This window comes from Sphingomonas sp. 67-41, from assembly GCF_001899725.1.
In the GTDB taxonomy this organism is placed as follows: domain Bacteria; phylum Pseudomonadota; class Alphaproteobacteria; order Sphingomonadales; family Sphingomonadaceae; genus Sphingomonas; species Sphingomonas leidyi.
Map to the genome: position 1 here is coordinate 111494 of NZ_MKWJ01000001.1, position 115343 is coordinate 226836.

Below are 115343 nucleotides of genomic sequence, written 5' to 3' on the forward strand. Positions count from 1 at the left end.
CTCGAGCGCTCCATCCACCAGCCGCGCCCGAAGGGGAACCCCTGCTTGTGCACATTGGCGAGGCCCCAGCCGCGGAACTTCTCCTGGGTCCAGGCCTCGGCCTTGCGCGCGCCGGGCGAATTGGTGAGCCGGCTGCCGATCTCGTCGCTCAGATAGCGCGCGATCTCCATCACTTCGCCATGCCGCTGACCCTCGTCGACGATGCGATCGGTCATGTCGAGGTCCACGGCCTGGCCGCGGACCACGAGCGGCGCCACGCCGAGCGCCAGCGCGAGCAGCGCCGCGCCGCCGCGCGGGAGAAGGCGGTTCGATCGGTTCTTCATGTCGCTCACCATGCCTTGCGCAGCGAGACGCTGACGAAGCGACCCAGCGGCGAATAGTTGGTCGAATCATAATTGACCGTGGTGTCGTCGAACGGCGCCAGATAGGGCGGCCGCGCGTTGGTCAGATTGTTCACGTACAGTCCGAACTCGAAGCCCTTCAGCGGCCCATGGGCCGCCGGCGCCTTCCACATCAGCGACAGGTCGAGCGTGGTCATCCCTTCCCTCGGCACCGGCGGTGCCACGTTCAGGTCGGTGATCCCCCCGGCATAATTGGCGAACAGCGTGCCGGTGAACGCGCCGAAATGCCCGGTCGCGCCGCCGCGGGCGCGGAACCGCGGGGGATTGAAGTTGGTGCCGGCGAGCTGGGTGAGCGGCGCGCTCGTGCTGTTGCGCTGGTTGCTGCGCAGCCAGCTCGCCTGGCCCGAGAGCGTCACGTCGCCGGTCGCGATCGGAATCCGATAGCTGCCGACCAGGTCGACGCCCTTGATCCGCTGGCGCGCGGCATTGACGAGCTGGTTGCGGATGATCGCCACCACTTTCGCCGGATCATAGGGCTTGCCGGTGTAATTGCCGAGGCCCCTGCTGTCGCGCGCGATCACCGCTGCCTGCTGGGCCGGGGTCGGCGCATAGTCGATGAATTCCTGCAGCGCCGGATTGTCGAGCACCTTCAGCGTGGCGTTGCTCACCGGCTGGACCACCCGATCGGTATAGTCGATGTCGAAATAGGTCGCCGACAGCTTCAGGCCCGGCACCGCCCGGGGATGCAGGTCGAGCGTCGTCGACAGGGTGCGCGCCCGCTCCGGCTTCAGATCGCGATTGCCGCCCGAGGTGAGCAGCACCGTCGAGCCCGCAGGATAATTGCCGCCGTAGAAGAGGGCGGACTGGAGCCCGACCCTGAACACCTGGAATTCGTTGCGCAGCGTCGGCGCCTTGAACGAACGGCCCCAGGAAAGCTTGAGGTCGAGATCCGGCGCCGGCGCATAGACCAGGCCGAGCTTGGGCGTGGTGACGCCGTCGAAGCGATCATATTCCTCGTGGCGCAGGGCGCCCGAAAGGGTCAGCTGGTACAGAAAGGGCGAAGCATTGGCGGCGGAGACCAGCGGCACCGAAAGCTCGCCGAAACCATAGAAATTTCCTCGCCCATCGCCCGTCGGCACGGCGGAAGTGGCGGAATAGACCCGCAGATGGTTGAAGCGATAGCCGCCGCCCACCGCCAGCCGCACATCGCCCCCGGGAATCGCGAACAGCCGGCCATCCAGGTCCAGCTCGCCGCCATAGGCGTAATTGTCGTAGATGCTGCTGCCGCCGTCGTTGTAGCCGGTCACCTTGTCGATATAGTCGTCGAAGCGGCGCGTCTTGTTGGCGCCGTACGACGCGCTGAGCGAGGCCTTCCAATCACCGGACAGGCGCCAGGCCAGCGTCGGCGAGATCGCATAATTCTCGTTGCTGAACCGCGTCGTCGCGGCGAAGGCGACGGTCGAATATTCGGCGCCGTCGCTGTGGCGCCAGCTGTACAGGCCATCGATGCTGAAGGTCAGGCGATCGGTGATGTCCTGGTGCGCGGTGACCAGTCCGCTGAAATGCTTGTGCGCATCGAGCAGCGTGTTGGGACCGACGACGTAGCGGGTATAGTCGCGCTGGCCCGATCGCACTGCGTTCTGCCGGTCATATTGCAGGGCGACCAGTGCGCCGCCGCTGCCCCAGCGGCCGCCGCCGACTGCGCCATATTCCTGCAGGAACCCGCCGCCATCGGTGGACGTGCCGAAGCGAAGCGATGTGCTCACGCCCTCGAAGTCGCGCCGCAGGATGATGTTGGCGACGCCGCCGACCGCATCCGATCCATAGAGCGCGGAAGCGCCGTCGGGCATGACCTGGAGCTCCGCCACCGCATCGAGCGGAATCGCCGAGACGTCGACCGCCTGGGCGGTTCCGTCATAGGGAAGCCGGCGGCCGTTCAGCAGGGTGAGCGTCGCATCCGGGCCGAGGCCGCGCAGGTTCAGCGCGGAGGAGCCGGACGCATTGGTGTTGGCAGCCGTGCCGGCCTGAAACCGCGCGCCCGGATTCTGCCCGCCATTATAGTTGCTGGGAATGTTGCGGATCACGTCGCCCAGATCGCGCTGCCCGGCTTCGCGCATCTCGCGCTGGTCGATCCGGAGGACCGGCGAGGCGACGGGCGCCCCGGCGATATGGGTGCCGGTGACGACGATCTCCTGCTCGGCCATCACCGCCTTTTCGAGACCCGGGTCGGCATCCTGCGCGGCGGCGGTGCTTGCCGTCGCAGCGACGACGATGAATACGCCGCGGGCGCTGCGGGAAACGCTCAGCCCCGATCCGCGGATCAGCGCCGCGATCGCCGCATCGGCCGTATAGGAGCCGCGCAGCGCATTGCTGCGTTTGCCGCGCACCACTTCGCCGCGGAACACGATCTGCTCGTGCGTCACGCCTGCCACGGTCTTGAGGGCGGCCTCCATGTCCTGTGCGGGAATGTCGAGCTGATAGCTGGCCTGTGCCTGTGCCGATGCCGGTGAAAGGCAGCTCGCGGCCACCGTCACCGCAGCCCCCATGCGAAGCAACGCCATCGATCCCCTCATCTCTGTTCCCCTGTATCGCTCCTCGTTCGCCGGGAGCTTCCGGGAAGAAAGACGCACGAGGCGCGATATCGCGAAATGCCCGCGCCTCGGACTGTCCCGCCCCTCCCTTCCAGGGGAACGGCGCTAGCGCCCGGGAGCGCGCAGGATCACGGTTTCGCCGCGACGAAGCTTCCGCAATCCGTAGAGCGTGACGACACCGTCGATGAAGGCCTCGGTATCGCCGGCATTGAACGTTCCGCTTACCGGCAGCGCGGCGGTGACGGGGTCCTCGATCGCGAGGCTGACGCCGGAATAGCGGTTGACCCGCTCCACCGCGACTCCCAGCGGCTCGTCCGAGAAGACGAGCTGCCCCTGCTCCCAGGCAGAACTGCGTGCCGTGTCCACCGTCTCGAGCCGCGCCGCCGCCGAAGCGCCGGTCGGCACGATCAGCGCGGTGCTTGGGGCGAGCATCCGATCCGCCGGCGTCCGGCCATCGCCCTGCAGCACGACGTGCCGCGGCGCCTGATCGGCAGGCCCATCCTCGAGCACCGAGACCGAGCCCTGATAGAGCACCACCCGCATCTCGGCCCGGAACAGTTCGACGCTGAACGCGGTTCCCGTCGCCACCACCATCCGATCGCCGGCCGTAACCGTGAAGGGCCGCCGCGGGTCCTTGGCGACTTCGAACCGCGCCCGCCCGGCCAGCAGGCGCAGCGCACGGCGCTCGCCGTCATAGCGCACTTCGACGGCGCTCGCCGCATCGAGGGAGAGCCGCGATCCATCGTCCAGCATGACCACGCGGCGCTCGCCGATGCCGGTCCGGAAGGTTTCACCCCGCGGATAGAAATGAAACGTGGCGACGATCAGCAGAAGGCAGGCGGCGAGCGCCCCCAGCGCGTGGCGCAGTTCCGGCCTCCAGCCGCGCGGCGATTGCCGATCGGCCTGGCTCAGCGCCTTCAGCGCATCCGCGCGGGCCGCGACCAGTTCGGGGGCTTCCGCAGCCGCGCCCGCCATTCGCCACGCCCGCTCCACGCTCGCAAGCGCCGCGCGATTGGCCGGATGCGCCTCGAGCCACAATTCGAGCTCGAGTTCCTCCTCCAGGTCGATCGGCCCTTCGTGGAACCGCATCAACCACGCCGCCGCCTGTTCGCGGGCCGCTTCGAGATCGCCGCCGCTCACCGGAACGCCTCCATGGAGGTAGCCAGCGCCTCCAGGGCGCGCTGGACATGAATCTCGACCATGCGAACCGACAGGCCAAAGCTTTCCGCGATCGTGCGCTTGTCGATATGCTCGATGCGATACAGCGTGAAAATCCTTCGTGTCTTCTCGGGCAGCTCGGCGATCGTGCGCGCGACGAGATCGAGATTCTCCCGCCCTTCGGCAACGCGATGGGGATCGAGCGGATCGATGCCCAGAAAGTCCTCGATTGCCCGGGCTTCCCGATAGCTGGTCCGCACGCGCTCGCGCCGCCCCTTGTCGCGCAGCAGGTTTGCCGCGATCCGGAAGACATAGGCATCCGCCATCGGCGCTTCGCGCTTCGGATCGCGTATGATGCGGAAGAAGACGTCCTGAGTCAGGTCCTCGGCTTCGGGCAGGGTTTGTACGCGCCGGGCAAAGAACGCGACCAGCGCTCGGCGCAAACGCCGGTCGTTCTCCGTCAGCTCCTGTCGCACGGCCTTGTTCAACGGCTTCACACCCTCCGACAGCATAACGCGCGGCATTGCGGAATCCGAAACGGGAAATCGCAGCGACCATCCGCCTGGCGACGTCCGGCGCCGTCATCAAGCGCGAGCAGCGCCCTCCCCGCGCCCGCACCGACGCGGCGATGACAGGGTAGATATATAATTCTTCCATATATTACAGAGTATTAACTCAAATCGAACAGCGCGCTTGCTCAGGCCGATCCGCCGCGCTACACGCGCTCTCCGCACAGGGGCGTAGCTCAGCTGGTTAGAGCGTCGGTCTCCAAAACCGAAGGCCCTCGGTTCGAATCCGAGCGCCCCTGCCACTTCCGATCCGTCATGCGATGTTCTTCATCCCGGCGATGTGCGGAAAGCGCTCGAAGCCCCGGATGCCGGCCGCCCGCTCCGGGCACCGATCGGATGCTGGCCGTTCTCACAAAAAAAGGGGCCAGCCAGGCGAATTGGCTGACCCCGATCCGGGAAGCGGAGGGAAGCTGGCCCGGAAGCGTCAGAAGGCCAGCCGCGCACCCAGGACGAACTGACGGCCGCTATGCGTGAGCACGTTGAGACGATTGGTCGCGTCGACGAACTGGTCGTTCAGTTCGTCGGTGAGGTTGATCATCTCCAGGCTGACCTTGAACTTGTCGGTGATGTTGTACGAGACCTGCGCATCGATGTTGGTCGTCGCGTTGGTGCCGTTGTACGAATTGCCTTCCGTGCCCGGCACCGCGGTCAGATATTTGGAGCGATAGGCAACCGAACCGCGGATCGAGAATTTCCTGGTCTCGAAATAGAGCGTGCCGTTGGCGGCATGCTTGGACAGGCCGAGCAGCGGCGCCTTCACCGTGGTCGAGCCGTTGGCCGAAGTCAGATATTCGATGTCCGAGCTGACATAGGTGTAGTTCGCCAGCACGCCGAAATTGCTGAGGAGGCCCGGCAGGAAGCTGAAAGGCTGCTGCACATTGACCTCGAAGCCGCGCAGCAGGCCGCCCTTCGAGTTGACCGGCTGGCTGACGATGAAGGCGTCGGTGGGGCTCGCGGTAGTGCCGTCGAGCAGCGAGGCGGGCAGGCCCAGGTCGCTGAAGGGCACCGTGGTACTCAGCGTCTGGACGAAGGTGCCGATGTCCTTCTGGAACACCGAGACGGCATAGATCGCGCCGCGCGTCGGATACCATTCGATCGAGGCGTCGAGATTGGTCGACTTGGTCGGCTTCAGGTCCGGGTTGCCCGAGCTGAAGGTGCGGTTGCCGCCCGAGACGTTGAGGTTGCCGCCCGGAGTCAGCGAGCCGATGCCCGCGCGAGCGATCGTCTTGGCGGCGGCGAAGCGCACCATCAGATTGTCGCGCACATCGACGACGAGATTGGCGGACGGCAGCCAGTTCGCATAGCTGCGGTCCGCGCCCACCAGGTTCACCGTGCTGCCCTGGCTGGCATAGCCGGTGGAGAACTGGTCGGTCTTCACATAGCGAAGGCCGGCGTCGCCGCGGATCGGGATGCCGGCATTGGCGAAGTTGAACTCCGCCATGCCCCAGGCGCCCAGATCCTCCTCGCGCACGGTGACGAACGAGCCGCGCGCGGTGGCGTTCTCCACCCCGCCGATGGCATAGGTCGGGTTGCTGTAGGTATTGAGATAGGCCTGGAACGCCGCGAGATCCGGCACCACCCAGGAAGTGGGCGTGCCCGCGGGAACGTTCAACCCGCGGCCGAAGCCCGAGAAGACCGTGGTCAGCGGAGCGAGCTGCGCCGCGGTGAGCGTGGTCACCACCGTCTCGCCCTGCAGGCGGCGCTGCTCCGTGGAGCCATAGTCGAACCGGCGCCAGTCGACGCCCGCCTTGAGCTTCAGCTCGGGCGAGGTCGTCCATTCGAGGAAGCCCTTGGCGTTGGTGAAGCTGTTGTCGACGGTCTGCGGCCGGATGCGGACTTCCGAAGTGCCGTTGGTGAAGGCGAAAGTCGCGGGGCTGGTGACATCGACGCCCGGCCGGATCGTGGGGAAGCGCGTCGAGAAATCATAGTAGAAGCCGTTGGTGTTCGCGGCATCGATCGTCACCGTGGTCTGGATCGGGTTGCGGAACTGCGAGCTCGAATAGCCCACCACCGCACCGAACTTCAGCGACTCGCCGATCTTCTGGTCGAGCGTGCCGGTGAGCTGGTAGAAGTCGGTGACCAGCTTGTCGTAGCGCGCCTGGGTGCGCAGATCGACATTGTCGAACGTGCCGCTGATGATATTGCGATTGGCGTCGACCGTGCCCGAGCGGATGATTGTCTGCGGCTTGCCGGTGCCCGAGCGGCTGAAGCTGATCGCCTGGAACTGCGCTTCCTGGCGGGTGCCGTCGAGCCGCGAATAGAGGCCGTCGATCGAGATCAGCGTCTTCTGGGTCGGCTGGAACTGCACGCCCAGCGCCGCGCCCAGGCGCTTCTGCTCGATCGCATAGCTCACCAGGCCCGGGATACGCGGGTGATAGAGCGCGGTGGCGGGATTGGTGTCGTTGATCTGGGCTATCGTCTTCCCCGCGATCGTCGAGGCGGCGTTGAACCCGCCGTTGAACCCGCCATAGGTCCAGCGGGTGATGTTCGCCCCCTCCTCGACCAGGGCGCGCTCCTCATAGGCGACCGAGAGCAGCACGCCGAAGCGCCCATCCGCGGTGCTGGTGGTAAGCAGCGTCGAGACGCGGGGCTTGGCCTTGCGGGCAAGATCGTTGTAGCTCGCCGCCGCCTGGATCACCGCGGTCGGCTTGCGATAGTCGAACGGACGTGCGGTCTGGAGATCGACCGTGCCGCCGAGCGAGCCCTCCTCCACGTCTGCAGTGGCCGTCTTGCGCACGGCCAGGCTGTTGAACAGGTCCGACGAGAAGATGTTGAAGTCGAAACCGCGGCCACGGTTCACGCCGCCCGAATTGTCGGTGCCGCCGGTGGTGCCGATCGCTTCCATGCCGTTGATGCGTACGCGGCTATATTCCGGGCCCAGGCCGCGGATGGAAATGTTGCGGCCCTCGCCGTTGACGCGGCTGATGGCGACGCCCGGGATGCGCTGGAGCGATTCCGCGAGGTTGAGATCGGGGAATTCCGCGATGTCCTCGGCCTTGATCGCGTCGATCGTCGCGGTCTCGCTGCGCTTCAGGTTGAGCGCGCTGTTGAGGCTGGCGCGAAATCCCTTCACCACGATCTCGTTGCCCGCGCCTTCGTCCTGGACGGGCACCGACGCCGCGGCCGAATCGCCGGCGGCATCCTGCGCACGCGCGTCGGCAGCCGCGAGGACGGCGGCCGCGCCAGACAAAGCGAGGACGGATTTCAGGATTCGGGTGCGGGACATCGCCTTCAGTCTCCCCATGAGATGCCGCTTCTTTGGCGAGCGGATTTGATTGCAGGCTGGTTAGCCGTGAAGGCGCGCGACAGGCCAACCTCAATCGAACATGGATCGATGCGCTTCTTGCACTGATCCGCACGGTCTCGAAGCAAGATGGCCATGATCAAGCCAAGTCGGGACTGGATCGTTCCCGTTTTTGGCTTGGACCCGCTCCCCGCTGCCCGGTAGGCCTGCAAAGCCGTCAACGCGCAGGCAACAGGCGCGCAGCGCGAAGGAGAGAGACTTGACCGAGGGCAGCCGGCCCACGCGCGTGCGCCATGCGATCATCGCACTGATCTTCCTGATCACCAGCGTGAACTATGCCGATCGCGCAACCTTCTCGATCGCAGGCAATGCGGCGGCGGGCGAGTTGGGGCTCACCCCCGTGCAGACCGGCTATATCCTCTCGGCCTTCGCCTGGGCCTATGCGCTCTCGCAGATCCCGGGCGGGCTGCTGCTCGACAGGTTCGGTACCAAGCGCGTGTATGCCGCCGCGATCGCGCTCTGGTCGATCTTCACCGCCAGCCAGGGCCTTGCGGGACTGGTGCCGATCCTTTCCGCCACTGCGATGCTGTTCGCGCTGCGCTTCCTGGTCGGCCTGGCCGAGGCGCCGTCCTTCCCGGGCAATGCCCGGCTCGTCGCCGCCTGGTTCCCCGCCGCGGAACGCGGCACCGCCTCGGCGATCTTCAACTCGGCGCAATATTTTTCGATCGTCGCCTTCGTGCCGCTGATGGGCTGGCTGGCGCACAGTTTCGGCTGGCGATCGGTGTTCTGGACGATGGGCGGGCTGGGCCTGCTCGCCACCCTCGCCTTTCTCCGCTTCATCCACAGCCCGGCCAGGCACCCCGCGATCAACCGGGCGGAACTCGGCCATATCGAGGCCGGCGGCGGGCTGATCCACATGGAGGAGCAGGCCGGCAGCTCGGCCGCGTTCGATTGGGCCAATATCGGCAAGCTGATCGCCAACCGGATGATGCTGGGTATCTATCTGGGCCAATATTGCATCAACGTGCTCACCTATTTCTTCGTCACCTGGTTCCCGATCTACCTGGTGAAGGAGCGCGGGCTGAACATCATGCAGGCGGGCTTCGCCGCCGCGGCCCCCGCCCTGTTCGGCTTTGTCGGCGGGCTGGCGGGCGGCTATGTCTCCGATCGCATCCTGAGGCGCACCGGCTCGCTCGACTGGGCGCGCAAGGCGCCGCTCACCATCGGCATGCTGCTCGCCACGGCGATCATCGCCTGTGTGTGGGTGAAGGAGGAATGGCTGGTCGTCACGCTGATGTCCGTCGCCTTTTTCGGCAAGGGCGTCGCCTCGCTCGGCTGGGCGGTGATGGCGGACGTTGCGCCGAAGAAGCTCGCCGGCCTTTCGGGCGGCGTGTTCAACATGTTCGGCAACATCGCCGGCATCGTCACGCCGATCGTGGTGGGCTATATCGTCGCCGGCACCGGTTCCTTCGACCTCGCACTGGTCTTTGTCGGCGCGCATTGCCTGCTGACGATCTTCGCCTTCCTCGTCATCGCCGGCCCGATCCGCCGGGTGGAGATCGCCGAATGACCGTCGACCGCCGCCAGTTCCTGCTCGCAAGCGCCGCCAGTGCGGTTGCCCTGCCCGCTGCCGCGCATGCCGCTCCGGTCCGGCTGATCGCGAAGACCCGGATGGCGGCGCCCGACTGGGCGGTGATGCAGCGCCGGCTGCTCGCCCGCAACGCCGCTGCCTGCGAGGCCTTCTACGCCAAATATGTCGATGCGCGTGGCTGGTTGAAGGTCTTCGCGCGCTGGGGCGCCAATGACGGCCCCGACGACGCGGCCGAGGCGACCAACGACTGGCTGGTGCTGCACGCGCTCGGCGGATCGGACAGGATCCTGACCCTGGCCCAGCGTTTCTGGGAAGGGCATCTCAAGCAATACGCCGCCGCCCGGACGATGGACGTGCCGATCGCGCGGCAGGGCATGTATCATCGGGAATTCCCGGTCCAGATGGACTGGCAGCACAACAGCGAGGGGCTGACGAGCTTCAACGTGATGGGACTCTCGATCCCTCGCGATCCCAGGCTGCTGGCGCGCACGATGCGCTATGCCGATTTCTATACCGGCCGCGACCCCACGGTGCAGAATTACGATCCCGAGCGCCGGATCATCCGCAGCGTAATGAACGGCAGCCGCGGCCCGATGCTGCGAAGGGCGACTCCGCTCGACTGGGCCGGCGACCCGTTCGAGGCGGGCGAGCGCTTCCACATGGAGCATGGCGAGACGACCTATCAGCAGACGCTCGACCATTATAACGAATATGGCGACGTGATCGGCGACAATCCGCTCAACCTGCAGGCGACCACTCTCGGCCTCAACGCCTATGCGCTCGGCGGTGGCGAGCGCTATCGCCGCTGGGCGCTCGACTATCTCGACGCCTGGGTGGAACGAGCCAGGGCGAACAACGATATTTTGCCTAGTCATATTGGGTTGGACGGCAGCGTGGGCGCCCGGTGGTGGCACGGCGTCTATGGCTGGGGCTTCTCGCCGATCGTGCCGCAGACCGGCAAGCGCGAGGACCGCAACCGCGTACCGCGCGCGATCACTGCCTTCTTCAACGGCACGGTGCTGACCGGCGACCTTTCCTATGTCGAATTGTGGCGCCGCCAGAACATGCGGATCAACGAGGCGGGCCGCCAGCGTGACGGCAAGTTCGAGGCGCCGACCATGTATGGCGCCCAGGGCTGGTATGGCTGGAAGCCCGGCCCCTATCGCAACAACGGCTTCGAGATCTGGTACTTCACGCAGGACCCGAAGGATCGCGCGGCGGCGGGCGAGCATCCCTGGATATCGTTCCTCGAGGGCCGGAACCCCGGCTATCCGATCACGGCGATGCAGGCGGATCTCGACAGGGTCGCCGCGCGGGAAAAGGCCCAGGCCGACGACCCGACCACGCCCGGCACGCGGCTCGCCGACTGGCCTCTGGACATCACGCCGGCGAGCGTCACCAGCCTCATCCAGCTGATGACCGGCGGACTGCACATCGCCCGCCCGCCCTGGTCGCCCACCTCGCCCAACCAAGGCGGCGTGCCGCTCCATTGCCGGCTGCGCTATTTCGACGTGGAGAAGCGCCGCGCCGGCGTGCCCCAGGATGTCGCCGCACTGGTCCATGCGCTGGGCGATGCCTCGGCGGAGGTCACGCTGGTCAATCTCGGCAAGGCGCCCCGCACCATGGTCGTGCAGGGCGGCGCCTGGGCCGAGCACCGGATCGAGAGCGTGACGCTTGACGGCATCGAAACCCGGATCGGCCGGCCGGACTTCGCGCTGCGGCTGGAACCGGGCTGCGGCGCGCGGCTCAAGCTGGCGATGCGGCGCTTCGCCAACCGGCCGACGCTGGCGTTTCCGTGGAGCCGCTGAGCGCTAGGCCGGCACGTATGTCAGCCTGATCACCTGCTCGCCGATGCGCTCGCTCGCCACCAGCCGCAGCGGCGGCCGGGGACCGGCGAAATAGGGCTTGCCCCCGCCCAGCACGCCGGGATGCAGGTACATCCGATATTCGTCGACCAGGCCGAGCCGGGTGAGGCTGTGCGCCAGCTCCGGGCCGGAGACTTCGATCACGCCTTCATGCCGCGCCTTCAATTCGCGCACCGCCGCTTCGAGATCCTCTCCGAGAAGCGTGGCATTGGGGCCGACGGACTCCAGGGTGCGCGACGCCACCCATTTCGGCATGCTCCGCCAGGCCGCGGCATAGTCGCGCCGGGGAGCATCCCATTCCGGATGCTCGTCGTCCCAATAGCGCATCACTTCGTACATGCGCCGCCCATAGATGCTGCCGGCCAGGCTCCGCACATCGTCGATGAAATGCCGGAAGAGCACGGGATCGGGCGCGAACGCCAAGTGATCGACATAGCCGTCGAGCGACTGGTTCAACGCATAGACAAGGCTGGCCATGTGCGATCTCCTCCCGATGGAAGCCACAAGTATCGACCCTTGGCTCTTCCGTTCCCCGGCGAAGGCCGGGGCCCAGTCTCGGCGCAATTGGCTGGGGCAGTCAAACCTATCGAACGACATCGCAACCGGGGCCCGGCCGCAGCTCAGCCGCCCGGCTTGATATAGGGCGCGACCGACCAGAGCAGGCGCTCCTCCCGCCGCGGGTCCGCTACCACGCGCGTATCGGTGTCGAAGAGCATCGTCGCACGCCGATCGAGATCGAAACGCGGCCAGGCGGGCACGCTCGCGCAGTTCGGATCGCCGGTGCGGGCAAAGGCGATGAAGGCGTCCGCCATCCGCCCGGCCAGCCGCCGCGCCTCGGGGCCGTCCCCCGTGCGGGCGCCCTGCGCGCCGGTGTTGTCGAACACCAGCGGGATATCGAGCGTGTGGAAGGCGCCGAGGATGCCCCCTGCCTCGGGCGCAGGGAAATCGAGCTGATACATCCAGGTGGGCGCCCCGATCCGCGCGCGTTCCTCCGCCTGGATCAGATGGCCGGGCCAGGAGCGGCCCGCCGTGCTTGCCGCCAGCAGGATCTGGCCGGGCGTCCTTTCCGGATAGATCTCGCGGTAGCGCTTCACCACCCAATCGGGCGCGACGTCCTTGGTAACCTGCGCCGCGATCCGCCCGGCCAGATTGTCCCATGTCGTGTCGCCGCGCTTGAGCATGTCGCCGATCCAGAAGCCGGTCTCGTCATGGGTGTTGCCGACGATCAGCGGGATATGCGCCGCCTCGCGCGGAGCATCCGGAACGAAGGGATGGCGCGGAAGCGCGCCGTGATCGAGCGTCGAGACGAAGCTGATCTCGCCCTTCCCCTCCAGCGGATCCGTCATCCCCATCGCCTCGACCAGCCGCTCGACGGGCAGTGCATCGAGCGCGGCGACATCGGCCGCCCCGGCCCTGGCCATCCAGGCCCTGGCGCGGGCCGTGGCATGCATCGGGCCCGCGGCAGTGACGTGCTGGCCGCTCATCGTCGCGGCGCGGTGAAAGAGCGGGCGCGCCTCGGGCATCGCCATCAGGGTCACCACCTTGGCGCCGCCGCCCGACTGGCCGAAGATCGTCACGCGAGAGGGGTCGCCGCCAAAGCCGGCGATATTGTCCCGCACCCATCGCAGCGCCAGCACGATGTCGAGATTGCCGACATTGCCCGATTCCGCCGGGCCGCCGAGCTGGGCGAGATAGGCATAGCCGAGCGCCGCCAGCCGGTGGTTGAGCGTCACCACCACCACATCGCCGCGGCGGACGAGGCGGCTCCCGTCATAGAGCGGGTCGGAACCCGAGCCATGCGCGTGGGCGCCCCCGTGGAGATAGACCATCACCGGGCGCTTCCCGGCGTCGAGCGCCGGGGTCCAGATGTTGAGGAACAGGCAGTCCTCGCCGGCCGGCTCGTCCACCCTGGTCTGCGGCGCGGCTCGGCCATGGCGCGTGGCGTCGGCGATGCCCCGCCAGGGCTGCGGCGGGAGCGCGCGGCGGAAACGGCGAGTGCGGGTATCCGCGCCGTAGCGGACGCCCCTGAAGACGAGCACGCCCTGTTCGTTCACGCCCCGCACCCGGCCATGGCGGGTGGTCGCGACCGGATCGACGGGCGCCTTGGCCAGCGCCGCGCCGGCCGGGAGCAGCATCGCGCCGCCGATCACTGCGCGCCGATCGATCACGCGCCCGCCGTCTGCGCGCAGAGCTGCCGCATCGGTTCGAGCGCCGGATTGGCGTTGTCGCGGCGCCACGCCATGTGGAGTTCGACGGGGTTCTCCGGATCGGTGCGCAGCGCGCGGAACTGCACGTCCATCAGGTGCAGGCCCGATGCCGATTGCGGCACCAGCGCGGCGGCGAGGCCGGCATGGACGAGGCCGAGCATCGAATGGATCTGCGTGACGTGCTGCACATGGAGCGGCGAGACGCCGGCATCGTCGAAAAGCCGCACCAGCATGTCGTGGAAATAGCCCGCGCCCTGCCGCGCATACATGATCAGCGGCTCGTTATCGAAATCGACCAGTTCGAAGGCGGGACGGGACTGGCGCGGATCGCCGGGCGGCAGCGCCACCACCAGCGGCTCGCGCAGCACGCACAGCGTGTCGAACTCGTGCCTGTCGACCGGCGGGCGGACGAAACCGATATCGATCAGGCCGGTGAGCAGCGCATCGACCTGGTCGCCGCTCACCATCTCGTGGAGATCGAGATCGATGTTGGGCAGGCTCGCGCGCGCATTGGCGACGATATGCGGGACCAGTCCATAGCCGGAGACGGCAGTGAAGCCGATCGCGACCTTGCCGGCATCGCCCTGCGCGACTCGCCGCGCCGACAGCGAGGCGCTTTCGGCGAGCCGCACGATGCGCCGCGCCTCGATCAGGAAGACCTGGCCAGCGGGCGTCAGGCTCACCTGGCGGCTGGTGCGCTCGAGCAGCATGACGCCCAGAATGCGCTCGAGCAGCTGGATCTGCCGGCTGAGCGGCGACTGGGTCATGTTCAGGCGCTGCGCGGCTCGGCCGAAATGGAGTTCCTCGGCCGCGGCGACGAAGCAGCGGAGCTGGCTGAGCTCGAACATGCTCCCGGGTCTATCGCACCTCCGTGCGCCCTGTCACGCCGCGTGGGCGACGGACGCGGCGGAGGCGCCCTCCACCAGCGCGCGCAGGGCGTCATGCTCGGCGGCAGTGAGGTCGGTGAGCGGCGTCCGCACCGGTCCGGCATCGCGCCCGACCACGCGCATGCCCGCCTTGACGATCGACACCGCATAGCCGCGGCCGCGGTTGCGCAGCGCGATATAGGGCAGCACGAAGGCCTTGAGCCGCGCGATCACCTCGTCCTGCCGGCCGGCGCGAACGGCGCGATAGAAGTCCAGCGCCCATTCCGGCATGAAGTTGAAGATCGCCGAGGAATAGGTGGTCACGCCCATGGTGAGATAGGGCGTCGCGAAGGTCTCGGCCGTCGGGAGGCCACCGACATAAGTGAGCCGATCGCCCATCCGCGCGAAGATGCGCGTCATCAGCTCGATATCGCCCACCCCGTCCTTGAAGCCGACCAGGTTGGGATTGCGCTCGCACAGCCGGGCGAGCGTATCGTCGTTCACCACCGCATTGTCGCGATTGTAGACGATCACGCCCAGGCCGGTGGAACGGCACACCGCCTCGATATGCGCGGCCAGCCCTTCCTGGCTCGATCCCACCAGATAGGGCGGCAGCAGCAACAGGCCGTCCGCGCCCGCCCTTTCCGCGCCGCGGGCGATCTCGGTGGCGATGGCGGTGCCGTAGCCGCAGCCCGAAATCACGGGCAGCTTGCCCGCCGCCTCGGCCACCGCCGCGGCGACAACGGTAACCACTTCGGCCGGAGTGAGCGAGAAGAACTCGCCGGTGCCACCCGCAGCGAACAGGCCCGACAGCTCGTGCGACAGCATCCATGCGCAATGCTCGCGATAGGCATGCTCGGCAAAGGCGCCGTCGGCATCGAAATGCGTGACCGGAAAGGACAGGAGGCCCCCGCCAAGGCTGCGCGCCATTTCAACCGGATTCCAGCTCGTCACGATCGTCTCCTAGTCGCCGCCCATCGTCCGAGGGGGTCTTGGTTCGATCGCTAGCTATTGGGTCCGCGACATGCCGTCCAAACCAAAGCCGCGATGGATCGATGCAAGACTTGGCTCGATCCATCGCAGGCGGCGCCGGCCCGGCGTCACTTCACCGCGCGGCGACCCTGGGAGCCGGCGTGTCCGAAGCGGCAAGTTCCAGATCGGGCGCGAAGCTGCTGCGGGCGGCTGAACGGCGGGCATTGACGGAGAAGGGAACGACTTCCGCAACGACGACGGGGGAAGTCGCGCGGCGGCCCCATCGCGCGCGACGCAGGCGCCGCAGCGGTGCCGCCGCCCGCTCGATGAGCGCATCCACGATTCCCTCGCCCCTGGTCTGCTCGAGATGGATCAGCCCGGCGGCGGCTGCCACCCACAGGCCCAGGCTCAGCGCTTCGGCCAAAAGGATATGCGCGGCGAAATTGGCTTCGATCCATGCCGCCAGCTTCAGATGCAGCACGACCAGCACGATCGAGACGAGGATTCCGACCGCGCTCTCCTTGCGCCGGGGCGGTTTGCCCAGCGGAACCGCGAACCAGGGAATGAGCAGGCAGAACAACACGCTGTCCACCCGCATCACCAGCGCGGTCAGCGCATATTGGCGCTCCGCGGGCGTTCCGTTGCGCGCCTTCTCCAGCAGGCCCGGGCCCGAAAGCAGATCGAACCGGTGCATCGCATCGTTGTCGGCCATGCCGGTCGCGGGCGGCTGGCCGGAAAAGTCCATCCGATCGAAACGAACCGCACGGACCTGGCCTGCCCCCGCACCGATTACGCCGACGCCATGGCGAAGCCGCAATCGCACGCCGCCGCCCGGCGAGAAACCGATATCGGCGCGCGGCGCGCTGAAACTGTCCTCGCCGCGGCGAACGACGACGTCCTCGAGATGGCGTTCGCCGCCTCTCCCGGTTCCGCCGATGAAGATCGTGGTCGACGCATCGAGCTCGATCGGCTGGCCGACCGGCAGGGGCAAGCCGTGCTCCCCGGCCTGCAGCTCGTGGTAGATGCCATCGAGCGCCCGCTCGCCGGCGGGCCGCAGCGCGAACCCGATCGCGAACTGGGCGCCGGCGACGAGCACGGCGAAGGCGAGCGGAACCGCCATGATGCGCAGCCGGCTCATGCCCGCGGCCGCGGCGATCTGCCACTCGCCACGCAGGATCATCTGCCGCACCGCCATCGCCGAAGCCAGCATCAGCGCAACGGGGACCGCGGCGTTCAGATGCTCGGGGACCTGCGCGATGCTGAACCGGACCAGCAGCGCCATCGCGTCGCTGCTCTTCTCCACTTCCGCGAGCAGGCGGCGCAGGTTTTCCAGGGCGAGGATCGCCGGGATGATCGCAACGATCACGGCGAACCGGACCGCGATCTTCGCGCCCCAATATCGATCGAAGATGCCGCCGACCACTTCAGCTACGGGGCGAGAAGCCGAAACCGCGCAGATATTGCATCTGAACGTTCACGGTCGTGATCCCGGAGCCGGCGACCACCCTGGCCTGCTCGACGGACGGCTTGCTGCGCACCAATGCCCGGTTCGCGGGTATGCCGGCACCGTCGCTCCAGAAGGAGAATTTGTCGCGTCCGACCCGGTTGTGCCGGAGCAGCACCGCATAGGTGCCCGGCTGTGGGACACGCACGCAGATCGCCACATCGCCCGCGGCGGGCAGCCGCGAGCGGGTGCGGCGGAAAACCTTCCCCTCGGCGACCAGATCCGTGTCGTCCCGCAGATAATCGGTGTTGTTCGCCGGATAGAGCTCGAGCCAAAGCTCGCCGCTGCGATCCTTCAGGCCCTGGACATTGACCTGGATGGCCGGCCCGCGGCCGTTGCGGCAATAATCCGAATCCTCGCCGATCTGCGCGCTCGCCGCCGGCACCAGGGCGATCGCGGCCCAGGCGAACGCCAAGGCAATACCAATCCGCATGCAGAGCATTCCCCGCCATCCCCATGATGCTTCGGGGGTCAGACGACGCGGCGCGGAGCGACTCTCACTTCCGCCCGCGAAAAATCCTCATCGGCGTGCCGGCAAGCCACGGCGGACATAGACGAGGAGACGCTCGTCCTCGCGCGGCTGCGACAGCGCGAGCGCATAGTCGCGCCGCAATGCCGCATCGATCACGGCCTTGCTGTCCTCGTTCCAGGGCGAGAGCGGCGCATCGAGCGTGACGATCACGGGCGGCCGCCCCGCAATGATCCGCCGGACCTCGGCCGCCTCGTCGGTTCCAGTCGCGCCCTGCTCGGCGGCATAGGCCAGGGTGGAGGGAAAGGCGTAGCGCGTGGGAACACAGGCGTGCGCGAGGACATAGAGCGCCGAATCCCCGGCGAAGACATAGGGGCAGCCGGCACGCGAATGCGCTTCGATCTCCCGCGCGGCCGCGTAGATGCCCGCACGATAGTCGCGCTCGGTCGATAGATGGAAGGCCGCCAGCGCGAGCGCGGCGACTGCCATGAAGCCCTGCGCGAGCCGCGACGCGCCCAGCGCAAGGCCGGCGATCATCGCCAGCGGCGCGAGCAGCGGCAGCGCATAATGATCGAAGAACGCGCCGATCATCGCAAAGGCGATCAGCGCGGCGGCCAGCCAGGCGAGGCAGACCGCCAGCGCCTCGCGCCGGTCGGAGAAGCGGCGGGCGAGGATGGCAGCCAGGATGAAGGGCGAGAGCTGCGCCGTCGTTCCCGCCAGCCGCGCGGCGATCTTGCTGGCGGGATAGCCTCGGCGCAGGGCGATGGAAGCGAAATTGGAGAACCAGAACGTGTCGAACGCCGCCGGGCCCAGCGCTTCGAAATAGAGGATCGCGCCCAGCGTCGGCGCGATCCCGAGCGCGCCCCACAGGATGGCGGCGCCGACGGTGAGGGCAACCCGGGCGCCGGCCCGGTGCAGATACCAGAGATGAACGAGCCCGAAGAACGCCCCCTCCACCAGCGGCGTATATTTGATCTGGATGGCCAGGCCCGCGAGCAGGCAGGCGACCGCACCGCTGACGATTATCGCACCGATTTCCCGGCGCCGTGCCCGCTCGGGCAGGCACAGGGCCAGATACCCGCCCGCCGCCATCAGCAGATTGTAATAGACCGGCGTCTGGCCGCCGCGCCCGCTCAGGAAGGACAGCCACAGCACATAGGCACAGGCGGCGAGCAACGCGCCGAGCGGACGCGCGCCCAGGCGCCGCGCACCCAACGCCACGATCAGCCCGGTCGACGCCGCGCACAGGGTAGCGACCAGCTGATAGGCAAGCACGCCGTCACCGGGCAGCAGCCGCATGCCGGCGAACAGGAGGAACAGCCCGACCGGCTTGCGGTCCCATATGTCGAGATAGGGCAGCGCCCCATGCAGCATCCGGTCGCCGACGAGCAGATAATATTGCTCGTCGACATGGATCGCCGGATTGCCGAAGTCGCGCCAGCGCACCGCCACCGCGAACATCAGCAGAATCAGGAACCACGCCGCGTTCCGGCGCGCCTGCACCCTCGTCATCCCCCTGGCCTTTCCCGGTTCGACCCCGCCGGATCCTATGAGGTTCGGCCTGCCCCGTCATGGAAACTATTTTCCGGAGACCGTGTGGGGATCGCCTCTCGCGGTGTCGTCAGGGCGGTATCGGGGAGAGCGAATGCGGCGCCGGGCGGGGAAATCCGCCGCCGCGCTCGACCTCGCCAGTTGCCGGGGTTGGGGACGGAATATGTACGTCGATCTGGAACGCGCATTGCCGCCATCGATGCGCCGCACAGCGGAAGATGCGGTCGCGGACTGGACGGTGATCATTCCCTTCTTCAACGAGCGGGAGCTCCTGCCCGGCACGATCGCCAGCCTCGCGCGGCAGATCGTGCCCTTCCGGCTGATCCTGGTCGACAATGGCTCGACCGACGGCAGCGCGGCCGTCGCCGAAGCGGCGGCGCGCAGGCACGGCCTCGACCATATGCTGGTCACCGAGCGCACGCCCGGCAAGGTCTCGGCGCTGCGTGCCGGGTTCCGCTGGTCCCGCACCCGCTGGACCGCGACCTGCGACGCCGATACGCTCTATCCGCCGCACTATCTCGCGACCGCGGAAGAGCTGCTCTCGCGGCGCAATTGCGTTACCGCGGGGGCCTACTTCGTCGACCCCGGCGCGAGCGCGGACGACCGCGCGGCGCGGGCCGGGACGATCCGCATGGCCGCGCGCCTGCTGCCGCGCCAGTCGCACACCGGCGGCGCCGGCCAGGCCTTCTGCACCGCGACGCTGCGCGCCGTGGGCGGCTTCGATCCCGATCGCTGGAACTTCGTGCTCGAGGATCACGAAGTGATCCACCGCATGATGCGCAAGGGCACGATGCTCTATTCCGAGGCATTGTGGTGCATGCCCTCGCCCCGCGAGCGGGACCGCCACTCGATCCGCTGGAACCTGTTCGAGCGGATCGTCTATTCCGCCGCCGCGCCCTGGGCCGGCGACTGGTTCTTCTATTCCTTCCTTTCCAGGCGGCTGCGCCGGCGCCGGCTGCTCAGCCAGTGCATCCGCGAGCGCCAGTTCCAGCAGATCGAGGAGACCGAGCTTGTCCCGACTCATTCTGTGCGCTGATGATTTCGCCTATTCGCGGGGGGTGAGCGAGACCATCGTCGACCTCGCCAAGGCGGGCAAGCTCAACGCCATCAGCTGCATGACCGGCATGCCCGGCTGGCACGAGGACAGCCTGCTGCTCCGGACGGTGCCGCCGCATGTCCAGATCGGCCTGCACCTCACCCTGACCGGCGAGCGGCCGCTTACGCCGATGCCGGAACTCGCGCCGCGCGGCGTGCTGCCCGACATCAACACGCTTCAGCGCCGGGCGGCGCGCTGGAACCTGCCGTTCGGCGAGATCGCGGACGAGATCCGCGCGCAGTTCGCCGCGTTCGTCCAGGCGATGGGCCGCGCGCCCGATTTCGTCGACGGCCACCAGCATGCGCATGCCCTGCCCGGCATACGCGAGATCGTGCTCGCCGAAGTCGCCTGCCGCGCGCCCCAGAGCTGGGTCCGTGCCTGTTCGGATCGGCTCTCCTCGATGGTGCAGCGCCCCTTCCTGGGCAAGGCGATCGGCAGCAGCTTCCATACGCGGGGCTTCCGCCGTGCCGCCGCCGCCTATGGCATCGCGACCAACGACAGCTTTGGCGGCCATTATGATTTCGCCCGGGACTATGCCGGGCTCTTCCACCGCTTCCTGCGCGGCGGACGCGGCATGCATCTGGTGATGTGCCACCCTGGCGCCGGCACGCGCGCGGATGACACGATCGCCGGCGCGCGGTGCCGTGAAGCGGAGACCTTGATCAAACTCCCGATCGCCGACATGGCTGCGCGCGCCGGGATGGCGTTCCCCGGACGAGCGGAGGGTCGGCGCGGAAGTGTCGCAAGAAGATCTGAAGGCCAGTTTCATTGCGCAGCGGCCCATGTTGCGGCGGCTTCTGGCCGCGCGGCTGGGTAGCCGTGACGATGCCGAAGACGCACTCCAGGACCTATGGTTGAAGCTCGACCATGTTCAGGCGCCGATCGCGCAGCCCGCGGCCTTCCTGTACCGGATGGCCGCGAACCATGCGACCGATCGCCGCATAGCAGCCTCGCGGCGCGTGGCGCGCGACGGCGCGTGGCTGGCGGTGCAGCCTCCGCCTGCTGCGGTCGCCGACCCGGAAGGGGCGATCGCCGCAGCCGACGATCGGCGGGCGCTGGAACGGGCGATCGCCGCGATGCCCGAACGTATGGCGACGGCACTGCGTATGTTCAGGCTGGAGGAGCAGCCGCAACGGGCAGTCGCGGAGCATCTGGGCATCAGCGTGAGCGGCGTCGAGAAGCTGCTGGCGCGCGCCTATCGCAGGATTCACGATTCGCTGTCGGAGCCCGATGCCTCGGGCGAGACGAAAGGGGGCAGCAATGACGGCTGACCGAGTGAGCATCGTCGACCAGGCGATCGCCTGGCACCTGCGGCTCGCCGAGGCGGACGAAACCGGCTGGGCGGCGTTCGTCGCCTGGCTCGAGGCGGACCCCGCGCACGCCGAAGCCTATGACCGCCTGGCGGCCGGCGACCGGCTGCTCGACGCGGCGACATTCTCCGCAGCGCCCGCGCCCGTTGCCGACAACGACAACCCGGCCGGGCCACGCCGCTGGTGGTGGGCGCTCGGCGCGGGCGGTGCAGTCGCCGCCGCCCTTTCGGTGGTGGCGCTCCAGCCGGGTCTGCTGAAGCCGCCGTCGAGCGCCTATGTCGTCGCCACGGCGAATGGTGAGCGCAAGACGGTGACGCTTGGAGACGGCACGCGCATCGAGCTCGGCGGCGGCACCGCGATCAGGCTCGACCGTGCCGACGACCGCGTCGCCTCGCTCGAGCGCGGCGAAGCGGTGTTCCATGTGCGCCATGACCCGGCGCGGCCGTTCACGGTCGACGCCGCCGGCGTCGCGGTGCGCGATCTCGGCACGGTGTTCGATCTCGCCGTGGCCGACACGCGGATCCATGTCGCCGTGGCCGAGGGTTCGGTCATGGTCGCGCCGGAGCGCGAGGCACTGCGCCTCGGCGCCGGCGATGCGGTAGCGCTCGACAGGGGCAGCGGCAGGATCGCCCGCTCGCGCCTGGCGCCGGAGCTGGTGGGCGGATGGCGCACGGGCAGCCTGTCCTTCGACGGAGCGCGGGTGGGCGACGTCGCGGCCGCGCTGACGCGCCTCTACGGTACCGAATTGGCACTTGCCCCGAACTTGTCCAACAAACCCTTTACGGGCATGGTCCGCTTCACCGGAGCTGCCGATCGCGACGTACCGCATCTGGCCGAACTGATCGGGGCAACGTCGCGACGTGAGGGCAATCGCTGGATATTGTCGGAGGCGCCATAGAGCCGTGGCATGGGCGCCGGCGTTCGCGCTGCTGCTGGCGCTGCCGTCCTCGCCCGCACGCGCGCAGCGGACCACGCTGTCGATACCGGCGACGACGCTCGACCAGGCGCTGCTGATGCTTTCGCGCCAGACCGGCGTGGAAATCATCAGCACCGAAGCCGGACTGTCACGCGTGCGGACCGTTGCGGTCAGCGGCGTCCCCGATCTGGCCACGGCGCTTTCCCGCCTGCTCGCGGGCACCGGCTACAAGGCGGAACGCGCGAGCCATGGATACCGCATCGTGCGTGCGCGAATCGCCCCCGCCCCCGCCCCGTCGCGGCCGAAGCAGAGACCGAAGCCCGCCCCGGCGCCCGCCACGGAGCCCGCGGAATCCGACGAGATCGTGGTCGAGGCGAACAAGCAACGCGTGCCGCTCCTTCGCTATCCGGGCAGCCTGACCATGCTGCGCGGCAGCGAGATACCGGCCCCCTCGGGAAACAGCCTGTCGGACATCGCCGCTTCCACCCCGATCCTGCAGAGCACCCTGCTCGGCCCCGGCCGCAACAAGGTCTTCATCCGGGGCGTGGCCGACAGCAGCTTCAACGGCAGCACCCAATCGCCGACCAGCGTCTATTTCGATGACGTCCAGCTGAACTATTCCGGCCCGGACGCGGGATTGCGACTCTACGACATGCGCAGCGTCGAGGTGCTCGAGGGGCCACAGGGCACGCTCTACGGCTCGGGAGCGATCGGCGGCGTGATCCGGCTGACCTCCAATCCGGCCAGCGTGACCGATACGTCCGCGTCGATGATCGGCGGGGCGACCGCCACCGACCATAGCGAGCCCGGGTTCGATCTGGCCGGGATCGTCAACATGCCCGTGATACGCGACAGGCTGGGCCTGCGCGCCGTTGCCTATCGGGTGCGCGACGGCGGCTATATCGATGACGCCAAGCGGGGCCTGCACAACACCAATCGCATCGACACCGTCGGCGGGCGGCTGGCCTTGCGCCTGGCCCCTGGCAACGGCTGGCGAGTCGAGGCGAGCGGTGCGATCCAATCGATCGACATGCGCGACGGCCAGTATTCGGACGTCGCAGGAAAGCCGCTGGTGCGCTACTCGCGCCTCGCCCAGCCCTTCCACAGCGCGCTCTGGCTGGGGCGAGTCGTCGCTTCGAAGGATTGGGACAGCGGACTGCGCCTGATCATCGCGAACGGAATCGTCGCGCAGCATTCGGTCGAGCAGTTCGACGCGTCGCCGCGGGGATCGGGGCCCACCACCCAGTATCGCGCCGACCGCAACAAGCTGCTCGTCAGCCACGAAACCCGCCTGTCGCGCTCGCTCGGCAACGGCAATTCCTGGGTGGCTGGCTTCACGCTGGTCAGCGATCGCGACATCCTCTCGCGCGCGCTCGAGATCTCGGCCACCGACCGGTCGCTGATCGGCGTCACCAATGTGTCGCGGGCGGCCTCTCTGTTCGGCGAAGCGAGCTTCGCGGTGTTCGACGATATTTCCCTCACCCTTGGCGCGCGCGCCACCATGGGCCGGAATGACGGCGAGCCCTCCAGCACGCCACGCGGCGGCAGTTTCACCAAGGGGCGCTCGACGCACCGGGTCGACCCCACCCTCGCCTTCTCCTGGCGGCTGGCTCCCACACTGGCATTGTTCGGCCGCTTCCAGACGAGCTACCGCACCGGCGGCCTCGCCGTCGCGGCCGGCACCGGCCGGGTCGCGGACTATCTCTCGGACGTTATCCAGGTGGGCGAAATCGGCATTCGCAAGCTGCGCGCCGGCCCGACCGGCCTCGCCTTCTCGCTGGATCTGTCGACCGCGCATTGGAGCAATATCCAGGCCGATCTGATCACCCAGCGCGGCCAGCCCTATACGGCGAATATCGGCGACGCCCGGATCCGCGCCATCGAAGCCAATTTCGATTGGGTGCCGGTCAGCGGTCTCCATGCCGGCGGATCGATATTCTTCACCGCCAACCGGGTCATCGGGCCGATCGCCAACGCCTCGAAGCGCGACAACCGCCGTCTTCCGGAAACACCCCCGCTCGCCGCCGTCGCCAGCCTCTCCTACAGCGCACCCACGCGCCGTTTCGCGCCACGCTTCGGCGTGACTGCCAATTATGTCGGCCGCTCGGTGCTGGGCACGGGCGATTTCCTCGACATCAGCCAGGGCCGCTACTGGGTCATCGGGGCGTCGGCAGGCGCGCGCATCGGCCGGATCGAATTGTCGCTGGACGTCGACAATCTCCTGAATGCCGCGGCCAATCGGTTCGCCTTCGGCAACCCCTTCACCCTCGTCGTGCGCGATCAGGCGACGCCGCTGCGGCCGCGCAGCGCACGGCTTGGCATGACCGTCAATTGGTGAGACGGACGATCCCATGACGGACACCGCCCCAACGACCGGAGATCCCGGCCCCGATCACGCGCATCCGCGGCGCCAGCGCGTGCTGCGCTGGCTCGGCATCGCATTGTCCATCGTCACGCTGGGCGCCATCGTGTTCGCCGTCCGCGGGCTGGATTTCGCCGATCTGGTGCGATCCACGCCCGGCGATCCGCTGTTCTGGATCGCCTTCATTGCCTCCTACCTCCTTGTCCCGGGCGTGGAGTGGCTGATCTATCGCGAGCTCTGGCGCCTCCCGCCGAGCGGCATGCTGCCGTTGCTGCGCAAGCAGATCGCGAACGAACTGCTGCTCGGCTATTCGGGCGACGCGCAGCTCTATCTATGGGTGCGCCAGCATGGGGGCGGCGCGAATGCGGCTGCCGCGGTCAAGGACGTGGCGATTCTCTCCGCCGCCGCCGGAAACGTCGCGACACTGGCGATGATGGCGGCAACGGCCCCGATGCTCTGGTCGCTGATCGATGCCGGCTGGCTGCGGGCACTGGGCATATCCATCGGGCTGGTGACATTCATGTCGCTGGCGATCTTCCTGTTCCGCAATGCGCTGTTCGGCCTGTCGCACCGGGAGCTCTGGCGGATCTTCGCCGCCCACCTGCTGCGGCTGCTCTTCTCGATTCTCCTGCTCACGGTGATGTGGCACGTGCTGGTTCCGCAGGCGACGATAGCCTGGCTGCTGCTGCTCGCGACGATCCGCCTGATGCTCTCGCGCCTGCCGCTCTTCCCGAACAAGGATGCGCTGTTCGCCGGCGCGACGATATTCGCGCTGGGAGCCGGATCGGATACTTCGCGCGCGATCGCGCTGGTGGCCGCACTCACCATCGCCGCGCACATCGCCTTGCTGCCGCTGACCTATCTGCCCATGCTGCGAAGCTGGCTGCCCGGGGCCAATCGCGCCGAAGGCACGAAGGATCGGCCCGCGGTCGAGCCGGAATAGGGTGACGGAACCCTCAGAAGCGCGCGTCTAGGCCCAGGCGAATGGTCCGTGGCCGCAGCGGAGTCATCTGATTGCGCTGGGCCAGGCCGAACGGGTTGCCGAAGGCGAAGCTGTTGCCGCGGACATCGCCGAGGTTCGTGACGTCCAGCGAAACGCCGAACCTGCCAAAGCCCAATCGGCTGCCGATGTCGCCCACGGAATAATTCCCCTGCGGGATATCGAGCAGCGGCCCGACCCCCAGCCGTGACGCGCCGACATGACGCAGAGAGGCCTCGCCGCTGAGCGTGATGCCCGACGCGATCTCGTGCCGCCAGGCGGCAACGGCGCGCGCACCGTTGCGCGCCACGTTCGGCAGGGTCCGCTCGCCCGGGGCAACATATTCCGGCGCGGGCGCGTAGAGCTCGCTGTTGTTCAGGAAGGCCGATGCGGTGATCGTCAGGCCCGGCGACGCACGCCATACGATATCGCCGTCCAGGCCATAGATCCTCCCGCTGCCGATATTGGCGGTATAGGGAAGGCCCGAGCGGTCGATGAGATCGGCCTGGATGTTGTTCCAGTCGGCATAGAACAAGGCGGCGCGGACCGACAGACGGCCCCGCTCCTGGTTGCCCAGGCGAATGCCGAACTCGCTCATGATCAGGTCGTCGGTCGCGAACTTTCGGGATTCCAGTGCGGATCCGGACGGTGCCACGGCCAGGCCGCCGGCGCGATATCCCTGCTGATAGCGGAGGAAGGCCGAGAACTTCCCGCTCGGGTGCCAGTCCAGTGCGAGGGTCGGCGAGAAGCGCAGCTCATTGATGAACGGCTCCTTCGACTTCTCCACCGGGCTGTCGAGCAGATTGCCGACGCTGCGCGCGAACGTGACTCGGCCGCCGATCGTGCCGGTAAGGCGACGGAACAACGGCCTCGAGAGCTGGCCGAAGATGGCCGCCTCCGCCTGCCGGTTGACGACGCCCGCGATCCGCGCGGGCGCCTCGGGAGGCCCGAGCGAGCGGGACGATGCGCTGATGTTGTAGATGCTCGAAATGCCGACCACCCAGGGGAAGCGCCCGCCGCCGCCGGACAGCCGCGTTTCCTGGTTGAAGAGCGTGATGTTGTTGTTTTCCTCGTATCGCGCGGTCGCGCCGGAGCCGTCATGGCCCGTCGCATCGAAAATGGTCCGCAGGTCGTGGCGCACGATCGACGTGGTCGAAACCAGCTCGGCGCGCCCGAGCCGCCGCCGCGCGGTGAGATAGGTCAGGTAATAGGTGTTCCTGAAAGGCTGGGCGATCGCGTTGTCCCGAGTCAGCGGCGCATCGCCACGGAGCGTGTATTGCCCATCCTGAGTGGAGGTGTTGTGGGTGGCGGTGCCGAAATCGACGGAGAAGCCCCACAGATCCTCGACGCGCCCGGCCAGGCGCTGGCCATAGCTGGTCGTGTTGTTGATGTTTCGCCGCTTGCGCGCGGGAGCATCGATATACCCTGCCTCGCGCGTCGCGAACACGACGAAGCGGACGGCGACCCGGCCATCCGCGATCGGCACGTTGAGCATCGTGGCGCCATCGCCGCCGATGCCGCCGAACCGGGTGCCGCTGACCCCGGCAGAAACCGTCGTCGACAGCGTATGCGTATCCGGCTCGTTGGGAACGAGGCGAATGATGCCGCCCAGCGAACTCGCGCCGTAGAGCGTGCCCTGCGGCCCCACCAGCACCTCGATGCGCTTCATGTCATAGAGGTTCAGGTTCGGGTCCGGCGCATTGTAGTTGAGCCGGACGTCCCCAAGATACTGGCCGACGGTGGCCTGGGTCGGGCCGTTGAAGCTGCTGTCCGCAATGCCGCGGATGAACAGCTTGTTGCGTGCCGAACCGAGATTGGTGGACCCGACCGAGGGCAGCAGCTTCGTGATCGCGGCCGTACCCCCGGCGGCATTGCGCGCCACCCAGCCGGGATCCAGCGCCACGAGTTTCACCGATCCCGGATAGCTGTCGATCGGGATGGACTGCTTGCTGGCGGTGACGACGATCTCGGGAGCCCAATCGGGCTCGACCGGCGGAGCGGGTGGCGGCGCTCGTTTCTCGGACTTCTTCGCCGGGAGGCGCTTCCGCACGATGCGGACGGTATTGCGATCATAGAAGATCGCTTGCGTGCCGGTGCCTCGCAAGGCGCGGTCGAGCGCGGTGCGCAGGGGGAAATTGCCCCTGACTCCGGGGGATCGCCTGGCGGCCAGATCCGGGTCGGTCACCGCGATGGTAGCCCCGCCCTGCTCGCCCAGGGCAGCCGCAACATCGCCGAGGCGACCGGGCGCAACGTCGAATCGCTGCGCATGGGCGGCATCGATACCGAGAACGGAAGTCGCGGCGAATGCCGCCCATCTAACGCTCCGCACCGGCGGCAGTCATCGTCCAGCCGCCGGCGTCCGGCCTGAACGTCACGTTCAGGGCCGGCGTCAGGCGCTCGAGCTCGGCGGGCCCTGTCCCGCGCAGGGCAATCGTACCGGAAAACGGGCGATCGGCGACGTCGGGTGCCGGAGTGATGCGCATGCCGAGCGCCCTGCCGAGATCGGCCGCCACCTGCGCAAGGGGCTCTCCGGAATAGACCAGCCGCCCCTTCCGCCATGCCCCGACGGAGCCGATTGCAGTTCGAGACACCCTGGGGGCCTCCGCCGAGGATGTATCGAGCACCGCCTGTCCGGCATCCAGGGAAATCGTTCGTCCCTTGGACTCGTACAGGACCTTGCCCTCGGCAACCGCCACGCGGACGGCACGGGCGTCGCGCACGACGTTGAACACGGTTCCCACGTCCACGACTCTGCGGCCCGCGACCTCGAGCGTGAACGGCCTGGCGCCGTCATGCTGGACCTGGAAGAGCGCTTCCCCCGCCTCAAGCGCGGCGAAGCGCCGATCCTTGCGGTCGAACCGCATGCGCGTCGCGCCGTTGAGCGTGACCTGAGTTCCCGCCTCCAGGCTGATGGTCCTGCGCTGTCCCGGACCGGTCGCCACTTCGTATCGGCTGTTGGTGGCTTGAGGGACCAGAACCAGCATCGCCGCGACCGCCGCAGCCGCCGCGCCGCCGCCGAGCCCCCACCAGCGCCAGCGCGGGCTCTGTCGCCGGTCGTCGATATCCGTGTCATTGGCCGCTTCCCGGAAGGTCACCGCGGGCAACAGCGGCTCCAGGGCCAGGTCGGCCTGTTCGATCTCGTCATAGAGCGCCGCATGGACCGGGTCCTCGGCCAGCCACTCCGCGAACGCTTCCCATGCCGCATCGTCACCGTGGCGAAGGCGGATGTGCCATTCGATGGCGCGTGCGCGCGCGCTGCCTTGTGCCTCAGATGTCATGACGACCTCTCTCGATCCTGAGATGCCGCGGATCGCCGCCATCCCCATCAAGCCGGAATTTTGCGGCCGCGATGGCTTCATAGGCGCGCGCCAGATGCTTTTCGACAGCGCTGATGCTGATGCCGATATCCGCGGCGATCCGGCGCTGGGGTTCGCCATCGATCCGGAAGCGGCGGAAGATGGTGCGGGTCCGGTCCGGCAGTCCGTCGAGCACGCGCTGCAGCAGCGCGAGCTGCTCGCGGGCGATGAGATGCGCCTCGACCGATGGCTGTTCGTCGATTTCCCGCTCCTCCCCGCTATGCGCGTCGACCCAATCCTCCTCGCGCCGCACCCGCCTCCCCGCAGAGCGGCGCCACCCGAGGAAATGGTTGTTCGTCATGCGATAGAGATAGGCGCGCGGCTCGGCGACGGGGCCGATACGCTCTGCCAGGAGCTTGAGATGCACCTCCTGGAGAATGTCGTCGGCCTCGTCCGCGGTCGCTCCACGCAGCGAGAGATAGCGCGCCAATGCGGAGCGAGTCTCGGTGAAGGTCCGAACCAGACCGCCACCGGCGAGACTCTGCCCATCGCGCTCGTCGTCCGACATGCGGCGTTACTAGCCCCGGAGCAGACCGCGAACAATCCGTTGCCGAGAGCGTAACGAACAGCCGCGATCGGCCGGTACGCGGACCTGCCGTTTTTTTGATGAGGGTGGTCGAAGGCGCCGGTGTCTCAGGCAGGAAAGGAGACGAACGGTGCGCAACGAAACGCTGACGAGCCTGGAAGTTACGGTCCTCGCACTCGCCTGCCGCGATCCATTGTCGAGCATTCTGCCGAAGAATCGATTCGCGCTCTACCCGTTTGGCCCGCCCCCCCATTCGCCCCTGGCGAACCCGCGCCTAGAGGCGCTTCGCCGCTATGCGATCCTGTATCGCCTTCACGGCCGGGGCATGGCCGCGGCGGAGCGCGAGCGCATCCACGGCGCCGGCTATGATCCGCGACAGATTGCCGCGATCGAAGCCGTCATCGCGCAAGCAGGCTTCCGGCAAGGCGGCGCGATGCGCTCCCTCGCGGGCGCTGCTCGAGGCTGGCGAACGATCTTCACCGGCTGGCGACGGCCCCGCGCCCGCAACGCCCCCCATCCCATCCCCAACCGCGCCCGCGAGCCCCGCGGTGCCATTCTTGAGAGAGTATCTGTGAACAGTCCAATCAGCACGCCCTTCTGCCTCGCGATCGCCACGGCGATCCTGACCTTCTCGGGCATTCCGGCGGCGGCGCAGTCCCAGGCACAGATCCAGCCGCAACCGCAGCCGGAGCGCAACCGCGACCATTTCGTACTCGGTATCGGCGCGGGCTATGCCCCGGCCTATCAGGGCGCCGACGACTATCGCGTCATGCCCCTCCCGGTGATCGATATCGCATGGGGGCCCTTCTTCGCCAACCTGCGCAACGGCATAGGCGTCAACGCCGTCGACACGGACCATGTCACCATCGGGGCAAGCGTGACGATGATGCCCGGCTATCGCAGCAAGGACGCGCCCAAGGGAATCGGCGAGCTCTCCTTCGGCGCCGGGGGCCGCGGCTTCATGAGCCTCAAGGCCGCCGGCTTCGTCGCGACGATCGGAGCAACCAAGGGCTTCGCCGGCGGCACCAAGGGCGTCATCGCGGATGCCAGCCTCTCCCGGCCGGTCTTCGTCTCGTCGCGCTTCATGCTCGTTCCCACGATCGCGGCAAGCTGGGCCGACAGGAAGCATAACGACCGGTATTTCGGAGTGAATGCCGCGCAATCCCGCGCCTCGGGCCTTCGGCAATATCGCCCGGGCAGCGGCCTCAACGACGCCTCGGCCATGCTGACCGCCCAATATCGCCTGACCGACCGCATCAGCCTCGCCGCCACCGGTGGCGTCACCACATTGCTCGGGAAGGTCAAGGACAGCCCGATCGTCGTCCACAAGACCCAACCGCTCGGCTTCCTCTCGGTCTCCTATCGCCTGGGCCAATAGGGGGAAGCGCCAGCCCCGAGCAACAAGGGGGGAAGGCACGGGCTGCCTTCCCCGCCAAACCGCGCTCCGCCTCTGGTTCACGGATCGAGAGGGTCTTGCGGAGGGGCGATGGCCGCGGAACCATCGCTCGGTCGAATCGATTGCCGCACCATGAAGACATCCCGCTTCCCGGACATGAGGAACCCCGTTTCGGAGCCGGGCGAATGAAGCGCCTGGTCGCCTTCGACCTCGATGGCACGCTCGCCGAGAGCAAGCAGATGCTCACGCGCGAAATGGCCGACCTGCTGGCGCGGCTGCTCGATATCGTCGATGCGGCCGTGATCTCCGGCGGCGACTGGCCGCAATTCCGGCATCAGGTGGCGGAGCGATTGCCCGTCGGCACGCGCCGGCGGGGCCTGTGGCTGATGCCGACGACCGGCACCAAGCTCTATCGCCATGCCGGCGAATGGCGGGAGGTCTATGCCGAGCGCTTCAGCGATGCCGAACGAACGGCAATCCTCGCCGCGTTCGACCAGGCGCTCGGCAAGGTCGCTCTCCCCCCGGAGAAGATCTGGGGCGAGCGGATCGAGGATCGCGGAAGCCAGCTCACCTTTTCCGGGCTCGGCCAGGACGCGCCGCTGGAAGCCAAGGCGAAATGGGATCCCGACCGGAGCAAGCGCACCGCCCTGCAGGCCGAGTTGCAGCGCCTGCTGCCCGATCTGTCGATCCGGCTCGGCGGCACGACTTCCATCGACGTGACGCGCCGCGGCATCGACAAGGCCCATGGCCTGGAAAGGCTCGCCGGCGAGAGCGGCATCCCCATCGCCGACATGCTGTTCGTCGGCGACGCCCTGTATCCCGGCGGCAACGACGAGCCCGCGCGCCGGACCGGCATCGATGCCATCCAGGTTCGCGACCCCGACGAAACCCGCACCGTCATCGCCACCATCATAGCCTGCCTGCACGACCAGGCGCCGTCGCCGGCGCGCCCCTCGCCGGCGGGGGGTTGAAGGCCTCCCGGAAATTTGAACCAAAGCCGTTGAATTCAAAGCTATTTGCTTTGGCGCGGATCCGCGTGGATTATAGTTAACGAATCCGCACCGAATCGTCGATTCGGCGCGGCAATCGGAAAATCCGGGGGGATTTCGTGGAAGCCGACCGCGCGCTCAATTTGCTCGACGACATGTTGTGGAACTGCCTGATCGTTGCGGGCCCCGTATTGCTCACCACGCTCGTCGTCGGGGTATTGATCAGCATATTGCAGGTCGCGACGCAGATGCAGGAAATGACGCTGAGCTATGTGCCCAAGCTGCTCGTGGCGGCGATGCTGCTCATCCTGCTCGGGCCATGGATGATCGCGCGGATCACCGATTTCGCGCGTGGCCTGTACCTGGTGATCCCCACGCTCGCGAGCTGATCATGGGCGACCTGACCGACCAGGCGGTGGCGGTGCTGCTGCTGAGCCTGCGCATCGCGCCGACGCTGAGCTTCGCCCAGCCCTTCACGCTGCTGCGCATTCCGGCAATGATAAGGCTGATCCTGGCGATCGCCCTTTCCGCCTGGCTCGTTTCCGGCAATCCGGACGCGACCTGGCGCGCGCCCTTCTGGGATGCCGGCCTACCGGTGGTCGTGCTGGGCGAGCTCTTCCTGGGCATATCGCTCGCGCTCGCGCTCCAGCTCGCCTTCGCGGCCCTGCTCACTGCCGGGCGCGCGATCGACATCCAGGCCGGGTTCGGGCTGGCGGTGCTGGTCGATCCCACCACCCGCGCGCAAATGCCGCTGGCCGGTACGTTCTTCGCCTATGCCGGTGCCGCGATATTCTTCGCGATCGGCGCGCCCGGGGACCTGCTCGCGATCTGGGCAGCCTCGGTCGAGAAGGTCCCGCTGGGTGCCGCGAGCCTGGGCGGCGACCCGGCGCCGTTGATCGAATATATGGGCACGGTGTTCCTGATGGCGATCGGGCTGGCGGGGATCGTGCTGCTCGTGCTGTTCCTGCTCGACCTGATCGTCGCCTTCCTGTCGCGCACCCTGCCGCAGATGAACGTGCTGCTCCTGGGATTCCAGGTGAAGGCGCTCGCCACCATCGCGGCGCTGCCGCTCGCCCTGTCCTTCTCCGGCGCGCTCTTCGCCCGGCTGATGCGGACCGCGCTCGAAACCATGCCGCGGCTGATCTGACATGGCCGAGCAGGAGCAGAATCGCAGCGAGGCACCGACACCCTTCAAGCTGAAGAAGGCACGCGAGAAGGGCATGGTCGCCCGCAGCGCGGAACTCGGCTTCCTGGGCGGACTGGTCGCGCTGGCGGGGTTCGGCGCGGTGGCGGGGCCGACGATGGTCGGCGAGATCGCCGAGCTGATGCGCAAGGCCTTTTCCGCCGGCATCGACCGGGCGGGCGATCCCGAACAGGCCCAGGCGATGATCGGCACCATCGCCTGGGCCGCGATCCAGCCGCTTGCGCTGCTCGGCGGCACGATCATGGCGGTGGTGATCTTTCTCGAGATCCTTCAGCTGCGCGGGCTGATGTTCACGGCCCAGCCGCTCAAGCCGGACTTCAACCGGCTCAACCCCGCCACCGGCCTAAAGCGGCTCTTCTCGATGCGGATGCTGAAGGAGACGCTGAAGACGGTGCTCAAGTCGGCGGTCTATGCGATCGCCGCCTGGTTCGTCGTCAAGGACGCCATCGCCCGCTTCGCGATCGCCGCGAGCGACGGCGAACGGCTGGCCGAAGCGCTTGCCGGCGCCGGGCTGCGGCTGATCTTCGTGTTCATCGCGATCGCGATCGGCTTCGTCATCCTCGACCAGGTGCTGGTGCGCGGCGAGTTCCTCAAGCAGATGCGGATGAGCCGGCGCGAAGTCACGCGCGAGGCCAAGGACCGCGAGGGCGATCCGCGCATCAAGCAGAAGCGCAAGCAGCTCCATGCCGAGTTCGTCAAGCAGAGCGAGGGCCTGGGCGCGGTGCCGGGATCGGACCTGGTGGTGGTCAATCCCGAGCATTTCGCCGTGGCGCTGCGCTACGATGCCGAACGGATGATCGCGCCCGAAGTCTCGGCCAAGGGCCGCAACCGCTTCGCGCTGGCGATCAAGGAAGAGGCGTTCCGCCTGGGCATCCCCATCCTCGAGCGGCCACCGCTCGCGCGCACCCTTTTCCGCGCCTGCCAGGCGGGCGGCGCGATCCCCCCTTCCACCTATGAGGCAGTGGCCGAGCTCTACATCGCGCTCCGCCGCGCTTCGCACCCTTCGGAAACCGCATGATGTTCGACAAGCTGTTCCGCAACCAGAAGGACCTGGCGCTCGTCGGAGCGACGATCGCGATCCTCGTGATCCTGTTCGTGCCGATCCCTCCGGCCTTTCTCGACCTGGCGATCATCATCAATTTCGGCCTGGGGCTGACGATCATGCTGCTGACCTTCTATGTCGGCAAGCCGGTGGAATTCTCCACCTTCCCCTCGCTGCTGCTTGTCGCGACGCTCTATCGCCTCTCGCTCAACGTCGCCGCGACCCGCCTTATCCTGACCGGCGGCAATGCCGGCGATGTGATCGGATCGATCGGCGCCTTTGCGGTGCAGGGCAATTTCGTGATCGGCCTGGTCGTCTTCTCGATCCTCGTCGTCGTCCAATATGTCGTGGTGACCAGCGGCGCCCAGCGCGTCTCCGAAGTCGCGGCGCGCTTCACGCTCGATTCGATGCCGGGCCAGCAGATGAGCATCGATGCCGACCTCAACATGGGCCTGATCGACCAGAAGGAGGCGGTGCGCCGGCGCGAGGAGCTGGAAAAGGAAGCGAGCTTCTACGGTGCGATGGACGGCGCCTCGAAATTCGTGAAGGGCGACGCGATCGCCGGCATCATCATCCTGCTGATCAACATCATCGCCGGCTGGATCGTCGGCGTCAGCCAGATGGGCATGGAATGGCCCGAGGCGCTGCAGCACTTCACCCTGCTGACCATCGGCGACGGCATCGCCACCCAGCTGCCCGCGCTGATCATCTCGATCGCCACCGGCATCATCGTCACCCGCTCGGCGGCGGACCGGCAGCTTTCCACCGAGGTCTTCCGCCAGCTCGCGTCCGAACCGCGCATCCCCTTGATCGTCGCGGCGGTGCTGCTCGCGCTGATGCTGATGCCGGGCATGCCCAAATGGCCGATCCTGCTGATCGGCGCGGCCGCCGGCTTCGCATGGTGGCGCCTGCGTCGCCGCACCGCGGCGCAGGGCGGCACGGACGAGGACGCGACCGACGAGACGATGGCCTCCGGCACCGCGCCGGTGCCCGCGGTCGAGATCCGCTTCGGCGCCGAACTCGGCCGGGCGTGGGAAAAGGAAGGCGCCCTCATCCTCGAGCGCCTCGCCGGCCTGCGCCGCGCCCAGGAGCAGGAGCTGGGCATCGGCTTTCCCGCGGTCAAGCTCGTCGACGGCCAGGGGCTGGGCAGCTTCGAATATGAGGTGCGGCTGTTCGGGGCCCGCTACGGCGCTACCGAGGTCCAGCCCGAGCGGGTACTGGCGATCGCCAACCAGGGCGCCAAGGGCCGGCTCGCCGGCGAGGAAACGGTGGACCCGGCCTTCGGCATGCCCGCCTTCTGGATCGCCGAGAACGAGGCCCAGGCCGCGCGCGATTCGGGCTATACGATCATCGATCCGATCACGCTGATGGTCACGCATTTCGGCGAGATCGTGCGCAGCGAGACCTCGACCCTGCTCACCCGCGCCACCGTCGCGGGGCTGCTGGGCGAAGTGCGCGAGCGCCAGCCCGGCCTGGTCGAGGACCTGATCCCCAATACGCTGACGCTGTCCGACGTGCAGCGCGTGCTGCAGAACCTGCTCGGCGAAGGCGTGTCGATCGCCAATCTCGACCTGATCGTCGAGCATCTCGTCGACCTGGCCCGCATCCAGAAGGACCCGATCGAGCTGACCGAACAGATTCGCCAGCGGATGAGCTATGCCATCTGCCACCAGCTGCGCGGCAGCCATGGCGACCTGGCGGTGCTCAGCCTCGATCCGCGCGTGGAGAACCAGATCGTCGCGAGCATCGGGGCCAATGCCGGCCATAGCTCGCTCGCGGTCGAACCGCGCCTTGCCGAGCAGATCCTCCGCCGCCTCGCCCCGATGAGCGAGGAGATGTTCCGCCAAGGCCGCGCGCCGGTGCTGCTGTGCGGCAGCGAGATCCGCCGCCACCTGAAAAACCTCACGCGCCGCAGCATCCCCAAGCTTTCGATCCTGTCGGTGAGCGAGATCCCGATGCGAGTGAACCTGAAATCGTTCGACGTGGTCCGGCTGGAAGGGTGAGCCGGGCGCCACTCCCGCGTGCGACATGGCGGGTGTCGCAATGCCGATCCGCCCGCGATCGGCAACCTCCGCCACCCTCGCCCTTGCGGGGATGGCGGTGGAGAACGGGGCGCTGAAGGAAGAACGAAGGCCTTCAGCCTAACGCGCGCCCAGCTTCGCCAACGCATGCGCCAATGTCTTGCCGTCATCCCCGATCGGCGTGTGGAGCGCGGTCTCGAAGATCTTGGCCGCCCGCTCGCTGTTCCCGTCGCCCGCGGCGAGCAGCATCGAAGCAAGCGCCGCCGAGAAGCTCTCCCGATCAAGCCGCTGTGCGATCGCGGTGCGCCGGCGCGCTTCCTCGATATGCCCCTCGAGCAGCTCGATCACCGCGATGGAACCCTGCGCCTCGCCGAAATTGTCGTCGAGCGCCAGCGCCTTCTCGAAGCGGACGCGGCCGGCGGCGCGATCCCCGGCCAGGACGTGCGCCCAGCCCGCGGCGATCCACGAGCCCAGATGGGTGCCGAACATCTCGGCCCCCTTGTCCAGATCGCGTGCGGCTTCCCCCTGGTCGCCGCCCAGCATGCGCGTGAGCCCCAGCCCGATCCAGGCCCGGGGGGCGCCCGGCGCACGCGCCAGCGCCGCCTCGAACAGCTCCGCCGCGGCCGCGGGATCGTCCTCGCCGAGCGCCAGCGTGCCGAGCGTGGTGAGCGCGTCGGGGTGATCACCCGCCATTCGCGCGGTGCGCGCCGCGAGATCGGTGTCCTCGATATCGATCGCCAGAGTCGAGACGATGGCGTTGAGCCCGCGATGCTCGGGATGGAGCGCGATCAGCGTGCGTGCGCGCTCCCCGGCGCGATCGAACTGGCCGAGCTGGTGCAACAGCTGCACTTCAAGTTGCGCGGCCTGCGGCAAGGCAGTGCTGGTCGCAATGTCGAGCGCCGCCAGCGCCTCGTCGAAGCGCTTGGCCATGGCGAGCGACCAGGCGAGGTTGAAACGCACCGGCGGCGCATCCGCGCCCCCGGCCAACAGCGCAGCATAGAGATCGGCAGCGCGCGCCCAGTCGAGCCGGCGCATCGCCACGAGTCCGGCCAGATGCTGGGCCTGGGGCGTCAATGGCTGGAGCCGTGCATGGCGATCGAGCAGTTCCTCCGCGGCGTCGAAGCGTTCCTCGGCGAAGGCTGCTTCCGCCGCGTCGGCGATCAGCGCGACATTGTCCGGATCCTCGGCAAGCAATGCCGCGAGACGATCGTGGCGGCTCTGCGCGGTGGCGGTCTGGTTCATGCTCGAGATTCCCTCAACTGGGCCAGGGCCCTGTCCATCAATTCGCGCCCTTCGGGCGTCTCGCCGATCATCCGGCTTACCTGATCGACGATGGCGATCAGCGCCGGATCGTTCCCGACCGCTTCGCCGAATTGTTCGGCAAGCAGTCCGCGGACCATCGCCCGGCGCAATTCCTCTTCCTCCAGCGTGTCGAGAGCGGCGAGCGCGCGAACCCGGTCGAGCGGGCGCGCGGATGCCGTCTCGGCACGGGAGGTCCGGCCCTGCCGTGCCGTGCCGCGATTGCGGCTCGTGCGTTGCAGCTGCTCGTGCAGGAGCAGCAGCACCTGGTCGACATTGCCGATGCGTGTCATGTCGCGCGCGCGCTCAGTGCGTCGTTCCGCGCTCGATCTGGTCGAGCAGGAAGGACGTCGCCGAAGCCTCGTCGTCCGCCGGTTTTGCCGGGGCACCGTCGCCGGCCAGGCGGCTGCATTCGTCGATGATCAGCCGCATGTCGCGGTTCAGCGGCGGATTCTCCTCGTTCACTGCGATCCCTTCGGTCAGCTCGCGGATCGCCTCCCCGAAATGATCCTGGATCAGATGCCGCAGCCCGCGGACGAAATGCGCGAGATAATGGTCGGACGGCAGCGTATCGAGCGGCTCCCAGGTTGCGAGTGCGCGCGACGCCTCGCCCGAAGTGAGCTCGAAGAAACCGAGCTGGAAGCGGGCCAGCGCAAAGTCAGGCGCCAGCGCGACGGCGCGGCTCAGGGCGGCATGCGCCTCGATCGGGCGCCCCGATCCGGCGAGCATCGAACCGCGCAGGAAGTGGAGCCGGGCATCGTCGGGATAGGCTTCGATCAGCCGGTCGGCGAGGCCGAGTTCGTCCGGCATGCTCGCCTGCATCGCGGCGAGCAGTTGCGCCATCTCCTCGTCACTGCAAAGCGTCATGTCCATCTCCATCAACGATATCCTATCCGTGTCCGCAGCTTCGCCAGCGCTTGGGCGTGAAGCTGCGAGACGCGCCCCTTCGACAGGCCGAGCAATTGCGCGATCTGCGAGAAGCTTACTCCGTTCTCATAGTGCTGGCGAATGATCGCTGCCTCGCGCTCGGGCAGGCGCTCGATCTCGCGAGCGAGCTGGGCGTTGAGCTGGCGCCATGCCAGGCTCTCATAGGCATTGGGCCGCCGGTCGATCCCGTCTTCGGGCTCGACCAGGCCGGTTCCCTCGAGCATCAGGCCGATCGCGAGCCCGGCGGCAAGGTCGGCGAGCGCGCCCAGCGGATCGGCCGGGCCGGTCTCCGCCGCGATCGAGCGGAGCCGCTCGGTCTCGATCCGGCGGCGATAGCTATATTGCGCGTCGCTCTCGTTCATCCGCGCCGCGCCATCGGCGATGCTGCCGATGATCCGGCGCCGCGCAAAGGCGCCAAAGGGAATGCCACGCAGCGGATCGAACCGGTCGATCGCGACCAGCAGCCCTTCATAGGCGAACTGTTCCATGTCGTTGAGCTCGATGCCGTTGCGTGGCCGCGTCCGCAGCTGGCGCCGAGCAAGGGCGCGCGCGAGCGAACGGTACCGCGTGAAGATCTGCTCGCGGCACCTGAACTCGCGCTCGAAGCGGAAACGCCGCCATAGCGACGCTTCCACGCGCGGGGGCATCAGCAACAGGTCGAGGCCCGAGGAGGTGCCGCCCCGGCGCTGCTTCATCTGAAGCTTCCCAGCACGCCCTGCAGGATCAGCCCCCAACCGTCGATCAGGACGAACATGAGGATCTTGATCGGCAGCGAGATCGTCGATGGCGGGACCATCATCATGCCGAGCGCGAGCAGGATCGAGGCGACGACCAGGTCGATCAGCAGGAAGGGCAGCAGGATGACGAAGCCGATGGTGAAGGAGACCCGCAGCTCGTTCAGGATGAAGGCGGGCGTGAGCTTGAGCAGTTCCACCTGCTCGGGCCGGTCCGGCACCGGGGCCTTGGCGATGGCGTAGATCGCCTCGATGTCGCTGTCGCGGGTCTGGGCGAGCATGAAGTTGCGCAGCGGCCCGCTCCCCTTATCGATCGCCTGCTCGACGGTAACGCTGCCGGCCATCAACGGCTTGAGCGCCTGGCTGTTCACGGCGGTTAAGGTCGGGCCCATGGTGAAGGCCGTCAGGAACAATGCGAGGCTGATCAGCACCGGGTTGGGCGGGGTTTCGGGCATGCCAAAGGCATGGCGGACCATCGCCAGCACCACGACGATGCGCACGAAGCTCGTCATGCTGATGAAGATCGCCGGAGCGACCGCCAGCAGCGTGAGCAGCAACATGGTGCGCACCAGATCGGTGCTGATGCCCGTGCCGTTGGCAGCCAGGGCAGTGGCGGGAGCAAGCAGCGCGACGGCCAGCAGGCACGCCTTGCCGGCGCGAACGCGGCGCATCAGCCGTCCTCCCCCTCCGCGCCCGGCGGCGCGGCCGAAGCGGGGGCGGCGGCTGGAACCGGACACGCGCTCTCGCGCAGCAGGAGGTGCTGCTGCTGCCCGCAAAGCACGAGATATTCGCGCCCGTCGCAGCGCAACAGGCAGATATCGGCATATTGGCTGGCCCGGCGCGTCTCGAGCACCTCCACCCGCCGCTGCGCCGGCAATGCCGCAACCAGCCCGCGCAATCGGGGAAGGTCGATCCGCCCGCCGCTGCGCTTGAGCGCCAGCGCGGCCAGCGCCGCGAGCATCAGGCACAGGAGCAACGCCATCACGATCCGCGTGAGCGAAAGATTCAGGCTCCCGCCGCCGCCCAGCCGCCCCGGCTGCGCGAGCGCGGCCGGGGCATGGACCAGGAATGCCGTCAGACATGCGCATGCTGCACTCAATCGGGCCATTGCGCGATCTCGGTCAGGCGCACGCCGAACTTCTCGCCCACCGCGACCAGCTCCCCGCGCGCCACCGCCACGCCGTTCAGGCGCAGTTCGACCGGCGTATTGAGCTGCGCATCCAGCGTCACCACCGCGCCGGTGGCCAGGCCGGTCAAGTCGGCGACGGTCATCGGGGCAGCGCCCAGAAACGCCTCGAGCTGCACGCCGACATTCTCGATCAGCTTGCTGCTGACGCGTGCGGGCGCCGGCCGCTCCGGCTTGGCTGCGGCGGGCTGGCTTTCGGCGGACAGGATATCACTCGGTTCGGTCACGGGGCTACTCATCGGGTTGGAGCTTCTATGATTTCGAGCGCGGGACCGCGCTTGCCTTCGACGACGGCACAGCGGCCCCGCGCAAGCGGCACCCCGTCCACCGCGAGCGGCAGGATGTCATCGGTCGCGCGGTCGAGCACGAGCACGTCGCCGCAGCCGAGCCCGGCGAGATCGGCGACGGTGATATGGCTGCGGCCGAGCAACGCGGAGAGCGACACGGGGATTCCGGCAAGCGCGGCACTGCCGGAACCAAGCGGCACACCGACCGCCGGCTCGGGCAGCACCTCCCGCACGAAGCGCGCGAAACTGGGCGCCGACAGCTCGATCAGGAGCGTCAGCCCGCGCGTGGCGGTGACGGCCTCGAGCCGATGTATCGCCCCCTCGCCGCGCCCCGCCTCCGATGGATGCCAGACCGGCTTGCCCAGCGCGAGGCACTGAACGAGGCGAGACTTGAGGCCATCCAGGCATTCCTTGCCCAGTGCCTCGAGCAGCGCCAGATCGTGCGCGTTGCGCTGGCCCGCGGCTGCGGGCACGCCGAGCACCATCGCCCCCAGCGCCATCACGCCCGCCGGCGGCAGGCCGATCGCCACCCCTTCGTCGCAGCAATGCCACACGGCCTTGCGCAATTCGGCGCGCGGTGCCGCAATGCGGGCGAGCCCCCCGGCGACGCGCATCGGCTCGCCCGCGAACCACTCGCCCGACCAGCTCTCGACCATGCCGGCGAGCAGGTTCTGGACCGAAGCGGGCGCGAGCGTTCCGTCGGGCAGCCAGGATCGGCAGGGAAGCGTCATCCCTGGCCCCGGATGCCGAAGAGCTGCTGGATCATGTCGTTCGAAACGCTGACGATCTGCGACGAGGCCTGGAATCCGCGCTGGATCAGGATCAGGTCGCCGAACTGCTTGGACAGGTCGACGTTCGAGGCCTCGAGCTGCCTGGCCTTTACCAGGCCCACCCGGGGATCGGAGCTGGCAAGATACATGCGCTCGCCGCTGCCATTATAGGTGAACAGGCCGCCATCCTTCTCGACCAGCGACTGGGTATCGCGGAAATCGGCGAGCGCGACTGCGCCCAGGTCGAGCTTCTGCTCGTTCGAATAGGCAAGCTCGAGATTGCCGGTGGCGTTCACGGTAACGGTGGTCAGCGCGCCTACGCCGTGCCCGTCGATCGAGGATGCGCGCAGATTGGAGACATCGCCGGAGGAATAGGATTGCACGGCCGAGAAATCCAAGGTCACCTTGAAGTTGTTGGTGGTATCCTCGACTTCGATCTTGGCGGCGCTGGGATCGATGATGCTACCGATGAATTTGAGGCTCTTGGTCGCGACCAGGCCCTTCTCGTCGCTGATCTTGACGGTCCATTCGCCGGCGGCCGTGCCCTTTTCGAACTTCGCGCTCCATTTGTGCGAGCCGCCCTTGCTGTCGTACACGACCATGTCGTTGATCGTGACTGCGTTGACGGCAGTGTTCGACAGATTGTCCGTGAAGGTGATCGTGGTGCTGCCGAGCGGGGCGCTGGTGCGCTTCTGATCGATCGAAAGGCTCACCGGCCGGCCGGAGGAATCGAGCGTCGCCAGCCGATATTTCGTGCCCGAGAGGACGATGAAGCCCTTGTTGTCCACCTCGAAGCTGCCGGTGCGCGCATAGAGCATCTTGTCGCCGTCCATCAGGACGAGGAAGCCGCCGCCGTCGATCGCCAGGTCCAGGTCGCGCCCGGTCTGCCGCAGCTGGCCGGCGCTCAGGTCGAGCCGGCTCTGGCCGATGCCGACTCCGTTGCCGCCGCCATTGCTGTCGGTGTCGTGCGAAAGGCCGCCCTGGCTGCCGCTGCCATAATAGTTCTGGAACGTCACCGTCGAACCCCGGAAGCCCGAGGTGTTGAGATTGGTCACGTTGTTGCTGACCTGCTCGAGTCCGCGGGAATAGGCGTTGAGGCCACTGAGGCCGATATAGATGGCACCGAACATGGCTTAGTTCCCCTTCCTGACTTGCGAGATGCTGGCGATCGCGAGGTTGCTGATCGTGCGATTGTCGGCCGTCTTGATCGTGATCCGCGGCGTGCCATTGCTGAAGGTGACCGCGGTTACCAAGCCCGTGAGCGTGGTCGCCCCCGCCGGCACGTCGACCGTGGTGCCGAGCAGGCCGGTCGCCTGGCTGGTCGCCTGGGCGGAGACCAGCGCCTCGAGCCGGTCGTTCATCGTCTGGCTCTGCTGGATCTGCGAGAACTGCGCGAGCTGCGAGACGAACTCGAAATTGTCCATCGGCTTCAGCGGATCCTGATAGGTCAGCTGGGTCAGGATGATCTTCAGCAGCGCATCGAAGCCGAGGCCGAAGGCATCGGTCGCCGCATTGGCGGCGCCGGCATTCTGCTGGCCGCCGTCAGCGGCGCCTACTGGCGCGGTTTGCGCGATCATCGTTCACTCTCCCGTGGCGGCATGGCATTGATCTGGATTCGGGCGGCGGAAAGCCCATGGCGGCCGAGCAGCGCGGCGATTTCGTCGCGCAACTGATGACGTTCCGCTTCGTCCAATCCCTCGACGCGCGCCGCGATCTGCAAACCGCTCTCGATCTCGTGCAGCGCCACATGCAGCGCCGAACGCGCGGCGCCTGGCGTGCGATAGGCGCGGTGCCGCAGGGGCGCGACGGGATCGGCCGCCTCATTCTCTGCGGTCGCCGGCGGCGCGGCCGCCATGCCGCTCGCCGGCTTGGCGACGACGGTCGCCGGCCCTGCCCTGGCGACGCGCATCGCCGGCCCATGCCCCGCGCCCGATCGCGCCATGGTGCTGCCCCCGGGGATGGCGGGGAACGCGACTTCCGGACGCAGCGCCGCGGCCAGCCCTGCCGGCGCGACGCCGGGCGCCTGTGCCAGCGCCGCCTCCTCTCGCTCGAGCATTACCGCCTGGCCTGGTATCTTGCCTGCATGGCCGAAGAAGCCATCCTGATTGAACACGCGCGCGAGCGGCGCGGGCGCCTGCTGCGCCGGGTCCGCGCCAACGACATCGGGGACGAGCAGCGAAGCTTCGGGAGCCGGCATCGAAGGCGCTTCGGCGAGCGCCGCCTGCTCTGCCGCAAGCGCGCCGCCGGCACCGAGCAGCTGCGCGAACAGGTCGCTCGGCGCCTGCCCATGCTGCTGATCGGCGGAATCGCCCCGCCCCTCGGGCGGCATGGGGCCGGTATGCGGGAGAGGTCCAATCATGCTCGCCTCCAGTTCGAAGCTATGCGGTCCGCCAGCGCATCGAGCGCGCGCTCGTCACGGTCCCGGCGGCGCGCGCGGCGGCTGGTGTCGAGCGCGCGGTCGGCAAGCCGGCAATGTGCATCGCCGTCGTGCCAATCCTGCTCCGCGGCGGCGCACGCCTCGACCATTTGCGCGCGATGCGCCTGCGCGGCGGCACTCGCCCGGCCCTGTTCGACAAGCTCGGCGGCAAGCGCGCGGGCGAAATCCGGCGCGAAGTCCGCGCTGCCGAGATGCGCGTCCCATGCCCTTGCGGCCGTTTCGGTGCGCAGGTCCGCGCGACGCGACGCGTCCGCCGCCTCCTCTTCGCGCGCCTGCGCCGCGGCCAGTTCCTGATGTGCGGCCATGCGCTGCGCGACACGGAGCGCGGCGATGTCGGCGAGTGCGCGATGGGTGCGGCGATCATGCATGGCCGCCACTCCCGGCAGCCGTGCGCAGGCCTGAAAGCGTATCGGCAAAACCCGAATTCTCGCTCTGCCCCTGGCGCAGGAACGCCATCAGCTTCGCGCGCATAGCGATCGCCTGATCGATCTCGGCATTGGCGCCGTCCTTGTAGACGCCACTCTCGATCATCACGCGCGCCTCGTCATAGACGCCGAGCTGCGTGACGGCCGTGCGTGCCGCGCTGGCATGCTGGCGCTCCATCAGCCGCGCCGCCTGGCGGCTGATGGAACGCGACACGTCGATCGCCGGGAAATGGCCGCGCTCCGCAAGCGTGCGCGACAGCACGATATGGCCGTCGAGCAATGATTTCATCACTTCGACGATCGGGTCGTCGACATCGTCGGTCTCGCTCAGCACGGTCATCACCGCGGTGATCGCACCGCCGCCGCCGGTGGCGCCGCACCGCTCGACCAGGCGCGGCAGGGCCGCGAACACATTCGGCGTATAGGCGCGCACCGTCGGCGGCTCCCCGGCGGCGAGGCCGATCTCGCGCAGCGCCATGGCGAGACGCGTGACCGAATCCACGACCAGCAGCACATGCTGGCCGCGATCGCGCCAATGTTCGGCCAGGCACAGCGCCACATTGGCTGCCCGAGCACGCAACGCCGCCGTTTCGTCGGATGTCGCGGCGACCAGGGTGAAGCGCTCCGCATCGGCGCGGGCGGAAAGCGTGCGCCAGATCGCCTCGACTTCGCGGCCGCGCTCGCCGACCAGGCAAAGCACCACGCGATCGCACTCGATCTGCCCGGCGAGCTGCTCGAGCAGGCTGGTCTTGCCCACCCCCGCGGCAGCGAAGATGCCGACGCGCTGGCCCTCGCCGAGCGTCAGCAGCCCGTCGATCGCGCGCAGCCCGGTCTTCACCATGCGCCGGGGCGCCGCACGATCGAGCGGGCGCGGCACCGATCCGGCAAGCGCCGTCCGAGCCTCGACGGCGATTGCGCCTCCGCCATCGAAGGGCCGCCCGAACGCATCGATCGCCCGCCCGGCGAAACCGTCACCCACCGCCGCCGAGCCGCCGCCGGGCAGCGCCGTCACCCGGGCGCCGGGGCGCACCTGGCGATCCTGTTCCAGCGGCACCAGGATCAGCCCGGCCTCGTCCACCGCGGCGACTTCGACGCGCACAGCGGCACCCTCCCCGGCGACTTCGCACAGGTCGCCTACGGTGCAGGCCGGGCCGGTCGCCTCGAAATGGCCATGCGCGACCTTGCGCACGAAGCCGATGGGGTGAACCAGCTCCAGATCGCGCAGCCGCTGCAGGAAGGGATGGAGGGTCATCCGGCCATCTCGGCCAGCAGCGCCGACAGCGCCTGCCACTGCGTGCGCACGTCGAGATCGACCTGGCCGAGCCGGCATTCGATCCGGCTGGCGCCCGCGCGCAGCGCGCGGTCGCTCTCGACGCGCAGCCCTTCCGCGCCGAGCTCGGCCGAAAGCGTTGCGAGCGCGGCAGCGTCCGGGAAGTCCTCTGGGCTCACATGGATCGCGATCACGCTCGATCGGCGCAGGGCGGCGAGCTGGCGCGCGATCATCGCCTCTGCCGGGGCGGCCCAGCCCTCGCCCTCGGCGAACATCTTGGCCAGTGCGGCCCGGGCAAGTTCCGGCGCGAGCCTGTCGAGCGAATCCAGCTGCGCAGCGAAGTCCGCCCGGGCCTGTTCCAGCCCCTTGCGGACCGCGGCGATCCCGTCGGCCTCTCGCCGTTCGGCCTGGGCCAGCCCCTCCTGCCGGCCTTCCTCGCGCGCGACTTCCACCGCGCGCTTCGTCGCGGCTTCGTCCTCGCCGCGCTGGCGCTGGAGCCGTTCCACCTCGGCAAGCAATTGCGCACGCTCGATATCGCGCGGATCCGCCGCCGGCGCTTCGCTCGCTTCGACCGGCAAGCGCGGGCCGCCGATGAAGCTGCGCACCGCAATGCCGGCATCGGACTTGATGAGCATGGTCATGGCAGCCTGCCACGCGGGCGGAGCAGGCCGCCCATCGCCTGGGCGAGCGACGCGCCGCGCCCCTGCTCGGGGCGCGAGGCGCCCTTCCCCGCCGGCATCAGGAACGCATCGAGCGCGCGCCGCCCCGCCACGGTGAGCCCGGTGTCGCCGCGTGCCTCGAGCCGCGCCGCGATATCGGCGGAATAGGGAGAGACGGGTTCGGCGGGCCCGCTTGCCGAAGCGGCGAGCCGGGCACGGACGCGCCGGCGCTCCTCGCCCCCCAGCTTCGCCAGCACCGCCTTGCGATCGCCGGCGGACATGCCGCGCAGTTCGTCGATCAGGATATCGAGCCGGGCTTCAGGCAGCAGCATCGCCAGCCTCCTCCGTCATGTTGAGCTGGCGGCGCAGCCGCTGCGCGAACGCCTCCTGCTCTTCGCCGCTCATCCGCGCGCCCGGGCGGCGGAAGCGCCAGACCAGCACTGCCGCCATTGCGACGCCGGCAACCAGCCACAGCCAGATCGGCGGCCAGGCGAAGCCGAAACCCTGGGCCGGTATCGGTGCTGCCGCCATGGGTGCGCCTGCCGCCGCGTGGCTGGGCTGCGCGATCGGCGGGGAAGATACGGGCTGATCGATCGGCCCGGTTTCGAAGGACAGGCTGTCGCCGGCCTGGTCGTCGAGCCCCGTCGCCTGGACGATGGCATTGCGCGCGATCTGCTGGTCCTCCGAATTGATCGGCGCTTCGCTGATGAACAGGATGCGCATGCGGAAGTTGCGCGCCGCCCCTTCGCCCGACGGCGTCCAGCCGGCGGCAGGAACCACCGTCGGATCGGCGCCGGCGGTGCCGCCGGCTGCCGCCGTCGGCGGCGCGCCGTTCGGCAGGAGCAGGACCCGGAGGGCAAAGCGCACGCCCGGCATCTGTCGCTCGACCGCGCCGCGCGCTCGCGCCCGATAGTAATTCTCGACCGCGCCGCGCTCCTCGATATCGGCGGGGCGTTCGGCGCCCGTGCCGCCGTCGACCACGGGCGGGGGGCTGATCACATGTCCGGCCGCGTCGAGCACCACCACCTTGCTCTCGGGCAGATCGGGGACGGCCGCCGCAACCAGCTGCTGGATGCCGGAGACGCGCGCCGGATCGGCCGTCTGGCCCGGCTTCATCGTGACGGTCACCGCTGCCTTGGGGTCGACCCGGTCGCCGCGGAAGAGCGCCTTTTCGGGCAGCGCGAGATGGACGCGCGCCGTCTCCACTCCGTCCATCGCCGTGATGGTACGGACCAGTTCGCCCTGGAGCGCGCGCTGATAGTTGATCTTCTGCGCGAAGTTGGTGAGCCCCATGTCGGACTTGTTGAACAGCTCGAAGCCGATCTGCCCGCGCGCCGCCGCATCCGACCCGGCGATCGCGACGCGAGTGGCATCGGCCTGCCCCTCCGGCACCAGGATCGTCGCGCCGCCGTCGCGCAAGCGATAGGCGACGCCGCGCTTGTCCAGCTCCGCGACGATCGCGGAGGCATCGGTCGGACGCAGCCCCTGCGCGAGCACGACATAGTCGGTGCGCAGGAACAGGAAGTAGCCGATGGCGAGCAGCAACAGGACGAGCCCGAAGACGCCGCCCAACAGGTACAGCTGTCCGCGCGCGGCGGCGGGAGCGGGAACGGGGTTTTCCATCGGAGATCAGCCGGTCAGAGGGGCATGTTCATGATTTCGCGATAGCCCTCGACGATCCGCGAACGGACCTGCATCGCGAGCTCCACCGAAAGCCGGGCCTGTTCCAGCGCCATGGTGACCTGGTGCACCGGCACCGAATCGTCCACCGTGAACTGCTGGACGAGCTTGTCCGCCGTGGCGAGCTTCTGGTCGACGCCGCGCAGCCCGTTCATCAGCACTTCGCCGAAGCCGGCGCCCCCGGCGGGCTGGGCAACCGTCGCAGTCGCTTCGCCCAGGCGCATCGCGAGCGGCGCCGCATCGGCACCGCCGATCGCCGCGATCCCCTCGATCCCGGTCATGCCTGCTTGCCCAGTTCGGCGGCGCGCGAATACATTTGCTGCGCGATGCTCATCGCCGTGAGATTGGCCTCATAGGCGCGCGACGTCTTGATCAGCAGCGTCATCTCGGATGCATGGTCGACATCGGGATAGGTGACGAAGCCATCGGCGTCGGCATGCGGATGGCCGGGCTCGTAGACCCGGCGCGTGCCCGCCGCCATCGGCTCGACGCCGAGCACCTCGACGCCGCCGGGCGTCTTGTCGCCCGCCCGCACGAGATGCTTGAAATCGACTTGCGGCCCCGACAACAGGCGCAGCGGGTGGAACGGCTGGCCGGAAGCGGTGCGGCTCGTGTTGATGTTGGCGAGGTTCTGCGCGATCACCTGAAGGCGCTGCCACTCGACGTCTAGGCCGGTGCGGCTGATGGCGATGGCGTCCATCTCAGCGGCCTCCCGACACGATGGTGCGGGCAAGCTCCATCTGACGCCCGAGGATCGAGAGCAGCGCGCCATAGCGCATCGCGGTCTGCGAGGCGTTGGCGATCTCCAGGTCGAGCCGCATCTCGCTGGCGATGCGCGGCATCGGCTCGAGCTCCACCTTGGGCTCGACGCCGGCGATCGCGCCGCCGCCCTGCGTCGCCGCGCTGCGCAGGCTGTCCTCGAACGTGACGCGGATCGGCCGATAGTTGGGCGAGTTCGCGTTGGCGATGTTCTGCGCCGTCGCCTGGTAGCGCGCGGTAAGCCCGTCGAGCGCCTTGGCGATCAGCGCCGTCGAAATACTCTCCATGTCCCCACCTTCTTCACGCTACTGAACGATGATCTCCGCGTGCAGCGCGCCCGCGGTCTTGATTGCCTGGAGGATGCTGATCATGCGCCGCGTATCGACATGCGCGCGCGACAATGCCTGGACGAGATCGGCAACCGAAGTGTTGGGGAAACGGAACGACTGATCCCCCACCCCTTGCGCCACTTCGAGCTTGGTATTGGTGACGATCAGGCTGCTGACGTCATTGGCGAAGCCGCCATAGAAGCCGCCGGGCTGCGACGCGCTGCGCTCGCCGGTCACCGTCACCTTGATGTCGCCCTGTGCGATCGCGACGCTCGAGATCATCACGTCGCCGCCCGCCACCACCGTGCCGGTGCGCTCGTTGATCACGATGCGCGGCGCGATGTCGGGCTCGACCCGGACATTCTCGAGCTGCGCCACGAAACCGGTCACCTCCGCCGGCGCGCCGGCGAAGCGAATGCGGACCTCGTCGGCATTCTTCGCGAGCGCGGTGCCATAGCCGAACCGCGCATTGATCTGCTCGGCGATGCGCTGCGATGTCGAGAAGCTCGGGTTCGCAAGCAGGAACGCGACCTCGTTGCCCCCGCGCAGCACCATCGACTCGACCGGCGCCTCGATGGTGCCGCCGCCCTGGAGCACCGCAGTGGTCGGATAGTTGCGCTGCTGCTGGTTCAGATCGGCATCGAACCGATAACCGCCCACCAGCAGCGGCCCTTGCGCAAGCGCATAGGTGCGCTGGTCCGGGCCGAGCAGCGGCGTCATGATCAGCGTGCCGCCCGCCAGGCTGCGCGCATCGCCGATCGACGAGACCGTGACGTCGATCCGGTCACCGACATTGGCCGATGGCGGCAGCACCGCAGTGACCATGACCACCGCGACGTTGCGGCTGCTGAGCTGATCCTCGGTGACGCTGGTGCCCAGGCGGCTCAGCACGTTGCGCAGCGCCTGGCGCGTCACCACGCTGCGGCGCGTATCGCCCGATCCGGCCAGGCCGGTGACCAGGCCATAGCCGACCAGCGCATTCTCGCGCCAGCCGTCGAACCTGCCCAGGCTCTTGAGCGGCACCGACTGCGCGATGGCGGGCGCGACCGGCATCGCAAGAGCCAGCACGAGGGCAACCGCCGCGCGGACCGTTCCGGCGCCGCGCATCAGCCCAGCCCCAGCAGCGAGAAGATGCGGTTGAGCAGCCCGGGCTTGGCGCTGCGCGAAACAAAGCCCTTGCCGTCATAGTTGATCTGGGCATCGGCGATCCGGCTCGAGAGCACGCTGTTGTCGCTGCGGATATCCTCGGGCCGGATGCGCCCCCGCACGGCGATCAGCGTCTTCTCGCCGTTCACGTGGAGGCGCTGCTCGCCGACGATGCGATAGTCGCCATTGGGCAGCACCTGTTCGATCGTGACGCTCAGTTGTGCGACCAGCCGCTCGCTGCGCCGCACCTCGCCGCGCCCGGTATAGCCGCCGCCGAAGGAGAGCTGGCCGCTCTCGTTGATCGAGCCGGCATTGAGCCCGCCCGACACGTCGGTGCTCTTGCGCGTCGCGTTCTGCGTGGTGTTCGAAGCCTCCGCCGCCTGCTGGACGACGACCGTGATCGCGTCGCCCACGCCGCTGGCGCGGCGATCCGCCGCCATGGAGGACCAGTTCCCGCCCCTGTAGAGATCCTGCGCGGCCGCGGGCGTCGCAAGCAGGAGCGCCGCGGCCGCGGCTGCCAGCCTGAGGCTCATCGTCCGCCCTCCTTGTCGACCAGCGCAAGCGGCGCTGCGAAGACCTTGCCTTCGCCGTCGCGCACGAACAGGCGCGCGCCCGGGCGGCCGGATTGCATCGTGGTCACCGCGCGCTCGACCGTCACCGGGCCGGCCGCCGAGCGCAGGGTCAGCGGAGTCCCCTTGCCGATTGCGTCCCGCGGAAGCGCTGCCAGCCGCCCGAGATACGCCCCTGCCGGCAGTGCGGCGCGCGCCACCGCCAGCCCATCCCGGTCATAGCGCAGCGCCGCGGGCACAGTACCGCGGCATTCGGCCGCGACCACGTCGCCGGCCTTGACGGCGGCACCCGCCGGAATCGCGGCTGCGGCGGCGAAGCAGCCACCGCCGATGCGGGCCGGAAGCGCCGCGATCGCCGCGCGTATCCGGACAATCTCCCCTGCCGGCGCGGATATCCGCAGCCCCGGCACCCGACGGCGCACCAATGCGGCGACGTCGCGGGCCGGCAGCGCAAGCGTCGTCGCGCCATGCGGCAGCCGTGCCACCACCAGCTCGGCGATGCCCGCCGGCAGCGCGCCCTCGCGCGCGGCGACCAGATCGCCGACGCGCAGCTGCGCCGAACGCACCTCGACCATCGGCCTGAGCGCGACATCCCCGGCGCCGCCCGCCGCGGCGACGGCGAGCGCCACCCCCATGACGATTCCCCCTGCCATGTTCCTAGCGCCGAAGACCGTTCGCAATGCCCATCAGCTGATCGGCGGCCTGGACGATCTGGGCATTGGCGGCATAGGCGCGCTGGACGAGCATGAGCCGCACCATTTCGTCGGTCAGCGCGACGTTCGATTGCTCGATCGAGCCCTGGACGAGCATCCCGGTGCCGTCTTCGCCTGGCACCGCTTCGCTGAGGGCACTGGCATCGTCGACGCGATAGAGGCCGCCATCGAGCCGCGAGACCGCCGATGGATCGTTGACGCGAACGAGCTGGATCTGCCCGAGTTCGACCGGATCGGCGCTATCCGGCACGCGCACGCGCACCACGCCGTCCTTGCCGATCTCGATCGCGCTGGCGTCGCCCGGCACCGTGATCGCGGCCCGCAACGCGACGCCATGGCTGGTCGCGAGCTGGCCGTCGTCATTCACCTTGAGCGCGCCGCCGCGCCACAGCAGCGTCTGGCCGCCCGGACCCATCAGCTCGATGAAACCCTGGCCGTCGATCGCGATGTCGAGCTGCTGGCCGGTGCGCTCCAGCTGCCCCTGTTCGTTCAGCATGAACTGGGTATCGAGCATCACCCCCGCGACATCCGCGGGAAGCTGGCGCAGATCCGGCGTCGCCACGTCCACCGGGCGGCCGGCCACCACGTCCGAAAAACGCAACTGGACGCGCTTGAACGCCGGCGTGTTCACATTGGCGATGTTGTTGGCGATGCCATCCAGCGCACGTTGCTGCGTCTGAAGGCCCACCGCTCCCACATAGAAGGCGTCACTCATCGCGTCTGTCCCAGGCTGGAGATCGCGCGGCCGATCAGATCGTCATAGACCTGCACCAGGCGAGCGCCGCCTTCCGACTGGCGCAGCGCGGTCATCATCGCGACCATTTCGTCGCCCATCTCGACATTCGAGCTTTCCACCATGCCCTGGCGGATCACCGGCCCGCCGACCGTGTCCATCGCGCCCGCCCCGGCCGAGAAATAGGATTCGCCAACCGGTGTCAGCGCCTGCGGATCCCTGGTGGCGAACAGCTCGATCCGGGCGACCGGGCGGCCGTCCTCGATCACGGTGCCGTCCTGCTGGATGGTCGCCGCCTGGCGATCGAGCACCAGGTCGCCGCCGCCCTGCTGCTGCAGCACATAGCCTTGCGGCGAGACCAGCGTACCGTCCGCGGCAAGCTTGAACTGGCCCTGGCGCGAATAGACGATGCTGTCGCCCGCACGGAGCTGGAAGAACCCGTCGCCGCTGATCGCGAGGTCGAACGGATTGCGCGTCTCGGTGAGCTTGCCCTGCGCGAAATTGCGGCGGACCGCGACCTCGGGAAGCGGCATCGCATCGTTCCCCGAAGCCTGGAGAAGCTGCGAAAACCCTATCTGCCGCTTGAAACCGGGTGTGGAAACATTGGCGACGTTGTGCGCCGCCACTTCCAGCTTTCTTTCGGACGCACTAAGAATAGCCGTCGCCGCTTCGACGAGCCCCGACATTTCATCCCCCCGTTACTGTCCCGATATGAGACAGTCCGGGGTGTCCGCCGTCAAGTGCCTCCGATTAAGAAATATTTCGATGTGTTGCGGCAACGTTTCAACCGCGGAAATCCCGCGATTCGCCGAAATCCCATTCCATCCCAGACAGCTATGGGCCGCGGCTCCAAGTGCCTTTTGCTGCCATTTCGGTTCATTCTTTTGGGAGCAATTCCACGCTTCGAACCGGAAAGGCCCTCCTCCGATTCGCATGCGATGCCGGCCGCCGACGTCCTTGCCCGATCAGTTCTGCGCGTCGCCGACTTCGCGCCATGGGCCGGTCTGATCCCGCTCGAACGCACTGCCGATCGCGCTGTCGAGGATCGAAAGGATCGCCGGATCATAGTTTGCGATGGTATTCACCGCGTAGAAATCATGCCGGGAAGCGTCCGCCATGTACGCGTCGTCTTCGTCTCCGGCGAAGAACCGCCAGCCGCTATCCGCCCCGTTCACCGGCCGCTCCCGATAGGCATAGCCGATCATCCTGCCGTCAACGGTTACGCGGTCCGTCGCGGTCGCGGCGCCCCAGCCGCTGACGAGCGCGACCATGTCCTCGGCGGCGATCCTATATTGCTTTTCCGGCATGCCTCAGCTTCTCGATCAGTTGCGCGTTGCCCATGTCGATCGCCAGGTCGAGCGGCGACTTGCCCGCCCTGTTGCGGATATCCGGATCCGCGCCATGGGCAAGGAGCAGATCGACCAGCGCATAATCGCCCCGCGCGGACATCACCGCGGTCCAGAGCGCGCCATTGCCATGCTTGTTCGTCGCGTTGACGTCGGCACCCGCGCGGATCAGCTTCTCGGCCAAAGGATAATATTGATATTCCATGGCATAATGGAGCGCCGTGAAACCGGAACGATCGCGATTGTCGAGGTCGACGCCGCGCTCCACCAGCCAAGCCGCAAGCTCGGGCTTGCGGCTGGCAATGGCCTCCTGAAGGGTCGTCTGGCCGATATCCCCCTTTGCCCGGATGTCATCGGCAGTGATCCGCGTTTCGATCGCCGGCGCATCGGACCGAATCAGCGTGAAGACGGCCGCTTCGGGTATCATTGGTATCTCCTGCTCCTGTTGGCGCCGGGCGCCTCCGGCTGGTAATTCCGCGGATCATGATATTCGCGGAGGAACTGCTCGCGACTAATCTGCCCGCTCATATACCGATCGTGCAAGGTCTTGTAGTCCTTGCCCGGAAGATGGCCCATGTCCCACTGGCCATTGCGGTTCCGGCCACGGTCCCAGGTAAGGACCTCGCCGGTATTGGGATCGCGTACCACACCGTCCGGCGAGCGGCGCACCGCATTCTCCCAGACGCTGTCGACCTGGCCCCGCGCGTAGCTCGGACGGCTGCGCGCATAGGGCATGCGCCGCGTGGTGGGCGTCGGATCGGGCGTGGATACCGGCGTCTCGATCGTCGGCGCGCGACGGACCGCGCCGCGCAGGCGCTGCGCGATGCCCTTTGCGAGCGATGGCAGCGAACGCAGCGTCCCGACGATGTCGCGCGAGCTCAACCCGAGCTGGATCAGCGTAGCCGCGCCCACTGCACCGGCGGACGCTTCGGTCGGGTCATATCCCTTGTCGTCATAGCGGTTGCCGACCGCGTCGCTGACATATTGCGTGGCGGCGCCCTGGAGCTGGCCGACGGCCTGGCTGATGAAGAACTTGGCCGGCCCGCCGAAATACCAGGTCGCCGCATCCGCGGTATAGCCGGCAACCGTCACGCCGATCCGCAACCAGGGGCGCGAATCGATGACTTCGCCGATCCGCTGCGCCTTGTCGCCGACGATGCTTACCGCACTGTCCACCGCGACGACGCCGAGCGCCGCCCCCTGACGCGTACCGTCGGTGGGCAGGTCCTCGCGCCGGTATCCGATGACGACGACCGTCTGGAGGATCTCGCCGGTCTGCGGATCGACGGTCGGCTGGGCATTGTTCTGTGCGTTCTGTTCGGCGATCTGCGCATCGTATCTCGCCGGATCATAGCCCCGCCCGCCGGACCGAAGCGCTTCGTTGATCTGCGCGTCGCTATAGCCTGACGCACGACCGGCGATCGTTGCCAGCGTGCGCTTGTTGGCGGCGAGCCGGCTCAGCGCGCCTTCGCGACGCGCCTCATAGTCGCCGACGGTCTCGTTCCGGCCCTGCGGGCGGGCATAGTCGTCCGAGATCCTCGGCGCGTCGAGATAGGCGGCCCGGACCTCGGCAAGCTGGTCCTTGTCGGTGATGCCATATTCCGCGGCGAACCGCTGGGTTTCCGACTCGGCATATTCGATCCGCGCCTGCTCCTTGGTGCTGGTGACGCCGTTGAACAGGATGTCGCCGATCGTTTGCGCGATGACGTCCGGGATCGCGGCGACCACCGCGTCGCCGAAGCTCGTGCCCTCGATCGCGCTGCGCGTCGCGGCATTGGCGATGGTGCTCGCCGCACCCTGGGCGAAGTTGACGAGATAGTTGCCGATCGAATTATTCTGGCTGATCGGCTCCACGCCCATCCACTTGCCGGCCTGATAGCCGACCGCCGCACCCACCCCGGCGGCCGCGACGCCGGCCCAGCTGAACTTGTCCTGCAAGCCGGTGGCGACGCCGATGCCCTGGGTTATCGCGCTGCCGGCGGCACCGCGCGCCGCGGCACCGATGATCCCGCCGCCGCCAAATGCCTCGTTGAGACCGCCCGACACCAGCGAGCCGATCGCGGCCATGCCGACTGCCTTCCAGCTGAACTTGTCCTGGATGCCCGTCGCAACGCCGATGCCCTGGCTGACGATCGAGCCGATGGCCGCGGCACCCGCGCCGATGGCCAGCCCGCCGGCCACGCCGGCCGCACCGATCAGGCCGCCGCCGACGACGGTGGTGATCCCGGCACCGACGCTGGTCGCCAGGCCGGCGGCCGCCAGCGCCGCGCCCGCGGTTACCACGGTGACTGCGATCGCCACCACCGCGAGGATGATCGCGCCGAAGACGCCGCACTTGTTCTTCTTCTGCTGCTGCGGCTGCGGCGTCGACGGGGTTACGTCGCCGATCGCCTCGCCCGGATTATAGGGCTTGAGCCCGGAGGCGTTGTAGCTCGACTTCACCACGCCGCTCGGCAGCGTCAGCGTCCGCCCCTCGACGAGCGCGGAGGCACCGGTCAGGCCATTCGCCTCGGCCAGGCGATACCAGAGGTTGGAGTCGCCATAGATGGAGAGCGCGATGCCCTGGAGCGTGTCGCCGGCCCGCACGGTGTAGCTGCCGCCCGACGAACCCTGGCTGTAGCTGTTGATCGGATCGTAGCTGTTGGCGAACTCCGCGTAGGAGCTGCCATAGCTCGCGCCGTTGCGGAACGCGCCCGGCGTGGTCGGCGAGACGGTCTGACGCTCGCTGATCGACTGTGCGGTCGACACATCGTTGGTGCCGTTGTTACCGACATAGCCCAGCTGGCGCGCGTTGAACCGGTACCAGATCTCGTGCGGATCGCCGTTGGACCAGTTATAGTCCTGCTCGTCCCGGCGGATGATCTGCCCCTCGCCGTTCATCTTGAACGTGACGTTGCGCGCGCGGGCATCGCCGACATAGAGCGACGTCAGCTGGCCTAGGCCGTTATAATAGAAGCTGGTGTAATAAGTAGTCGACTGGCCGGTATTCGGCTTGTGCGCGATCTGGGACTGCACCGCGCCGTCCCACCAGGTATAGCTGTTGGTGGTCATCGTATCGGGCGCGTTCGCGTTGTTGTTGTCGCGATAGTTGATCGTCGAGACGCTCAGCACCGATCCCAGCGCATAGTTGGACCCATAGCCATAGTCGTAATAGCTGTACGACTGATAGGTGTGCCCGTCATACTTCTTGGTCGACGTGCTCTCGTAGGTGACCTGGCCCTTGTTGTTGTAGCCGACATTGCGGCTATAGGCGATCGCCGAACCATAGGCCTCATAGTCGTTCTGCTGGGTCATGTGGCCCACCAGGTCGTAATAGAAGCGCGAGCGCACCGTGCCGGTCGCGGGCGCCGCGGGGATCGTCCCGGGCGGGGTCGCGACGCCGGTGTTATAGTCATAGTCCTCGGAGACATAGCCGCCGATCGAGGTCTGGATCTCGTAGATACGGCCGGCGCTGTTATAGATATAATTCTCGCGGCTCTCGTAATAGCTGCCCGCGTAGTAATAGCCCCATTCATAGTCGTAATAACCGGGCGAATATTCCGTCCGCATCACGGCGATGCGCTGGCCGGCGAGATCGTACAGGATGTCCTGGCCGCCGCCGGTGCCGTACACCGCTTCGCCGCGGACGATCTGGCCGCCGCGCAGCGTGCCCTTGTCGGTGACCACCCGGCCCATGCTGTCGTAGCGGAACCAATAGTCGCTGGTCGTCGAATAGGACGAGACATTGCCCTGATAGTCGAGCGTCCGATAGGTCGCCGTGGTCCGGCGGACATTGCCGTTCGCATCATATTCATAGGCGATGTTCGCCGCGGGCATCGTCGCCGTCCCCGCCTCGGCGAAGGTCTTCAGCCGGCCCAGCGCGTCATAGGTGACGCTCGAATTCTGCAGCGTCGCCGAAGTGGTGTAATAGCTCTCGTCGACCCAGTAGCTGTTGGTCACGTACCCGTAATAGGGGTCATATTCCTCGTACCAGTAGCCCGGCGAATAATAGCCCGCTTCCTCGCTGGTCTGCTCGGTCAGGCGCTGGCCCAGCTTGTCGTAGCTGTAGGTGGAGACCGTCCGCGCCCAGCTGGTGTTCACCTGCGGATTGGGGGTGCCCACGATCGTCTGGCCGACCATGCCGGTGTTGAGATAATTATAGGTCGTATAGAGCCCGCCCGTGCCGACCTGGCTCAGCCGGCCCGAAATGTCGTAGCTGTAGCTCCAGACATGTCCGCCAAGGTCGGTCTTGGCGGTGGTGCGGTTGAAGACATCCTTGCTTTCGACGAGCGTCTTGCCGTTGGCGTAGGTCGTTACCTGGGTCCAGCCGCCGAAGGTGCCGATCCCGCTGGTCGAGATGCCGCCGTTCCACGAATAGCCGGCCGTGGTGAGGTCGCCGCCGAACGCCAGCTGGCTGGTCACCCGGCCGAGCGCATCATATTCGGTCAGCGCCTTTTCGGGCGTGTAGCCGATGATCGGCGTGTAATATTCCCAATGGCCCCCGCCGCCATAATAGCCGCCATAGGGATCATAGGGATCCTCGACCCAATAGGATTCCTCCGGGCCGTAGATCGGGTTCTGATAGAGGTTGTTCCATGCCTGGATGCGCTGGCCCAGCCCGTCATAGGCATAGTTCTCGACCAGGCCGCCATAATGCGAGACGCCGGTGACGCGGCTCATCGCGTCATAATCCTGGGTGGTGACCCGGCCGATCTGGTCGGTGATGCGCCGCGTATCGCCATGGATATCATAGGCGTTGGCGATCTTGCCGCCATCGGCCGCGAAGCTGGTGACGACCAGCGCCTGGCTGACGCCATAGCCGGTGCCGGCAAGCAGGCTCCGCGTCGAGAGGTTGCCGTTCGCATCGCGCCCGCCGATCAGCCGGCCGCTCAGGTCGTAATAATAATATTCGGTGGGACGAACGCTCTGCTGGGCGCCATTCTCGAGCGTGATCGAAACGGTCGGGCTCTCGCTCTTCGTCAGCTTGCCCATCGTGTTGTAGGTATAGGTGAGCGTCGCGCCGAGCGCGTTCGTCTCGCTCGCGATCTCGCCGAACGCGTTGTAGCCGCGCGCAGTGACGAACTGGTCGCTGGCCGAAGCGCTCAGCTGGCGCCCCTCCTCCACCACCTGCACCGCTAGGTTGCGCTTGTCGTAGCTCGTATAGGTGGCGTTGACCGTCGACAGGCCCACCAGCGAGAGCGCGCCCAGGAAGGACTGGCCGGCCAGGTTCGTCCCGGCCGAGGTGATCGCGACGGTCTGGTTGCCGTTGCGATCATAGCCGAAGAACTTCCAGACGCCGTCCCCCGAATTGGTCGCGGTCAGGCGGCCGGCATTGTCATATTGGTTCTCGGTCTGCCAAAGCCCGTTGACGCCGTTCCGGGAGACCTGCCCATAGCTGTTATACTGGGTCTGGCTATAGTCGATCATCGCGAAGCCGCCGCCGTTCCAGGTGGCGACGCCCTGGAACACCTTGCGGCCGGCAAGGTCGTAGCGTGACGCGATGGCGTCGGTCACGGCGCCGCCCGCCGCAGTGGCGCGCGTATAGCTTTCCTTCTTCACCCGGCCCGCGACGTCATAGGCATAGTAGCGGCTGAAGCCGGAGGCGTCGGTGGTGCTCGCCAGGCGCCCATCGGCGCCGTAGCTGTAGGTCGTCACGCGCGCCGCGGCGTTGGTCGCCCCGGATTGCACGGTACGCGACAGGTTGCCCAGGCCGTCATAGAGATATTGGGTGGTCGGCGAGACCCACTGGCCGTTGAAGTCGACAAAGGCCGAGCGCGTCTCCACGCCCAGCCGGCCCGCGCCGTCATAGCCGTAGAAGGTCTGGTCGCCGCTCGCCTCGGTCTTGCGGACTACCTGTCCCAGGCCGTTGTAGAGATATTGCACGATCGCGGTGCCGCTGACCGAGCTCAGCGCCCCATTGCCCGCATTGACCGAATAGGCCTCGACCGAGAGCCGCGCCTCCCAGGTGCGATTGCCCTGCCGATCATACCCATATTGCGTGACCCGGTCGGCACCCGACGTGCCCACGCCCGGTGCGCCACCCAGCGACGCCGCACCGGCATAGCGCGTGGCGTAGCGGCGCTCCTCGGTGACATTGTTGTCGGGATCATAGCCCCAGCTCGTCAGATAGCCTTCAGCATCGAGCTGCCCGGTCTTGCGGCCGAGCGCGTCGTACCAGCTATAGGTCTCGCCGCCATTGGGATCGACGACCTTCTTGAGGTTGCCGACGCCGTCATAGGTGTAGCTGGTGGTGAGATTCGCCGCGGCATAGCCCGTCGCGTAGCTTCCGGTGACGACGTTCAGCACCTGGCTCGAGCTCGTACGGCCGAGCGCGTCATAGTTGAACAGGGTCTCGCGATAGCCGGTCGCGGGCGGCGAGGGCGGCGTGCTGCCGACGCTCCCCGGCAGAGCGATCGAGCCCGCATAGACGCGGTTCGACTTTACGTTGCCCGCAGCATCATAGGTGAAGCTCGAATAGGTGTTCTCACTGGCCGAGGTCTGGCGGATCTCGACCGTCTTGCGATTGAGCGCGTCATAGTAGAACAGCCGGCGCGCGCCCGCGACGTCGATCATTTCCTTGACGTTGCCGCGCAGGTCGTAACGGATCGTCTCGACCGGAGTGACCGTCGACACCGTGACGAGATCGTCGGCGATCACCGAAACCGCGTCGCCGCGCGTCTCGATCAGGCGATCGTTCTTGTCGAAACCATAGGTCGTGGTGCGGCGGTTGGAAAGATTGTCGGCCTCCACCACCTTGGTGCGATTGCCGCGCGCATCATATTCATAGCGGTTGACCACGGTCGAGCTGGTGAGGTTGCCCGCGGCATCATAGGTCGGCTTGGGCAGCGTCTCGGTGAGCACCCGGCCGAGGCGATCATGGGTATAGGTCGTCGCCGCCCCGGCGACGGCGCTGTCGGTCGACGATTTTGCCGTGACCGAGAGCCGGTTGCCGAGCCCGTCATAGCTGTAGGTTTCGAAGAAACCCATCGCATCGGTCGTGCGGAGGAGCCGGCCCAGCTTGTCGTAGAGGAAGCTGGTGGTGGCATCCTCGGTGCCGTTCGCGGCCACCGAGGGCGGCGTCGCCATGGCGGCGGTGCCGGTCACCTGGTTGAAGCGGCGGGTCAGGCTCGCCTTCTCGCCAAAGGCGGTATAGCTGGTTTCGGTCAGGTAGTTGCCGGCATCGCGCGTCTGCGCGATCCGCCCGAGCCGATCGTACCAGCTATAGCTCGAATAGCCCAGCGCATCGGTGGCCTTCCAGGCCTGGCCGAACGCATTGTATTCGTAGCTGGAGACACCGCCCAGCGCATCCGTCTGCGTCTTGAGTTGGCCGAGCTTGTCATAGGTGAAATTGGTGACGTTGCCGTTGGGATCCGTAGCCTGGATCCGGTTGCCGAGGCCATCATAGGCATAGCTGGTCGTCGACGCCTGCGCGGTGCCCCAGGCGCGAACCTCGGTGACGACTCGCCCGGCGGCGTCATAGCCATAGGCGGTGATCACCTGGTCGCCCGTGCCATAGGCATCGTACCGGGCGTTGAGCTTGCCGGTCGCGGTATAGTCGTACAGCGTCAGGACGCCGAGGGCGTCATACTCGGTGTAGAGCATGCCGTCGGGGTGATAGCCATAGCTGTGCGCGGCATAGTCGCCCGCCCCCGCCGTCGCCGCGTCGACCTGGCCGATCGTCGTCGCGTTCGAAACGCTGATCCTGTTGTTCCAGAGGATGCTGGCCGTGATCTTGCCCGAGGCACTATAGTCGGTCCGCGAGACGAAGCCTTCGGCGTTCACCACATAGCGGGCCTCGCCGCGCGCCGTGTACCAGGTGCGGGTGATCCGGTCGGCAGCGCCGCCGGCGTTGTTGCCCGACCACCCGTTCATCGTCGAGACGGACGGGAGCGAGCCGGTCACGTACTTGGCTGCATATTGGACCGAGCGGATCACCTGGCCGCTCGTATCGTAGCTCAGCCCGACGACACCGCCATCGGCATCGATCGAGAAGGCAAGCCGGCCCGCCGCGTCATAGACCGACCAGCTGGTCCGGTTGTCGGCATTGCTCGCCAGCGAAGCGGTGAGTGCCTTGACGTTGTCATAGGTATAGTCGCCGGTCGCGGCCATTGCCGCGGCATATTGCACCGTGCTGGTCCGCAGGCCCGCCGCGTCATAGCCATAGGCAGTGACCTGGTTGAGCCCGTCGACGACATAGCGCAGCAGCCCCTGGCCGTCATAGACGTACCGCACCACGCGGTCGCCGGCCGAACTGCCGACGCTCGCCGCCAGGTCGTTGAAGCTGCCCGCCGCGCGCAGCCCCGCGGGGACGGCGTTGTACGAAGCGATCTCGGAGACCTTATTGCCCGCCTTGTCATAGACGTTCCGGACCAGGAAGCCCTCTCCGTCCAGCCTGCCGAGCAGGCGGCCGTCGCGATCGTAGAAGCTGCGCGTGATCGCATCGGCGGCGGTCGGCGCCGGGATGTCGGTGAGCAGCGGCGGGGTGGTCTTGAAGCCGGCGATCTGTCCCGCGGTCAGCTTGACGGCATAGGCGGTGGTGCCGACCAGGCGACCGGACTTGTCATAGGCCATGGTCGCCACGCTGCCGTCGCCCGCGATCGAAGCGACGACCTGGCCCAGCTTGTCATAGACCGACCAGCTCCACAGATCCGCACCCGACGCGCCCGGGCGGATGGCGCCCACATCGAACACGCTGTCCGGATTCTGGAGGATGGCCAGCTGGCCGGCGGTCAGGCGCGTCGCGTAGCGCGTGGTCGAGACGATGCGATCGTTCGCATCGTAGCGATACTCGGTCATGTCGCCATAATGGTTGACGTCGGCGATCAGCCGGCCCGCCTTGTCATAGGCGGAATAGCGGCTGAGCCCGGCAGCGTCGGTCGCGATCCGCACGCGGCCCAGCTTGTCGCACTGGCTGGCGGCGGTCCCGCTCGCGACATAGCTGCCGCTATCGGTCAGGCTGACCAGATCGCCGGCCTTGTTGTAGGTGGAGGTCGACACATAGCCCGATGCGAGCGTGACCGTCGTGGTCGTCGCCGTATCGTTGAAGACGAAGCTGGTGGTGCCGCCGTTGATGTCGGTCGAGGCGGTAATACGGCCCATTCCGTCATAGACGAAGGTCTCGGCGACCTGCCCCTCGTTGCTGCGTGCGAGCAGCCGGCCCGCCTGGTCATAGGTGTAGTAGGTGCGCCGCGCGCCCTCCGCCGCCGATTCCGCGCCTCCGGCGCCGGCGATCCCGAAGCTGCGCGTCGAGGTCATGCTCCCGCGCGCATCATAGGTGTTCAGGGTGATCTGGGTCGACGACCGGTCGGCCAGGCCGTTGCGCCATGCGTCCATCGTCGCTTCGCTGAGCGCGCCGGCGCCGATCCCATAGCTGTGCTCGGGATATTCGATCTTGTACTGGAGCTCGCCCGCCGCCGTGTAGCGGAATTCGGTCACATAGCCTTCGCCGCTGACGACGTATCGCAGATGGTTCCTGGCATCATAGGCGAAACGGCTGGTGACGCTGACGGCGGCGCCGCTCGCGTCCGACGCGGTGCGGGTCTCGGTCAGCAGCTCGTTCTTGCTGCCATAGGTTCGGGTGACGACATTCCCCAGCACATCGGTGGCGGTGAGCACATTGCCGTTGCCGTCATAGGTGTAGCTCGCCGAATTGCCGGACGCGTCGGTGGTGCTGATCAGGTCGCCATTGGCATTGTAGCCGAACTGCACGACCTGCTGCGCGGCGCCGCTCGAGGCGGGCGGCGCGGTGATCCTGGTGAGGTTGCCGGCCGCGTCATAGTCGAGCCGGGTCACTTGCCCGGTCGCGTCGGTTATCGTGGTGTAGCCGGCATAATAAGCGAGCGTCGTCACGCGGTTGACGCCCGAGCTGGCGAGCTGGGTCAGCGTCGCGACGCGGCCCGATCCGTCATAGGTGACGGTCAGGCTCGAGCCGTCCTTCTGGGTGATGCTGTTGACTCGGCCGGCGCCGTCATAGCCATAGCTCGTCCAGTAGGAATCGGCATCGCCGGGCAGCGCATTGTCGGCCGGGGTGAGATCGGTGCGGACCTTGGTCAGTTGCGAGCCGGAATATTCGTACCAGACGCGCGACAGCGTCTTGGAGAGGCCCGTCGCGAGATCGGTATAGCCGGTGGTGACCTTGGTGATGTTGTAGCCGGACCAGCTATATTGCACCCAGGCGCCGTCCGCCGTGGTCGCCTTGTCGAGCTTGTCGCCGACATAGGTATAGGTGATCGCGTTGAGATCGGTATCGCCTTCCCAGACGATGCGGCCGCCGTTCAGCTCGTCATATTTCTCCACGCGCTGGGTGTCGCCATCGGTCCAGATCCACTGGCTGCCCGACTTGACGATCTGGTCGTACGCGCCCGCGCCTTCCTTCGAGACATAGGCCGAGCGGGTGGCATCCCAGGTGTAGATCGTCTCGCTGCCGTCGGCCGAGACGCGGCGCACGGTCGTCCCCGAGACCGTCGTCACGCGCCGGTCGGTGCTCTGGCGCCACTTGTCGTTATTGTCGTCGTCGGCGGTCGCCTGGCTGTTGAAGGCGCGGCCGATCGCGACATCGGGGCCGCGGCCGACGAGATATTCATCCTGTCGCGAGATCAGCAGGTTGCCGTTCGCGGCGTTGACGAGGACATTGTCGCCCCCCCGCCCCTGCGATGCGCTGCCGAGCAGGCCCGACCCGCCCAGAACCGAGCCCGACCCACGCTCCAAGCCCGTGCCGGCACCCGTGAAGATCGCAACCATCCGCCCCTCCAAATCGCCGCGGCGGCAGTCCCTTGCTGTCGCCCGCGATTGGTAGTCGGAGGATTTTCGCCGGCGTTTAGGCGACTTGTGCCGTTTCGGTCCCATTTCTTCGCGATGCGAAACCGCGCGGGGCCGACACGTTCAGGAATTGGTGATCGCGCTCTCCTGCCCGGGCTCGTCGATCTCGATCTCGCCCAGCCAGTCGCACAGGCACATCGAGCCGGTGCACAGGGCCGGCATCCCTTCGAGCAGCACCTCCGGCGCGCCGGGAAACCAGGGCGAAGTCGTCACCGGGATGCACGGCATCGGCGTCAGCACGCCTTCCGCCAGCGCGGTCGCGGCCGCCACCTCGGGATTGGCCAGGCTGGAGCACAGCCCGAAGCTGGGGATGTTCTCAAGCGGCACGAAGTCGAAGATCGTCGCCAGCGGCAGCATGTCGGCGAACACGGGCACCTCGGGCGGCACGATCATCGGCATCGGCGCGCTGCCGAAGCTGCACGACAGCACCGCGCCCAGGCTGACCAGCTGCGGCACCGGGGCCTAGTCGGCGACGATGCCGCTGAGCGTCAGCGCATTGCCGGGCGTGAGGACCTGGGTTTCCAGTCCGGTCGCCGTAGGCCAGGAGACCGTCGCCGGGCCGCCATGCGCCGCCGGCACGAGATTGTCGAGCGTCACCGTCGGGTCCTCCCCGCTCCAGGACAGCGTGAGCGCCAGGGTCCCGACGAACGCGCCGCCGGTCGGGGCGGCGAAGGTGACTTGCCCGGGATGGACCGTCATGTTGGTGAAGCCCACGACATCGGCCAGGGCGCCGCGGACGCTCTCCAGCGCGAGGACCGCCTGGCCCAGTATGACCTGGACCAGGTTGGTCGAGGCGACGCCCCCGGCGAAATTGATCGTTACTTGCGCATCCACCGGGGGCCTCCCTTGTTCGAGGTGCTTCGCGGCTCAGCTCGCGAAGTTGTTCAGCGTGATCGGGTCGCCCGACATCACGGTCTGCGTCTGCAGGCCGTTCGGAGTCGGCCAGGTCACGGTCACGGTGCCCGCGAAGTTGGTGACCTCGAGCGTCGGCGCATTGCTGGTCGAGTTCGGATGGACCGGCGTCACCACCGCGGCGGTGAACGAGGTGCCCGACTCGACGTTGAAGTTGATCGCGCCCGACGTGATGTAGAGCGAAGTGAAGCTGATCGTCCCCGACATCGACAGCGAGCTCGTGGTGTCGAGCGCGAAGGTGCCGTTGGTGATCAGGATCTGCGACGTCGTCGTCGTCAGCGTGGCGTTCTGGAAGTTGATCGTGATCGTGCTCATGGCCATGACGCGTTTCCTTTCTCAGATTCACAAGTGGCGATGGTTTCGAGACTGATTCCGCGGATCGCCCCCACGCGGAGTCTACAGGAAGGTCGCAGGCATCCTCGCGCTCAGGCCGCCGGCGTGGGCGTGGGCGTCGAGGACCGCGGCTCGGGCGCCGTCGTGGGCGCGGGCTTCGGAGCGGGGCTCGGGCTCGGCTTGCTCGAGGACGGCGACGGCGCGGGGGCCGGAGCGGGAGCGGGAGCCGGTGCCGGAGCAGGCTTCGCCGCCGGCTTGCCCTCGGCCTCGACCTGGGTCAGCGGCACCGCCCAATAGCCCGCCCCGACGAAGCGGATGCGCTGCACCGAAGTCGCGATCGACACCTGCACGTCGCCCGGCACCTGCACCCAGCCATGGATGAACCGGCCGCCGCACAGGATGTGGACGAGCAGCGGCAAGGTGGCGGGCGCGTTCTCGATGTCGAACTCGATCCGGCGCGGCTGGATCGAAAGTCCGCGGATCGCCATCTCGCCTCCGCCATAGCTCGCGCCGAGCCGCACCGACGGCGTCGCGCGCGGCATCGGGATGATCGCGCCCGTCTCTATGGGGAAATCGAGCCGGACCGAAGCGGACGAGGGCAGGCCGTAAAAGGTGAGATCGAGTGCGTGCTGCAATAACGCATTGTTCTCGGCCGCCATGAGCAACGCCCTCCCACCCTAAAGAAAATGGTTAGCCGAACGTAATCCCCGTTTCTGTCAAGAAACGAGACCAAACAGATGGAGTCGATATGAAATTATGCTATTGACGTACCCGCACATCGTCAAGCACAACGTTGACAGCATCTAAGATCTGAATTTTGGCATGGGGAATCCCCGCCGAGTCTGCGCCGGGGATGGAGAGTCAAATGGCACTTCAGCTGACATATCCCGGCGTATATGTTCAAGAATTACCGAGTGGTACGCACACCATTTCTGGTGTTGCAACCTCCGTGACGGCATTTGTCGGCTATTTGACTCGCGGACCCATGAATACACCGGTTCAATGCCTGAATTTCGGTGATTTCCAGCGCGTATTCGGTGGACTTGATCCTACGAGCACGACAAGTTTTCAGGTATCGCAGTTTTTTCTAAACGGCGGAACCGAAGCCTGGATCAGCAGAGTCTGTGCGAGTTCTAATCCGCCGGTCCAACCGAAGACCGAGCTTTCCGGCGCGCTGCCGCCCACCAGTTCTAGCGGAGGAGGCGGAAGCGGCAAAGGCCTGACGCCGACAACTGGCACCAATCTGGTAGAAATAGACTCGCAGAACCCCGGCACCTGGGGCGAGAACGTGTTCGTGACGGTCGATTACATGACCAACAAGCCGAATACGTTCAACATGGCGGCGACGCTCTACTCGATCACGAGCAACAGCAATTCGTCGAGCAGCAGCTACAGCATCGTCCAGACGCAGAGCGTGCCGGCCGTGACGCTCGACATCAGCCAGACCAATTCGATCGTCGAGGTCATGCAGTCGGGCAACCAGAACAGCGCGCTGCTGGCGGTGCCTAACCTCACCGCGACTCCTTCGGTGCTGGTGCCCTTTGCCAGCGGCACGATCCTGAATTTCACGGCGCCCAAGAACGCCGTGACCGTCACCGGCATCACCGTGACGGTGCAGCCGCCCGGGCCGGACCCGACCAAGCCGCCCCCCTCGGTGAGCACGACAGTCGCCATGACCAGCCCGGTCTCGACGGTGGGAGACATGATTGCGGCGATCCAGGGCGCGCTGTCGAGCGCGGCCGGAACCCTTGGCTATCCGAGCCTGGCGAGCACCCAGGTGCGCAGCTGCCTCTCGCCGTTCCTCTCGTCGAGCGGCACCCAGGCCCAGCTCATCCAGGTCTGGGTGCCCGACCCGGGCTTTGCCGGCTATCTGGTCAGCGTGGTGGCGAACCCCACGTCGCTGTTCACGACTCAGTCGCTCAACTATCAGGCGCAGCAGCTGCTGCCGCCCACGACGACGCCGGCACCCAAATATCCCGACGGCCTGCCGCCCACCGGATTCGACATCGCCGGCAACTCGACCAACCGCTCGGGCATCTATTCGCTCGACGCGATGCAGATCGTGAACCTGATCCTTGTTCCCGACATGGCGTCGATGAACACGTCGAACTATCTCACCTCGGCCACCGCGACGCTCAACTATGCGATCCAGCGCAAGGCCTTCGCGATCCTCGACATGCCGCTGACGGTGACGAGCACGACGAGCGCGGTCGCCTGGGCGACGAGCACGCCGGGCACGTTCGGCACCGGCATCATCAGCGCCGCCACCTATTGGCCGCAGATCCAGATCCCCACGCCCTTCTCCACCCAGCTGCTGACGCTGGGCGGCAGCGGCACGCTGGCGGGCGTCTATGCGCTCACCGACGTCAATCGCGGCGTGTGGAAGGCACCGGCGGGCATCACCGCGCCGCTGGCCGGGGTGCAGCAGCTCTCCTATGTCATGAACGACCAGGAGAACGGGCAGCTCAATCCGCTCGGCATCAACGCGCTGCGCACTTTCCCCACCTATGACAACATCTCCTGGGGCGCGCGCACGCTCGCCTCGGCGAACGTTGCCGACGACGACTGGAAATACATCTCGGTCCGCCGGTTGACGCTCTATCTCGAGCAGAGCCTGATCCAGGGGCTGCAATGGGTGGTGTTCGAGCCCAACGACGCGGCGCTGTGGGCGCAGATCCGGCTGAGCGTGAACGCCTTCCTGCACCCGCTCTATCTGCAGGGCGCGTTCGTCGGCGCGACGCCGTCCCAAGCCTATCAGGTGGTCTGCGATGAATCGACCACCACGCCGGAGGACATGGACAACGGCATCGTCAACATCCTGATCCTGTTCGCCCCGGTCAAACCCGCGGAATTCGTCGTCATCAGCTTGCAGCAGATGGCCGGACAGTCTTCGAGCTAGGATAGCGACCCATGCCAAGCGTCTCGTCGACCAGCCAGTCGCCCGACCCGTATCTCAACTTCAAGTTCCGCATCAAATGGCAGGGCAAGTACGTCGCCGGCCTGAGCAAGTGCAGCGCGCTGAAGCGCAGCACCGAGGCGACGCCCTTCCGCGAAGGCGGCGATCCGAGCACCAACCGCATCCTGCCGGGCCAGACCAAGTTCGAGCCGATCACGCTCGAGCGCGGCATGACGCAGGACCTCGAGTTCGAAACCTGGGTCAGCCAAGTGTGGAACTATCGCGCCGGCCAGGGAATGGAGAGCTCGCTCGCCAATTTCCGCCGCAACATCACGCTCGAATTCTACAATGCCGCGGGGCAGTTGGTGTACGCGTACAACATCTACAATTGCTGGCCCTCTGAATACACCGCGATGCCGGAGCTCGATTCGAGCTCGAACGCCGTGGCGATCCAGACGCTCGTACTGCAGAACGAGGGTTGGGAGCGCGACGCCAGCGTCAAGGTTCCGCCGCCGCCCAGCTACTGACGGCCATGGCGCCGCGTCCGCTGAGCGCCGCCGAACTGCTGGATGCCGCATCGGCATGCCGCGGCCGTTCTGCAGCCGAGAAAGGCATCTACCTCGCCGCGCTCGGCATGCCGGATCAGAGCTTCGGCGCCTGTGCCGCGCTGCCGATCGGCGCCCGCGATGCGGCGATCGTGGCATTGCGCCAGACGATGTTCGGCGACCGGATCGAGCTTTCGGCGAAATGCCCGGGCTGCGAGGCGCGGCTCGACGTGGCAATGACGTCGGCGGCGCTGCTTGCGATCGCCGGATCGGCCACGGATGCGGCACGTGTGATCGTGATCGACGGCGATCGCTTCACGGTGCGCCCGGCCGACAGCGCCGACCTTGCCGCGATCGGCTGGATCCCGGACCTTGCGGAGGCGCGCGCCGAACTCGCCCGGCGATGCCTGGTGCCGATGGAAGGCGCCGAAGTGCCGCCCTGGCTCGAGGAAGCCGAGGTCGATGCGATCGGTGCGGCGATGGCCGCGATCGATCCGGCGGGCGACCCGTTCGTCGCGCTCCATTGCCCGGAATGCGATGGCGAATGGGATGCGCCCGTCGACATCGCCGGGGTGCTGGCGGGCGAAATCGAAGGCGCGGCGGATGCGCTGCTCGACGAGATCCACCTGCTCGCCCAGGCCTATCACTGGAGTGAAGCGGCAATACTCGCCCTCGGCCCTGAGCGACGGCGCGCCTATCTCGCGCGGTTGCAGCAATGAGCGACATGCTCGCCCGCCTGGCGGCCCGCGCCCAGGAGAGCCCGGTCGTGCTCGGCCGCCGCATCGGCTATCGCTTCGGGCCGGCCGCGGACCATCAGGAAGCCTGGCCGGGCGAGGAAGCCTGGCTGGGCGAGCAACGGATCCTGCGGACGAGCGAGCCGGCGGCGCCGCCGCAGGCCGATGGCGGCGAAGCGCCTATCGGGCGGGCCGCGCCTGTCGCCCGCGCCCGCAACGTTGCGACGGAGGCGTCCTTGCCGGCGCCGCTGGCCAGCGGCGCCGGCACAACGCTTCCGACCGAGCCCGCGCCTTCCGCCAATCGCCCCGGCACGCGCACCGCCGGGCTCGACGCGGCGCTGCGCGAGGGGGCGACCGCCATGCGCCCAATGGCGCCGCCGAACCGAGCAACGGCGCCGCCACCGGCCGCTCCGGAGCAGATGATGCCCCTGGCTGGGCCGTCGGCCGGTTCTCCCCCGGCCGATGCCGTCGCGCATGCCGCACGGGCGCTTTCCGCACCATCGGCCGGCTCCCGGGACAATGCCTCCGATGCGCCGGCACCCGCCATGGCTCCGGCAGCCGGGGCTCGCTCCGGCCCGGTGCCCGCGCCCGTCGTGCAGCGCAAGATCGCCACCGCCATCAGCCCCCCCGCGGCGGGCGCCGCACCGATCGTAAATGCGGAGACCCGGGTGCGCGCGCAGGGGGGTGAAGCGGGTCCCCCGGCTTCCGCGACCCCGCACGCGTCCCGCAATGTCTCCGAAGCGGGCGGCGCGGCCGAAGCATCGGTTTCGTCGGCAGGGGGGCCCGGGGTCCCTTCGCCATCGGGCGAGGCCCTTGTCTCGCCGCCCACCGATGCGGCGCGTCGGGCGACCACGGGCTCGCGGCGAGGCATCGCGAGTCCGGCAGCCAGGCCGTCCGTCGCGGCACGGCAGGCGGAGGGCATGGAACCCACCGCTCCGGCCGACCGGGCATCGTTGTCCGACCCCGCTCGGCTCGATGCCGTGGCGCAGGCGCTTTCCGAGCCCGTGGCGTCGGCCGTCGCGCGCGCTCCGATGCCCGCGGCACGCGGCGCGCCTGCCGCGATGGCTGCGTACCCCGCCCCCCCCGCGCAAACGGCATCGCAGGCTGGGAACGCACCACCGGCCGCGCCCGCACCCGCCCCGGACTTGCCCGCGGCTCCGCCCGCCGGGCAGCGCGCCGCCCTATCGCAGCGCGCGGCGCAGGAAACCGCCCCGGTGCCGCCGGCACATGCCGGTGCAACCGAAGCGCCAGGGACGGGCAGGCCACGCCGTCCCGCTCGGCCCGCCAATGGCGTGTCGGCAGGCGCCCCACCGGTGGCGCCCGCTCCAACAGCGCAGCGATTTGCGAAGACGGACAATGGCATTGCGGCTGGCTCCCGGGCGCCTGCGTCCCCCGCTGCCGCGCCGGTCGTCCTCGCCTCGCCCGCTGAGCCCCAGGCGCTTCCCGCCACCGCCCCGAAGCCGGCGATGCGCGCGGCGCCGGAGTCCGCGCCGCCACCGCTTGCGGCCGCCGCGAGCCCGAGCCGGGACCGGCAGGCGCGGGATCGCGGGGCCGCCGGACCGCGCGATGCGCAGTCCGCGCCCGGGGGACGGCCCTCCGTGCTCGAACCGGACGAGGCCGGGGTTCGGCGCCCTTCCCCCGAGACACGCCGCATGCCGGATCGCACACCGGCCAGCGATTTGCCGGCGATGCCGGCGCGCGCACCTGCGACGCGATCGGTCGCGGCGGAAGTCATGCCCCCGCCCCAGCCCGCGCGCCGGCCTCCGCCTCCCGCACCGCCTTCGGGCGACATCCGCATCGACATCGGCCGTATCGCGATCGACCTGCCGCGTCCGCGCAGCGCGCCGGCGCGCCCGCAACCGCCGCCGCTAAAGGCCAAGCCGCGCGGGGGGCCAGACGCATGAATTCCAGCTTCTCGATCGCCGCCTGCACCGTGGCGATCGCCGACCGGCTGCACATGTTCATCGGCGATGCGGTGCCGGGTGCGCGGGTGACTACGCTCAATCCGGGCTCGGAGGCACTGCGCACCGGCGATCCGTTCGTGAACCTCTATCTGTTCCGCACCACCCGCAACGGCTTCGTCTCGAACAACGACTTGCCGACGCGCGGGCCGCTGGGCGGCGCGAAGAACTCGCCGGTGCTCAAGCTCGACCTCGATTATATGATCACCTTCTTCGGGGACGATGCGCGGCTCGATCCGCAGCGGCTGCTCGGGCTGGTCGCGGGCGGGCTCAATGCCGAACCCTATATACCGCGCGACATGCTGCGCGCGGCGGTGGCGAGCACGCCCTGGCTCGGTGGCGGGGCCGGCAGCCAGGAATTGCCGCGCGACGAGATCGTGGTGACGCCGCTCAACATGGCGCCGGATGCGATGGCGCGGCTATGGTCCGAATTCGTCAACGTCCCCTATCAGCTCACGCAACTCTATACGGCGATGCCGATCGCGATCGAATACCGGTTGCCGGTCGAGCCGGTATTGCCCGTGCGCCGCATCGGCCTGCGCGCGCTTCCGTCGCGTTCGATCGTGATCGTCGACATCGTCGACGCGGACGATCCGGATCTGCCGATTTCGGGCGGCTGCACGCTGGCGGTCCGCACCCCCAATCCCGCCCAGCCCGGCCTTTCCGTGCTGCTGAACGGTGTCGCGGCGAAGGATGTGACCAGCGGCTTCGATGCGCAGGGCCATGCCGCACTGCTCCTGCCGCTGACCAGCGCCCAGCCCGCGCCTCTCGCCTCTGGCAGCCTGACGGTGAAGCTGGTGAAGCACGGCCCCGACGGCGAGGGCATAGAAGCGGAATCTCCCGCCTTCGCGACCAGCATCGTGCCGGGTTTCGCCGGCGCGCCGTCCATCGGCGCCGACGGCAGGCAGCTCGACTTCGCAATGGCGCTGCCGGTGCCCGCCCAGGCGAGCGCGACTGCGCTTCTCTTCGCTCGCGGCGCGAAATCAACTTCCTACAAGATCCCCTGCCTCCCCCGCACCGCGGCCGCGACCGCGCTGGCTGCCCCGCTCGCCGGGGTCTCCCCCGGGGAGTATCTGGTCAGCATCGAGGTCGACGGCATCGCCAGCCTGCTCGACTGGAAGGACGGCGCCTATACCGGCCCGCGCGTCACGGTGCCGGGGAGCTGACGATGGCGGAGATCCCTCACGTCGCCCGCCTGCAGGGCGCGGTCACCGCGGTCGAGCGCATGCTCGAGGACTATGCCCGCACCCGATCGCGCCCCGGTCTGCGCCACGAGCCCCACCTCCCCCCGGAGGCCGGGCTGGGCGAACCGGTCCCCGGATCGGCATTCGACGCGCTTGCCAGCTGGTTCTCGCTCACGGCCTTCGAGCAGGGCGTGGTCGCGCTGGCCGCCGGCTTCGAGATATCGCCCGACATCGCCAATCTTTGTGCGCTCGCACAAGGCGATCCCGCGACTCCCTATCCGACGACGCTCCTCGCGCTCGCCATCTTCGCCGATCTCGAGGGCGCATCCCAAGCCGCGTTCGCGCCCTCGGCGCCGCTCCGATACTGGCAGCTCATCAAGGCCGAAGGCGCGCAGCCGGGAAGCCGGCTCCAGCAGCGCTTCGTCATGCCGGACGCAGTGCTCTCGTTCCTCGTCGGCCAGCCGGTGCTCGATGATGCCCTTGCCGACATCGTCCGCCCGCTCGACCTCGCGCCACAGCTGCCCGCCGACGGCGTCCTCGCGCAGCGGCTCGCCCGGACCGTCCTCGCATCGGGCATGGACGCGACGCTCCATCTCGCCGCCGAACCGAGCCGCCGCGCGCTCGGCGTGGCGGCGGGCGCCGCGGCGGCGCTCGGCCTCCTGCCCTTCCACCTGCCGCTCGCCCGCCTCACCCCGGAAGCCGAGCGCGACGGCTTCTTCCGGCTGTGGCAACGCGATCGGCTTGCGCTGCGCGGCGCGCTGCTCCTGTCCTTCGAGGAGCCGCCGGGCGAGTTCCAGCTGAGCGCGATCTGCCGGCTGATCGGCGAAGGAACCGGCCCATTGTTCCTGGTGGGCGCCGCAGGCCAGTCCATCGCCGAGCGCGCGCCCGGCGCCGTGATCCGCATGTCCTTGCCCAAGACCGATCCGGGCGAGGTCGCCGATCATCTCGCCGCCGGCCTGGGCCAGGATGCCACGCCCGCCCTGCGCGACGTCGCCGCCCGCTTCCGCCTGCCGCTGCCGACGCTGGAGAGCTGCGCCACCGTGGCGCGTGCCAAGGCGGAGGAGACCGAGGCCCCCGCATCGCAAGCGGCGATCCTGGACGAGATGCTGCCGCTGCTCCGCGATCAGGTGCGCGAGGCGATGAGCGGCCTCGCCGATCCGGTGCCGGTGCGGATGACGCTGGACAATCTCATCCTGCCCGAGGCCACCCGAGCCGTATTGGGGCAGATCATCGCCCGGCAGCGCAACCGGTCGCGCGTGATGGAGGAGTGGGGATTTGCGGGCGCGGGCGGCGGCGCGCAGGGCATGAGCGTGCTGTTCGCCGGCCCGAGCGGCACCGGCAAGACGATGGCGGCGGAGGCGCTCGCGCATACATTGTCGCTCGACCTGTTCCGGGTCGATCTGTCGCGGATCGTCGACAAATATATCGGCGAGACCGAGAAGCGGCTCGCGGCGCTGTTCGACGCGGCCGACATGACCGACGCGATCCTGCTGTTCGACGAAGCCGACGTGCTGTTCGGCAGGCGAACCGAAGTGAAGGATTCGCACGACCACTATGCCAATCTCGAAGTCGGCTATCTGCTCCAGCGGATCGAGGCGTTCCGCGGGATCGCGGTGCTCACCACCAACCTGGCGAACGCGATCGACGATGCATTTGCGCGCCGCTTCGCCTTCAGCCTGCATTTCGAATTCCCCTCGCCCGACGAGCGCCGGCGCATCTGGCACGGCGCCTTTCCGGCCGCGGCGCCGGCCAGCGGACTCGATTGGGATCGGCTCGCGCGGCTGACGCTCACCGGCGGCCAGATCCGCGTCGTCTCGATCAACGCGGCGATGCTCGCCTCGGAGGAGGAGGTCGCGATCTCGATGGGCCACATCGCCCGCGCGCTGGAAAGCGAATATGCCAAGCAGCGCCGGCGCGTGCCGCCCGCCGAACTCGCGGACTGGCCGGCATGAACCGTCCTCCCCGCCCGCCCGCCAATCTGTCCGCATCGATCGACGCGGCAATCTCTCGCGACCCGCGCGTGCGCGCCACGCTGGCCCGGCTCGACGCCGGACAACGCGACCATGTCCGCCGCGCGATCGCCCAGGCGATCCGGGCCAAGCTGCGCGAACGCGGAGGCCCGCAATGACGCCCTATCCCAACAGTCCGCATATCCTGAAGGCGGCCCTGATCAGCATGGGCGGCACCATTCCGGTTCCCCGGCTGATCCTGCTGCAATACAATCCCGCCGAGCTCACGCGCCAGCTCCATCCCGATTTCGAGAAGACGGGAGACACCCCCACCGGCACCAACCTGCTCGCCGGCCCCGCGGTCGAGACGATCCAGATGACCGCGCGGATCAGCGCAGTCGACCAGCTCGAGAACAACGACGCGACGGCGATGGCGTTCGGCATCCACCCCCAGCTCGCCACGCTGGAAATGATGCTGTTCCCGACGACCAGCTCCATCGTGCAGAGCCTGGCCCAGATGGCGCTCGGCGTGCTCGAGATCGTGCCGCCGGAATCCCCGCTCACTGTGTTCGTCTGGGGTCCGCAGCGCGTGCTGCCCGTTCAGATCACCAGCTACAGCGTCACCGAGACGATGCACGACACGCGCCTAAATCCCATCGACGCGAATGTGACGATGGACATGAAGGTACTGACCTATCAGGATTTTTCACCCAGCCAGACCGGCTTTTACCTCTATCTCGCCAATCTCGCCGAGCGCGAGCTGATGTCGGCCGTGGGCACGGTGCAGAGCGGTGCCAGCATCATCTCGGGGGCGCTGTCGCTATGACCGGCCGCCGCCTCAGCCGCTATCCGGTGCAGATCGAGCATGCCGCCCCCGGCAAGCTGGTCCGCACCCGCACGCGCCATGTTTCCGCGACTTCCTCCTCGACCTCCGGCGCCGATGCGGCGACGGATGCCAAGGACGCCGTTCCCTATCTCGCGCGCACCATCCTGCCGCTGGCGACCACGTTCCAGCCGCAGACCAGCTACACGATCCAGGCCGGCGACCGGATCGACAATATCTCGGCCAGGCTGCTCGGCGATCCGCTGCTCTACTGGATGCTGCTCGAGGCCAACAATGCGAGCGACCCCGCCACGCTGTGCGCGGTGCCGGGGCGAAAGATCGTCGTTCCGGCCGTGGTGGGCCAGGCCAACGACCCGTTCGACCAGCCCAAGGCCTCGCGCCGCGGAACGGCCGCCGCGCCCACCGACCAGACCGACGACCGCGAGGAAAGCGCATGAGCTTTCCCGTCGGCGTCCAGCTCGCCGTGCTGGCGGGCACCCAGGAGGTTCCCACCCCGATCGGGCCCGGGCTGGCCGATCTGCTGATCGAGGCCGAGGTGACCGAAGTGGCCGACGGCCAGTCGGCATTCCGCCTGACCTTCGGCGCACAGCGGACCGACAATGGCAAGGGCATGCAGGTCCAGGTGCTCGCCGACGGCCGCCTCGCCACGGGCAATCGCGTGCTGATCATGGCGATGCAGGCCGCGCTGCCGACCGTGCTGATCGATGGGCTGATCACCGATATCTGGCTCGATCCGGCGAAGAATCCGAGCCAGAGCCGCGTCGTGATCAGTGGGGCCGACCTGAGCGTGGCCATGGACCTGACCGAGAAGATCCGCGGCTATCCCGACATGGACGACGAGCTGATCGTGCTCGAGATCCTGGCCGAATATGAGCGGTTCGCGATCGTCCCGGAGACGATCCCGCCGGTCGAAGCCGATTTCCCCACGATCGTCCAGCGCACGCCGATCCAGTACGGCACCGATCTCGAATATCTCTACACCCTCGCGAACCGCTACGGTTATGTGTTCACGCTGCGCCCCGGCGCGGTGCCGCTCACCAACACCGCCTATTGGGGCCCGCCCAAGCGCGTCGGCATCCCCGCGCCCGCGCTCACCGTGGGCAACAGCACGTTCACCAATGTCGACCAGCTGACCTTCACGCAGGACGGCCGTTCCGCCTTCCAGGTCTCGGGCCTGATCCCGGGCCCGCTCGAAGCGACTCCGGCATTGCCGGTGATGGCGCTCGAGCCGACGCTCCTGCCGCCGCTCGCCCTCAAGAGCCCGTTCCCGATCTCCTCGCTGCTCGGCATGAAGCTGCCGGCCGGATCGGACGGATTCGACGAGATCCGGGCGATGGGCTTCGCACAGGGACGCGTCAACCGATCCTCCACGACGGTCGCCAAGGCGGAAGGCGCGCTCAGCGTCGAGAAATATGGTTCGATCCTGCGTGCCGGCGGCCTCGTCGGGGTGCGCGGCGCGGGCACGACCTTCGACGGCAATTGGAGCGTCGCGGAGGTGCATCACAAACTCAAGCGGAACGAATACAAGCAGACGTTCAAGCTGGAGCGCGACGGCACCGACCCCCTGTTACCGGTGGTGGTGCCATGAACGCGCGGCACGGCCGGGGAGGCAAGGATGAAGCAGTTCTGGGGCAAGTATCGCGGGATCGTCGTCGACAACGAGGATCCGCTGATGCTCGGCCGGCTCCAGGTGCTGGTGCCGATGGTGCTCGGCGAAGTGGCGACGGCATGGGCGATGCCCTGCGTTCCCTATGCCGGGCTGCAGGTGGGCTTCTACATGATGCCGCCGGTGGGCGCGGCGATCTGGGTGGAATTCGAGGGCGGCGACCTCGACTATCCGATCTGGGCGGGCTGTTTCTGGCGCGAGGGCGAGCGCCCGATCGAGGCGGAGCTGCCGACGATGCGCATGATCCAGACCAGCTCGGGCAAGCTGCTGTTCAACGACCTGCCGGGCGAGGGCGGCTTCACGCTGACGGTGACCGATCCCGCCGTGGCGGTGCCGGTGGTGGTGAGCGGATCGAGCACCGGGGTGGTGATCAGCCTGGCGGAAATCCGCATCACGATGAACGAATCCGGCGTCAACATCCTCGCCGAGCCGGGCACGCTGGCGGTGACGATGGAGGGATTCACGATCGCCCATGGCTCGGCGATGGTGGGCGGCGTCGAGCCCGAGGTCTCGATCAACGAGGGCGGGCTCACCGTGCTGTAGCCGCTTCGATGACGAGCGGCGGTCGGGAGGCGCGCGGATGACGGGCTATCTGGGCTTTCCCTATCAGATCGACGGATCGGGCCAGACTGCGACGACCGATCTCCCGACCTATGTGCAGAACCTGATCTTGCTCGTCTTCGAGACCAATCCGGGCGAACGCGTCAATCGTCCGGATTTCGGCGCCGGCATGCGCCAGCTGGTCTTCGGAGGCATGGATGCGGCGCTTGCCAGCGCGGCCGAGACGCTGGTGCGCAGCAAGCTGATCCAGTTCCTGGGCGATGCCATCTCGATCAACACGCTGACCGTGACCATGGGCAACGAGACGGTGACCGTCGACCTGACCTATTTCGTCACGCACACCCAGACCGCGGCGGGCACGTCGATCACCGTGCCCCTGCCCGGCTACAGCGCGACGCCGCAGGGCGGGAGCACCACCGCCACCGCTTCGATTCCGGACTATTGAGCGATGGCGGACGACACCCAGCCCACCGTCGTGCATTCGGTGCAGAGCGCGGGCTCGCTGCAGCTGGTGGTGCAGGTTGCCCCGGCATCGGCGATACCGGCCGCGCAGGTGCGGGCCGCCGATATCGCGATGGACGCACTCGCCGGCGACGCCGCGCCGGCCACGCCGCCTGCGACCGTCCCCGCGCTCGACACGGCGCCGGTCGCCATCACCGACCTGTTCGGCACCCCGGCCGAAGTGGTGCGGGTCCATGCGCTCGATCCGGATACCGGGCTTCTCCACATCCAGGCGATCCCGCCCCCGGCCGATCCCGCGGCGGACGCGCCTGCCTATCGGCTCACCATCGGCGACGTCTCGACCTGGTTCGCGCCCGAATCCAAGGCCAATGTCGCCACGCCGAGCAGGCCGGTGCAGGCGCCCCCCGGCCAGGCCGCGATCAACTATCTCGGTCGCGACTATGCGGCCTTCACTTCGCTGATGCGCTCGCGCGTGTCGCAGATCGTGCGCGACGATTCCGCCTGGGCGCTCGATCATCCCGCCGATCCGATGACGACGCTGATCGAAGCGCTCGCCTATGCCGGGGACCATCTCTCGTTCCGCCAGGATGCGGCCGGCACCGAATCCTATTTGCCCACCGCGCGCCACCGCCTGTCGCTGCGCCGGCATGCCCGGCTGCGCGACTATGGCGTCAACGACGGGTGCAATGCCCGCACCGCGCTCGTCTTCACGGTGAAGAGCAATGGCGTGATCCCCGCCGGGCTGCAGGTGGTGACCCAGCAGCCGGGCATCGTGACGATGAACCTGCCCGCCACCCAGGATCTGACGGCGAGCACCACCGTGTTCGAGACCATGGCCGATCTCCCGGTGTCGCTGCTGCGCAACAATCTCGCCTATCCGCTGGCGCGCTCGGCCGCCTACACCTTGCCTCAGGGGGCCATCCAGGCACAGCTCAACACGGCCCAGACCGGGCTCGTCCCCGGCCAGCTGGTCGCCTTCGTCCAGACCGCCGCGCCCGCCGGCGCCGCTCAACCCTTCGGCGCCCAGGTCGTGCGGCTGATCAAGGTCGAGCTGCTCCCCAACGGCAACAACCCGCCCTATGCCACCATGATCACCTGGCACCCCGAGGATGCGCTCACCAAGCCGCTGACGGTCGCGGTGCAGAACCAGGCGGGCATGGTGCAGCTCTACGGCAATGTCGGGCTGGCCGATCATGGCAGGACCATTGCCGTGACGCCGATGCCCGATACGGCGCCCGCCGGCCGCGTCTATCGCCCGATCATCGAAGTGGAGGATCCGGTGTCGGCGGCACCGATGCCCGCATCCGTGGCGGCGTTCGACGGATCGCAGGACATCGCCGAGGCCGCGCTGCTGGTGCCCTCGGCCAAGGCCAGCCTCGCCCCCGATCCGGGGCAGGCCAATCTCTGCGTGAAGATGCTGGGCGAACGGCCGGGCATGGCCAAGGTCGTCGATCTGTGGACGGCGCGGCAGGACCTGATGAGCACGCCGCCGGCGGGGCGCGCCTTCGCGGCCGCGCCCGAGGACGGCTATGGCGGCAACCGGCGCCACCTGTTCCTGCGCTTCGGCGACGGAGCATTGGGAGAAGCGCCGGCCCCGGGAACGACCTTCACTGCCACGGTGCGCGTCGGCGACGGGCAGAGCGGCCGGGTGCGCGCGAATGCGCTGGTCCAGATCGTCGGCTCCACGCCGATGATCAGCTGGGTTTCGAACCCCCTGCCCGCGACGCCCGCCCAGCCGGAACTGAACGAAAGCGTCCGCCTGTTCGCGACGACCAGCTTCCGCACCAATCTGCGCGGCATCGATCCGGACGATTGGGAGCGCCTGGCCCAAAGCGATCCCCTGGTCACCGAAGCCGATGCCCGGCTGGTAAACGGCTATGCGCCCTGCATCGTCGGCATCGCCACCACCACCACGCCCGACGGCTACACCTATCCGATCGCGAAGGCCCGGCTGATGGAATATGCCGTGCTCGGCGCGCCGCCGACGATCCAGCAGGAATCCGACGTGCCGATCAATGTCTCGCTGGTCGTCTATTGCTCGCAGGGCTCCAATATCGGCGCCGCGCGCGAACGGCTGCTGCGCCGGATCGGTGCCGGGGCGAAGACCGATGGCGGCCCGGCGCATTTCCACCCGACCGCATGGCCGCTCGGCCGGCCGGTGATACTCGCCGATCTGATCGCGCTGCTCGGCGCCGATCCGGTGGTATCGCTGGTGGTCAGCGATCCGGCGATGGACCCCCGCGTGGTATTCCAGACCGTCAGCGGCCGCGACAACACCGTGGACAACATCAAGGCCGGCCGGATCGCGATCGGCTCGAACGAGCGCGCGCGCGCCGGCAATGACGGTTTCCATCCCGAGCTCGGCATCGTCCGGCTCTTCGTGGCGGCAGCGAAATGAGCGGGAACGGCCCCGACGACGAGATCTCGGCCGGGCTGGGCGACTATGCCAGCTTCAAGCAGGAGATGCTCGACCTGATCCCGCGCGTGGTGGTCAACAGCGGCGGGAAATCGGTCTCCCAGCCGCTCGCCCGGCTCGACCGCAACGTCCCCACTGATCCCACCCTCGCGCTGGTGGACGCCTTCGCCGAAGTGGCGGACGTGCTGTCCTTCTACCAGGATCGCGTGCTCAACGAGGGCTATCTCTCCACCGCGGTGGAATATCGCAGCCTCGCGCTGATCGGACGCGGGCTCGGCGAGACGACCGGCATGCATATCGGCGCGACCGCCGAGATCGCGGTGTTCGCGCAGCCCGGCGATCCGGTGATCGTGCCGAAGGGCTCCGCGATCCAGGCGACGCCGCCCGCCTCGCGCGGATCGAACAGCGCGGCGACAAGCGGCCCGACCGGCAGCGGCGGCGCCGCGTCGACGGCCACCAACCAGACGGCGACGGCGACATCGGCCACGGCCGCCGCCAGTTCCGCGAGCGCGGCCGCCGTCGCGGCGGCGGCCGTATTCGAGACGGCGACGCAGCTTACCGCCGTCTCGTCGCTCAACCAGCTCACGCCCCTGCAGACGCGCCCGGCCTGGGTCACCGCGGACGCCACCGAACTGCTGCTCGCCGGCACCGGGCTCGGCCTGCAGGTCGGCGACTTCCTGCTCTACAAGCGCGTCGATCCCGCCCCGATCCAATGGGTGCGGCTCACCGTGTTCTCGGTCAGCGAGAATCATGTCCTCTCGACCACCACGATCGGCATCGGTGCGCCGATCGGCGAGCAATGGGCGGCAAGCGGCGCCACCGACCCGCTGCCCCCGAACGAAGCGAACGGGCTCGAGCTCTACGCGTTCGACCTCACCTGCCGGCTGTTCGGCTACAACGCGGCCTCCTGGTCGTCGCAATCGGCGGCGGTGCAGCGGGCGAACACGCCGACCGGCATGGTCCCTTCCGAATTCTCCGAATGGCCGGGCTATGCCATCGACCTGAACCAGCTCGATCTCCAGGCGGTCTATCCCAAGGTGCTGCCCGGCAGCCAGTTCCTGCTCGAGACGCCCGAGGACAAGACGCTCGGCATCATCGATGCGGTCTCGCGGCAGAACATCTCCGAATTCAACATGTCGGGCCAGGTCACCGAGGTGGAGCTGGCGCCCGATCCCGCCACCCTGCCCACCGGCTCCGCGCTGATCCCCTCGCGCATGGGGCACAGCGCCACCACGCTCAGCGACGGCCGGGTGCTGCTGGTCGGCGGCATCGGAGTGCAGGGCGTGCTCGACAGCGTCGAGATCTACGATCCCGCCACCCAGCTCGTCAGCCAGATCGACGCGCTTCCGGAGCCCCGCGCCCTCCACACCGCCACGCTGATCGACGGGAAAGTCTATCTCGCCGGCGGCGTGATGAAGGACTGGTCGCTGGCGACCGACCTGCTGGTGCTCGACCCCACGTCGATGCGCTTCAGCGCGATCCCGAACGTCACGCTCGCGATCCCGCGCGTGGGGCACGCGGCCACCCTGCTCCCCAACAACCGCATCATGCTGAGCGGCGGCCTGACCCAGGCGCCGAACGACGCGCACGACAAGATCGCGGAGTTGTTCGCCGCACTGAAAGCGACGCAGTCGGTCGCCGTCTACGATCCCGCCGCCGCCGATTGGCAGCCCTGCGCCGATCTGGCCAAGGCGCGCGCCGGGCACAGCGCCACCGTCTGTCCGGTCGTGAAGAGCATGGCCGATGGCGGCGGACCGGCGGTGCCCCCGGTCGCCAACACCGTGATCTTCGTCGGCGGGCATGACGGGGGCGCCGCGCCGCCGGGCTTCTCGGACACGGGCGCCGCCCTCGGCACGGTATGGGATGATGCCGAGGTCACCAGCACGACCGACTGGCAGCCGACCGGCAATCTCTATCCGATCCCGCCGGGCCAGGCAGGCGCGCAGGGCCGCTACGATCAGGTTGCGGTGGCGCTCCCGAACAATATGGGTTTCCTCATAACCGGCGGCCAGTCCGCCACCGGGCCGGTGGGCGACGACTGGCTTGTCGGCGCCTTTGCCGCCTACCAGGCCGACGGCAGCATCAGCGCGGTGCCGACCTTCGTCGTCGCCCCGCCGCTCAGCGAAGCCCGCTCCAACCATGCCGCCGCGCTGCTGCCCGGCAACAAGGTCGCCGTCGCGGGCGGCATCGCCGGCAACAGGGTGCTCGCCACGGTCGAGACGTTCGCGGTGAGCCCGGGCGTGAGCATTCCGTTCAACGGCAGCAAGGTGCTGGCGCCCAGCATCGTCGGCGCGCCGCTGCCCAATCCGCAGGGCTATCCCGCCTTCGCGGCGCTGGCCCAGGACTTCCTGTTGCTCGCCGGCGGCATCTCCGCGCTGCCCGCCGAACCCGGCACGCCCCCCACCTATACCGGTGCCGTGGTCGCGCTGGATGCCGATGTCGGCACGTTCCAGACGCTGCCCGGACCGGTGCTGACCACGCCGTTCACGCTCGCGCCCACCGGCACGATCCTGCTCGCCGACGGCACGATCCTGATCGTCGGCGCGACTCAGCCGGAGCCCTTTCCGCAGCCCACGACGACCATGACCGGCTTCGCATGGACCTTCGATCCCACCACCGGCCTGTCGACCGCGGCCGGCGCGCCCATCGCGCCCCGCATCGGCGCGACGCTGTCGCTCCTTGCCAATGGCACCGTCCTCTATGCCGGCGGCTACGGCCTGGGCGATGACGGCTATGCGGTGCTCGATACCGCCGAGGTCTATGATCCCAAGAGCCGCACCTTCCGCAAGGTGGGCAACAAGATGACGACGCCGCGCTGCGGCCATAGCGCGACCGTGCTCACCGATGGTTCGGTGCTGCTCGCGGGCGGGTTCGCGGTTCCGCCGATCACCTATGACCTGCCCGGGCTCGAGGCGATCTATGTGCCCAGCCTCCACACGGCCGAGACCTTCGCCACCGCCACCCAGACCTTCACCGCGATCGCCACCGTGCTCGACAGGGGCTTCGCCCTGCACTCCGCGACGCTGCTCGCCAATGGCGACGTGCTGATCGCCGGCGGCTTCAGCGCGTTCCAATCCGAAGCGCCGTTCGACGAGATCCAGATCTGGCCCATAACCCAGGCCGCGGTGTTCAACATCGCCGCCCAGGCCTTTGCGACGATCGCGGACATGCCGGTGCCGCGCGCGATGCATTCGGCAACCCTGCTGCCCGATGCCAGGGTGCTGCTCGCCGGGGGGGCGATCGACTGGACCATGGAGCCCAGCGCCAGCAGCGTCCTGTTCGATCCCACCAGCTTCGCCTTCTCCGCCGGCCCCATGCTCGATGCCGCACGCCGGTCGCAGGGCGCGGTGCTCGTCGAACAGGGCGTGCTGATGCTGGGCGGCGACACCAATTCGACCTATGAGATCGTGCCGCCGGACGGAGGCAGCACCCAGCCGGTCTATCCGTTGCCGATCGTGCTGCCCTCGCCCGACTATCCCAATCTCGTGTCGCTCACCGAGGGGGTGAATCCGATCCCGCTCGCCAATCACGGCGTCTATGCCTTTGGCGGCCAGGTCGATGGCAACGGCAATTCGACCTGCACCGCCGTGCTCTATGTCGAGGCACCGCCGCCGGCGGATTCGGACGCCCGGCGCCAGGCGCTGGTCTATACCCAGAGCCAGCAGCTGAGCCTCGCGCCGCCGATCGACGACGCGCCACTACCCGGCAACACGCCGACCCCCGGCAATCCCACCCTGCCGGACGACACGCTGGTGCTCACCGGCCTGATCGACCAGATCGTGGTGGGCCAGGCGCTCCTGCTCGCCGGCAACCCGCCGCTGGCGACGACGGTGGGCAAGGTGTGGCCGATCGGCGCGCCGACGGCGCTCGCGGAAGGCACGCTCGTCATGGTCTACGGGCCGATTCCGCAGGGCGGCGCGAAGCAGGACGGCAAATGGTGGTGGGCCAATATCCCGGATATCGGCAACCTCTCGCTCCAGACCGATCCGGCGGGCGATCCGCCTTCGGACTTCGCCTATCTCTCCGGCAACGGCACCACCATCGGCAACGTCACTTCCGCGCAGCTCGCATTGTTCAACCGCCCGGTCCAGAGCGAGGCGGTGACCGTGAAGGCGATCGCGAAATCGTCCAGCGACAATACCACCACCCTGACCCTGCAGGAGCCGCTGCGCTACCTCTATGACCGCACCACCACCACCGTGTACGGCAATGTGGTCGAAGTGACCCAGGGAAGCACGGTCGCGGGCGAGGTGCTCGGCAATGGCGACGGGCAGAAGCCGTTCCAGCAATTCCTGCTCAAGCAGGCACCGCTGACCTGGCTCGAGGAGGCCGACGGGACGATCGCGCCGCAGCTCAGCGTGACCGTCAACGGCGCCGTCTGGCAATGCGTGGAGGCGCTGGGCAGCATGGGGCCGGATGCGCGTGCCTATCAGCTCACCCAGGATGCCCAGGGTCGCGCGCAGATCACCTTCGGCGACAGCGTCCACGGGCTGCGGCCGCCGACGGGCACGGACAATATCGTCGCCACCTATCGCGTCGGCGCGGGGGTGAACGGCAATGTCGCCGCCGGAAGCATCACGCGCGCGCCGATGGGGGTGGGCGGGATCAAGAGCGTGCTCAATCCGGTCGCCGCGAGCGGCGGGATCGGGGCGCCGCCGCGCAGCACGCTGCGCGCCCTGATTCCGACGGGCGCCCAGGATCTGGGACGGATCGTCACGCGGCAGGACATGGTCAGCTTCGTCCTCAACCGCCCCGAAGTGAGCGCGGCGGTCCTCACGGTCGTCCAGGGTGACGGCACGCTCCCGCGAGCGCGACATTCGGTCTTCCTGCTCACGCTCGCCGGCCCCGACAACGAAGTGCCGGACATGCTGTCGCCGGCATTCAAGTCGCTCACGGCCGCCGTCGATACCGCGCAGGCGACCAGGCTCGACATTCGCCTGCTCCCCTTCGAACCGCTTCCGTTCAAGGTGCAGGGCTGGTTCGCTGCCGATACGGGCGCCGACGTCCATGCGATCCAGCAATCGATCGGCGATGCGCTTCGGGCGGCCTATGCGCTGCCGGCAATGGCATTCGACGAGCTGGTCCGGGCCGGCGAGATCATCCGCATCGTCGAAGGCGTGGACGGCGTGACGAAGGCCGGTGTCGACAAGCTCTGGGCGCCCACCGAATCGGGCACCTCCTCCGGTGCGCCGGACCAGCAGGTGCTGGCGCCCAAATCCGCCCAGCTCGATCCGGTGACCGGCGCGCAGATCCTGTACATCAGCGCCGACGCGGACGCGGTAACCTTCGCTGAACGGACGGGGGCCAAGCAATGAGCGACGACACCGAAGGCGCGCCGATCCCCGATGCGCTCTACGATCTGCTGCCGCCGATCTTCCGCATGGCGGATATCACGCAGGGCTATCCGCTGCTCGCGCTGTGCAAGGTCTTCGATCATGTCCGCGAGCAGATCGGCGACTCGGTGCGCGAGCTCGAGGACGACTGGTTCATCCAGACCTGCCCGCTCCATCTCGTCCCCTATGTCGCCGCGCAACTCGGCCTGGAAGTGGCGCAACCCGTGCGCCCCGAGCATCGCGCGCTCGTCGCCGACGCGCTCGGCTTCCGGCGGCGCAAGGGCATCGCCAGCGCGATCCCGCGCCGGGTGCGCGACGGCAGCGGCTGGTACGCGCTCTACGCCCCGGACGAGACGACACCCTTTGCAAGCTGGCCGCTTCCCGATGCCGCGCCGGCCCCCACGCCCGCCCCAGCGCCGCCCCCCAGCGCGCCCGAACCGGAGGGTGCGCCGGAGGATCCGCCACGCACCTCGGTGGGCCTGTTGCGGGTCTGGCGGCTGCCCAGCTTCGCGATGACGGGCGTTACGCCCATGGGCGCCTCGACGCCCCGTTTCTATCACTTCAACCCGCTCGCCATCGCGCAGCCGCTCTACAATCTGGCCAACGCGCCGCTCGACTGGGTCGCCGCGCCGCCGGTGACCGCGCTTCCGGTCCGCCTCACCACGCAGATGCTGGCGGCCGACCTGGAACAGTATAACCGGATCTGGACGACGCCGGGCACCGGCCCGGCAAGCTCGCTGCTCTATGGCTCCGAGCGCGGCCTCGTGATCCGCTACAAGCCGAAGAGCACTTCGGACTGGGTTGCGCTGGGGGCGGACGGCGTGCGGGCGATGCCCCTCGATATCGGCGCGATCCAGCCGCCCGCGCCGGACTATCCGGTGCTCGAAGGCGGCGCGATCAACCTGCAATCGATCACCGCGCAGACCAGTACGCTCAACCTGAACTATGGCGACGCGTCCGCGGTGCTCGCGATGGACGTGCCCGCCAATCCCTCGATGAGCCAGTTGCTTGCGCTGCTCCAGAACGCGATCGCCACCTGCCCGGTAAAGGCGGGCACCCAGGTGACCGAGGCGGACGTGCGCGCGCTGATCTGCGGATCGCTCGGCAACGCGCTGCTGATCGTGCCGACGGTGCCCACCGCGTCGCTGTCGCTGCTGACGGCGCCGTCGAGCACGGACCCCCTGCTGCTGAGCGGCAGCGCGCGCAACGGCGTCGCGGCGGCCACGCTGCCGCTCGACCAGAAGCGCCTGGACCTGCTCAACGACGCGGCGCCCGGCACCGTAATGACTTTCACTGCGCCGACCGGGAAGGTGCTCAACGTCAACCTGCCCTTCTCGCCCGCGGTCACCACGCCCGCCGAAGCCGAGGCCGCCTTCGCGACGAAGCTCACCAACTGCTTCGTCTGCCTGGCGGGCGACCGGACGGTGATCGTGGCGCCGGCCTCGTCGCAGACGCCGATGTCGCCAACGCCACCGGCCTGGGAACTGGGGCTGGTTCCCGCCGCCGCGATCGACCCCGATCTGGGGCTGTTCAGCTGGCCGGCGGCCTGGGCCGCCCCGGCCGCGCTCAGCGTAGACTATGGGATCGCCATGCCAGGCGCGATCGGCGGGATCGGGCTGCGTGCTCCCCTCCCGATACCGGCGAATGCCGTGACCTTGTACGATGCAGGCAATACCGGCTGGATCGTCACCCAGCTGAGCCTGTGGGAGATGGCGCCCACCCCCTGCACCGTGCTGGTGCTGCAATCGAGCGCGACCCGCTATCTCAACGCGCAGACGATCGTCCCGCCGCCGGGCGACAAATTGTGGATCGCCTCGGCAGCCGGCAGCCAGGCACTGCTCTCCGTCTCCTATCCCGGCGCCTTCTCGCTGACCGGACCCAGCTCGGGCACGGCCGGCACGTTCGGCATGTCGGCCATCCTGTTCCAGGGCGCGCTCTGGCTCAATGGAGGCAATCTCGACCTCCAGCTGCTCGACATGACCCTGATCCCGACAAGCGGCAGCGCGATCATGCCGGCGCCGCCGCCATCTCCGCCGCCGCCGCCGACACCGCCCCCCACGCCGACGCCGGCACCCGCGCCGACGCCCGCTCCGACTCCCACGCCGACCCCGCCACCGCCCCCGTTCAACGGAAGCGCGCGCATCGCGCTCGAGCGGACGATCGCCGCGCCGCTCGATTTCAGCCGCGTGCAAGGCGATGTCCGGTTCGAAAGCTGCGTGCTGAGCCCGCTCCACGCACCGCCGGCCGATATGGCGACGCCGGTGCTCATCGCTCCGCTCGCCACCGTGCACATTGCACGGACGACCGTGATGGGCACGGCGCAGCTCGGCGCCGGGGGAGAGGCACTCGATTCACTGTTCGCGGGAACGCTCACTTGCTCGGGGGCGATGACCTTCTCCAATTGCTATGCCGCCGATCTGGGATACCTTTCCGGAGGAGGGGGAAGCGCCGGTGCCGCCGCGACCCAGGCCGCGCTGGCCGCCGCACCGACGACCGATCCGCCAAGCCTCGCCGTGGCGCGCTGCAAGAGCTGCGGGAAGATCAGCGGCGTCGGCGGCCGCAACGTGATGCTGCGCCATCTCGTGCTCGGTACGCCGGCCGATGGCTACTGCGCCTGCGCCGACGCCGCCGATGTCGTCGTCACCGCTTGCACGACCTGCACCGATCCCGCCTGCGCCTTGACCTGCCCGGTGCGTTCGGCGGGCGCCAGCTTCCAGTTCGGCACCGCGCCGCCGGTCTTCTCCCCGGACAACGCCTATCCGCTGCCCGGCTTCGCCCGCCTCGAGCCCTTCCCGCGCAATCCGCGTGTCATCACCGAAGGGGCGACCAACCGCGACGAACTGGGCGCCTACAACCTCGCCGTGCCGACCGCGCGGGGCACCGAGCTGCAGGTCGCGCTGGAGGATGCACTGCTCGAGGGCGTCACGCTCGACCTGCGCTTCGAGAGCTGAGCGCGGAGCGGCTCAGAAATCGTCCAGGGCGGAGGAAGGGATCGTGGTCTTCCCGCGCTTGTGCCCGTTGAGCAGAAGGTCGAAGTCCTCGACCCTGTCGGGATCGATGCCCCGTCCATCCGTGCCGACCAGATATTCGTCGTCGTCGTCGACCGCGACGCCTCTCGGTACGCGCGGCGGCGACATCGCCATCGCATAATGGGAGCCGGGCGTCATCGGCACCTGCATCGCGTCGTCGTCCTCGTCCCAGTCCTCGGGCCTTTCGACATGGACATGGATGCGGTCGGAGACCGGGATGTTGATCTTGGTGTGCGGCCCATAGTCGGGGATATTGCCGTGCATGTTGTTCGCTGCCTTGAGCAGCCGCTGCACCACCGGCGAATATAGGTCCAGCGCATCGCCATTGCCCTTGGATGCCTCCAGCGCCAGCACCGCGGCGTGAAGCTCGTTCAACTGGGCCGTCACTGCCTGTTTGTACCAGTTGAGCTCGTGCGGGTCGCCGATGTGCGGAGTGTTCAGCGCGGCGCGCTCGACGGTGGCGTCGTACAGGCGCCTGGTCCAGCGTTCGAGCGCCGCGTTGTCGTCCGTCCCGTCGAGATAGAATCCCACGCTTCGCTCGATCGCCGAATAGGGGAAGCGATGCGGCATCGCGAGATCCTCTTCCGATGGCTTGAGGCCCGACTGATCCATGCCGGTCTGCAAGCCATAGGTCACCCTGGCGAGCGCATAGGCTGTGCTCGAGAAATTGGGGCGCGTCTTGCCACCGCTCTTCGCGACCTTGGCGAACTTGCTCTGGAGATCCTGATAATAATCCTCGGTCGTGGCAAAGGTCGTGAGCGGCTGGCTCTTGTCGGCCAGATTGCCGACATAGGTCTTCCAGCCCGGCTTGAGCTCGTCCCCGACCGCAGCCTCGGTATCCCTGATCAGGTTCCTGGTCGCCACGCCGCCGGTGGTGCCATAGTTCCCCGCACGATCGCCGGCGCCAATCCTGAGCACGCGCTGGACGACGCCCGCAGGCGCGGCGATCGGGACGCGGGAGATGTCGTGCATCGGCATGCCCCAGCCGGTCGGCGATGCCAGTCCGCTTTCCTCGAGGCGCGTCGCGACCCTGTCCGATGCCGCGGCGCGGGGGGGCTTGCGGGCGCGGGCCAGGTGCATCCCTCTGCGCCTATTTGATCCGCATGATCGGAATGAGCGTCATATAGGGCGGCAGGGGCACGGTGAACGCGCCGGCCGCAAGGTTGTGATGGTGATTGCCGTCATTCTTGTCGTCGTCGCTCGTCAGCACGTAGCGATAGCCCGAAGTCGGCGACTCCCCCTGGATGATGTCGTTGCGCACCGCGTCCGAATTCGATGCCGCGGTCGACTGGGTATCGATGCTCGGATTCGGCCAGCCGTCGATGCCATAGCCGCCTGCGGTGCCATAGGGGACGGTGCCCGCCCCCAGGACGAAGCGATCGATCAGGCTCGGCAGGTTCGAGCCATCGAACGGGCTGTCCGGATCATGCACCGTGCTGCCGTCGCACAGCATGAAGCCCGGCGGATAGGTCAGGACCGGCGCCGCCCCCGTACCCGACGAACCGGTCGTGAAGGCGGTGGGCGGCGGATACCAGAAGATCACCGTGCCGACGGGCACCGCGTAGAGGATCTCCACGGGCGGCTGCGACGGGGTCGGCGTACTCGTGGGGGCAGGTGTCGCCATGGCCGGGAGGCTATGGAGGGCGCCGCGCGGCCGCAAGCCGAATTGCCTCCGAAAAGGCCCTATGATCGCGGCGCCCACCGCCTTGCCATGGACAAGCTCCGGCACCGTCCATAAAGAACGCACATCTCCCGCATCGAAAGTTGCCCGGTCCCGATGTTCCGACCCTTGTACGACTGGGTGCTGCGCATGGCGCATCACCGTCATGCGCTGCGTGCGCTGTTCACGGTCTCGTTCGTCGAGGCGAGCTTCTTCCCGATCCCGCCCGATGCGATGATGATGCCGATGGTGCTCGCCCGCCGCGACCGCGCGTTCCTGATCGCGGGCATCTGCACGCTCGGCTCGGTGCTGGGCGGCATGTTCGGCTATGCGATCGGCTATTTCCTGACCGACTTCGCGAACCAGGTGCTCGAATTCTTCAAGCACAACGCGTTCCAGGAATTCACCGAGCAGTACAACAAATATGGCTGGGCGATCATCCTGGTGAAGGGCGTGACGCCGATTCCCTTCAAGCTGGTGACCATCGCCAGCGGCCTGTCCCACTATCCGTTCGCGCTCTTCGTCCTGCTCGCCACGATCACCCGCAGCGCCCGCTTCTTCCTGGTCGCGACGCTGCTCAAGATCTATGGCGCACCGGTGCAGGAGTTCGTCGAGAAGCGGCTCGACCTGTTCGCCTGGGGTTTCCTTGCCCTCATCGTGCTGGGTTTCGTCGCCGTCGCGCTGTTCTGAGCGGAGCCATTTCTTTTCCTGAGCGCGCCAGCTTGCACGCCCGCTCGCGACTCGCTAGATACAGCCCCCAATCCGACAGCGTGGGTGGGTAGCGCCGGTTCCTTCGAGAAGGACCGGGCAGCGGACCCGTGCCCCGCAGCCGGCGAACTTTGAAGCGAGGGTGCCCCAGTGGCGAAGACCAGTCCGATCGAATTCGTGAAGCAGGTGCAGACCGAGGCCCGCAAGATCGTGTGGCCGTCGCGCCGCGAGACCGTCATGACCGGCATCATGGTGATGATCATGACGACGCTGCTCGGCGTGTTCTTCCTCGGCATCGACTCGATCTTCGATTTCATCGTCAATTCGCTGCTGCGCCTCGCGCAGTAAGCCGCACCGCAGATAACGAGAGAAAGAACGAACGCATGGCGCGCTGGTACATCATCCACGCCTATTCGGGCTTCGAGGGCAAGGTTCGCGACCAGATCCTGGCCGACGCGACCCGCATGGGCCTCGATCGCCTGGTCGAGGCCGTCGAGGTTCCGACCGAGACGGTGACCGAGGTCCGTCGCGGCAAGAAGGTCCAGTCCGAGCGGAAGTTCTTCCCGGGCTATGTCCTCGCCAAGCTCGAGATGAACGACGATGTCTATCACCTGGTGAAGAACACGCCGAAGGTGACCGGTTTCCTGGGCTCGTCGGGCAAGCCGCAGCCGATCAGCGAGGCAGAGGCCGCGCGCATCCTGAACACCAAGGACGAAGCCGCCACCGCCGCACCCAAGTCGAAGGTCAAGGTGGACTATGACATCGGCGATACGGTGAAGGTGACGAGCGGCAACTTCGCGACCTTCTCGGGCGTGGTCGAGGAACTCGATTACGACAAGAGCCGCGTGAAGGTCTCGATCTCGATCTTCGGCCGCGCGACGCCGCTGGAACTGGGCTTCGAGGATGTCGAACGCGTGAAGTAGGCAACGCTCGCCTATTGTTGGGATTTCGAGAAGGCCGGGGCGAAAGCTCCGGCCTTTTTCGATGCCTGGCCGGCATCGGCAAGGGGCCGGTGAAGGCCGGCGATCGAAGAAGGCGAAGCGCCACCGCCGATCATGGCCGGCACTGCGTCCTGCCCCACTGCCGGGGAATGAGGGGCCGGCCGCTCCGACGCGACCGGCCCCCGCCCCTTCAGATCGCGATCTCGGTCCATTCGATCGTCGAACCGCCACCGCTCTGGGCCTGGTTGCTGCTCGTGTTGTAGGCGCCCATCTTCGGATAGAAATAGCGGCCGCTCTTGAGGCTGCCGTCATAGACGGTGCCGGCCTTGTCCCCATCCGGGTTCGATTTCTGGCAGACGACGCCGTTGATCCGATATTGCGGGCTCTGGCCGGTGCTGACCGATACGCTCACGTCGTAGGTGCTGCCCACCACCACCGTCGGCGCGCCGCTGCACACCTGGCTACCCTGTACGACATAGAATTCGTAATTGCCCCCCGATTTGGGCCGCACGGCAAGCTGGGTGATCGGCTCGGAAGGCCCCGAGGTCGCCCCCGCGGCGACGACGTTGAGCACCTGCATCACGCTCACATATTTTCCGCCGCTCACCAGCTTGAACCGCCCGCTCGCCGAAGCGCCCGTGGTGCTGGAGGTGCCGCGCAGCTCGGCGCGGCCGGGGGTGCTGTCGGTGCGCTGCTGGATTACGAAGCGCTTGCCGCCGCTGATATTGGCGATGCTCCCGCCGGAATCGGTATCGGTCGTATAGGCCCAGGCCACGCCGGCGGTGGCGAGGATCAGGCCGGTGGCCGCGATCAGCGCGGTACGATTATGTTTGAACATTGCATCTTCTCCAGGCGCCTCCTGGATTGCCCGGCAAGTCTCGTAGGAGCTGGTGCCCGCGCCGCCGGTAAGGACAGCCTGTTACGCGTCAGGCCAGTTGGCAAGGCCAAAGATGCACGGAAATGAATGGGCCGGCGCGCCATGCCGGACTCGCAGGCGCACGCACATGCCGGCCATTGCCTTTCACCCCGGGATGCGCTAGGCGCGCGCCCTTCCAAAGCAACAGCAATGGAAAATCGCGGGAGGCCGTGTCCGCACGGCCGCTTTACCGCTCGACTTGATCAGGGGCTCCAGCTTCGCGACGGCCCCGCGAAAGAGAGTGACATGGCAAAGAAGATTACCGGCTATATCAAGCTGCAGGTGCCTGCGGGCTCTGCGAACCCCTCGCCGCCAATCGGCCCTGCCCTGGGTCAGCGCGGCGTGAACATCATGGAATTCTGCAAGGCGTTCAACGCCCAGACCGGCGACGTGGAAAAGGGCACCCCGCTCCCCACCGTCATCACCGTCTATGCGGACCGTTCGTTCTCGTTCGAGACGAAGACGCCGCCGGCGACCTACCTCATCAAGAAGGCCGCGAACCTGAAGTCGGGCTCGAAGGAGCCGGGCAAGGTCTCGGCGGGCAAGATCGCCCGCTCGAAGCTGAGCGAGATCGCCCAGGTCAAGATGAAGGACCTGAACGCTAACGATATCGAGGCGGCCACCCGCATCATCGAGGGCTCGGCCCGCGCGATGGGCCTCCAGGTTGTGGAGGGCTAAGGACATGGCAAAGCTGACCAAGAAGCAGAAGACCTGGACCATCGACGCAGAGAAGCTGCACGGTGTGGACGAGGCGATCGCGCTGGTGAAGGCCAACGCCACCTCGAAGTTCGACGAGACCGTCGAAGTCGCGCTGAACCTGGGCGTCGATCCGCGTCACGCCGACCAGATGGTCCGCGGCGTCGTCACGCTCCCGAAGGGCACCGGCAAGACCGTGCGCGTCGGCGTGTTCGCCAAGGGTGCCAAGGCTGACGAAGCCCGCGAGGCCGGTGCCGACGTCGTTGGCGCCGAGGACCTGCTCGAGATCGTCCAGGGCGGCAAGATCGAGTTCGATCGCTGCATCGCGACCCCGGACATGATGGGCCTGGTCGGCCGCCTCGGCAAGGTGCTGGGCCCGAAGGGCTTGATGCCGAACCCGAAGCTCGGCACCGTGACCATGAACGTCGCCGAGGCCGTGAAGGCCGCCAAGGGCGGTCAGGTCGAGTATCGCGTCGAGAAGGCCGGCATCATCCACTCGGGCATCGGCAAGGCGTCGTTCCCGGCGGAAGACCTGCGCGCGAACTTCGACGCGCTGGTCGACGCGGTGGTCAAGGCCAAGCCGTCGGGCGCCAAGGGCAAGTATCTGAAGAAGGTCGCCCTGAGCTCGTCGATGGGCCCGGGCGTGAAGGTCGACGTCGCGGAAGTCGCGGCCGTCTGATCCACCGGCACAGCCGAACAAGGAAGGGCCGGGGGAGCGATCCCCCGGCCCTTTCCTTTTGCGCGCGTGCCGCGAAGGACGGAAAAAGGGCCGAAGGCACAGCCTCCGGCCCCTTTTCGGCCTCCCCTGCGAAAGGGACGGCTCAGACCACCGGATCGCCCGGCAGGGGGGTTTCCGCCTTCCACACGCTCCGCACCCGGCGGGCCCAGTCGTCGACGCGACGGATCGCCTCTTCGGTGAGCGTGACGATGCCTGCCCGATTGTCCATCGGGTTGGGCGTGCGGACCACCAGTCCGGCACTCTCGAGCAAGGCAAGATGACGGATCGCGGTGGTCTGCGGCGCCCCGCTGCCAATACAGGCACTGCTCACCGATACCGGCCGCCCCTTGGCGGCGGCGAGGTAGAGATCGAGCAATATGTCCCAGGTCGGCTCGCGGAACTGCCCGGCAATCGACCCGAAGGCATCGTCGCGCAGCCGGCGGGCACGATAGATGCCCTCCACCAGATCCGCCGCCGTTCCCGTGAACGCCACGCCTCCGGCAGCCGGCTTGGGCGGGATCATCGGCCGATCGCGCAGGCGATATGTGGAGTTGTCCGCCTCAGCCATGATGCCCCTCCTTCGTCAGGACCAGGCGGGATCCGCCCCGTAGCGTTTCAATCGCTGCCGATGCCGCGCCGCGCCGATCGCGATGAGCAGCGGGCCGGGATAGTTCCACGCGGCGTTCGCCACCGCATAGGACCATGGCATCAGCGAAGGCGTGAGCATCAGCAGATGCGTCACCACGATGTTGAGATACACCGCGGACAGCCACATCGGCCAATAGCGTTGCGCCCGTAGCGACAGCAGCATGGTGCTGAGGAACATGCCCGAATCGACCGCGAGCAGCCCCACCTCCATCTTCTGGAAGCGATATTGGCCAGACACCGGTGCGAAGTGCGATGCGACGATCGCGAGCACCAGAATGAGCACTGCAAGGCGCTCCGGCAAGCCTCCGCGCGTAACCGCGTAGAGACAGCAGAGGAGCAGCACGACCAGATAGACGAGCACGTTCATATGGCGCGACCGCACCAACGAACCCCAGCCAAGTCAAGGCCCCCCTCATGCTGCGACGGTGAGCGGAAGGATTTCCGCTTCGCCACGGGGGTCGTCATGACCCGGAGTCTCGAAGATGTCACCCGCTCCGAGCACCTGATGGCGCAGGCCGACGCCGCGCAGTTCGCCATGCGCCTTCTTGATGTCCGACATCGCGCCGAACACCTTGGCCGTGGCCGCACCGACATAATCGACGGCATCCTGGGCCTCGAGCGGATGGAAAGTGCCGTCGGCCCGGGCAGTGAGCACGGCGGTGCCCATCGCGAGCACCTTGAGCGCAGCTTCATTCACCGCGACTTCCGCAGGCCGCAGCGAGCGGGCGATACGCACGGCGGCAATCTTCTTCGGAGACGTCATGAGTCCTCCTTCGCGCAGCGGAAGGGCTGCGACGGATCTAGATTGGGTGGTTCGAAAGAGGCCGGGGCTAGCCGGTAATGCGCCAGAGCGCCCCCAGGCCGTTGAGGAAATTGGCCACCGCGATCAGCATCAGCAGCGCGAGGCCGAAAATCCACATCAGGCGGTTGAATGGGTCCAGATCATTTGTTTGCTTCCCCTGCCTCAGAAACGGAACCCGAAAACGCGGTTCGGCTTCGGACCGTTTCGGAGGCAATGGAACTCCCGAATGCACCGTTTCGGCAAGGTCCGCCGGCTCGGCCCCCAAATTTTGGGGGGGCGTTTCCCCAGCCTGCGCAGAGAGCTGCTCGTGCGCGGTCAGGATGCGCGCGGCCTCCCGCCGGCTCGAAACCCCCAGCGTGCGTGCCGCTTCCTTCAGATAGCCATCGACCGTGAGGGGCGAGAGCCCGAGCGCGAGGGCGATTTCCTTGGACGACATGCCGCGCGCGACGAGCCGCAGGCAATCGCGTTCGCGCGCAGTGAGTTGATCGATCGTCCCGGTCACCATCGCTGCCAGCTTTTAGCCATCGCGCGCGCGAATCCAACCGAGTTGGTGCGATTTTCAGGCGTTTCCTTTGTGAAGGGAGAATAGGAAAAATTGGCCGCAGCCGGCTGGAAATCCAGCCGAAAAGGCCTTCCCCTCCGCTTCCGGACCACCCGCGACTCCGGGCCTGGCCGAACCGCCATAGCGCGCTTCCCTCCCCCCGACGTAACAAGCATAGTAACGTACTGACAACAAAGGGGGAGAGGCGATATGCGTAGTGTCCGCGCGATTTTAGCACTTGCCTTGATCATCCTGCCCGGAAACGCCTCGGCACAGGAGGCAAATCCCCCCGCCCAGGATATGCCGATCGTGGTGCGGGGCCAGCGCGACCGGGCAAGCAACTGGCATCAGGCCGAAACCGATCACGTGGTGGCGATCAGCGAGGGCAGCGAGAAGGATCTGGCCCGGATCGCCCATGACCTGGAGCGGCTCCATTTCCTCCTGTCGGTGCTGCTGAACCGGGCCGACAAGCCCGATGATACACGCAAGCTTCGGGTGACGCTGGTCGGCGACGGCGCCGAATTCGATGCGATGGAGCTCGGGAATCTGAGATATTCGCCAGGCCCCTATAGCCGCGCCTTTCCAGGCCCCGCCTATTACGACCCCCGCGAGGACGGGGCGGTGTTCGCCGCGAGTCGCTACGATCAGAAGGCAGTCCTCGAACGGGGCCAGGACCTCGCCGGCATCCTGCCCGACCTGGTGCGCGCCACCACGCCGGCCGCCGTGGAAGCGCCCGGCGCCGGGGCCGAGAATCCCGGGGCGAGCGCGGCACTCTCGGCCAGCCATGCCGGCTCGATCGTCCGGTTCGGCCGCAACGATCCGCTCGCCGTCTCGGTCAACGAACTGGCCGTGCCGGTATCGGCGGAAGGGCGCATCCTTGCCGGCTATGCGCGCCATTTCCTGCTCACCTATTTCCCGCATGCCTATCCGCGCTGGTATGTCGACGGGTTCGGCGAGCTCTTCGCGACCCTGGCGACAGAAGGCGACGCCCGGATGGAATATGGCCGCGCACCCGCAGGCTATCGCAAGGTGCTGGATCGCTATCGGCGCTATCCGGTCGCGGACATCGTTACCGGCCGCTATCTGGCCGATCGCAATGCCGGCGAGCGCTGGACGCCGTTTCACGCCTGGGCGCTCACCCATATGCTGTTCTTCTCGAACGAACGGAAAGGCCAGCTCCGCACCTATCTCGCGACGATCGCCGCTGGCGGCTCGATGGAACGGGCGGCGGCGGCGTTCGGCGACCTCGGCAAGCTGCAGGACGAACTCGTCGCCTATGATCGGGGCAAGCTGCCCTTCGAGCGGATGTCCTATCCCGCCGAACGGGCCGCCGAACCGATCATCCGGCGCCTGAGCGAGGGGGAAGCCGCATTCGTCAAGGGGCGGCTGGAGCTCGGCGCGCGCCTGGCCATCCCGCCCGCGTCCGCGGATCCGAAGCCCGACAGGCAGCGCATCGCCGCGATCGCCCGCCGCGACGAATGGTTGAGGGGCCTCCGCCGCGACGCCGCGCGCTATTCCACGAACCGCGATGCCCAGCTGCTGCTGGCCGAAGCCGAATGCCGCAGCGACAACATGCAGGAATGCGCCGCCGCCGCCGCCAGGGCATTGGCCCTGGCACCGGGCAATGGCGATGCGCTTGCCTGGCAGGGTACGGCACTGGCCGGGATCGCGCTGGCCGCGCCGGCGAGTGCGCGTGCCGGCCAGCTAAGGGCCGCGCGGATCACGATTGCGCGCGCCAATCGCGCCGACAGCGAGAACCCGCTGCCGCTCCTGGCCTATTATCGCAGCTTCGCTGCTGCCGGCGAAACCGCGCCCGATGTGGCGATCGAGGGCCTGATGAAGGCAGTCGACGCCGTTCCCGCCGCCCCGGGATCCAGGCTGTTGCTGGGTGAGGCGCTGGCGAAGCGCGGCAATGTCGCGGCAGCCCGCAACGCGCTGATCGCGGTGGCCAACGGCCCCTATGAAACGCCGGAAGCGGCGCCGGCCCGCGCGCTGCTCTCCAGGCTCGAGCAATAGGCACGGGCCGGGAGCCTGGCCCCCGGCCCATGCCCGATGCCTGTCGTCAGAAGCCGGCCGAATAGGTGAGGAACCACTGGCGCGGCGGGATCGGATAGGCCGAATAATTGTTCGTCGCCGAGCCGACCGAAAGGGTCGAGACGCCCTTGATATCGCCCAGGTTGGTGATGTTGAGGCTGAGCTTCGCCTTCTTCATCCCCAGCATTTCGGCCGGCAGGTCCACACCGACGCTGAGCGAAGTGAGGAAATAGGAGCCGACGCTGGCGTCGTTCGAATAGGTCGCGAAGCGCTTGCCGACATAGTCGCCGACCAGCTGCGCCTCGACCGGGCCGACATTGAGCGTCGCGACGCTCTTGTTCATCCATTTCGGCGTGCCCGGCAGCTGCTTGCCGCAGGTCGGGACCACGCCACCGACCACCAGAAAGCCGCCGATGCAGCTATTGGTGGCACCACCGATGCCCGTCGCCGCCGAGCTATAGTCGCTCCGATATTTGGAGAGATTGTACGACGTGGCGTTGTAGAAGGAGAAGGTACGGCCGAAGCGCAGGGTGAAGGCGGCGTCGACGCCGTTGGTGCGCACGTCGCCCACATTGACCAGGATCGAAGTGCCGCCGGCGATCTGGCCGCCCGCGATGCCGCCCGGATTGGTCGAGATCGCCAGCAGCCGGTCGCTGAAATCGACGCGGTAATAGTTGATCTGCGCGTCGAGCCCGATGCCGCCGCCAAAGGTGCGATGGGTGCGCAGACCCGCCTCATAGGTCCAGCTGCTCTCGGGCTTGCCGTCATTGGCGAAGGCATTGAACGCAGTCTGGCTGCCGGTGAACCACGGGCCGCCGCCGCCGGCCAGATAGGCCTGATACTGGCGCAGGTTCTTCTGGACGTTGAAATAGGCTTCCTCGTGTCCGTTGAAGTCCCAGGTCGCGCCGACGGCGGGCAGGAACCATTTCAGCGTGTTGATCTTGCCCACCGGCAGGCCCCCGGTCAGGCCCGAGAGCGAACCGAGCCGGGGCTGCACCGGATACCAGCCATTGGCCCATTGCGCGCTGGTCTTGAAGCCGAACTGCACGAGCAGCGGCTCGAACACCCGCCAGGTGTCCTGGACATGGAGCTGCAACTGGTTGATCCGCGCCTCGCCCTGATATTGGGTGAACAGCGGCTGCATCACCTCGAGTGGACGGATGTACGGCGTGCTGAGCCCGGGATTGCCGGCGGGAACGGCATACCAGCGGCGCCACTGGGTGGTGCTGTTGTGCTCGAACCAGCCGCCCAGCTCGATCTGGTGGTCGCCCAGATCCATGTTGAGCGCAGTGATCGCGCCGCCGCGGTCGATGCGATATTCGGTGGTGCGGGTGATCATGCCCGAGCCGCCGGTGGCCGCGACCAGCGCCGCGCCGCGCGCCGCCGCCTGGGCGTCGGTCAGCGCCGTGCAGGCCGCCGGGCGGACGCCGTTGCCATTGGCGCCGAAGCGACAATTGGCCGGCAGGCTGGCGTAATTGGGATCGAGATAGGGCTGCGCCGTCGTGATCGACTGGCCGAGCGGGCCGGCGACGACGCCGGCACCGTCATTGTGGTGGAAGTAGATCGAGTTCGACAGCGTGACGTTGTCGGCGATCCGGGCGTCATAGCGCGCATAGGTGAGATAGTCGGTGCGCTGCGCATCCGAATAATAGTTGCGGTAGTTGCCGCCCTGGGCCGCCGGCGAGTTGCCCAGCGCATTGATGTAGCTGCGATAGCCGTTGAAATCCGAATAGAAGAACGGCTTGGTATAGGGTGTGTAGAGCTGCACCGGCGTGGCGGTGCCGCCGGCCGACGGCTTGAAGAAGACGGTGGCGTCCTCGTTCGGCTGCGTCATGTCGTTATAGTCGAAATAGAGCGTCAGCTTGCCGACCGCATCGTCATGGACGAACTTGGCATTGGCCTGCCAGCCGCCCTGCCAGCCGTTGAAGTCCCAGGCCTTGGCCTTTTGCCGCGCGACCGAGACGTAACCGGCATTGGTGCCGCCCCCGCCGAGATTGCCGGTGTCGAGACGCAGGAAGGTGCGCGAGGTGTTGTAGCTGCCCGCGGTCTGGTTGGCGGTCACGCCGAACGCCTGGGTGGGATCGGACGAATAGGTCTCCACCGTGCCGCCCAGGTTGCTGTTCGACGCCGTGGCGAGATCGCCGGCGCCCGTCGCCACCACGACGCGGCCGACATTCTCCGAAATCACCGCGCGCTGCGGCGAGAGGCCGTTGTAGTTGCCATAGCTCTGGTCGCCCAGCGGAATGCCGTCCATCGTGTAGCCGAGCTGGTTGCCGGCGAAGCCATGGATGAAGATCTGGGCGTTCTGCTCGTTGTTCCCCCAGGGATCGGCGGTGACGTAGAGCACGCCGGGCAGCGTCTGGATCGCCTTCAGCGGCGAGACGCCGGGCAGGATCTTCTGGATCTCGCTTGCCGGGATCGCAGTGGCCGAGCGCGTCTGCTTGGCGGTGACGAGGATCGATCCGTCGCCGGCATTCTCGGGCGCGTTGCCCTCGGGCGCGTTCTCGCCCGTGGCGGACGGAGTGCGGTCCTGGGCCTGCGCGGGGGCCGCCATTGCGGCGGCGGCAAGAACGGCGGCGCAAACGGTAGCGCGAAGCGTGTGGCGAACGGTCATCATACCCCCCTGGAGTCACGGCGTCGTTGCGCCGCAGCATCGCCGCCTAGGCGCGGTATGTGGCAGTCCTGTTGTGGTTCGGTGAAACATCCGGGAAACGCCGATGAAGCGCAGATGGCAACGCCCCCGCCCCTCTCCATCGGCGCTCCACGCTCGGTTGACTTATCCACAGATATCGCTATTGGCGCGCCTTCCTCCCTCGGGAGGAGACCGTCCGAGACAGCAAGCGCGGGGAATCTGCCCCGCTTAATCTCTTGCCTAGACGGGGACAGATTTTCACCGGCGGCTCCCTGCGTGGAGCGCGCGGGTCATGCCCAGGGATAACCGGGCACGACGATCCTTCCCCTCGGACATTTTGCAACCGGGCATTTCCCGCAAGGGAGACGCTCATAACGAGGAGACCGGCATGGATCGTTCCCAGAAGGCTGACGCCGTTGCCGAGCTGAACCGCACCTTTGGCGAGGTTGGCGTGGTGGTCATCACCCGCAACCTCGGGATGACCGTCAAGCAGTCGACGGACCTCCGTAACAAGATGCGTGAGGCCGGCGCGAGCTACAAGGTCTCGAAGAACAAGCTTGCCAAGATCGCTGCCAACGGCACCGATTACGCGGCGATCGCGGACCTGCTGACGGGTCCGACGGCGCTCGCCACCTCGATCGATCCCGTGGCTGCGGCCAAGGTGGCGGTCGAGTTCGCCAAGACGAACGACAAGCTCGAAATCGTCGGCGGCGCAATGGGCACCCAGGTGCTCGACCAGGAAGGCATCAAGGCGCTCGCCTCGCTGCCGTCGCTGGACGAACTGCGCGGCAAGCTCGTGGGCCTCATCGTCGCTCCGGCGACCAAGCTCGCGACCGTTACCCAGGCACCGGCCGCGCAGCTCGCGCGCGTTTTCGGCGCCTATGCGGCCAAGGACGCCGCATAAGCGGATCTTGCAAGTTTATTTATCCCGAAACATCTGATTTGATTGGAGTTTATCATGGCTGACCTTAACGCGCTTGTTGACCAGCTTTCGGAGCTGACCGTTCTCGAGGCCGCTGAGCTCTCGAAGCTTCTCGAAGAGAAGTGGGGCGTCTCGGCCGCCGCTGCCGTCGCCGTCGCCGCCCCGGGTGGCGCTGGCGCCGCTGCTCCGGCCGCCGAAGAGAAGACCGAGTTCGACGTGATCCTCACCGGCGACGGTGGCAAGAAGATCAACGTCATCAAGGAAGTCCGCGCCATCACCGGCCTGGGCCTGACCGAAGCCAAGACCCTCGTGGAATCGGCTCCGAAGGCGGTCAAGGAAGGCGTCAACAAGGACGAGGCCGAGAAGATCAAGAAGCAGCTCGAGGAAGCTGGCGCGACCGTCGAGGTCAAGTAAGCTTCTTAGCTTCTCAGCGAACAGATCGGGGCGGTCCGGCAACGGGCCGCCCCTTTCTTGTGTGCGGTTCAGGCCGCGACCACCTGCTTCGCGAAATAGCGGTGCGCCGCCAGCGGCCCTGTCGGCGCCGGGCGGTCTAGCCAGATCGGGCCGAGCTTGCCGCCCTGCCCCGCGGTGCCGAGCATGAAATCGGCACCGAAACGGCGAATGCTCAGCCCGCCGCGCCAGCGCAGGTCGATCAGCACGATAGGAACGAACATCGGCCGGCCGCCGAGCTGGACCACGTTCACGCTCGCGCGCGGAATGGCGACGCGCACCGGCATCCGTCCGCCACCCCCCGCCGGCAGATCGAAGGGCGCGCCGCCCGGCTCGCCCGGCGGCCCGCCATGGAAGCCGGCGATGACTTCGTCCTGCCGGGCATGCGCGCTCATCGCCGCGAAGGTAGCGCGGATATTCTCCGCCGACGCGCCCGAGACGTTGCCGATCAGCAGCTCGAACTCGAGCAGCACGTCGTCCTCGCCCGCGACGATCCGATGCGGATTGACCGCCAGCTCGAAAGGATCCGCGCCGGACGGGGAGAGCCGGGCCGGCGGCACGGGCGCCGGGACGGGCTCGGCCGGTCGCGCAGTGCGCTGCAAGCCGGGCGGCGCCTGGACCGGCGGCGCCGGGAGCGCGACCGGCTCGGCCTCGAACACTTCTTCCTCCGCTCCCGCGCGGCGGCGGCGCAGGAGCAACCAGCCGCCCAGACCGAGCAGCGCCGTTCCGCCCGCGCCGGCGAGCGCCCAGACCCAGGGCGAGGCGGCGGGTGCGGCCATGGGCGTGGGCGCCGCGGTCGGCTGAGGCGCCGGCGTCGACGCGGCCTGGAGGGACGGCGTGGCGGCCGGCAGGGGAACCGGGGCCGCGGCGGGCGCCGGGGCCGGCGCGGCCGCAACGGGAGCGGTTTCACGCGGGGCCGGCGTGGCGCGAGGCGTGGGCGTCGCGCGCTGGGCCGCGGGCGTGGCGGCACGGGCAACCGGTGCAGGCGTCGGCGTCGGTGCTGGCGCCGGCGTCGCGCTCGGCGCTGGGCCGATGCTGAAACGCTCGGGGATTACCCCCGGCAGCTGCTGCGGCCGGACGCTAGGCGGCGGAGTGATGATCGGCGCGGCGCTGGGGCTGGGGGCCGGAGCATCCTGCGCATGGGCCAGCGGCGCGGCGATCGATGCCGCGGCCAGACCCCATAGCCAACCAGTCCTGAGCCTCCCTGCGTTCACCATCATTTCCTGGCCTTCCGAAGATGAACGCCGGCTGCACGCCGCGCGCCGTTCGCCGCATGGCGAGGGCGGATTGTCCCTGCCGGTTCCGTCCCTTACAGGGCGAACGATCTGGGGAGATATTGGTGGCAGGCGAACGAACGGGGGACGGCCCCGGTTATATTCCGGCGATCGACGGGCTGCGCGCCATCGCCGTCACCTCGGTAATCCTCTTCCACCTCCGGCCCGGGGCGCTGCCCGGCGGCTTCACCGGCGTGGACATCTTCTTCGTCATTTCGGGCTTCGTGGTGACGGGTTCGCTGCTCGGCCGCGCGTTCGCCAGCTTCGGACAGCTCGCCGCCTGGTTCTATGCGCGTCGCCTGATGCGGATCATGCCGGCGCTGGTCGCGATGCTGCTCGCCACGCTGTTCGCCGCACAGCTCTTCATTCCCGATGCCTGGCTGAGCAACAGCCTTGCCCAGGTCGGCCGCTTCACCTTTCTCGGGCTCAGCAACGTCGTGCTGGCGACCGACACCGACAGCTATTTCGGCCCGCAAGCAGCCTATAACCCGTTCACCCACAGCTGGTCGCTCGGCGTGGAGGAGCAGTTCTACCTGTTCTTCCCGTTCATCCTGTGGTGGCATCACCAGTTGCAGGCCGGCGCCAAGGCGGTGCGGTGGGTAGCCATCCTGTCCGGCCTTTCGCTGCTGCTCTGCGCGGTGCTGGCCGCCTTTGCGAACAAGTTCGCCTTCTACCTGATCTTCCCGCGCTTCTGGGAGCTGGGCGCCGGCATGCTGCTCTGCCTGACGCGCGAACGCTGGCAATGCTGGGCCGCGGGCAAACGCTGGCTGGCGCCGCTGGGCGCGCTGCTGATCGCCGCCAGCTTCGCGCTGCCCGAGGGACCGTTCTTCCCCTTCCCCGGCGCGCTGCTGCCCGTCGCGGGCACCGCGCTCGTCATCATGGCGATCCTGGGCGGCACCGCGCCCCGCGCGCTCGCCAGCCGCCCGATGGTGGCGGTGGGGCTGCTCTCCTATTCGCTCTATCTCTGGCACTGGCCGGTGTTCGTGCTGTTCCGCTGGACCGCCGGCCTGCACACGCAGATGCTCCAGCTCGCCGCGCTTGCCATCACGGTGACGCTGGCGATCCTGTCCTATTTCCTGGTCGAGAAGCCGCTGCGCTCGAGCCGCCGGATGGCCGGATGGCCGCGCGGGCGCGTCGTTGCCGCGGCGCTGGCCATGGTGCTGGCCGCCGGGCTCGGCGGGCAGCTGCTGATCGCCGCGCACAACCGCATCACGCTCAGCGTCACCCGCGATCGCTTCGCCTGGTACGCCGAACCCGGCCGGCCGCTGCCGCTCGACCTTACCGGCTGCACGCCGATCGACGGCGAGGAACGGCTGGCGGGCGGCAAGGTGACGCTGTGGACGCCGCGCTGCGCCCGGCCGGGAGGCTTCACCCTGTTCGTGCCCGCGGATTCGCACGGCCTTGCCTATGCGCCCGCGCTGCGCCGGCTCGTCGCCGAGACCGGTGCGAGCGTGCGGCTCTATTTCCGGCCCGCCTGCCCCTATCTCAAGCTGATCATGAGTCATGCGGCACGCCCGCGCTGCGCCGACTGGTACGCGGCAGTGGAACGGGACGTGGTGAACCGGTCGCGCCCGGGCGACGTGGTGTTCCTGCCCGGGCTGCGCGTCACGCGCCTTGCCAACCAGTTCGAGAAGGACCGCGACCTGGCCGGCCGGCACGACGACACGGTCTCGGCCACCGCGCTCGCCGAAGCGCAGGGCATCACCCGGCGCCTCGCCGCCGGCGGCGCGCGGCTGGTGCTGGAGGCGCCCAAGCCGGTCTTCCCCAGCCCGGTCTTCCGCTGCACCGACTGGTTCAACCGCACCAACCCCGCCTGCCACGGGCTCACCATCGGGCGCGAGACGATGCTCCAGCGCCGCCGCGACGTGATGCGCGCGATGCACGAGCTGGCCGCCGGCCAGCGCAGCACCATCCTCTGGGACCCGCTGCCGATCTTCTGCCCCGGCCCGACCTGCGAGGCCGTGCCGGGCGGCCGGCCGCTGTTCTTCGACGGCGACCATCCGAGCGGGCTCGGCAACGACCTGATCTATGCCGACCTGAAGCGGACGATCCTGGCGGTTCGGTGACGAGAGACGCCCCTCCCCGAAGGCCTTGGCAATAGGGAAGGACCTGGCGCAACGATATCGCGGCGCCAGGCCTCTATCCCCTCCCTTCCCGGGAGGGGAAGATGCTCAGGGCACCGTCACATTGGTCATCGGCACGTTCGCCAGTTCGGGCTGGGCCTTGAGCTGCGGCACGACCGTCTTGAGATCGCCGACCACCACCAGCGTGAGCTTGCCCAGCGGATAGGAAGCCGTCGCCGAGGCCATCATCTGCTCCGGCGTCACCGCCAGCACCGCGGGAACGTAGCGCTCCGTCCAGTCGCCCGGCAGGCCGAGCAGGTCGCGCGTCGCCAGCGTGCCGACGACCGCGCCCGAGGTCGAGTTCGAGATCGCGAACAGCCCCGCCATATAGGTGCGGATGCCCTTGGCTTCCTCCGCCGGCACCGGCTCTGTCTGCATCCGGCGGATTTCCTTGAAGACTTCGTGCAGCGAGTCGCCGGTATGCTCGGTGGTTACATCCGCCTGGAAGCCCCACAGCGCCTGTTCGGGCGTGAAGTCGACGTCCGAATAGGGCGAATAGGTATAGCCCTTGTCCTCGCGGATGTTGCGGATGATGCGCGAGCTGAACGCGCCGCCGAGCAGCGCATTGGTCACGCGCTGCGGGATGTCCGCATCGGTGCCGGCACGGCTGGCGTCGAAGGCGAGGCGCAGCGTGGCCTGCGGCGCGCCCGGCCGGTCGATCAGCACGACCTGCGGGCCCGGCTTGTGCGGGCTGTCCAGCACCACCGGATCGGGACCCGCCGCCCAGCCGGCAAAGGCCTTGTCGATCGCCGCCTTCACCGCCGCCGTATCGAACCGGCCGGCGACGTAGAGATGCGCCCGCTTCGCGCCGAACTGGCCGGCATGGAACGCCTTCACCTGGGCGATCGTATAGCCCTGGAGCTGCGCCGCGCCGGGGATGAGGCGGCCATAGGGATGGTTGGCGCCATAGATGGTGCGGCCCAGCGCCACATCGGCCAGCGGGCCCGGCTGCGACAGCGTGATCGAGAGCTGGCGGCCGAGATTGGCTTTCACCCGGGCGAGCTCGCTCGCCGGCAGCGTCGGCCGGATCGCCACGTCGCTCACCAGCGCGACCGCGGCCGGCGCATATTCGGAAAGCACGTTCACGCCGACCGAAGTCGACTGCATGCCGGCGCTGACGTTGAGCTGCCCGCCCATCCCGGCCGCCGTGGCGGCGAGATCGGCGGCGGTCTTGCCCGCCGCGCCTTCCTTCATCAGCGCGCCTGTGGCTTCGGAGAGCCACACCGCCTCGCCTTCGTTGACCGCGCCGGCGCGCACGCGCAGCGACACGACCGTCTTGGGCGCGATGCCATAGGGGATCAGCGTGACCTGCAAGCCGTTGGGCAGCACATAGGTCTCGGTCGCCGGCAGCCTGAACGGCTTGGGATCGGCGATCGGGGGGGCCGGCGGGAAATTGTCCTGCGCCAGCGCCGGAACGGCGGCGAGCAAAGCCGCAACTGCCAGAATCGCGCGCTGCATCACTTGCCTCCCTTGGGCTGGGCGCCGGGCTCGATGACATAGACCGAGCGGTTGGTCTTGCGGAGATATTCCTGGGCGGTCTTCTGGATCAGCGCAGGCGTCACCTTGGCGAAGCCCTCCTCGATCCTGTTCACCGCGGCGGGATCGTTGTCGAACAGGGCATAGACGGCAAGCAAGTCGATCAGGCCGACACGGCCGCCCCCGTCGATGGTGCCGTACAGCTCCGAGCGCATCTTGGTGCGCGCGCGCTGCAGCTCCGCGGCGCTGACCGGCGTGGTGCGCAGCGCCTCGATCACCTCGTCCACCGCCTTGGTGATCTGCGCGGCCGAGTGCGTCGTGTCGTGCGTGAAGCTGAAGCTCCACAGCATCGGCCCGCGATAGTTGAACATGTTGCCGAGATCGCCGTTGATCCCGCCCGAAAGCTCGCCGGCGATGCCCGTATCGGAGACCAGCTTCTTGAACAGCCGGCTGTCGTCGCCCTGGAGCAGGATCTGGTCGATCAGCCCCATCGCATACCATTCGGGCGTGCCGCGTGCCGGCACGTGATAGCCCGCGGCATAGCCCGGCTTGGGCGCCAGCGCGTCGACCCGGCTCTTGAACTTCTCGGCAGTCTGGCGCGGCTCGGAAATGTCGGGCTGCTCGACCGGAGCGGCCGAGGCGATCGGAGTGAAATATTTCTCCACCATCGCCCGGGTCGCGGCATAGTCGATGTCGCCGGCGATCACGAGCACGGCGTTGTTCGGCCGATAGAATTCCTTCGAGAAGGCCTGGGCGTCCGGCACCGTTGCCGCCTCGATCTCCTTGAGATCCCCGTAGAAATTATGGCTGTTATACCAGTTGACGTTCGCCAGCATCGGCAGGTCGATCCACGGCCAGGTGCTGTAGGGCTGGTTGAGGACGTTGACCTTCACTTCGTTGCCGACCACGCCCTGCTGGTTCTTCAGCACGACGTCGTCGATCACCGGATTGGCCATGCGGTCGGCCTCGAGCCACAGCATCCGCTCGAGCGCGCCCGAGGGGACGATCTCGAAATAATTGGTGAAGTCGAACCGGGTCGAGCCATTGTTGACGCCGCCGGAATTGGTGATCGTCGTGTCGAACACGCCCTTGGGCGCGTGCTTCGATCCCTGGAACATCAGATGCTCGAACAGATGGGCGAAGCCGGTGCGATCCTTGGGCTCCACTCGGAAGCCGATGCCGTAATAGACGCCGACCGTCACCGTCGGCGCGATCGTGTCCCGCGTCAGCACCACCCGCAGGCCGTTGGGCAAGGTGAAATATTGCGCGTCGACATGCAGCTTGTTCGCGGCAGTGGCGCCGGCCTGGGCATGCGCTGCCGCCGGGAGCGCCGCCGCCGCAAGGGCAAGCGCCAGGCTCAAATGCTTCATCGTTCTGGACCCCCTGGGACTCGGGAACTGTATTGCGAGGTTAGCACGGCATGGGGCACCGGGCGCAAGAGCCGGATCCCCCGCCGGAGCGTTACGACAGCCCGCAACGCCGCGGTTCGGTCCGATTATTTCTCCGCGTTCGCCGACTGGTCGAGCGGCACCACCGGCAGCAGCACGCTGCTCGATTGCGCGCCGCCATAGATCAGCGTCACCGTCGCCTTCTGATAGTCTTCCGGCTTGGCGAAGAAGATGTTCGGGACGAACTTCTGCGGATTGCGATCATAGACCGGGAACAGGCTCGACTGGACCTGGACCATGATCCGGTGCCCCGGCTGGAAGACATGGTTCACCGTCGGCAGGCGGAACTTGTACTCCTGCACCTTGTTCGCCGGGATCGCGGTGGGATGCTCGAACGAGTTGCGATAGCGGCCGCGGAAGATGTCCATCGCGATCGGCAGCTGGAACCCGCCCATCTCCTTCTTCGTGACGTAATCGTCGGGATAGACGTCGATCACCTTGACCACGAAGTCGCCGTCGGTGCCCGTGGTCTTGGCGAAGATGTCCGCCAGCGGCGCGCCCGACACGCGGACCGGCGCGGTGAGCGGATCGGTCATATAGGTCATCACGTCGGGCCGGCCGTCGACGAAGCGCTGGTCGGTGACGAGATAGGTCGACCAGCGGCCGTCCTGGAAATTGACCGGACGCGGCAAATGCGGAACCGGCTTGGCGGGATCGGAGACATAGGAGTCCGAACCGGCGCCCGGCTTGTCGAAGCCCAGGCCCTCGGCCGGCTTGAGGTAGATCGGCGTCAGCTTGGTGCCGCAGCCGTCGTCGCAGGCCAGCGGCCATTTGCTCAGATAGTCCCAGCGATTCTCGCCGGTATTGTAGAAGCTCGCCTTGGCCGGGGTGAACGGCGGCGCGCCGTCCTTGAGATAGGCGTTGAAGAACGGCAGCAGGATGTCGCGCCGGGCCTGGAGCGCGGTGTCGCCCTCGAAGGCGAGCTGGCCGAGCGTCGAGCCGTTATAGTTGAAGCCGGAATGGCGCCACGGGCCCATCAGCAGGAAGTTCTTGTCGGCCTGGGGCGTCTTCTGCAGCGCCTCCCACGCATGGATCGCGCCATACATGTCCTCATGATCCCAGATGCCCTGCTCCCAGAGCGTCGGCACGTTCGAGGGATTCTTCGCCAGCAGCTTGTCGAGCGCCTGCTCCTGCCAGAACTGGTCGTAGGCGACGTGCTGGCTCATCTTGTTCCAGGCGGGCAGCTGGTCATAGCCGAACTGCTTGGCCCAGTCGCCGGCGCTGCCCACGCGGCGGAAGGTGTCGTAATCGTCCCAGTCCGGGCGAGGCGGCGCCTTGCCGGCGCCCTTGTAGCCGGTCTGCGCGCCGATCCAGCCGATATTCGCCAGGCGGAAGGCGCCGTGGTGGAACCAGTCGTCGCCCATCCAGCCGTCGATCATCGGGCTCTCGGGCGCGGCGACCTTGAGCGCCGGGTGCGGCCCCATCAGCGCCATCACCACGGTGAAGCCCTCGTACGACGAGCCGAGCATGCCGACCTTGCCGTTGGTCTCCGGGACGTTCTTCACCATCCAGTCGATCGAGTCATAGGCATCGGTGATATGATCGACCTTGGTCGGATTGAGGGGACCGACGGGGGGGCGCGTGATCACATAGTCGCCCTCCGACTTGTACTTGCCGCGAATGTCCTGGAACACGCGGATATAGCCCGCCTTGACGAACACCTCGTCGCCTTCGGGCAGGGTGTTGATCATCTTGCCGCTCTCGGTGCGGACGACGCGGCCGGCGGCGTTGTAGGGCGTGCGGGTGAACAGGATCGGCGCGTTCTTCGCCCCCTTCGGGATGATCATCACCGTGTAGAGCTTCACCCCGTCGCGCATCGGGATCATCACTTCGCGCTTGATATAGTCGGCCGGCAGCGCAGGCGGACTGAAACTGGCGGGAATGTCGTTGAAGGCGGGAGCCGGCGCCGGCGCGGGACTTTCCTGGGCCTGGGCGGCCGCGGCGGCAAGGAGGGCGGTTCCGGCGGCGAGCGCGAGCAGCGACTTCTTCATGTGACATCATCTCCCCTGAGGATGGCGTTCGATAGGCCCAAAACCGCGTGCATGAAAAGAGCCCGCCCCTCCCTTCCGGAAGAAGCGGGCTCCGATGTCCCCGATATTTCAGGGATCAGGCGTGCTCGGGCTGGCCATAGAGCTCGGCGGCGAGATCGTCGGTCACGTGCGGACGCGACGCACCGATCGCACCGATACCGCCTTCATAGGCCGGGCGGCCGATCCGGAACGCGGCCGCGGTGCGCGCCTCGCTGCCGTCGGGCAGCGTGTAGCGGGCCTCGGCAACGACCACCGGATTGAACATGCGGCCAAGATCGCCCTTGGGCACGGCGAGATGCGCATCGACGCGGGTGCCGTCGCCCGGATCGATCGAGACCGGCGGCACGATCGTCTCGCCGCGGCGCTCGGTGAGCATCCGCTCCATCTCGGTGCCCTCGGCTTCGTCGGCGAGCATGAAGCTGGAGATGCGGACGTTGCGCGCCGCGGTGTCGCCCGAATTGCCGACGGTCAGCTCGAAATCGACCATCGCCTCCTCCTCGGTGGTACCGGCGCTCACCGGGCGCAGGCCCAGCTCGATCCACGGGCGATGCGCGACGGGCGCGACCGCATCCGCGACACCGGCAAGGTCGTCCCTGCTCGCATCGGCGATCTCCGCTTCCTCGACCTGCTCGGCGACGGCCGGAGGCGTGGCCAGGGGCGCGACAACGGGCGGCACCTTGGCAATCCCTGCGGCATCGGGCGCGGCGACCGGCTCGGCCGCCGGCGCACGGGCCAGGGGCCGGGCACGAGCGGGCTCGACATGCGCGGGCTCGGTGGTGACCGCTTCGTCGTTGCGGCGGCGGCGCGTGAGCAGGAACACGGCAAGGCCGGCGATCACCAGCGCGAGTCCGCCGAGCAGCCATGGCCAAGCGATGCCGGTGCTGGTGCTGGTGCTCCGCTCAGTGCTGCTATCGGCCGTAACCGGCGCGGCCGCCTCGGGCGCCGGGGCCGTATCGACCTGGGGCGGAAGCGGCTCGGGCACCGTCCGGACGGGCGGCGATGGCGGCGTCACCGGAGTTTCGGCGGCCGGTGCCGCAGGTGCCGCCTGGCGGGCCGGTGCGGCTTCCCGCGCCGGCGCCGGCGCGGCACGGGTAGCGGTGGCCCGGGTCGTGGCGGCCCGCGTCGCGGTCGCGCGGCGCTCGGCCGGCACCGGGGCATCGGCAGCGGCGGCGCCGCGCTGCTGCTCCTCGACCGAAGGAACCGGCTGAACCACCGGCGCCGAAGGCTGGATCACCACCTGCGCCTGCGGCGCCGGTGCGGGAGCGGGCGACGGTGCCGGCGTCGTCATGATCGGCGGCGGCGTCACCTGTTGGGGAGCGTCCTGCGCATGGGCAGAGGTTGCGAAAAGCGCGGCACCGATCAACAGCGCGGCGCGTGGGCGGATGGGGGCGTGTGCTTGCGTCATAACGCAGGTTCAATGAATGGAACCCGGTATTGGCTTCCCCCGATTGCGCCGAGGCGTTGCCATTACGCGACAGGGCGAGCATCTAACCATTTGTCTAGAAAGGATTTTCTGCACGCGCGACCACGCGAAAAGTTCCAACGCGCCCTCGGAGGCGGAACCTGACGGAGGAGCGGACGCCGCCCGCCCCTCCGTCACGCCGGGTCGTCAGAAGCGCCCGGTCAGCTGTGCGCCATAGAAGCGCGGTTCCGCGGGAATGAAGGTCGGATTGCCGAAGCCGCCGCCCGTATTGCCGGCATCGAGCAGATAGCGCTCGTTGGTCGCGCTGCGGATATAGGCCGCGATCTCGTATCGGCGATCGGCAAAGCTCAGGCCGGCCCTTGCGTTGACCAGCATCACGCCATCCTGCGAGATCGCCTCCTTGTTGGGCACCTCGAAATAGATCTTGCTGCGATAGGTCACGCTCGGCGTCGCGAAGACGCGGATGCCCCCGCCGATCTCCGCATCGACGGTGAAGCCGCCCGCCGCCTGGACCTCGGGCTGGAGCCGGAACTTGTTCCCGGCATAGACGCCGTTCGCCTTGGTCTTGTCGATCCCGCCATTGATATAGCCGATATTGCCGAACACGCTGAACCACGACGCCGGCCGGAGCAGCAATTCCGCTTCGACGCCGAGATTGCTCGCGCTGCCGGCGCTCTCGGTGATCTGCGCTCCGACCGGGCGGCCCGAGGGGTCATTGGCATCGGTGACGACGCGCGAGATCTGGAAGTTGCTGTACTTCTGGTAATAGACGCCGAGCGAACCCGAGACGATGCCCTTCGACGCCTTGATGCCGCCCTCATAGTTCCAGACCGTTTCCTCCGGAATCAGCGAGGGCGCGGCGGCACCCTGGTTCACCGTCGGCGAGCGGCGGCCCTTGGAGATCGTGCCGTACAGGTTGATGCCGTCGCTCAGGCGGTAGAGCAGGTTGAAGCGCGGCAGGAACGCCTGAAAGCTGTCCTGCGTCCAGCGCGTGCCATTGGTGGTCGCCTGCCCCGGGATCAGCGGGGCGCCCGTCAGCACCGATTTCGGCGCGACGGCGAAATAGCCCGACTTGCGCTGCTCGATCAGCGCGCGGATGCCGGCGGTCACTTCCAGCCGCGCGGTCGGCATCCAGGTCACTTCGCCGAACATCGAATAGCTGTCGTTGATGCCCTTGTTGCCGAAGATCGAGCGATAGGGGATCACGGTCGCCGCGCCGCGGGTGAGCAGGCCGGTCGCCTGCGCGGCCGTGACCGTGCCGTCGGGCGCGACGCATCCCAGGCCCTTGATCACATTGGCGGCGCACTGGAGATAGGTGCCCTCCTCGCTCGAGAACGGCACTTCCTGCCGGCTGTTCTCGTGGAAGACGTTCCAGCCGAAGCTCGCGCGGACATGATCGTCGCTATAGGCGAAGCGCGATTCGTGGCTGATCTGTGAGCCATAGGCGCCCTCGGCGAATTCGAGATACCAGGCGGCCGAACCGTCGGCATCGAAGATCTCGAGCGAGTCGAAGCTGCGATAGCCATTGACGGTGGTGAAGTTCCAGCCGTCGGCGAAATCATGGCTGATCGTCAGGTTGCCGTCATAGACGTGGCGGTTGAGCCCCAGCTTCGCGGCGCCCAGCGCGCCCTTCGAGAGCGGCGAGCCCGAAAGATTGGCATAGCCGAACGGATCGGCCGGTCCGCGCGCGGTCGGATAGAGCTTCGAGATGAACGGCGTGCCGCTGTTGCGCTGGCGGTCATAGGTGCCGATCAGATCCACCGTCAGCGCATCGCTGGGCGTGAAGCGCAGCGAGGCACGCACGCCGAGCTGGTTCTGGGCGTAGAGATCGCCCTGGGTGGCCGAGAGATTGCGCACATAGCCGTCGCGCTTCTTCCATTCGAAGGCGACCCGGCCGGCGATCACGTCCGAGCCGAGGTTGAGATGGCCGCCCAGCTGCCTCTGGGCGAAATTGCCGATGCCGCCGGACAGCTCGCCGGAGAAGCCGGCGCGCGGCCGCGCCGAGACCATGCTGATCGCGCCGACGGCGGAGGCGGTGCCGAACAGCGTCGCCTGCGGCCCCTTGATCACTTCGACGCGGTCGAGATCATAGACCGCCTGATAGGCGCCGCGCGACCGCGAGATGTCGATGCCGTTGTAATAGAGGGTGACGCGGGCGGCCTGCTGTGCCGAACCGCTGTCCGAGGTGATGCCGCGGATCACGATGCCGGGATTGTTGGCGCTCTGCTCCTGGATGTTGAGGCCGGGGACATAGGCGGACAGCTCGTCGAGATCCGACACGCCGAGTTCCCGCATCCGCGCATTGCTGAGCGCGGAGATGGTGATCGGCACGTCGCTCGCCCGCTGCTCGATCTTCTGCGCGGTGACGACGATCTCGTTGCCCTCGGCCGCTTCCTGCGACACCGCCGGCCTCTCCTGCGCATGCGCCACGCCCGTTGCCGTCGATGCCAGAAGCGCCGCGAGCAATTTCATCCTGTTGGTCATGGAACCGACCCCCTTCTCTGTTGACCCGAGAGGAGGCCAGTGCGGACCAAATATGAACTCTACGCTGCATCACGGCATAATATTTGTTGCAATTGCGAAGCGATTTGCGGTCAGCCGGGCGCCCGCCCGGCCTTCGCGCCGGCCATTTGACAGAATCCAACAAGCTACCTATATGCCGCCCTCCACCACGGATCCGGGAAATGATGCGTCGTCGCGCAGCGCATCGGGCGAATTGGGTTCATGGTCTCATAGGACGCTGAAAGCTGCCGAAACCCACCATGGGAGTCGCGCGGCTTTTTCTGCGTCCTTCTGTGCGTCCCGGCCCCGGAAGGGGCACCGAAATCACTGCTGACGAGGCACTATACACCCATGGCAACCAAGGCGATCGAAGGCGGCACGTT

General features: G+C 67.8%; 99 protein-coding genes and 1 tRNA gene (2 of these 100 running past the window's edge). 40 read left to right on the plus strand and 60 right to left on the minus strand.

Annotation, left to right across the window (positions count from 1 at the left end; genetic code table 11):
• The 4 genes from BGP17_RS00565 to BGP17_RS00580 form a co-directional block, all read right to left on the minus strand.
• Positions 1 to 323, minus strand: the 5' portion of a protein-coding gene (locus BGP17_RS00565) for a M20/M25/M40 family metallo-hydrolase (RefSeq protein WP_286710676.1). It extends 1288 nt beyond the left edge of the window; 323 of the gene's 1611 nt are visible here — the first part of the coding sequence; the start codon lies at positions 321 to 323; its stop codon lies off the left edge, out of view.
• Between the two features lie 5 nt (positions 324 to 328).
• The gene (locus tag BGP17_RS00570) at positions 329 to 2902 is read right to left on the minus strand and encodes a TonB-dependent receptor (RefSeq protein WP_286710677.1); all 2574 of its coding nucleotides are present in this window, start codon (positions 2900 to 2902) and stop codon (positions 329 to 331) included.
• Between the two features lie 135 nt (positions 2903 to 3037).
• Positions 3038 to 4072 (minus strand): FecR family protein, encoded by a 1035-nt coding sequence (locus tag BGP17_RS00575; RefSeq protein WP_286710678.1) that lies wholly within the window; start codon positions 4070 to 4072, stop codon positions 3038 to 3040.
• A complete protein-coding gene (locus tag BGP17_RS00580; protein WP_243857484.1) occupies positions 4069 to 4614 on the minus strand; it encodes an RNA polymerase sigma factor in 546 nt (181 codons plus the stop codon). Before BGP17_RS00580 ends, BGP17_RS00575 begins: the two co-directional genes overlap by 4 nt.
• A gap of 210 nt (positions 4615 to 4824) precedes the next feature.
• On the opposite strand from BGP17_RS00580, the gene BGP17_RS00585 reads away from it, so the two are divergent.
• Positions 4825 to 4901 (plus strand) — tRNA-Trp (locus tag BGP17_RS00585).
• 182 nt (positions 4902 to 5083) lie between these two features.
• On the opposite strand, the gene BGP17_RS00590 is transcribed toward BGP17_RS00585, so the two are convergent.
• A complete protein-coding gene (locus tag BGP17_RS00590; RefSeq protein WP_286710679.1) occupies positions 5084 to 7885 on the minus strand; it encodes a TonB-dependent receptor in 2802 nt (933 codons plus the stop codon).
• Between the two features lie 277 nt (positions 7886 to 8162).
• Between BGP17_RS00590 and BGP17_RS00595 the strand changes: the two genes are divergently transcribed.
• The gene (locus BGP17_RS00595) at positions 8163 to 9473 is read left to right on the plus strand and encodes an MFS transporter (protein ID WP_167300712.1); all 1311 of its coding nucleotides are present in this window, start codon (positions 8163 to 8165) and stop codon (positions 9471 to 9473) included.
• Complete coding sequence (locus BGP17_RS00600; protein WP_286710680.1) at positions 9470 to 11302, plus strand: DUF8034 domain-containing protein; 1833 nt, start codon at positions 9470 to 9472, stop codon at positions 11300 to 11302. The genes BGP17_RS00595 and BGP17_RS00600 overlap by 4 nt, the downstream gene beginning before the upstream one ends.
• Before the next feature lie 3 nt (positions 11303 to 11305).
• On the opposite strand, the gene BGP17_RS00605 is transcribed toward BGP17_RS00600, so the two are convergent.
• The 7 genes from BGP17_RS00605 to BGP17_RS00635 form a co-directional block, all read right to left on the minus strand.
• Positions 11306 to 11836, minus strand: a complete 531-nt coding sequence (locus BGP17_RS00605) for a dihydrofolate reductase family protein (protein ID WP_167300714.1) — start codon at positions 11834 to 11836, stop codon at positions 11306 to 11308.
• A gap of 143 nt (positions 11837 to 11979) precedes the next feature.
• Positions 11980 to 13527, minus strand: a complete 1548-nt coding sequence (locus BGP17_RS00610; RefSeq protein ID WP_353681853.1) for a carboxylesterase/lipase family protein — start codon at positions 13525 to 13527, stop codon at positions 11980 to 11982.
• Positions 13524 to 14414: a LysR family transcriptional regulator gene (locus BGP17_RS00615; protein WP_286710681.1), complete on the minus strand. Its 891-nt coding sequence runs from the start codon at positions 14412 to 14414 to the stop codon at positions 13524 to 13526. The genes BGP17_RS00610 and BGP17_RS00615 overlap by 4 nt, the downstream gene beginning before the upstream one ends.
• Before the next feature lie 33 nt (positions 14415 to 14447).
• Positions 14448 to 15386: a 5-dehydro-4-deoxyglucarate dehydratase gene (gene kdgD, locus BGP17_RS00620; RefSeq protein ID WP_286710682.1), complete on the minus strand. Its 939-nt coding sequence runs from the start codon at positions 15384 to 15386 to the stop codon at positions 14448 to 14450.
• A 151-nt stretch (positions 15387 to 15537) separates the two neighbouring features.
• The gene (locus tag BGP17_RS00625; protein ID WP_167300717.1) at positions 15538 to 16827 is read right to left on the minus strand and encodes an LptF/LptG family permease; all 1290 of its coding nucleotides are present in this window, start codon (positions 16825 to 16827) and stop codon (positions 15538 to 15540) included.
• 1 nt (position 16828) lies between these two features.
• Positions 16829 to 17341 carry a DUF2141 domain-containing protein gene (locus BGP17_RS00630; protein ID WP_167300718.1) on the minus strand — a complete coding sequence of 171 codons (513 nt, stop codon included), beginning with the start codon at positions 17339 to 17341 and terminating at the stop codon, positions 16829 to 16831.
• An 87-nt stretch (positions 17342 to 17428) separates the two neighbouring features.
• Entirely contained in the window at positions 17429 to 18889 is a 1461-nt protein-coding gene (locus BGP17_RS00635) for an ArnT family glycosyltransferase (protein WP_286710683.1), read from the minus strand.
• Positions 18890 to 19091: 202 nt separating this feature from the next.
• On the opposite strand from BGP17_RS00635, the gene BGP17_RS00640 reads away from it, so the two are divergent.
• Genes BGP17_RS00640 through BGP17_RS00665 form a run of 6 tightly spaced genes read left to right on the plus strand, consistent with a single transcriptional unit; the run spans position 19092 to position 25555 of the window.
• Positions 19092 to 19964 carry a glycosyltransferase family 2 protein gene (locus BGP17_RS00640; protein ID WP_167300720.1) on the plus strand — a complete coding sequence of 291 codons (873 nt, stop codon included), beginning with the start codon at positions 19092 to 19094 and terminating at the stop codon, positions 19962 to 19964.
• A gap of 22 nt (positions 19965 to 19986) precedes the next feature.
• Positions 19987 to 20841 (plus strand): ChbG/HpnK family deacetylase, encoded by an 855-nt coding sequence (locus BGP17_RS00645; protein ID WP_286710684.1) that lies wholly within the window; start codon positions 19987 to 19989, stop codon positions 20839 to 20841.
• On the plus strand, positions 20807 to 21295 hold the full coding sequence (locus BGP17_RS00650) for an RNA polymerase sigma factor (protein ID WP_167300722.1): 489 nt from the start codon (positions 20807 to 20809) through the stop codon (positions 21293 to 21295). Before BGP17_RS00645 ends, BGP17_RS00650 begins: the two co-directional genes overlap by 35 nt.
• Entirely contained in the window at positions 21285 to 22232 is a 948-nt protein-coding gene (locus tag BGP17_RS00655) for a FecR family protein (RefSeq protein ID WP_286710685.1), read from the plus strand. Before BGP17_RS00650 ends, BGP17_RS00655 begins: the two co-directional genes overlap by 11 nt.
• A gap of 4 nt (positions 22233 to 22236) precedes the next feature.
• Positions 22237 to 24588 (plus strand): TonB-dependent receptor, encoded by a 2352-nt coding sequence (locus BGP17_RS00660; protein ID WP_353681854.1) that lies wholly within the window; start codon positions 22237 to 22239, stop codon positions 24586 to 24588.
• Between the two features lie 13 nt (positions 24589 to 24601).
• Entirely contained in the window at positions 24602 to 25555 is a 954-nt protein-coding gene (locus tag BGP17_RS00665) for a hypothetical protein (protein ID WP_286710686.1), read from the plus strand.
• 13 nt (positions 25556 to 25568) lie between these two features.
• On the opposite strand, the gene BGP17_RS00670 is transcribed toward BGP17_RS00665, so the two are convergent.
• Genes BGP17_RS00670 through BGP17_RS00680 form a run of 3 tightly spaced genes read right to left on the minus strand, consistent with a single transcriptional unit; the run spans position 25569 to position 29455 of the window.
• Positions 25569 to 27920 carry a TonB-dependent receptor gene (locus BGP17_RS00670; RefSeq protein WP_286710687.1) on the minus strand — a complete coding sequence of 784 codons (2352 nt, stop codon included), beginning with the start codon at positions 27918 to 27920 and terminating at the stop codon, positions 25569 to 25571.
• Positions 27907 to 28869: a FecR family protein gene (locus tag BGP17_RS00675; RefSeq protein WP_286710688.1), complete on the minus strand. Its 963-nt coding sequence runs from the start codon at positions 28867 to 28869 to the stop codon at positions 27907 to 27909. The genes BGP17_RS00670 and BGP17_RS00675 overlap by 14 nt, the downstream gene beginning before the upstream one ends.
• Complete coding sequence (locus BGP17_RS00680) at positions 28859 to 29455, minus strand: RNA polymerase sigma factor (protein ID WP_167300727.1); 597 nt, start codon at positions 29453 to 29455, stop codon at positions 28859 to 28861. Before BGP17_RS00680 ends, BGP17_RS00675 begins: the two co-directional genes overlap by 11 nt.
• A gap of 148 nt (positions 29456 to 29603) precedes the next feature.
• On the opposite strand from BGP17_RS00680, the gene BGP17_RS00685 reads away from it, so the two are divergent.
• The 6 genes from BGP17_RS00685 to BGP17_RS00710 all read left to right on the plus strand — a co-directional run bounded on the left by BGP17_RS00685 (position 29604) and on the right by BGP17_RS00710 (position 36107).
• Positions 29604 to 30851, plus strand: a complete 1248-nt coding sequence (locus BGP17_RS00685) for a MipA/OmpV family protein (protein ID WP_286710689.1) — start codon at positions 29604 to 29606, stop codon at positions 30849 to 30851.
• Positions 30852 to 31054: 203 nt separating this feature from the next.
• The gene (locus BGP17_RS00690; protein WP_286710690.1) at positions 31055 to 31840 is read left to right on the plus strand and encodes an HAD-IIB family hydrolase; all 786 of its coding nucleotides are present in this window, start codon (positions 31055 to 31057) and stop codon (positions 31838 to 31840) included.
• A gap of 137 nt (positions 31841 to 31977) precedes the next feature.
• Positions 31978 to 32247: a flagellar biosynthesis protein FliQ gene (gene fliQ, locus BGP17_RS00695; protein ID WP_286710691.1), complete on the plus strand. Its 270-nt coding sequence runs from the start codon at positions 31978 to 31980 to the stop codon at positions 32245 to 32247.
• A 2-nt stretch (positions 32248 to 32249) separates the two neighbouring features.
• Positions 32250 to 33005, plus strand: a complete 756-nt coding sequence (locus BGP17_RS00700; protein ID WP_286710692.1) for a flagellar biosynthetic protein FliR — start codon at positions 32250 to 32252, stop codon at positions 33003 to 33005.
• Position 33006: 1 nt separating this feature from the next.
• Entirely contained in the window at positions 33007 to 34080 is a 1074-nt protein-coding gene (locus BGP17_RS00705) for an EscU/YscU/HrcU family type III secretion system export apparatus switch protein (RefSeq protein ID WP_167300731.1), read from the plus strand.
• Positions 34080 to 36107, plus strand: coding sequence for a flagellar biosynthesis protein FlhA (locus tag BGP17_RS00710; RefSeq protein WP_167300732.1), 2028 nt, complete (start codon positions 34080 to 34082; stop codon positions 36105 to 36107). The genes BGP17_RS00705 and BGP17_RS00710 overlap by 1 nt, the downstream gene beginning before the upstream one ends.
• 138 nt (positions 36108 to 36245) lie before the next feature.
• Here the strand turns inward: BGP17_RS00710 and BGP17_RS00715 are convergent, their stop codons facing one another.
• The 31 genes from BGP17_RS00715 to BGP17_RS00865 form a co-directional block, all read right to left on the minus strand.
• The gene (locus BGP17_RS00715) at positions 36246 to 37367 is read right to left on the minus strand and encodes a tetratricopeptide repeat protein (protein WP_286710693.1); all 1122 of its coding nucleotides are present in this window, start codon (positions 37365 to 37367) and stop codon (positions 36246 to 36248) included.
• Positions 37364 to 37717, minus strand: a complete 354-nt coding sequence (locus BGP17_RS00720; RefSeq protein WP_167300734.1) for a hypothetical protein — start codon at positions 37715 to 37717, stop codon at positions 37364 to 37366. The genes BGP17_RS00715 and BGP17_RS00720 overlap by 4 nt, the downstream gene beginning before the upstream one ends.
• 13 nt (positions 37718 to 37730) lie before the next feature.
• A complete protein-coding gene (locus BGP17_RS00725; RefSeq protein ID WP_286710694.1) occupies positions 37731 to 38291 on the minus strand; it encodes a tetratricopeptide repeat protein in 561 nt (186 codons plus the stop codon).
• Positions 38292 to 38302: 11 nt separating this feature from the next.
• Positions 38303 to 39046, minus strand: a complete 744-nt coding sequence (locus BGP17_RS00730; protein WP_286710695.1) for a sigma-70 family RNA polymerase sigma factor — start codon at positions 39044 to 39046, stop codon at positions 38303 to 38305.
• Positions 39043 to 39756 carry a flagellar type III secretion system pore protein FliP gene (gene fliP, locus BGP17_RS00735; protein WP_286710696.1) on the minus strand — a complete coding sequence of 238 codons (714 nt, stop codon included), beginning with the start codon at positions 39754 to 39756 and terminating at the stop codon, positions 39043 to 39045. Before fliP ends, BGP17_RS00730 begins: the two co-directional genes overlap by 4 nt.
• On the minus strand, positions 39756 to 40193 hold the full coding sequence (locus tag BGP17_RS00740) for a hypothetical protein (RefSeq protein WP_286710697.1): 438 nt from the start codon (positions 40191 to 40193) through the stop codon (positions 39756 to 39758). The genes fliP and BGP17_RS00740 overlap by 1 nt, the downstream gene beginning before the upstream one ends.
• Complete coding sequence (locus BGP17_RS00745) at positions 40181 to 40498, minus strand: FliM/FliN family flagellar motor switch protein (protein WP_286710698.1); 318 nt, start codon at positions 40496 to 40498, stop codon at positions 40181 to 40183. The genes BGP17_RS00740 and BGP17_RS00745 overlap by 13 nt, the downstream gene beginning before the upstream one ends.
• A gap of 8 nt (positions 40499 to 40506) precedes the next feature.
• Positions 40507 to 41289 (minus strand): FliM/FliN family flagellar motor C-terminal domain-containing protein, encoded by a 783-nt coding sequence (locus BGP17_RS00750; protein ID WP_286710699.1) that lies wholly within the window; start codon positions 41287 to 41289, stop codon positions 40507 to 40509.
• On the minus strand, positions 41286 to 42458 hold the full coding sequence (locus BGP17_RS00755; RefSeq protein WP_286710700.1) for a flagellar hook-basal body complex protein: 1173 nt from the start codon (positions 42456 to 42458) through the stop codon (positions 41286 to 41288). The genes BGP17_RS00750 and BGP17_RS00755 overlap by 4 nt, the downstream gene beginning before the upstream one ends.
• 3 nt (positions 42459 to 42461) lie before the next feature.
• A complete protein-coding gene (locus tag BGP17_RS00760; protein WP_167300742.1) occupies positions 42462 to 42905 on the minus strand; it encodes a flagellar hook capping FlgD N-terminal domain-containing protein in 444 nt (147 codons plus the stop codon).
• Entirely contained in the window at positions 42902 to 43687 is a 786-nt protein-coding gene (locus BGP17_RS00765; RefSeq protein ID WP_286710701.1) for a hypothetical protein, read from the minus strand. Before BGP17_RS00765 ends, BGP17_RS00760 begins: the two co-directional genes overlap by 4 nt.
• Positions 43684 to 44133, minus strand: coding sequence for a hypothetical protein (locus BGP17_RS00770; protein WP_286710702.1), 450 nt, complete (start codon positions 44131 to 44133; stop codon positions 43684 to 43686). The genes BGP17_RS00765 and BGP17_RS00770 overlap by 4 nt, the downstream gene beginning before the upstream one ends.
• Positions 44126 to 45442, minus strand: a complete 1317-nt coding sequence (locus BGP17_RS00775; RefSeq protein WP_286710703.1) for a FliI/YscN family ATPase — start codon at positions 45440 to 45442, stop codon at positions 44126 to 44128. Before BGP17_RS00775 ends, BGP17_RS00770 begins: the two co-directional genes overlap by 8 nt.
• Positions 45439 to 46101 (minus strand): FliH/SctL family protein, encoded by a 663-nt coding sequence (locus tag BGP17_RS00780; RefSeq protein ID WP_286710704.1) that lies wholly within the window; start codon positions 46099 to 46101, stop codon positions 45439 to 45441. The genes BGP17_RS00775 and BGP17_RS00780 overlap by 4 nt, the downstream gene beginning before the upstream one ends.
• Positions 46098 to 46451: a hypothetical protein gene (locus BGP17_RS00785; RefSeq protein WP_286710705.1), complete on the minus strand. Its 354-nt coding sequence runs from the start codon at positions 46449 to 46451 to the stop codon at positions 46098 to 46100. Before BGP17_RS00785 ends, BGP17_RS00780 begins: the two co-directional genes overlap by 4 nt.
• On the minus strand, positions 46438 to 47742 hold the full coding sequence (fliF, locus tag BGP17_RS00790; protein WP_286710706.1) for a flagellar basal-body MS-ring/collar protein FliF: 1305 nt from the start codon (positions 47740 to 47742) through the stop codon (positions 46438 to 46440). Before fliF ends, BGP17_RS00785 begins: the two co-directional genes overlap by 14 nt.
• A gap of 14 nt (positions 47743 to 47756) precedes the next feature.
• Positions 47757 to 48080 (minus strand): flagellar hook-basal body complex protein FliE, encoded by a 324-nt coding sequence (gene fliE, locus BGP17_RS00795; protein ID WP_286710707.1) that lies wholly within the window; start codon positions 48078 to 48080, stop codon positions 47757 to 47759.
• Positions 48077 to 48499: a flagellar basal body rod protein FlgC gene (gene flgC / locus BGP17_RS00800; RefSeq protein WP_167300750.1), complete on the minus strand. Its 423-nt coding sequence runs from the start codon at positions 48497 to 48499 to the stop codon at positions 48077 to 48079. Before flgC ends, fliE begins: the two co-directional genes overlap by 4 nt.
• A gap of 1 nt (position 48500) precedes the next feature.
• On the minus strand, positions 48501 to 48845 hold the full coding sequence (locus BGP17_RS00805) for a flagellar basal body rod protein FlgB (protein WP_086130292.1): 345 nt from the start codon (positions 48843 to 48845) through the stop codon (positions 48501 to 48503).
• Between the two features lie 18 nt (positions 48846 to 48863).
• Positions 48864 to 49994 carry a flagellar basal body P-ring protein FlgI gene (gene flgI, locus BGP17_RS00810; protein ID WP_286710708.1) on the minus strand — a complete coding sequence of 377 codons (1131 nt, stop codon included), beginning with the start codon at positions 49992 to 49994 and terminating at the stop codon, positions 48864 to 48866.
• Entirely contained in the window at positions 49994 to 50566 is a 573-nt protein-coding gene (locus BGP17_RS00815) for a flagellar basal body L-ring protein FlgH (protein WP_286710709.1), read from the minus strand. Before BGP17_RS00815 ends, flgI begins: the two co-directional genes overlap by 1 nt.
• Entirely contained in the window at positions 50563 to 51255 is a 693-nt protein-coding gene (locus tag BGP17_RS00820; RefSeq protein WP_286710710.1) for a hypothetical protein, read from the minus strand. The genes BGP17_RS00815 and BGP17_RS00820 overlap by 4 nt, the downstream gene beginning before the upstream one ends.
• Positions 51256 to 51259: 4 nt before the next feature.
• Positions 51260 to 52030 carry a flagellar hook-basal body protein gene (locus BGP17_RS00825; RefSeq protein ID WP_286710711.1) on the minus strand — a complete coding sequence of 257 codons (771 nt, stop codon included), beginning with the start codon at positions 52028 to 52030 and terminating at the stop codon, positions 51260 to 51262.
• On the minus strand, positions 52027 to 52734 hold the full coding sequence (locus tag BGP17_RS00830; RefSeq protein ID WP_286710712.1) for a flagellar hook-basal body protein: 708 nt from the start codon (positions 52732 to 52734) through the stop codon (positions 52027 to 52029). The genes BGP17_RS00825 and BGP17_RS00830 overlap by 4 nt, the downstream gene beginning before the upstream one ends.
• A gap of 279 nt (positions 52735 to 53013) precedes the next feature.
• On the minus strand, positions 53014 to 53355 hold the full coding sequence (locus BGP17_RS00835; RefSeq protein ID WP_167300756.1) for a DUF2185 domain-containing protein: 342 nt from the start codon (positions 53353 to 53355) through the stop codon (positions 53014 to 53016).
• Positions 53336 to 53821, minus strand: coding sequence for an ankyrin repeat domain-containing protein (locus tag BGP17_RS00840; protein ID WP_286710713.1), 486 nt, complete (start codon positions 53819 to 53821; stop codon positions 53336 to 53338). Before BGP17_RS00840 ends, BGP17_RS00835 begins: the two co-directional genes overlap by 20 nt.
• The gene (locus BGP17_RS00845) at positions 53818 to 64113 is read right to left on the minus strand and encodes a GH-E family nuclease (RefSeq protein ID WP_286710714.1); all 10296 of its coding nucleotides are present in this window, start codon (positions 64111 to 64113) and stop codon (positions 53818 to 53820) included. Before BGP17_RS00845 ends, BGP17_RS00840 begins: the two co-directional genes overlap by 4 nt.
• A 141-nt stretch (positions 64114 to 64254) precedes the next feature.
• Positions 64255 to 64647 (minus strand): DUF4280 domain-containing protein, encoded by a 393-nt coding sequence (locus BGP17_RS00850; protein WP_167300759.1) that lies wholly within the window; start codon positions 64645 to 64647, stop codon positions 64255 to 64257.
• A 6-nt stretch (positions 64648 to 64653) separates the two neighbouring features.
• Positions 64654 to 65025, minus strand: a complete 372-nt coding sequence (locus BGP17_RS00855; protein WP_286710715.1) for a hypothetical protein — start codon at positions 65023 to 65025, stop codon at positions 64654 to 64656.
• A gap of 33 nt (positions 65026 to 65058) precedes the next feature.
• Complete coding sequence (locus tag BGP17_RS00860; protein ID WP_167300761.1) at positions 65059 to 65424, minus strand: hypothetical protein; 366 nt, start codon at positions 65422 to 65424, stop codon at positions 65059 to 65061.
• A gap of 104 nt (positions 65425 to 65528) precedes the next feature.
• Positions 65529 to 66071, minus strand: a complete 543-nt coding sequence (locus BGP17_RS00865) for a hypothetical protein (RefSeq protein WP_286710716.1) — start codon at positions 66069 to 66071, stop codon at positions 65529 to 65531.
• A gap of 659 nt (positions 66072 to 66730) precedes the next feature.
• Here BGP17_RS00865 and BGP17_RS00870 point away from each other — a divergent pair.
• From BGP17_RS00870 to BGP17_RS00940, 15 genes are read left to right on the plus strand one after another with little or no spacing between them, the layout of a single operon-like run.
• Entirely contained in the window at positions 66731 to 68335 is a 1605-nt protein-coding gene (locus tag BGP17_RS00870) for a phage tail sheath family protein (RefSeq protein ID WP_167300762.1), read from the plus strand.
• A gap of 11 nt (positions 68336 to 68346) precedes the next feature.
• On the plus strand, positions 68347 to 68859 hold the full coding sequence (locus tag BGP17_RS00875; protein ID WP_086130278.1) for a phage tail protein: 513 nt from the start codon (positions 68347 to 68349) through the stop codon (positions 68857 to 68859).
• Positions 68860 to 68864: 5 nt separating this feature from the next.
• On the plus strand, positions 68865 to 69596 hold the full coding sequence (locus BGP17_RS00880; RefSeq protein WP_286710717.1) for a hypothetical protein: 732 nt from the start codon (positions 68865 to 68867) through the stop codon (positions 69594 to 69596).
• A complete protein-coding gene (locus BGP17_RS00885; protein WP_286710718.1) occupies positions 69593 to 71515 on the plus strand; it encodes a hypothetical protein in 1923 nt (640 codons plus the stop codon). The genes BGP17_RS00880 and BGP17_RS00885 overlap by 4 nt, the downstream gene beginning before the upstream one ends.
• Positions 71512 to 72738: a Pvc16 family protein gene (locus BGP17_RS00890; RefSeq protein WP_286710719.1), complete on the plus strand. Its 1227-nt coding sequence runs from the start codon at positions 71512 to 71514 to the stop codon at positions 72736 to 72738. The genes BGP17_RS00885 and BGP17_RS00890 overlap by 4 nt, the downstream gene beginning before the upstream one ends.
• A 2-nt stretch (positions 72739 to 72740) precedes the next feature.
• The gene (locus BGP17_RS00895; protein WP_286710720.1) at positions 72741 to 74708 is read left to right on the plus strand and encodes an ATP-binding protein; all 1968 of its coding nucleotides are present in this window, start codon (positions 72741 to 72743) and stop codon (positions 74706 to 74708) included.
• On the plus strand, positions 74705 to 74884 hold the full coding sequence (locus BGP17_RS00900; protein WP_167300767.1) for a hypothetical protein: 180 nt from the start codon (positions 74705 to 74707) through the stop codon (positions 74882 to 74884). The genes BGP17_RS00895 and BGP17_RS00900 overlap by 4 nt, the downstream gene beginning before the upstream one ends.
• Entirely contained in the window at positions 74881 to 75531 is a 651-nt protein-coding gene (locus BGP17_RS00905; RefSeq protein ID WP_286710721.1) for a hypothetical protein, read from the plus strand. Before BGP17_RS00900 ends, BGP17_RS00905 begins: the two co-directional genes overlap by 4 nt.
• Positions 75528 to 75986, plus strand: coding sequence for a LysM peptidoglycan-binding domain-containing protein (locus BGP17_RS00910; RefSeq protein ID WP_167300769.1), 459 nt, complete (start codon positions 75528 to 75530; stop codon positions 75984 to 75986). Before BGP17_RS00905 ends, BGP17_RS00910 begins: the two co-directional genes overlap by 4 nt.
• Complete coding sequence (locus BGP17_RS00915) at positions 75983 to 77137, plus strand: phage late control D family protein (RefSeq protein WP_167300770.1); 1155 nt, start codon at positions 75983 to 75985, stop codon at positions 77135 to 77137. Before BGP17_RS00910 ends, BGP17_RS00915 begins: the two co-directional genes overlap by 4 nt.
• A gap of 27 nt (positions 77138 to 77164) precedes the next feature.
• Positions 77165 to 77758 carry a phage baseplate assembly protein V gene (locus BGP17_RS00920; RefSeq protein ID WP_167300771.1) on the plus strand — a complete coding sequence of 198 codons (594 nt, stop codon included), beginning with the start codon at positions 77165 to 77167 and terminating at the stop codon, positions 77756 to 77758.
• Positions 77759 to 77795: 37 nt separating this feature from the next.
• On the plus strand, positions 77796 to 78221 hold the full coding sequence (locus BGP17_RS00925) for a GPW/gp25 family protein (RefSeq protein WP_167300772.1): 426 nt from the start codon (positions 77796 to 77798) through the stop codon (positions 78219 to 78221).
• A 3-nt stretch (positions 78222 to 78224) separates the two neighbouring features.
• Positions 78225 to 80636, plus strand: a complete 2412-nt coding sequence (locus tag BGP17_RS00930; protein ID WP_286710722.1) for a baseplate J/gp47 family protein — start codon at positions 78225 to 78227, stop codon at positions 80634 to 80636.
• Entirely contained in the window at positions 80633 to 85969 is a 5337-nt protein-coding gene (locus BGP17_RS00935; RefSeq protein WP_286710723.1) for a Kelch repeat-containing protein, read from the plus strand. The genes BGP17_RS00930 and BGP17_RS00935 overlap by 4 nt, the downstream gene beginning before the upstream one ends.
• Positions 85966 to 88938: a phage tail protein gene (locus BGP17_RS00940; protein WP_286710724.1), complete on the plus strand. Its 2973-nt coding sequence runs from the start codon at positions 85966 to 85968 to the stop codon at positions 88936 to 88938. Before BGP17_RS00935 ends, BGP17_RS00940 begins: the two co-directional genes overlap by 4 nt.
• Positions 88939 to 88950: 12 nt before the next feature.
• Here the strand turns inward: BGP17_RS00940 and BGP17_RS00945 are convergent, their stop codons facing one another.
• Together BGP17_RS00945 and BGP17_RS00950 are read right to left on the minus strand one after the other, a co-directional pair.
• The gene (locus tag BGP17_RS00945; protein ID WP_286710725.1) at positions 88951 to 90096 is read right to left on the minus strand and encodes a hypothetical protein; all 1146 of its coding nucleotides are present in this window, start codon (positions 90094 to 90096) and stop codon (positions 88951 to 88953) included.
• 10 nt (positions 90097 to 90106) lie between these two features.
• On the minus strand, positions 90107 to 90640 hold the full coding sequence (locus BGP17_RS00950; RefSeq protein WP_167300777.1) for a hypothetical protein: 534 nt from the start codon (positions 90638 to 90640) through the stop codon (positions 90107 to 90109).
• Between the two features lie 153 nt (positions 90641 to 90793).
• On the opposite strand from BGP17_RS00950, the gene BGP17_RS00955 reads away from it, so the two are divergent.
• The 3 genes from BGP17_RS00955 to nusG all read left to right on the plus strand — a co-directional run bounded on the left by BGP17_RS00955 (position 90794) and on the right by nusG (position 92307).
• A complete protein-coding gene (locus BGP17_RS00955; protein ID WP_167300778.1) occupies positions 90794 to 91366 on the plus strand; it encodes a YqaA family protein in 573 nt (190 codons plus the stop codon).
• A 168-nt stretch (positions 91367 to 91534) separates the two neighbouring features.
• Complete coding sequence (gene secE, locus BGP17_RS00960) at positions 91535 to 91732, plus strand: preprotein translocase subunit SecE (protein WP_086130263.1); 198 nt, start codon at positions 91535 to 91537, stop codon at positions 91730 to 91732.
• A 35-nt stretch (positions 91733 to 91767) separates the two neighbouring features.
• Entirely contained in the window at positions 91768 to 92307 is a 540-nt protein-coding gene (gene nusG, locus BGP17_RS00965) for a transcription termination/antitermination protein NusG (RefSeq protein ID WP_086130262.1), read from the plus strand.
• 208 nt (positions 92308 to 92515) lie between these two features.
• Here nusG and BGP17_RS00970 read toward each other — a convergent pair whose 3' ends face one another.
• Complete coding sequence (locus tag BGP17_RS00970) at positions 92516 to 93163, minus strand: hypothetical protein (protein WP_167300779.1); 648 nt, start codon at positions 93161 to 93163, stop codon at positions 92516 to 92518.
• Positions 93164 to 93487: 324 nt separating this feature from the next.
• Between BGP17_RS00970 and rplK the strand changes: the two genes are divergently transcribed.
• Positions 93488 to 93919, plus strand: a complete 432-nt coding sequence (gene rplK / locus BGP17_RS00975) for a 50S ribosomal protein L11 (protein WP_086130254.1) — start codon at positions 93488 to 93490, stop codon at positions 93917 to 93919.
• 4 nt (positions 93920 to 93923) lie between these two features.
• Positions 93924 to 94616 carry a 50S ribosomal protein L1 gene (gene rplA / locus BGP17_RS00980; protein WP_167300780.1) on the plus strand — a complete coding sequence of 231 codons (693 nt, stop codon included), beginning with the start codon at positions 93924 to 93926 and terminating at the stop codon, positions 94614 to 94616.
• A 142-nt stretch (positions 94617 to 94758) separates the two neighbouring features.
• Here the strand turns inward: rplA and BGP17_RS00985 are convergent, their stop codons facing one another.
• The 4 genes from BGP17_RS00985 to BGP17_RS01000 all read right to left on the minus strand — a co-directional run bounded on the left by BGP17_RS00985 (position 94759) and on the right by BGP17_RS01000 (position 96610).
• Complete coding sequence (locus BGP17_RS00985; protein ID WP_167300781.1) at positions 94759 to 95223, minus strand: winged helix DNA-binding protein; 465 nt, start codon at positions 95221 to 95223, stop codon at positions 94759 to 94761.
• A 15-nt stretch (positions 95224 to 95238) separates the two neighbouring features.
• Entirely contained in the window at positions 95239 to 95685 is a 447-nt protein-coding gene (locus BGP17_RS00990; protein ID WP_144034372.1) for a hypothetical protein, read from the minus strand.
• 30 nt (positions 95686 to 95715) lie between these two features.
• Entirely contained in the window at positions 95716 to 96066 is a 351-nt protein-coding gene (locus tag BGP17_RS00995) for a hypothetical protein (protein ID WP_086130250.1), read from the minus strand.
• A gap of 67 nt (positions 96067 to 96133) precedes the next feature.
• Positions 96134 to 96610: a helix-turn-helix domain-containing protein gene (locus BGP17_RS01000; RefSeq protein ID WP_167300782.1), complete on the minus strand. Its 477-nt coding sequence runs from the start codon at positions 96608 to 96610 to the stop codon at positions 96134 to 96136.
• Between the two features lie 246 nt (positions 96611 to 96856).
• On the opposite strand from BGP17_RS01000, the gene BGP17_RS01005 reads away from it, so the two are divergent.
• Complete coding sequence (locus BGP17_RS01005) at positions 96857 to 98662, plus strand: hypothetical protein (RefSeq protein ID WP_286710726.1); 1806 nt, start codon at positions 96857 to 96859, stop codon at positions 98660 to 98662.
• Between the two features lie 46 nt (positions 98663 to 98708).
• Here the strand turns inward: BGP17_RS01005 and BGP17_RS01010 are convergent, their stop codons facing one another.
• Positions 98709 to 101294, minus strand: a complete 2586-nt coding sequence (locus tag BGP17_RS01010) for a TonB-dependent receptor (RefSeq protein WP_167300784.1) — start codon at positions 101292 to 101294, stop codon at positions 98709 to 98711.
• A gap of 406 nt (positions 101295 to 101700) precedes the next feature.
• Here BGP17_RS01010 and rplJ point away from each other — a divergent pair, with 406 nt between their 5' ends.
• Together rplJ and rplL are read left to right on the plus strand one after the other, a co-directional pair.
• On the plus strand, positions 101701 to 102216 hold the full coding sequence (gene rplJ / locus BGP17_RS01015) for a 50S ribosomal protein L10 (RefSeq protein ID WP_167300785.1): 516 nt from the start codon (positions 101701 to 101703) through the stop codon (positions 102214 to 102216).
• Between the two features lie 54 nt (positions 102217 to 102270).
• A complete protein-coding gene (gene rplL, locus BGP17_RS01020; protein ID WP_086130246.1) occupies positions 102271 to 102648 on the plus strand; it encodes a 50S ribosomal protein L7/L12 in 378 nt (125 codons plus the stop codon).
• Between the two features lie 68 nt (positions 102649 to 102716).
• Here rplL and BGP17_RS01025 read toward each other — a convergent pair whose 3' ends face one another.
• Positions 102717 to 103898 (minus strand): hypothetical protein, encoded by a 1182-nt coding sequence (locus BGP17_RS01025; RefSeq protein WP_286710727.1) that lies wholly within the window; start codon positions 103896 to 103898, stop codon positions 102717 to 102719.
• Positions 103899 to 104023: 125 nt separating this feature from the next.
• Here BGP17_RS01025 and BGP17_RS01030 point away from each other — a divergent pair, with 125 nt between their 5' ends.
• Complete coding sequence (locus BGP17_RS01030) at positions 104024 to 106024, plus strand: acyltransferase family protein (protein ID WP_286710728.1); 2001 nt, start codon at positions 104024 to 104026, stop codon at positions 106022 to 106024.
• A gap of 105 nt (positions 106025 to 106129) precedes the next feature.
• Here the strand turns inward: BGP17_RS01030 and BGP17_RS01035 are convergent, their stop codons facing one another.
• The 5 genes from BGP17_RS01035 to BGP17_RS01055 all read right to left on the minus strand — a co-directional run bounded on the left by BGP17_RS01035 (position 106130) and on the right by BGP17_RS01055 (position 114942).
• Positions 106130 to 107539 (minus strand): M16 family metallopeptidase, encoded by a 1410-nt coding sequence (locus BGP17_RS01035; protein ID WP_286710729.1) that lies wholly within the window; start codon positions 107537 to 107539, stop codon positions 106130 to 106132.
• Positions 107539 to 108927 carry a M16 family metallopeptidase gene (locus BGP17_RS01040; protein ID WP_286710730.1) on the minus strand — a complete coding sequence of 463 codons (1389 nt, stop codon included), beginning with the start codon at positions 108925 to 108927 and terminating at the stop codon, positions 107539 to 107541. Before BGP17_RS01040 ends, BGP17_RS01035 begins: the two co-directional genes overlap by 1 nt.
• A gap of 125 nt (positions 108928 to 109052) precedes the next feature.
• A complete protein-coding gene (locus BGP17_RS01045) occupies positions 109053 to 110996 on the minus strand; it encodes a CocE/NonD family hydrolase (RefSeq protein ID WP_167300790.1) in 1944 nt (647 codons plus the stop codon).
• 115 nt (positions 110997 to 111111) lie between these two features.
• Positions 111112 to 112440 carry a hypothetical protein gene (locus tag BGP17_RS01050; protein ID WP_286710731.1) on the minus strand — a complete coding sequence of 443 codons (1329 nt, stop codon included), beginning with the start codon at positions 112438 to 112440 and terminating at the stop codon, positions 111112 to 111114.
• A 204-nt stretch (positions 112441 to 112644) separates the two neighbouring features.
• Positions 112645 to 114942, minus strand: coding sequence for a TonB-dependent receptor (locus tag BGP17_RS01055; RefSeq protein ID WP_286710732.1), 2298 nt, complete (start codon positions 114940 to 114942; stop codon positions 112645 to 112647).
• 369 nt (positions 114943 to 115311) lie between these two features.
• On the opposite strand from BGP17_RS01055, the gene rpoB reads away from it, so the two are divergent.
• On the plus strand, positions 115312 to 115343 hold the beginning of the coding sequence (gene rpoB / locus BGP17_RS01060) for a DNA-directed RNA polymerase subunit beta (RefSeq protein WP_167300792.1). 4123 nt of this gene lie beyond the right edge of the window; 32 of the gene's 4155 nt are visible here — the first part of the coding sequence; the start codon lies at positions 115312 to 115314; its stop codon lies beyond the right edge, outside the window.

Excerpts from the sequence above, each read along its gene's own strand:
- BGP17_RS00710 (WP_167300732.1), top strand. The coding sequence starts at position 34,080 with ATGTTCGACAAGCTGTTCCGCAACCAGAAGGACCTGGCGCTCGTCGGA.
- BGP17_RS00635 (WP_286710683.1), bottom strand. The coding sequence starts at position 18,889 with ATGACGAGGGTGCAGGCGCGCCGGAACGCGGCGTGGTTCCTGATTCTG.
- BGP17_RS00665 (WP_286710686.1), top strand. The coding sequence starts at position 24,602 with ATGACGGACACCGCCCCAACGACCGGAGATCCCGGCCCCGATCACGCG.
- BGP17_RS00655 (WP_286710685.1), top strand. The coding sequence starts at position 21,285 with ATGACGGCTGACCGAGTGAGCATCGTCGACCAGGCGATCGCCTGGCAC.
- BGP17_RS00570 (WP_286710677.1), bottom strand. The coding sequence starts at position 2,902 with ATGGCGTTGCTTCGCATGGGGGCTGCGGTGACGGTGGCCGCGAGCTGC.
- flgC (WP_167300750.1), bottom strand. The coding sequence starts at position 48,499 with ATGGACGCCATCGCCATCAGCCGCACCGGCCTAGACGTCGAGTGGCAG.
- BGP17_RS00840 (WP_286710713.1), bottom strand. The coding sequence starts at position 53,821 with ATGATACCCGAAGCGGCCGTCTTCACGCTGATTCGGTCCGATGCGCCG.
- BGP17_RS00705 (WP_167300731.1), top strand. The coding sequence starts at position 33,007 with ATGGCCGAGCAGGAGCAGAATCGCAGCGAGGCACCGACACCCTTCAAG.
- BGP17_RS00920 (WP_167300771.1), top strand. The coding sequence starts at position 77,165 with ATGAAGCAGTTCTGGGGCAAGTATCGCGGGATCGTCGTCGACAACGAG.
- BGP17_RS01045 (WP_167300790.1), bottom strand. The coding sequence starts at position 110,996 with ATGAAGAAGTCGCTGCTCGCGCTCGCCGCCGGAACCGCCCTCCTTGCC.
- BGP17_RS00950 (WP_167300777.1), bottom strand. The coding sequence starts at position 90,640 with ATGGCGACACCTGCCCCCACGAGTACGCCGACCCCGTCGCAGCCGCCC.
- fliE (WP_286710707.1), bottom strand. The coding sequence starts at position 48,080 with ATGACCGGGATCGAGGGGATCGCGGCGATCGGCGGTGCCGATGCGGCG.
- BGP17_RS00700 (WP_286710692.1), top strand. The coding sequence starts at position 32,250 with ATGGGCGACCTGACCGACCAGGCGGTGGCGGTGCTGCTGCTGAGCCTG.
- BGP17_RS00785 (WP_286710705.1), bottom strand. The coding sequence starts at position 46,451 with ATGCTGCTGCCTGAAGCCCGGCTCGATATCCTGATCGACGAACTGCGC.
- BGP17_RS00600 (WP_286710680.1), top strand. The coding sequence starts at position 9,470 with ATGACCGTCGACCGCCGCCAGTTCCTGCTCGCAAGCGCCGCCAGTGCG.
- BGP17_RS00895 (WP_286710720.1), top strand. The coding sequence starts at position 72,741 with ATGGCGGAGATCCCTCACGTCGCCCGCCTGCAGGGCGCGGTCACCGCG.
- BGP17_RS00815 (WP_286710709.1), bottom strand. The coding sequence starts at position 50,566 with ATGAGCCTCAGGCTGGCAGCCGCGGCCGCGGCGCTCCTGCTTGCGACG.
- BGP17_RS00925 (WP_167300772.1), top strand. The coding sequence starts at position 77,796 with ATGACGGGCTATCTGGGCTTTCCCTATCAGATCGACGGATCGGGCCAG.
- BGP17_RS00885 (WP_286710718.1), top strand. The coding sequence starts at position 69,593 with ATGAGCGACATGCTCGCCCGCCTGGCGGCCCGCGCCCAGGAGAGCCCG.
- BGP17_RS00985 (WP_167300781.1), bottom strand. The coding sequence starts at position 95,223 with ATGGCTGAGGCGGACAACTCCACATATCGCCTGCGCGATCGGCCGATG.
- BGP17_RS00955 (WP_167300778.1), top strand. The coding sequence starts at position 90,794 with ATGTTCCGACCCTTGTACGACTGGGTGCTGCGCATGGCGCATCACCGT.
- BGP17_RS00730 (WP_286710695.1), bottom strand. The coding sequence starts at position 39,046 with ATGAAGCAGCGCCGGGGCGGCACCTCCTCGGGCCTCGACCTGTTGCTG.
- BGP17_RS00780 (WP_286710704.1), bottom strand. The coding sequence starts at position 46,101 with ATGACCATGCTCATCAAGTCCGATGCCGGCATTGCGGTGCGCAGCTTC.
- BGP17_RS00715 (WP_286710693.1), bottom strand. The coding sequence starts at position 37,367 with ATGAACCAGACCGCCACCGCGCAGAGCCGCCACGATCGTCTCGCGGCA.
- BGP17_RS00590 (WP_286710679.1), bottom strand. The coding sequence starts at position 7,885 with ATGTCCCGCACCCGAATCCTGAAATCCGTCCTCGCTTTGTCTGGCGCG.
- BGP17_RS00915 (WP_167300770.1), top strand. The coding sequence starts at position 75,983 with ATGAGCTTTCCCGTCGGCGTCCAGCTCGCCGTGCTGGCGGGCACCCAG.
- BGP17_RS00940 (WP_286710724.1), top strand. The coding sequence starts at position 85,966 with ATGAGCGACGACACCGAAGGCGCGCCGATCCCCGATGCGCTCTACGAT.
- BGP17_RS00905 (WP_286710721.1), top strand. The coding sequence starts at position 74,881 with ATGACGCCCTATCCCAACAGTCCGCATATCCTGAAGGCGGCCCTGATC.
- BGP17_RS00860 (WP_167300761.1), bottom strand. The coding sequence starts at position 65,424 with ATGGCCATGAGCACGATCACGATCAACTTCCAGAACGCCACGCTGACG.
- BGP17_RS00935 (WP_286710723.1), top strand. The coding sequence starts at position 80,633 with ATGAGCGGGAACGGCCCCGACGACGAGATCTCGGCCGGGCTGGGCGAC.
- BGP17_RS00890 (WP_286710719.1), top strand. The coding sequence starts at position 71,512 with ATGAATTCCAGCTTCTCGATCGCCGCCTGCACCGTGGCGATCGCCGAC.
- flgI (WP_286710708.1), bottom strand. The coding sequence starts at position 49,994 with ATGCGCGGCGCCGGAACGGTCCGCGCGGCGGTTGCCCTCGTGCTGGCT.
- BGP17_RS00945 (WP_286710725.1), bottom strand. The coding sequence starts at position 90,096 with ATGCACCTGGCCCGCGCCCGCAAGCCCCCCCGCGCCGCGGCATCGGAC.
- rplK (WP_086130254.1), top strand. The coding sequence starts at position 93,488 with ATGGCAAAGAAGATTACCGGCTATATCAAGCTGCAGGTGCCTGCGGGC.
- BGP17_RS00770 (WP_286710702.1), bottom strand. The coding sequence starts at position 44,133 with ATGCATGATCGCCGCACCCATCGCGCACTCGCCGACATCGCCGCGCTC.
- BGP17_RS00845 (WP_286710714.1), bottom strand. The coding sequence starts at position 64,113 with ATGGTTGCGATCTTCACGGGTGCCGGCACGGGCTTGGAGCGTGGGTCG.
- BGP17_RS00900 (WP_167300767.1), top strand. The coding sequence starts at position 74,705 with ATGAACCGTCCTCCCCGCCCGCCCGCCAATCTGTCCGCATCGATCGAC.
- BGP17_RS00820 (WP_286710710.1), bottom strand. The coding sequence starts at position 51,255 with ATGGCAGGGGGAATCGTCATGGGGGTGGCGCTCGCCGTCGCCGCGGCG.
- BGP17_RS00830 (WP_286710712.1), bottom strand. The coding sequence starts at position 52,734 with ATGTCGGGGCTCGTCGAAGCGGCGACGGCTATTCTTAGTGCGTCCGAA.
- BGP17_RS00650 (WP_167300722.1), top strand. The coding sequence starts at position 20,807 with ATGTTGCGGCGGCTTCTGGCCGCGCGGCTGGGTAGCCGTGACGATGCC.
- BGP17_RS00755 (WP_286710700.1), bottom strand. The coding sequence starts at position 42,458 with ATGTTCGGTGCCATCTATATCGGCCTCAGTGGCCTCAACGCCTATTCC.
- BGP17_RS00995 (WP_086130250.1), bottom strand. The coding sequence starts at position 96,066 with ATGACGTCTCCGAAGAAGATTGCCGCCGTGCGTATCGCCCGCTCGCTG.
- BGP17_RS00750 (WP_286710699.1), bottom strand. The coding sequence starts at position 41,289 with ATGACGCTTCCCTGCCGATCCTGGCTGCCCGACGGAACGCTCGCGCCC.
- BGP17_RS00640 (WP_167300720.1), top strand. The coding sequence starts at position 19,092 with ATGTACGTCGATCTGGAACGCGCATTGCCGCCATCGATGCGCCGCACA.
- BGP17_RS00760 (WP_167300742.1), bottom strand. The coding sequence starts at position 42,905 with ATGATCGCGCAAACCGCGCCAGTAGGCGCCGCTGACGGCGGCCAGCAG.
- BGP17_RS01000 (WP_167300782.1), bottom strand. The coding sequence starts at position 96,610 with ATGGTGACCGGGACGATCGATCAACTCACTGCGCGCGAACGCGATTGC.
- rplL (WP_086130246.1), top strand. The coding sequence starts at position 102,271 with ATGGCTGACCTTAACGCGCTTGTTGACCAGCTTTCGGAGCTGACCGTT.
- BGP17_RS00690 (WP_286710690.1), top strand. The coding sequence starts at position 31,055 with ATGAAGCGCCTGGTCGCCTTCGACCTCGATGGCACGCTCGCCGAGAGC.
- fliP (WP_286710696.1), bottom strand. The coding sequence starts at position 39,756 with ATGCGCCGCGTTCGCGCCGGCAAGGCGTGCCTGCTGGCCGTCGCGCTG.
- BGP17_RS01050 (WP_286710731.1), bottom strand. The coding sequence starts at position 112,440 with ATGACGCAAGCACACGCCCCCATCCGCCCACGCGCCGCGCTGTTGATC.
- BGP17_RS00680 (WP_167300727.1), bottom strand. The coding sequence starts at position 29,455 with ATGTCGGACGACGAGCGCGATGGGCAGAGTCTCGCCGGTGGCGGTCTG.
- BGP17_RS01005 (WP_286710726.1), top strand. The coding sequence starts at position 96,857 with ATGCGTAGTGTCCGCGCGATTTTAGCACTTGCCTTGATCATCCTGCCC.
- BGP17_RS00675 (WP_286710688.1), bottom strand. The coding sequence starts at position 28,869 with ATGACATCTGAGGCACAAGGCAGCGCGCGCGCACGCGCCATCGAATGG.
- BGP17_RS00825 (WP_286710711.1), bottom strand. The coding sequence starts at position 52,030 with ATGAGTGACGCCTTCTATGTGGGAGCGGTGGGCCTTCAGACGCAGCAA.
- BGP17_RS00720 (WP_167300734.1), bottom strand. The coding sequence starts at position 37,717 with ATGACACGCATCGGCAATGTCGACCAGGTGCTGCTGCTCCTGCACGAG.
- nusG (WP_086130262.1), top strand. The coding sequence starts at position 91,768 with ATGGCGCGCTGGTACATCATCCACGCCTATTCGGGCTTCGAGGGCAAG.
- BGP17_RS00970 (WP_167300779.1), bottom strand. The coding sequence starts at position 93,163 with ATGTTCAAACATAATCGTACCGCGCTGATCGCGGCCACCGGCCTGATC.
- BGP17_RS00765 (WP_286710701.1), bottom strand. The coding sequence starts at position 43,687 with ATGATTGGACCTCTCCCGCATACCGGCCCCATGCCGCCCGAGGGGCGG.
- BGP17_RS00580 (WP_243857484.1), bottom strand. The coding sequence starts at position 4,614 with ATGCCGCGCGTTATGCTGTCGGAGGGTGTGAAGCCGTTGAACAAGGCC.
- BGP17_RS01035 (WP_286710729.1), bottom strand. The coding sequence starts at position 107,539 with ATGCAGCGCGCGATTCTGGCAGTTGCGGCTTTGCTCGCCGCCGTTCCG.
- BGP17_RS00615 (WP_286710681.1), bottom strand. The coding sequence starts at position 14,414 with ATGTTCGAGCTCAGCCAGCTCCGCTGCTTCGTCGCCGCGGCCGAGGAA.
- BGP17_RS00630 (WP_167300718.1), bottom strand. The coding sequence starts at position 17,341 with ATGCGGATTGGTATTGCCTTGGCGTTCGCCTGGGCCGCGATCGCCCTG.
- BGP17_RS00805 (WP_086130292.1), bottom strand. The coding sequence starts at position 48,845 with ATGGAGAGTATTTCGACGGCGCTGATCGCCAAGGCGCTCGACGGGCTT.
- BGP17_RS00835 (WP_167300756.1), bottom strand. The coding sequence starts at position 53,355 with ATGCCGGAAAAGCAATATAGGATCGCCGCCGAGGACATGGTCGCGCTC.
- BGP17_RS01010 (WP_167300784.1), bottom strand. The coding sequence starts at position 101,294 with ATGACCGTTCGCCACACGCTTCGCGCTACCGTTTGCGCCGCCGTTCTT.
- BGP17_RS01040 (WP_286710730.1), bottom strand. The coding sequence starts at position 108,927 with ATGAAGCATTTGAGCCTGGCGCTTGCCCTTGCGGCGGCGGCGCTCCCG.
- rplA (WP_167300780.1), top strand. The coding sequence starts at position 93,924 with ATGGCAAAGCTGACCAAGAAGCAGAAGACCTGGACCATCGACGCAGAG.
- BGP17_RS00930 (WP_286710722.1), top strand. The coding sequence starts at position 78,225 with ATGGCGGACGACACCCAGCCCACCGTCGTGCATTCGGTGCAGAGCGCG.
- BGP17_RS00775 (WP_286710703.1), bottom strand. The coding sequence starts at position 45,442 with ATGACCCTCCATCCCTTCCTGCAGCGGCTGCGCGATCTGGAGCTGGTT.
- BGP17_RS00725 (WP_286710694.1), bottom strand. The coding sequence starts at position 38,291 with ATGACGCTTTGCAGTGACGAGGAGATGGCGCAACTGCTCGCCGCGATG.
- BGP17_RS01055 (WP_286710732.1), bottom strand. The coding sequence starts at position 114,942 with ATGACCAACAGGATGAAATTGCTCGCGGCGCTTCTGGCATCGACGGCA.
- fliF (WP_286710706.1), bottom strand. The coding sequence starts at position 47,742 with ATGGAAAACCCCGTTCCCGCTCCCGCCGCCGCGCGCGGACAGCTGTAC.
- BGP17_RS00910 (WP_167300769.1), top strand. The coding sequence starts at position 75,528 with ATGACCGGCCGCCGCCTCAGCCGCTATCCGGTGCAGATCGAGCATGCC.
- BGP17_RS00605 (WP_167300714.1), bottom strand. The coding sequence starts at position 11,836 with ATGGCCAGCCTTGTCTATGCGTTGAACCAGTCGCTCGACGGCTATGTC.
- BGP17_RS00875 (WP_086130278.1), top strand. The coding sequence starts at position 68,347 with ATGCCAAGCGTCTCGTCGACCAGCCAGTCGCCCGACCCGTATCTCAAC.
- BGP17_RS00740 (WP_286710697.1), bottom strand. The coding sequence starts at position 40,193 with ATGGCCCGATTGAGTGCAGCATGCGCATGTCTGACGGCATTCCTGGTC.
- rplJ (WP_167300785.1), top strand. The coding sequence starts at position 101,701 with ATGGATCGTTCCCAGAAGGCTGACGCCGTTGCCGAGCTGAACCGCACC.
- BGP17_RS00880 (WP_286710717.1), top strand. The coding sequence starts at position 68,865 with ATGGCGCCGCGTCCGCTGAGCGCCGCCGAACTGCTGGATGCCGCATCG.